Source organism: Halomonas sp. S3-1-1, assembly GCF_023757625.1.
GTDB lineage: Bacteria > Pseudomonadota > Gammaproteobacteria > Pseudomonadales > Halomonadaceae > Vreelandella.
The window spans coordinates 228,023-336,580 of the sequence record NZ_JALGBZ010000004.1; the positions used below are offsets into that span (position 1 = coordinate 228,023).

Here is a 108,558-nt window from a genome sequence, read left to right on the forward strand (position 1 = left end):
GTATCGTCAATCTGCTTGACACCCCTGGTCACGAGGACTTCTCGGAAGACACCTACCGCACGCTGACCGCGGTCGACTCCGCTCTGATGGTGATTGATGGCGCCAAGGGCGTAGAGGATCGCACCATCAAACTGATGGAAGTCTGCCGGCTGCGCACCACGCCGATTCTTACGTTCATCAACAAGATGGACCGCGATATTCGCGACCCGATCGAGGTGATGGACGAGGTCGAGACGGTCCTCAACATTCAGTGCGCGCCGATGACCTGGCCGATCGGCATGGGGCGTCACTTCAAGGGGGTCTACCACCTCTACAACGATGTGATTCACCTTTACACCCAGGGCCAGGGCAACCGCATCTCCGAAGACAAGCGTATCGAAGGGCTCGATAGCCCGGAAGTCGACACGCTGCTTGGTGAAGAGCAGGCCGAAGAGCTTCGCATGGAGATCGAGCTGGTGCGCGGCGCCTCCCACGCCTTCGATCTCGAGGCCTATCGGCGCGGCGAGCTGACGCCGGTCTACTTCGGGACCGCCATGGGCAACTTCGGCGTGCGCGAAATGCTCGACGGCTTCGTCGAGTACGCCCCGGCACCCCAGCCGCGGGAAACCGACGCCCGGGAAGTGGCCGCCAGTGACGAACGCTTTACCGGTTTCGTGTTCAAGATCCAGGCGAACATGGACCCGAATCACCGCGACCGCATCGCCTTTTTACGCGTGTGCTCCGGCAAGTACGAGAAGAACATGAAGATGCGCCATGTACGCATTGGCAAGGATGTCAAGATTGCTGACGCCCTGACCTTCATGGCCTCGGACCGCTCTCAGGTGGAGGAAGCCTGGCCTGGCGATATCATCGGCCTGCACAACCACGGCACGGTACAGATTGGCGATACTTTCACCGTGGGCGAGGACATGCGTTTCACCGGTATCCCGCACTTCGCGCCTGAGCTCTTCAAGCGCGTGCGCCTGAAAGATCCGCTGAGAATGAAAGCGCTGCAAAAAGGCCTGCAGCAGCTCTCGGAAGAGGGCGCCACCCAGGTCTTCATGCCGATGGATAATAACGACCTGATTCTCGGCGCGGTAGGAACGCTGCAGTTCGACGTCGTCGCGCATCGACTAAAGGAGGAGTACAAGGTCGACTGCATTTATGAAGGCGTGAACGTGCAGACCGCCCGCTGGATATACTGCGACGATGCCAAAATGCTCGAGGAATTCAAGCGCAAGGCGAGCGCGAACCTCGCCATCGACGGCGGCGGCTATCTCACCTATATCGCCCCGACCCGGGTCAATCTGCAGATGACCCAGGAGCGCTGGCCGGACATTCGCTTCCAGCCTACCCGCGAGCACTGAGCCTTATTGCCGCCTTTCTAAGCCGCGAGCTTACATAGAGCGGCATCAAAAACGGCCCTGCGGACTGACGTTCGCAGGGCCGTTTTTGATGCCGGCTCGTTACGTGGCCATCAGGCTCGCCGAGAGCTGCTCCGGGTCCAGGCGCTCGACGGCGTAGGGCAGTGACTCGAGCGTCACGGGCTGGTTGTTGAGATAAAGCGGCAGCGGCTCATCGATGGCTTTGGTTGCCACCACCGCCAGCAGCTCGACGTACCCCTGATCACCAAAGGCACTGCTGACCACCTCGCCCAGGCTTTTGCCTTCGTCACTGACCAGCGTTTCAGTCGCGGCGGGCAGTGCATCGGCATTTAAGCTCGCGCGCACCAGGCGCTTTTTGACCTGGCCACGAAAGTGCGCCCGCGCCACGACTTCCTGGCCGGTGTAGCACCCTTTCTTGAAGCTGATGCCACCCAGCGCCTCCCAGTTGATCATCTGCGGCAGAAAATGATCTTCCTGAGCTTCGTCAAGCCAGGCGATGCCGCTTCGAATGTCCGCGAGCCGCCAGGCGTTTTCGAGCGCCGCATCCGCGCCCGGCACGTCTTCCTCAATACAGAAGAGGTAGCGCTCTTCAAACGGCAGGCGCAAAACGGAAGCCTTTTCGTCGCCAGTGTGCAGGTAGCCGCTTTTAGGGAGCTCGAGCCCCAGCGCCTCGGCGCGTTTAACGCCCTGATCAGCTCCAGCGCCCACGAGAGCGATATTGGTATTGACACTGAGCTCGGCGCGGTAGAACACCGCAAACTTTTTAAGGTGGGTCGCGAGCTTCTCCGCTAGCGTGGCGCTGACCAGCAAACGATAGTGGTGCTCGGCAACGCGAAAGAGCTGACCGTTGGCGATGATGCGCCCCTTGGGCGTGCAGAAGCAGGTGAGCGGAGCGAAAGCGCCATTGGCCAGACTCACCTGGGCGCTGGTCTGGCCCTGAAGGAATTTCTCGGCGTTCTCGCCCTTGATGTCCAGTACCGATAGGTGATCCAGGCGCACTTCACCATTAAAAGTGGGGGACTGTTCGGTTGCCATACATGCTCCACGGCAAATAGATTGAGAATGCGTCTAGCCTAACACTACTCAACGCAGGTGCGGGCGCCAGGTTGTAATTGCAAGGCGTCCCCACCGTGCTAGACTTCTCGGTCTGTATCAGTTTTGCATAGGTTCTGCTGTCCAATGTTTTGCAGCGAGCCTTTGCACGAGTTCACCGGCGCAGGCGCCGGCTCAAGTAAAGGACGTGTCATGGCTAATCAATCGCTGAGCTTCAAGGGTGTACAAAACGCCGATCAGGTCAACCGAATCACCACCGCGCTCATGATGCTCGACGGCGTGGAGAGTGCAGAGGTCGGCCGCCACGGCGCGGAAGTCGAAGGGCGGGCGAGCCACCAAACGCTCGTCAAGGCAGTAAAGGATCTCAAGCTGGGCGTCGAGGTCAAATGATGCATACCCCCATCACGCTGATCAGCGAACGCAACCGGACGTTTCGCCACCGCATCGAGGTCGAAAGCGTCGAGGCGCTTTATGCTGATGCGCCCAAAGTGCTGGGTGGCGAGGGTCAGGACCCGGACCCCCACGACTACTTCGATATGGCGCTGGGTAGCTGCAAGGCGATCACCGTACAGATGTACGCCAAGCGCAAGGAGTGGCCGCTCGAAGGTATCACCGTGACCATCGCGCGTGACGACAGCAAGGAGCGGGAAGGCGAGTACGGGTTGGACGTACGTCTCGACTTTCACGGTCCGCTGGACGACGCGATGAAGCATAAGCTTTTGGACATCAGCAGCCGTTGCCCCGTACAGCGCTTGATGACCGAAGCCACGGTCACCATCGAGACCCGGCTTGCGAGTGCGACTGAAGCCTCGAGCCAATAGCCCTTTTAAGAACTGGAGTAGTGATGAGCAAAGCGTTCCGGCTAACGTCGAAATTTCAGCCTGCGGGCGATCAGCCCAATGCCATTAAGGGCCTGATCAGCGGGCTCGAGTCGGGGCTTGCCCATCAGACGCTATTGGGCGTGACCGGCTCGGGCAAGACCTTCACCATGGCCAATATCGTGCAGGAGCTTCAGCGCCCAACCATCGTCATGGCGCCGAACAAGACCCTGGCCGCCCAGCTCTACGGCGAATTCAAGGCGTTTTTCCCGGACAACGCGGTGGAGTATTTCGTCTCCTATTACGACTACTACCAGCCCGAAGCCTACGTCCCATCGTCGGACACCTTCATCGAGAAAGACGCCTCGATCAACGACCACATCGAGCAAATGCGTCTGTCGGCGACCAAGGCGCTTTTAGAGCGCCGCGACGCGCTGATCGTGGTGTCGGTGTCGGCGATTTACGGCCTGGGCGACCCGGATCAGTACCTTAAGATGCGCCTGCACTTCACCCGCGGTGAGCTGATCGATCAGCGCGCGTTCCTGCGCCGGCTCGCGGAGCTTCAGTACACGCGCAACGACATGGATTTTCGCCGTGGCACCTACCGCGTACGCGGCGACGTCATCGACATCTTTCCCGCGGATTCCGACGAGGAGGCGGTGCGGGTCGAGCTGTTCGACGACGAGATCGACTCCATTCGCCTGTTCGACCCGCTCACCGGCGACGTGCGCGGCCAGGTGCCGCGCATGACCATCTATCCGAAATCTCACTATGTGACGCCGCGCGAGACGATCCTCGAGGCGATCGAGTCGATCAAGGGCGAGCTTAAGGAGCGCCTGGAGTGGCTTCGAAAGCACGAACGGCTGGTGGAAGCACAGCGTCTCGAGCAGCGCACGCTCTACGATATCGAAATGATGCTGGAGCTTGGCTACTGTAACGGCATCGAAAACTACTCTCGCTACCTTTCCGGGCGCGATCCGGGCCACGCGCCGCCGACGTTCTTCGACTACCTGCCCGACGATGCTCTGCTGTTCATCGATGAATCCCACGTAAGCGTTCCGCAGGTGGGCGGTATGTACAAGGGTGACCGCTCGCGCAAGGAAACCCTGGTTGAGTATGGCTTCCGGCTGCCCTCGGCGCTGGATAACCGCCCGATGAAATTCGAGGAGTGGGAGTCGATCTCTCCACAGACAATCTTCGTCTCGGCAACGCCGGGTAAGTACGAAGCCGAGCACGCCGGGCAGGTCGTCGAGCAGGTGGTGCGGCCTACAGGGCTATTGGACCCGGAAATCGAGGTGCGCCCGGCCAGTACTCAGGTCGATGATCTACTGTCTGAAGTGCACAAGCGTACCGCGGTCGGCGAGCGTGTACTCGTCACCACGCTGACCAAGCGTATGGCAGAGGATCTGACCGAATATCTCGATGATCACGATGTGCGCGTGCGCTACCTGCACTCGGATATCGACACCGTCGAGCGCGTCGAGATCATCCGCGATCTTCGTTTGGGCAAGTTCGACGTGCTGGTGGGTATCAACCTGTTGCGCGAAGGCCTGGATATTCCAGAAGTATCGCTGGTGGCCATTCTCGATGCGGACAAGGAGGGCTTTCTGCGCGCCGAGCGCTCGCTCATCCAGACCATCGGGCGCGCCGCGCGAAACGCCCACGGCAAGGCGATTCTCTACGGTGATCGCATCACCGATTCGATGCGCAAAGCCATGGATGAAACCGAGCGGCGCCGCACCAAGCAAATGGCGCATAACGAAGAGCACGGTATTACGCCGACCACCGTCACGCGTTCGGTCGCCGATATTCTCGAAGCGGCCCAAGCTCCCGGGGCGAAGAAAACCAACGGTCGCCGCGGGGCGGATCGCAAGAAAAGCGCCGCGCCGGATTACGATATTGCCAACATGGGCCAGCACGAGCTGGGTGAGGCGATCGGAAAGCTCGAAGACGCCATGTTCGAGGCGGCCCAGAACCTGGAGTTCGAGGAAGCGGCGCGCCTTCGCGACCAGCTCAACCAAATGAAAGAGAAACAGCTGGTACTGGGGTAAACATGCCGGAAGGACCCGAGATCCGCCGCGCGGCGGATCGCATCGAAAAGCAGATCGGCGGGCGCGTGCTGGAGCACGCCTGGTTCGCCTTCGAAGAGCTTCAGACCCAAGCAAATTCACTGATCGACACCCGTGTCGACGCGGTCGAAACCCGCGGTAAGGCGATGCTGATCCGCTTCGATAACCAGCGCGTGCTCTATTCCCATAATCAGCTCTACGGGGTATGGAAACTTCACGCCGCGCACAAACCGCCCCAAACCAACCGATCGCTGCGCGTGAGGCTCGTCACCGAGGGCAGGGTGGCGAGTCTCTACAGCGCCTCTGACATTGCGCTACTCGATGCTAATGCGCTCGAAGATCATCCGTTTTTGGCGAGGCTCGGACCGGATCTTTTGAGTCAAAACGTTTCGACTGCCAGCGTGCTGGCGCGACTCGACGACTCGCGCTTTCATCGTCGAAGCCTCGGGGCACTGCTGCTCGATCAGGGCCTGGTCGCCGGGCTCGGCAACTATTTGCGCTCGGAGATTTTGTTCTACGCAGGGCTTCATCCCAAAAAGCGTCCGGTCGATCTTATCGCCACCGAGCGAGAGCAGCTGGCGCAGATCATTATCGACACTACGTGGCAGGCCTACCGACAGGCGGGCGTGACGAATCGCGACGCGTGGATCGAGCAGGCCAAAATTGCGGGTGAAACCAGGCGGCAGTGGCGCTTTAGCGTGTTCGAGCGTGCCGGGCTCTCTTGTCATCGCTGTGGCGAGATTATCGAGCGGCAGATGGTGGGCTCGCGACGGCTCTATTGGTGCCCGCACTGTCAGCCGGTTGCCTAATGGCACCAATATTTATACCGTTATCTTGCTAGTCGGTAATTAAATTAAATCAGGAAAGGAAATTCGCAGTTAACGCAAAGCTGCTGGGGAAGGGGTGATCGGGTATAATGGGCGGATTAGAACGGCTAACGGATTGAAAAAAATCCCATGTTAAATAGCCGCTTGAAACCGATCCATCGAGGAGCCCGTTGTTCATGACCGTGATCAAGCAGGATGACGTTATTCAAAGCGTTGCCGACGCCCTTCAGTACATCTCCTACTACCACCCGAAAGACTTCATCGACGCCATGGCGGCTGCCTACGAGCGAGAAGAGAACCCCGCTGCCAAAGATGCCATCGCCCAGATCCTGATCAACTCGCGGATGTGCGCCACCGGCCACCGGCCGATTTGCCAGGATACCGGCATCGTCACCGTGTTCGTTCATGTCGGCATGAACGTCACGTGGGAAGCGGACATGAGCCTCGACGACATGGTCAACGAAGGCGTGCGCCGTGCCTACCTGCTGCCCGACAACGTGCTGCGTGCCTCGGTACTGGCCGACCCGGACGGCAAGCGTCAGAACACCAAGGACAACACGCCCGCCATCATTCACCACAAGCTCGTACCGGGTGATAAGGTCGATATCCACGTAGCGGCGAAAGGCGGCGGCAGCGAAGCGAAATCCAAGTTCGCGATGCTGAACCCGTCCGATAGCGTCGTCGACTGGGTGCTCGATCAGCTGCCCAAAATGGGTGCCGGCTGGTGCCCGCCGGGCATGCTCGGTATCGGCATCGGCGGCACCGCCGAAAAAGCCATGGAGATCGCCAAGGAAGCGCTGCTTGATCCGATCGACATTCAGGACTTGCAGGCACGCGGGGCGAGCAATCGCGCCGAAGAGCTGCGTCTGGAGCTGTTCGATAAGGTTAACAAGACCGGCATCGGCGCGCAGGGGCTGGGCGGTTTGACCACGGTGCTCGACATCAAGGTCAAGGACTACCCGACCCATGCGGCGAACAAGCCGGTCGCCATCATTCCCAACTGCGCCGCCACTCGCCACGCACACTTCACCCTCGACGGCTCCGGTCCGGTGGCACTGCCCGCGCCCAAACTCGAGGACTGGCCGGAGATCACTCGCGAAGTCGGCGAAAACGTCAAGCGGGTCGATCTCGATAGCGTCACCCCGGAAGAGGTGAAGACCTGGCAGCCAGGCGACACGCTGCTGCTCAACGGCAAGCTCTTGACCGGCCGTGACGCCGCTCACAAGCGCATGACCGATATGATCAGCAAGGGCGAGCCGCTGCCCGTCGATATGAAAGGGCGCTTCATTTACTACGTCGGCCCGGTCGACCCGATCGGTGACGAAGTCGTTGGCCCCGCCGGCCCGACCACCGCTACCCGAATGGACAAGTTCACTCGCACCATGCTTGAAGAGACCGGCCTGTTGGGCATGGTCGGCAAGGCGGAGCGGGGCGAGGCCGCCATCGAAGCGATTCGCGACAACCAGGCGGTTTACCTGATGGCCGTCGGCGGCTCGGCTTATCTCGTCGCTCAGGCGATCAAGAAGTCGCGCGTGGTCGGGTTCGAGGATTTGGGGATGGAAGCCATCTATGAATTCGAGGTAGAAGATATGCCGGTGACCGTCGCCGTCGACACGCAAGGTACCTCTGTGCATCAGACCGGCCCGGCCAAATGGAAGGCAATCATCGCCGAAACCGCGTAAACTCATCGCCTGTAACAATAGACCGACAAAGCCCCGTACTGCGGGGCTTTTGTACATGTGAAATCGCAAAGGAATTCATGTCCATGGCAGGGAGCGTTCGATGACCTCGTGGCTTATCGGTACGGCCATTCTACTGATTCATCTTCTGGGGGTGGTGTCCGCCGTCATGGCGCTGATGTCGAGCCGTACCTCCCAGGGCGCCGTTGCCTGGATCATGTCGCTTCTCACGTTTCCCTACGTTGCACTGCCGGCCTATTGGCTGTTCGGCCGCCCACGCTTTTACGGCTACGTGACTGCCCGCGGCGCCAGAGACAACGTATTGCGACGTGTGCTGCGCCGCTACCGCAACAATATGAAGCCGCACATTTCGCTACCCGCCACGCCGGATATTCAGGCGGTCGAGCAACTGGCGATGATGCCGCTGACCAAGGGTAACCACGCCGAACTTCTCATCGATGGAGAGGCCACGTTCGAAAGTCTGTTTCAGGGCATCGACGAGGCGACAGACTACCTGCTACTGCAATTTTTCATCGTACGTAACGACCGGCTTGGCCAGGCATTAAAAGCGCGCCTGCTCGAAGCGGCCCGGCGGGGCGTACGGGTTTATTTTCTCTACGATGAACTTGGCAGCCGCAAACTGCGCGACAGCTACTTCAAGGAGCTTGAAAGCGAAGGAGTAGCGATTAGCCCCTTTGGCTCATCCCGGGGGTTCAAGCACCGCTTTCAGCTCAATTTCCGCAACCACCGCAAGATCATGGTGGTGGACGGCAAAAAAGGGTGGGTCGGGGGCTTTAACGTTGGGGTCGAGTACTTGGGTGAAAACCCGCGTCACGGCCCTTGGCGTGATACTCACTTGGCGCTCCAGGGCCCGGGCGTACTCGGCCTTCAGGAAGCCTTTTGGGAGGATTGGCACTGGGCGACCGGAGAAGTCATCATCCTGAATTGGCATGCGGAAAACCACGCCCAAATGGATCATCAGGTGGTGATCGTACCTTCCGGGCCAGCAGACAAGCACGATACCGCCAGTCTTTTGGTACAGCAGCTAATCCATAGCGCCAACGACCGGCTCTGGGTGACAAGCCCCTATTTCGTACCGGATCAGGGCGTTCAGGACGCGCTTCGCTTGGCGGCCATGCGGGGAGTGGACGTACGCGTGATGATCCCCGAGCGCCCGGACCACCTTCTGGTATTCCTCTCGGCCTTCTCCTTTTTACCCGACATGCTGCGTGCCGGAGTGAAAATATACCGTTATCTTCCTGGTTTTTTACACCAAAAGGTCATGCTAATTGATTCAGAAGCGGCAACCGTTGGCACCGTCAATCTGGATAACCGTTCGTTTCGTCTTAATTTTGAAATTACCGCGTATATGCCGTCTGAATCCTTTGCGCTGGACGTTGAGCGAATGCTGGAAGAGGACTTTACCCAATGTCGTCGCGTTACGATTGACGAAATTCGTAATCGTCCGCTTTGGAAAAAGGTCGTGTCGAGAGCCGCGTATTTAACCGCGCCCATTCAGTAGCGCTTGCAGAAAGGCCGAACCAAGGAGAACCGGGTGAATCTGGAAACCAAATGGCTCGAGGATTTCGTCGCGCTGGCCAATACGCGCAGCTTTTCGACCTCCGCGCGGCAGCGTCACGTCACTCAGCCCGCCTTTAGCCGGCGGATTCGCGCGTTGGAGCAAGCGCTGGGTACCACGCTGGTGGATCGCTCGACCACCCCGATCGGGCTAACCGCAGAGGGCCAGCTTTTTTTGGTCACCGCGCGCAACCTGGTCGATCAGCTCAACGAATCGCTGAACCACCTGCGGGGGTTATCGATTGCCAACGAGGCGCTGGATATCGTCGCGGCGCACTCGCTTGCGCTGAGTTTCTATCCGCCCTGGATATCGCGACTCCAAAAAGGGGTAGGGGAGCTGCCTACCCGATTAGTGGCGATGAACGTTGGCGAAGCGATTCACGTGCTGCGCGAGGGCAACTGCGATTTGATGCTCGCCTATTTCGACCCCTTTGCCACCATGCAACTCGACACCAAGGTCTTTCCCTCGTTTTCGATTGGCAACGTCAAAATGCTGCCGGTATCGCTTGCCGACCCCCAGGGCAAGCCGCTGTTCACCCTCGACCAGCCCGAGCCGGTGCCATATCTGACCTATAGCCAAGGCGCTTTTTTGGGGAAAAGCGTGCATATGGTGCTCAAAAACGACCCGCGTCGGTTGAACCTGCGCACTGTGTACGAAACCGCGATGGCGGAAGGGCTGAAAGGGATGGTGCTGCAAGGCGTGGGCATGGCCTGGATCCCGGATTTCTGCATTCGCGAAGAGCTTAGAAGTGGCCGGCTGGTACGCGCCGGTGACGAGAGCCTCGATATCCCGCTGGAAATCCGCCTTTACCGCTGCTCGCTGGTCCATAAGCCTGGCGTCGAACGGCTGTGGCGCCAGATGATGAAGCTACCCCGCGACTTTTTGCAGGCCTGATGGCCACTCGGCTCAGAGCCGATGATTGTATGCCCACAGACAGGTTCTGCCTGCAGCACGACAACGCTGCGATGCAGGCTATAGTTAGGTATGCTGTTATTGATTTTAAAAAGCGCTCGATATAAGGCGCACTTATAAAGCATTTTGCAAGGGAATCAACATGCTAATAAAACGAAGGCTGCTTTTTTGGTGGCAAGTGGTACAGGACGCCATCGCGCTCTGGCTCGAGCGAAACGCCTTTAGCTATGCAGGCTCGCTGGCCTTTTACACCCTTTTTTCGCTCGCGCCAACGATCATCATCGCGGTGACGGTCATCGGTATGGTGCTTGGCGAAGAGGCCGCCCAGGGGCAAATCGTCGCTCAGTTGCAGGGAACGCTCGGACTCGATGCGGCCTCCGCCATTGAGCAAGCGGTAGCCCAATCGCGTATCGAGGAGTCGGGCTTGCTGCCAACGCTTTTGGGCTTTGGGGCGCTGCTGATCGGTGCGACCACCGTTTTTGGGCAGATGCAGTTCTCGCTCAATACGATCTGGGACGTGACCGCCAAACCTACCTCCAACAGCGTATTCATCTTCATCAAGACGCGCCTTTTATCGCTCACCGTCGTACTTGCCATTGGCTTCATCCTGCTGGTATCGCTGGTATTGGGCGTCGTGGTGCGGGGCATGCTGCAGGCCGCCAACTATATCGTGCCCTATATCAGCTTTTTTACCCGCACGGCGGAGTCGCTGGTGTCGCTAGGCATGGTGACGCTGCTGTTCGCGACCATCTTCAAGGTGCTGCCGGACGTTGTACTGCGCTGGCGAGACGTGTTCATCGGCGGTTTGGTGACAGCCATTCTATTCACCATCGGGCGCAATTTGATCGCCATTTATCTCGCCTATACTGCCACGGCCTCGACCTACGGGGCGGCGGGCTCGGTGGTCATGGTGCTTTTATGGGTTTATTACAGCTCGCTGATTTTGCTGTTCGGCGCAGCGTTTACACGCTCGCTGTTGACCCGACGCGGGCGGGCGATCATACCGCGCAATAGCGCCGTTCGCGTCAAGCACGAGTTCGTCAAGGAGTTCAAGGAGGCCGACATGTCGACCAAAAGCGTACGGGCGTTTGTGACCGGCAAGGTGCAGGGCGTCAATTTTCGCAGTACTACTCGGGAAAAGGCGCTGGCCACCAGCATCAGCGGCTACGCTAAAAATCTCTCCGACGGTCGTGTCGAGGTACTGGCATGCGGGAAAGAAGAGGCAGTCGATTCGCTCGTCGAGTGGCTATGGCAAGGCCCGGAGGGCGCTCATGTAACCGACGTGAGCGTCGAGCAGATCAAGGAGGCCCACGCGCCTGAGAGTTTCACCACGGCCTGAGGACCGTGGCAAACCCCGTTTTACAAGAGCGCCTCAGGCGCTCTTTTTGTAGGAGTCGATATTCTCGGCGGTCAGGCGAACGATGTTCTGACGCGCTTCGGGGGTGATCCAGGCGTTGTGCGGGGTGACAATCAGATTGAGCGGCTCGCGAGCGGCCAGCGCATCCAGTAGCGCGTGGCCCTCGCGGGGCGGCTCTTCGGGCAGCACGTCCACGGCAAGCCCGCCAATCTGTCCGTCACGAAGCGCTTGCAGCGCGGCGTGCTCATTGATGATGCCGCCGCGAGCACAGTTGATCAGCAAAAGCGTCGACTTCGCTTTCTCCAGTCGCGCCTGGTTGATCAGGTGCTTCGTCTGTTCGTTGAGCGGGCAGTGCAGACTGATCACATCGGCCTGGGGCAGCAGTTCATCGAGACTTTGGCGCTCGTCATTCGCCTCGTCGCCGGGACGGGCGGCAAAATGCACGTTCATGCCAAACGCCTCGGCCAAGCGCGCCACCTCGGAGCCGAGCTCCCCCTGGCCGACCATGACGAGCTGCTTGCCGGCAAGCTCCAGCGTCGGATAGTCCTGCAGGCAGAAAAACGCGCTCTGCTGCCAGGCACCGGCGGCGACGTCCTGCTGATAGCGTGGCAGGCGCGCCGCCAGGGTGAGCATCAGCATTAGCGTGTGCTGGGAGACGCTCGCCGTACCGTAGGCGGTGACGTTTTTCACCGCGATGCCGTTGTCCCTGGCGGCGTCCATATCGATATTGTTGACCCCGGTGGCCATCACGCAGATCAGCTTGAGCGAGGGCAGGGCGTCGAGCACGTCGCGGCCGATTTTGACCTTATTGACCAGCGCGATCTCGGCGCTCTTGAGCCGATCGAAAGCCTCTTCTGGCGCCGTCTGATCGAAAACCTCGAGCGATGACACGCTGTCGCGGATGGCGGTGAAATCGATATCAGGACCCATGCTTTTCGCATCGAGCATTACCGCGTGGGGCATTTGGTGATCTCCATATAGGCGGCAGGCCCTGTCAAACCTTGCTTGGCAGGGGGCACAAAAGGGTATAATGGGCGGCTTTGCGGGCCGCTGTCTTGGAATTTATGACCACAGGCCACATATTGTCTCGGCCCAACGACGCTTGGGTCATCAACGTCCTGTCCAGTTGAGCTTTTCAGGAGCCATCAACATGCCCATCTATGAGTATGAGTGCAAGGCCTGCGGTCATCGCATGGAAAAATTACAGAAAATCAGTGCCGACCCGCTAACCCACTGCCCGGCATGTGCCCAGGACGAGCTTTCAAGGCTGGTATCGGCGGCGGGCTTTCGCCTGGCCGGTGGCGGCTGGTACGAAACCGATTTCAAAACCGGCGGCAAGAAAAACCTTGCCGCGGACGGTCAAGGCACCTCGAGCGCTAAGGATAGCACCGGTGCGAAAAGCGACGCGCCTGCGTCGAGCGGCTCGTCAAAAGGCGGTTCATCAAAGGATAAGGGCGCCGCGGCCTAGCCGCGCCGGTCACGGCGCGATGCTCGCGCCACTTTTATTGCCACGTAACAGAACAGGATGAAACATGCGCAGCCATTATTGCGGCCAGCTTAACGAAACTCTGGTAGATCAAACGGTGACCGTTTGTGGATGGGTCCACCGTCGCCGTGATCACGGCGGGGTCATTTTCCTCGACATGCGCGACCGCGACGGTATTGCGCAGTTCGTCGTCGACCCGGATACCGCCCAGGCGTTCGAAACCGCCGACCGTGCTCGCAATGAATACGTGCTGCGTATTACCGGCCGCGTCCGTTTGCGCCCGGAAGGCACCCAGAACCCCAACATGCCTACCGGCATGGTGGAAGTGCTGGCGAAGGACGTCGAGGTACTCAACACCGCCGCCACGCCGCCGTTCCAGCTCGACGAGCACGGCAAGGTAGGCGAGGAAGTGCGCCTCAAGCACCGCTACATCGATCTGCGCCGCCCGGACATGATCGAGAAGCTGCGCCTGCGCTCGCGCATCTCCCACAGCGTACGCGCGTTTCTCGAAAACGAAGGCTTTCTGGATATCGAGACGCCGGTACTCACCCGGGCAACGCCGGAAGGCGCGCGGGACTACCTGGTCCCGAGCCGCACCCACGCTGGAGAGTTCTTCGCGCTGCCGCAGTCCCCGCAGCTGTTCAAGCAGCTTTTGATGGTCGCCGGCTTCGATCGTTACTACCAGATCGCCAAGTGCTTTCGTGACGAGGACCTGCGCGCCGATCGCCAGCCGGAGTTCACCCAGATCGATATCGAGGCCTCCTTCGTCGAGGAGAGCGATATCATGGGCATCACCGAGTCGATGATTCAGAAGCTCTTCAAGGAAGTGCTCGACGTGACGCTTCCCGACTTCCCGCGCATGACCTGGCAGGAAGCCATGGACCGCTTCGGCTCCGACAAGCCGGATCTGCGCATCCCGCTCGAGCTGACCGACGTCGACGACCTGATGAAGCAGGTCGACTTCAAAGTCTTCTCAGGTCCGGCCAACGCCGACGACGGCCGCGTCGCCGCGCTCAAGGTCAAGGGCGGCGCCAGCCTCTCGCGCAAGGAGATCGACGAGTACACCAAGTTCGTGGGTATCTACGGCGCCAAAGGCCTGGCCTGGATCAAAGTCAACGAGCGCGCCAAAGGGCTCGAGGGCCTGCAGTCGCCGATCGTCAAGTTCATGGAGAACGTGGTCGAAGAGCTTCTGGACCGCGTCGGTGCCGAAGACGGCGACATCATCTTCTTCGGTGCAGACAAGACCACTGTGGTCAACGAAGCGATCGGCGCGCTGCGTGTGAAGCTCGGTGCTGATCTCGAGCTCTACACTCAGGAGTGGTCGCCGCTGTGGGTCGTCGACTTCCCGATGTTCGAAACCGACGGCAGCGGCCGCTTGAGCCCGCTTCACCACCCGTTCACCGCACCGTCCTGCTCGCCGGAAGAGCTCAAGAACAACCCGGCCCAGGCGCTTTCGCGCGCTTATGATATGGTGCTCAACGGTACTGAGCTCGGCGGCGGCTCGATCCGTATCCACGATCAGACCATGCAGCGCAGCGTGTTCGAGATTCTGGGCATCGGTGAAGAAGAAGCCCAGGAGAAGTTTGGCTTTCTGCTCGACGCGCTCCAGTACGGCGCGCCGCCCCATGGCGGCCTGGCCTTCGGCCTCGACCGTTTGGTCATGCTAATGGCCGGTGCGAAGACCATTCGTGAAGTGATCGCCTTCCCGAAAACCCAGAGTGCCGCGTGTCTGATGACCGACGCCCCGGGCGAGGTAAGCGCCGAGCAGCTCAAGGAGCTCAACATCCGTCTGCGTCAAAAAGCGAAAGCCGAAGACGCCGCGCAGTAACGTCGTCTCGCTATCGAGCAGGCTCAAACACCGGCGTTCGCGCCGGTGTTTTCGTTTCAGGGCGTCTTGATATATAGGCAAGCGTCCCAGCTTTGCCGGTTGTAGAGCAGTTCGTTGGAGAACACCAGCATGAATGAACGGCCCATTGAGCCGCCCCGGCGCATTCTGGGTATCGACCCGGGCTCGCGAATTACCGGTTACGGCGTGATCGAGCTGATCAACGCAAAGCCGGTCTACGTTGCCAGCGGCTGTATTCGCACCGCCGACGGGGCGCTGGAGCAGCGTCTGGCACAAATTTATGCCGGTCTTGCCGAGGTGGTCGGGCTTCACCGGCCTACTGAGGTGTCCGTCGAGCGCGTGTTTCTGGCCAAAAATCCGGATTCCGCGCTTAAGCTCGGCCAGGCCCGGGGCGTGGCACTGGTATGTATGGCCAACCACGGCCTGGGCATCGCCGAATACGCCGCCCGCCAGATCAAACAGGCGGTGACCGGCCAGGGCGGGGCGGACAAGTCTCAGGTGCAGCACATGGTCACCGCGATATTGAATCTCTCCGCCACGCCCCAAGCCGACGCCGCCGACGCTTTGGCAATTGCGCTTAGCCACGCCTACGCGGGCCAAGGGCTTCTGGCCACGCCCGCGCGCGGCGCCAGGCGTCGCTCTAGCGGCCGCTGGCGGCTTTGACAGCGCCTCATGACCCCGGCACCACTGGTCATAAGTACAGAGTCGTCATATAGTAACCCCGGTTTCGAGCGCTCCCCGCCAGCGCTTGATCATCTTTTGGTTTGGGAATGAGGTCGTTCATGATTGGTCGTTTAAGCGGCGCACTGCTGGAAAAACACCCCCCTTGGGTGGTCGTCGACGTGCACGGCGTCGGCTATGAGCTGGAGGCCTCGATGACGACCCTCGTGGCGCTTCCCGCCCCGGGCGAGCCGGTCTCGCTCTATACCCACCTGACGATCCGCGACGACGCACACCTGCTGTACGGCTTTGCTCGGGAGCACGAGCGGGCACTGTTTCGCGCGCTGATCAAGGTCAACGGCGTGGGGCCGAAGCTCGCGCTGGCGATTCTTTCCGGCATGGACGAGGACGCCTTCATGCGCTGCGTACGCGACGACGACGCCAAGGCGCTGACGAAACTTCCAGGGGTGGGCAAGAAAACCGCCGAGCGGCTGATTATCGAGATGCGCGACCGCTTCCCGGAATGGGAGCGCGGCGAATACGCCCCGCTGGCCCTGGAAGGTGCCAACGGCGAACCGACGCCCCGCGACAATACCGCCGACGCGGAAGCCGCGCTGGTCAGCCTGGGTTACAAGCTGACCGAAGCCGCTAAAATGCTTTCCGACCTTGACCCGCACCAAAGCACCGAGGCGCTGATCAAGGCGGCGCTGACGCGGCGCATGGGAGGCTAAGTGAACGTACCCACCGATTCCATGCCAGCCAATTCGACGCCAGCCAGTCACGGGGTACTATGCTAGAACACGACCGGCTCATCGCCGCCGCGCCGGAACAGGGCGAAGTACGGCTCGACCACGCCATCCGGCCCAAAAAGCTTCACGACTACATCGGCCAGCCGCGCGTGCGCGAGCAGCTCGAGATTTTCATCGGCGCGGCGCGGCTGCGCGAAGAGAGCCTGGATCACACTCTGGTGTTCGGCCCGCCGGGGCTTGGCAAGACCACGCTTGCCAACATCATCGCCACCGAAATGGGCGTCGGGCTCAAGTCCACGTCAGGCCCGGTGCTCGAGCGCGCCGGCGATCTTGCCGCGATGCTCACCAACCTGGAGCCGGGCGACGTACTCTTTATTGACGAAATCCACCGGCTTTCGCCGGTCGTCGAGGAGATCCTCTACCCGGCTATGGAGGATTTTCAGCTCGATATCATGATCGGCGAAGGCCCGGCGGCGCGCTCGATCAAGCTCGACCTTCCGCGCTTCACGCTGGTGGGCGCGACGACCCGCGCGGGGCTTTTGACCTCGCCGCTGCGCGACCGCTTCGGCATCGTGCAGCGCCTCGAGTTTTATAATCTCGAAGAGCTGACCGAGATCGTATCCCGCTCGGCGAGACTTTTGAACGTCGAAACCAACGAAGAGGGCGCCATCGAAGTGGCTCGGCGCTCGCGCGGCACGCCGCGGATCGCCAACCGGCTTTTGCGCCGCGTGCGCGACTACGCCGACATCAAAGGCGACGGCGTCGTTAACGCTGCGTTGGCGGACGCCGCGCTCAATATGCTAAACGTGGATCATCACGGGCTCGATCACATGGACCGGCGCCTGCTGCTCGCCATGATCGATAAATTCGACGGCGGCCCGGTCGGCGTGGATTCGCTCTCGGCGGCGATCGGCGAGGAGCGCGACACCATCGAGGATGTGATCGAGCCTTACCTGATCCAGCAGGGGCTTATGATGCGCACCCCGCGTGGGCGAATGGTGACGCGCCAGGCTTGGCTGCATTTCGACCGCGTGCCCCACGAGCAGAGCGTCGATGTTGAAGGGGAACGCCGCCCGTGAGCCAATCTGAACAGCTTAAAGGCGAACAACGACAGGCGTTTCATCTGCCGGTGCGCGTTTACATCGAGGATACCGACGCCGGCGGCATCGTCTACTACGTTAACTATTTGAAGTTCATGGAGCGCGCTCGCAGCGAATGGCTACGGGCATTGGGCTTTTCCCAGCAAACGCTGCTGGACGAAGGCACGCAGCTAGTGGTATACCGCTTGGCTTGTCACTACAGCAAGCCGGCAAAACTCGACGATGCGTTAAGCGTCGATGCGCACGTCGAGAGTATGGGCCGCTGCAGGATGACGTTCGAGCAGCGCGTTTGGCGAAACGAGGAACTCCTTTGCCGCGCGACAGTCGAGATAGCCTGCCTTGACCGCCAAACGCTGCGCCCCCGGGCCTGGCCCGAAGCGCTTAGCGAGCTTTTTGCCGAGCGCCAGACGTCATCGGCCTGACGCTTAAGTGCGGCGCTTTAGAAGCATTTGAGCGGGCATTGTATTTAACCGACGGACCACCCAGGCGCGTTTGCGCTGACTGACCAATGAGGGCCACTGTGAACGATAACACCATGTCTATCCCCCACCTGATAATGAGTGCCAGCACCGTCGTACAGCTGGTCATGCTGCTGCTAGTGGCGGGGTCGATCCTCTCATGGGTGGTGATTTTCCAGCGCAGTATCGCCCTGCGTCGCGCCAAGCGCGAGTACAGCGAGTTCGAAGAGTCGTTCTGGTCCGGGGTGGATCTGAACGAGCTTTACCGCGACATTCCCGCCGACGACCCGCGCCACGGCGCTGAGCACATCTTTCAATCCGGTTTTCGCGAGTTCAACCGCTTGATGCCCAAAACGCGCAACCCGGACACGGTTCTGGAAGGCGTTCAGCGCAGCATGCGGGTAGCCTGGTCGCGCGAAGAGGACCGTCTGACGCAGCATCTGACGTTTCTGGCCACCGTAGCCTCGGCAAGCCCTTATATCGGTCTTTTCGGCACGGTGTGGGGCATCATGGGCTCGTTTCAGGCGCTGTCGTTTTCCCAGCAAGCTACGCTTGCCACCGTCGCACCCTGGATCGCCGAGGCGCTGATCGCTACCGCCATGGGCCTTTTCGCAGCTATCCCGGCGGTCATTTTCTATAACCGCCTCTCCAACGATGTCGGCCGACTACTGGGCAAGTACGAAGACTTTGCCGAAGAGTTTCACGCCATTTTGCATCGCAATCTTCAGGGTCGCGATAGCACTAAAAGCGTCGGCTAAAGGAGTTCGCCATGCACGGGCCATTCAATCGCGGCGGCAAGAAAAAGCCGATGGGCGAGATCAACGTCGTTCCTTTCATCGACGTCATGCTGGTACTGCTGGTGATCTTCATGATCACGACCCCCATGCTGACCCAAGGCGTTCAGGTCGACCTGCCCCAAGTCAGCTCCGAGCCCATCGAGGATCAGGAAGACAATGATCCCATCATTATCTCCGTTGATGACGAGGGCAGCTTCTATATCACTTTGGGCGAAGACACCAACAGCGTCACCATCGACGAAGTTTCCGAGCGCGTCGTCGCCATTTTGCAGCGCGTGCCCAATACGCCGGTCATGGTACGTGGCGATCGCAATGTGCCTTACGGTCAGATCGTGGTGCTCATGAGTACGCTTCAGCGTGCGGGCGTGGCCAACGTGGGGCTGCTTTCCGAGCCGCCGCAGGACGCTCAAGGGTAACGCTTTTATGGCCCATGACGCTTTTCGTGATCCCCAGGACGTCGGCTACACCTGGCCTACGGTACTCGCCGTGGCGGTGCACGCGCTGATTCTTCTTTTCAGCCTCGTGAGCTGGCCATCGTCCACCGAGGAGCCGGATACTACCTCGATCGTCCAGGCGACCTTCGTCAGTACCGAAACCTTCACCGACCAGGCGCAGCAGGCGATCGAGCAGCAGGCCGCACTTGAAAGCGGCGCCAGTAGCGACACCCAACAGGCGCCGGAGCCTGCGCCGGAACCCGAACCCGAACCCGAACCCGAACCGCAGCCAGAGCCTGAACCAGAGCAAAGCACGGCCCAGGCCGACGCCGAGGCGGCAGCCGAAGCCGCCGCGGCGGAGCGCGCCCGGGCGCTGGAAGAAGCCGAAGCCGAAGCGGCGCGTCGCGCCGAGGAGGCCGAGCAGCTTGCCCAGGAGCGCGAAGCCCAGGCTCAGGCCCGCGAAGAGGAGGCCCAGCGGCTCGCCGAGGAGCGTGCCGCCGAAGAGCAGGCCCGCGCCGAGGCGGAAGCCGAACAGCAAAGGCTTCGTGAAGAGCAGGCCCGCCAGGAGCGCGAAGCCGAAGCCGAGCGCCAACGCGAGGAGGAAGCGCGCCGCGAGGCAGAAGCCGAAGCCCAGGCCGAGCGCGAACGCCAGGCCGAAGCGGAAGCCGAGCGTCAGCGCGAAGAGGAAGCACGCCGCGAAGCAGAAGCAGAAGCCCAAGCCGAGCGCGAACGCGAAGAGGCGGCACGGCGTGAGCGGGAAGCAGAAGAGCAGCGTCAGCGTGAGGCCGAGGCACAGCGTGAACGCGAAGCCGAAGCACAGCGTCAGCGCGAGGCAGAAGCCGCCATGCAGCGCCAGCTCGAAGGCGAGGCGGCGGCTGCCGCGGCCAACGCCCAGCAAGCGCAGCAGGCGGCGAACAACTTCAGCAACTTGGTGCAGCGCGCGGTGGAGCAGGCCTGGATCATCCCGGGAGGCGCCGACAACCTGCGCGCGGTAATAAGTGCGCGCTTGGGGCCCTCGGGAGAAGTTCTATTGACTAATATAGTAACGTCGAGCGGCAACAGCGCTTTCGATCAATCCGCCGTTCAGGCGGTCGAACAAGCCGCACCGTTTCGCGAACTGCTACAGCTAACGCCGGAACAGCAGCGCGATATACGATCGCGTCCGATAAACTTTAACTTCACTCCATCGGGGGTACGTTGATGCAGACCTTGAGTAAAGCCTGGCTATTTTGTGTGCTGCTGCTGATCAGCAGCGTCGCAAGTGCCAACCTGACGATCGAAATCACGCGTGGTAGTGATCAAGCGCTTCCCATTGGCGTCGTGCCCTTCGAAGGGGGCGAAGGCTTCCCGGAAGACGTGGCGCAAATCGTGCAGGATGACCTGGAGCGTAGCGGCATGTTCGCGCCGCTCGAGCGCAGCGCCATGTTCGAACGCCCAAGCCAGGCAAGCGACGTTGAGTTCGGCACGTGGCGTTCGCTGGATACGCGCTACCTGGTGGTCGGGCGTGCCCAGCAAACCGGCGGCGGCTATCAACTTCAGTTCGATCTGATGGATATCAGCGGCCAAACGCGCATGATCGGCGAAACCGTCAATGTCAGCGGCAATGACTTACGCGGTGCTGCCCACTACATCAGCGACCAGGTATTCGAGGCGATCACCGACATCCGCGGCGCGTTCTCGACTAAAATCGCTTACGTCACCGCGCAGGGGCTTGGCGATAACATGCAGTTTGGTCTGTACGTGGCGGACGCCGACGGTGCCCGCAGCCAGCAGGTGCTGACGTCGGATCAGCCAATCATGTCGCCGGCCTGGTCCCCGGATGGACGTAAACTGGCCTATGTTTCCTTTGAAACCGAGCGCCCGGCGATCTATATTCAGGATGTTTCGAGCGGTCAGCGCGTACAGGCGACCTCGTTCGAGGGCATCAACGGCGCGCCCGCCTGGTCGCCGGACGGTCGCCGCCTGGCAATGTCGCTTTCCAAGGATGGCCAGCCGGATATCTACGTACTCGATATCGGCAGCCGCTCGCTCAACCGCTTGACCGACAGCAACAGCATCGACACCGAGCCGGCCTTTTCGCCCAACGGCGCCAACATTTTGTTCACTTCGGATCGCAGCGGCGGCCCCCAGATCTATCAGATGTCCGCCAACGGCGGTAACGCCAACCGGGTGACTTACACCGGCAACTACAACGCTCGCGGGCGCTATTCACCGGAAGGCGATCAGATCTTTTTGGTCCACCGATCGGACCGCGGTTATCAGGTCGCGCGCCAGGAACTCGACGGTGGCCGGTTGGTGGTCTTGAGCGAGTCAACGCGGGATGAATCTCCCAGTGTTGCGCCGAACGGGACCATGGTAATCTTCGCTACCCAACAGGGTGGAAGTGGCTTTTTGAGTGCCGTTTCGGCGGATGGCCGCTCGTCATTCAGACTGCCGGCAGCACAGGGTGAAGTACGCGACCCCGCGTGGTCTCCCTTTTTAAACTGACGTTCAATTCCAAAACGTTGAACGACAGAAACGTTGAACAACATTGAATTCTGTTTTTCAGGCAAGGAGTCTGATCATGCAACTTAAGCCATTGGCTCGCTCTCTAGCAGTCGCATTCTCCATTCTGGCCGTTGCGGGCTGTTCGAGCACCGGCGGCACCCAGGACGGTGACGCATACGGTAGCCAAAGCGGCAGCACCGCTGGTACCGGCACCGGTTCCGGTATGGGCACCAGCGGTACCGGTCAGTACGGTTCCACTTCTGGCTCCGGCGCCGGCCAGCAGGCCGACTCGCGCATTCCCGAAGTGCGGACCATCTACTTCGATTACGACCGCGATACGATCAAAAGCGAGTACGAATCCGTCGTGATGGGCCACGCGCGCTATCTGCAGGCCAATCCCAACGCTCGCGTGACCCTCCAGGGCCACACCGACGAGCGCGGCACGCGTGAATACAACATGGCGCTTGGCGAGCGTCGTGCGCGCGCCGTTCAGCGCTTCTTGAACATTCAAGGCGTTTCGCCGTCTCAAATGAGCGTTGTCAGCTACGGCGAAGAGCGCCCGGCAGCCAGCGGTCAGGGCGACAGCGCCTACTCGCAAAACCGTCGTGTGGTCTTTAGCTACTAATTCGGCTAACGGGTCAGACGGTTAAACGTTAAGCTATCAAGCGCCCCGGGGCAGTACTGCCTCGGGGCGTCTTTGGGAGTCATCATGAATCACAGTCTCAAACGTTTTTTTGGGAGGCTGTGCGGTGCGGGAGCCATTGCGCTCCCGCTGTCCGTATTGCCTCTCGCGGTGCTCGCTCAGCAGCCGCTGGTTCAGGACATGTCCTCCGGTTCCGGCGGGTTCTACTCGCAAACCCAGCGTCAGGAAGCCTCTGGCGGTAACCTGGTACTGTTCAATCAGGTCGAGGAGCACCAGCAGGAGATTCAGCGCCTACGGGGTCAGATCGAGGAGCTGCGCCATCAGATGGAGCAGCTCAAGCGCCAGTCGCAGCAGCAGTATCTCGATATCGAAGACCGCTTGATGAACCTGCAAAGCGTCCCGGCGTCCGCGCCGGCAGCGCCCGCTACACCGCAAGTCGAACCCGAGGCCGCCGAAGAGGTGGCCGCTCCGTCCTCGTCACAAGCCTCGTCAAACAACGTCAGCGAAGACGCGCAAGCGGACTATCAGGCCGCCTTCGCCCACGTTCAGGCGCGCCGCTTTAGCGAAGCGATCGATGCCTTCAACGATTTCGTCAGCGCCCATCCGGATACCAGCCTGACCGCCAACGGCTACTACTGGCTGGGTGAGCTTTACGCCGCCGAGAACGAGCTATCCGCCTCGGATGATGCGTTTAGCCGCGTCATCAACGACTTCGACTCAAGCTCCAAGGTGCCGGATGCGCTTTACAAGCTGGGCTTGGTCAAGGCGCGCCAGGGCGAAACCGAGCGCAGCCGCGAGCTGCTCGAGCAGGTGCGCGACGATTACCCGCAAAGTAGCGCCGCCGGCTTGGCCAACGACTTTCTTCGCCAGTCCGCCGGATAATTCACCCCGAGGTTATGCATGACCTGCAAGATCGATTATCAGGCCCGGCCTGACTTGCTCAAGGATCGCGTCATTCTGGTCACCGGCGCCGGTGACGGTATCGGCCGCGTCGCCGCGCTCGACTACGCAAGGCACGGCGCCACCGTCATTTTGCTGGGCCGCACCCTCGAAAAGTTGGAGCGCGTGTACGATGAGATCGAAGCCCAGGGTAGCCCCCAGCCGGCGATCTTTCCGCTCAATATCGAAGGGGCGCTGATCGAGGACTACGACGATATGGCAAGGCGGCTGGACCGTGAGTTTGGCCGCTTGGACGGACTGCTTCACAACGCCGGGCTTCTTGGCACCCTCACGCCTTTCGAGGAGTACGAGCCGGAGCTCTGGGAGCAGGTGATGCAGGTCAATATCAATGGCCCGATCTGGATGACCCAGTCGCTGTTACCGCTTCTGGACAGCGCCGACGATGCTTCGCTGATTTTCACCTCATCGAGCGTGGGCCGAAAAGGGCGGGCGCAGTGGGGCGCCTATAGCGTTTCGAAGTTCGCCACCGAGGGCTTTATGGAAGTGCTGGCCGACGAATTCAAGGCGCACGAACATCTTCGTATCAACACGCTCAATCCGGGCGCGACCCGCACCGACATGCGCGCCGGCGCTTACCCGGACGAAGACCCGGCCACGCTGCGAACCCCGGAGCAAATCATGCCCACCTATCTGTGGCTAATGGGCCCGGATAGCCGCGGCGTGACCGGCCAAAAAATCGACGCCCAGCCCCCCAAAGCCTAATGGGGCTTGAATGGCCGAGCGGCGGCCAAGGCGTAAGGACGTTAGCGCGTCAAAACGTGGCCAGCCGCTCGACCAGGTCTCCGCAGGTTTCAAACCAGATATCGGCGGGCCATGTACGGTAGTCGTCCTGCTCGCTGATATAGCCATAGCCCACCGCAATGGCGGTCATGCCCGCCGCTTTCGCCGCTTCGATATCCCGCCGATGATCGCCAACGTACCAGCAGTGCGCCGGGTCGATCGCAAGGCGCCGCGCCGCTTCCCACAGCGGCTCCGGCTCCGGCTTTTTCACGCTTAGATCGTCGGCGCACAAAAGCGCGCCGGGTTCCAAAGCCAGCGCCTCCAACAGCGGCAGGGTATAGCGGCGAGGCTTGTTAGTGACGATCCCCCAGGGCTTTTGTTCGCCATGCCAGCCGGCAAGCCAGGTGTCCAGCGGTTTGAACACCTGGCTATGGGTTGCAACGGCCTGCTCGTAGGCATCCAGCAGATACTGGCGCGCCTCTGCGTGGCCCTCGGCGTCCGACGCAAGGCCGATCGCCAGCGTCACCAGAGCGCTGCCGCCGTTGGAGACTTCCCGGCGAATCTGCTCGAAGGGCAGGGGCGGCTGGCCGTGAAAGCGGCGCAGCGCGTTGGTGGCATTGGCCAGATCCGGCGCGGTGTCGACCAGCGTGCCGTCCAGATCGAACAAGACGGCCTTGGGCGCAGGTAGTGCGGCGCTTGCCGGCTCGGTCGCGTTACAGGTAGAGGCGTGAGGCATTCAGTGACCCACCCGGCGGCAGTACATCATGTAGTTGACCGAGACGTCGTTGGCCACCAGCTTGTAGCGCTTTGTGAAGGGGTTGTAGGTTAACCCGGTCTGCTCGCGCACCTCGAGTCCCGCCTTGCGCGCCCAGCTCGCCATTTCGTGAGGCCGGATGAATTTGGCGTAGTCGTGGGTGCCGCGCGGTAGCAGGTTCAGCACGTACTCGGCGCCGACGATAGCGAAGGCGTAGGACTTCGGCGTACGGTTGATCGTCGAGAAGAAAACGTAGCCACCGGGGCGTACGAGCGTGCAGCACGCGCGGATGACCGAGGCCGGGTCCGGCACGTGTTCGAGCATTTCCATGCAGGTAACGACGTCGAACGCTCCCGGCATCTCGTCGGCCAGGGTTTCGACGCTAACGTTACGATACGCAAGCTCGACGTTTTGATGCTCGGCGTGTACCCGCGCCACCCCCAGCGGTGCCTCGCCCAGGTCGATCCCGGTCACGTCGGCGCCGCGGCGCGCCATCGATTCGCTTAAAATTCCGCCGCCGCAGCCCACGTCGAGCACTTTTTTGCCCGCAAGCCCGGCGCGAGCGTCGATGAAGTCAAGGCGCAGCGGATTGATCTCGTGCAGCGGTTTGAACTCGCCTGTCTCGTCCCACCACTGGTTGGCAAGTGCTTCAAACTTCGCCACTTCCGCTTGGTCGACGTTACCTTGATAGCGATTGACGGTGCTATCCTCTGGGGTCGCTTGCATGGGTTCACTCCCTTATCCTGTCAGCGCGAGACGTTACCCGGCGCCCGTTTACCAAAAAAATTGGTTACATTAAGCTACAAGGTGGCATCCACCCCCGGGTTTTGTATTATTGCATTCTAACCACTCCAGGCGCGAAGCGCATGAAAAGGACGTCGACATGACCCAAAAGGCCCTGTTTATCCGGCAATTGCGCAAGGAGCGTGGTTAATGCGCGTACTTCTTTACGGTAGCGAACTCAGTGCCGCGACGGCAGCGGCGGCGCTCGCCTTCGTTGGTCACCGCATCGACTGGCTTTTGCATGAGGACGCCCCCTGGGGGGTGATTTCCACCCTCGACTGGCTGCGCCGTGAGCCCGAACTCATGGCCCATATCGATCAAGCCTTCGAGCAGCAGACGCTTCGCATCGTGACCTCTATCGACGAGGCCGCGCCCATGGACGTGGTATGGCTGGCTCTGTCACCGGAGCAGCGTCGGTCGGCCGATGCGCTTTTGAGCGCGCCGCTTTTTCGAGAGCATCGCGCGGTACTCATCAACAACTCCACGTTCCCGGTTGGCGATACCGAACGCCTCACTGCCCTGATGGGCGAACAGCACGGTAGCGTCGCGCTGCCGGACACCCTCGAGGAGGGGCGGGCCTGGGCGTCGTTTACGCGCCCGACCCGCTGGCTTTTGGGCTGCGACGAAGCCCAAGGCGAGCAGATAGCTCGCGAGCTTTTACGCGCGTTCAATCGCCGCCGCGACGTGTTTCAACTAATGCCGCGCCGCGCCGCGGAACTTTCCAAGCTCGCCATCAACGGCATGCTGGCCACCCGCATCAGCTACATGAACGAAATCGCCGGCCTCGCCGACACGTTGGGTGTGGACGTCGAGCACGTGCGCCAAGGCATGGGCGCCGACACGCGCATTGGCTTTGAGTATCTTTACCCGGGCTGCGGTTTCGGCGGCCCCAATTTTTCGCGAGACTTGATGCGTCTGGCCGACGTACAGTCGCAAAGCGGGCGCTACTCCGCGCTGCTCGAGCAGGTCATGGATATCAACGAGCAGAAAAAAGAGACGCTTTTTAGAAAGCTCTGGACGTTTTTCGAAGGCGATTTGGCCGGCAAGACCGTGGCGATCTGGGGGGCGGCGTTCAAACCCGGCACCGCACGCATTGACCATGCGCCGGTACTCACACTGCTGGAGGCGCTCTGGGCTCAGGGGGTGAAGGTACAGCTTCACGACCCCGCCGCCACCCCGGCGCTTGCCGCGCTGCTCGGTGAGCGCGAGGATCTGACGCTTTACACCGACGACCCGTACCAGGCCTGCGAAGGGGCGGATGCGCTGATGCTGGTCACCGAGTGGAAAAACTACTGGAACCCGGACTGGCATCGTCTGACCGAGCTTTTAAATGCTAAATTGATCCTGGACGGACGCAATATTTTCGATCCGGCTTTCGTTGCCAGCTGCGGGCTGCGCTATCGAGGCATCGGCCGACGCGCCGACCCAACGACCCATTGAGGAACTTTAATGTCTGACGCCACCCCGTCCCAGCGTATCGTGCCCGACGTGGACCAGAGTCTGGGCGCCCAGCATCTGCGCCATCGTCGAGGCCCACGCCTTTGGCCGCTGTGGCTCGTACTGCTGCTGGTCATCGCGCTACAGGCGGCGCTGGCCGCAGGGCTTTGGTACGAGCGCAAGCGCCTTCTGGACGAGGTTCGCCGGGTAAGCGGTGAAGTCTCCAACCTGCACGCGCGGCTCGACTCCAGCGACACCGACGTGGTCGACTCGGTCAGCTACATGCAGGCTCAAATGACCACGCTGTTCCAGGAGCAGGAGCAGCTGGCGTTGCGTTTGACCAACACTCGCGAAGAGCTTTACGGGCTTTTGACCGATGGCGAGGACACGGTATCGCTGGAGGCGATCGACGAGCTTCGCGAAACGCTGACGGCGCAGCGCGAGGCCGCCGAGCTCAACGAGCGCCAGCTCCAGGCCGTACGCAGCTCGGTAAATGCGCTCGAGCAGGCGGGCACCGCCGGGCGCCAAAACCTGCTCGAAGAGGTGGCGTCTCTAGACCAGAACACCGCCGAGCGGGTCGCCGCGTTGGAAGAACGGCTGGGCCGCGAGCGCGTGACTCTCGACAACCAGCTCACTACGCTTCGCGGCGAGCTCGACGCGCGCCTGGACGAACTCGCCGAGGCGGCCCAAAACGCCGAAACGGGTATCGACCAGCAGGCGCTCGAGCGCGCCACCGCTTCGCTCAACGAGCGTATCATGGCGCTTGAAAGCGACGTTCGCCAGGTGCGTCAGGCACAATTAGCGTTTAGTGCTCAAATGGAAATGCTGCGATAATTCAAAAAAGGGTGAAAACGCCAGGGCGAAGGGTATCGCCCAGCCTTCATCTGTCGCCCGTCTGATCAGGTAAAAGAAGGACACCATGCAACGATACCGTCAGCGATTTACGGCGATGCCCGTAGCGTTCTACCTGGCAGCCCCTTTGTTGATGATAAGCCCGCCGCTTTGGGCGCTGGAAGCCACCATCAGCGGCGTGTCGGGCCCGGTCGAAGAGAACATCGACGCCTACCTTCAAAATATCGATGAAGAGCGCTACACCGACCTGCGTTTGGAAGGCGAAATTCGCCAGCGCACTCAGGAAGCGATGCGCGTATTCGGCTACTACGAGCCAGAGGTGGAGGTGACCCTCGCCGAACCGGTTCGAGTACGTATCGAGCCCGGCCCCCAGGTGCGCATCGAAACGCTGTCTATCAACATCGAAGGCGACGCTCAAGACGACCCGCCGTTTCAACAGGCGCTGGACGACTTTCCGCTCGAAGAGGGTGACGTGCTCGAACACGAGCCCTGGGATCAACTTGGCTCTGAGTTCTCCGGGCTTGCCATCGAGCGCGGCTACTTCGACTGGGGCTTTACTGACCGGCGTATGGAAGTGCGCCCTTATAAGGAAAGCGCGCGTCTCTACATGGATTTCGATAGCGGCCCGCGCTACCGGTTCGGCCAAACTCGCATCGTGGGAAGCCATATCGAGCCCGAGCGGCTCAAACAGATGCAGGGCTTCGAGCCCGGCGACCCCTATCTTGCCGAGTCGATCGCGCTTTACAACCAGCGCTTGGGCGAGACCCGCTGGTTTCGCTCGGTGACCGTACGTCCGCGCCTGCAAACGGCGCAAGAGCTCGTCGTGACGCCGAGCGGTGGCGGGGCGGCCTGGTACGACTCCGCCACCGCCTCCCAGCCAAAGCGTCCACGGCTCTCGAGCGCCGCCTTTGCAAGCGCCTTGAGCGTTGGCCAGCCCAACGACTACCGCCTGCCGATCGATGTCACAGTCGAGCCCGCCGATCGCCATCAGTTCGAAACCGGTATCGGCTACGCTACCGACGTCGGTCCCAGGCTTCGTTTTGGCTGGCAGCAGCCCTGGATCAATAGCCTCGGTCACAGCCTGAACCACGACCTATACATTTCCGGGCCGGACCAGCGCTTCACCGGGGTTTACAACATTCCCCTCGAAGACCCACTTCGCGACAACTACCGGCTGCAGTACGGTATTCGTCAGCGTGAAGACAATGACACCGAGTCGCTCGAGGGCACAGTGGAGTTCGCTCGGCGCTGGGAGTTCGACAACCGCTGGGTGCAAACCCTTTACGTGCGCACCACCTACGAGGACTTCACCCAGGGTAATCTTTCCGACGAGGTGTGGCTCTACTATCCTGGCATCCAGTGGTCGCGCACGCGCACCCGGCCCACGCGCTTTCCGCTCTGGGGCGATCGCCAGCAGCTCTCGCTAGAGTACTCCGATACGCTTTGGGGCTCGGACGCCACGTTTTTACGCGTGACCGGCGATACCGAATGGATTCGCACCCTGGGCGACAGCAACCGCTTTTTGGCGCGGCTGGGAGTCGGTGCCATCGAAACCGACAATTTCGATAAGATTCCACCGTCGCTGCGCTTTTTCACCGGCGGCGATAACAGCGTGCGCGGCTACTCCTTCGAGAGCCTGTCGCCGCGCTCTGACGACGGGCTTTTGCGCGGCGGCCAGCAGATGTTGACCTCGACGCTCGAGTATCAGCGTCGGGTTACCGGCGACTGGTGGGGCGCTGCGTTCGTCGACAACGGCAACGCCTTCGACGACTGGAGTGCCGACGATCTCAAAACCGGCGCCGGCGTCGGCGTGCGCTGGATCTCGCCGGTCGGCCCCATCCGCTTCGACGTCGCCCACCCTTTCGACGATGAAGACAACGACTACCGTATCCACTTCTCTATCGGCCCTGAGTTTTAGGAGCGCATTTTGGCAGACGTTGCAAAGAAAAAGCCGCGAACGAAAAAGCGGCTCTCCTCGGGTGCGCGTACCCGACTGGCCGTTTGGAGTGTGATTCGCCTGTTGATCCTCGTGCCGCTGTGGCTGTTTGGTCTTATCGCACTGGTACTGGGCGCCGCACTGTCGCCCTGGGGGACGGCGCAGCTCTTCTCCCAGGCCGAGAAGCGCGGCTACGTTAGTTATGAGGCGCAGTCCGGCGGCCTGCTCGACGAGTTCACGCTACAGGGCTTTCGCATGAACGTCGCCGGCGTACAGGTCGCCATCGACGACCTGGAGCTTCGCTGGGCCGACGACTGCCTGCTTTCCGGCCGGCTCTGTATCGACACGCTACGCGCCGACGGCGCCGACATTCGCTTGGCCACGAGTCAAAACGAGCCGGAGCCACCGCCGGACAATCAGCCGCCGCTTCGTATCACGCTGCCGTTTCCCATCGAACTTCGCGAACTGGTGTTGAACGATACCGCCGTCACGCTCGGTGACGGCACGCGCATCACCTTCGACTCACTGACCAGCGCTGCGGTTGCCGAAGGCCAGAGCGTGCGCCTGGCCCCTACGGAGCTAAATCAGCCGCGGGTCTATCTGCCGCCGTCACCCGGCGTGCGCCTGACCCAAGGGCTCGAGACGCCGCTGGACGCCACCGGTATCGACGGTGCCATCGCCGTGCACACCCCGCCGGAACCCGAGCCGGTAGAGGAGGACGCTGGCGTACTGGTCACCGAGCAGGGCCGTACCCAGCTTCCCGACATCATGCTGCCGATCGACGTCATCGTCGAAGAGCTCGCCATCAACGACTTTGCCCTCGAAGGCGCGGTCGATTACAGCGTCGAGCGGCTCACCCTGGTGGGCTCGGCGGTCGAGCACGACATCGCTATCGACACCTTCTACGTGCTCAGCCCGGACGCCGAGGTGAACCTGGACGGCACGATTCGTCTGGCCGAGGAGTATCCGCTCGAGCTGAACCTGGCCACCACGCTCTACCTGCCGGAGCGCTTTCCCGAGCTTTCCGGCAATACGGTGTCGCTTGCGCTGTCCGGCTCGCTTGCCGATCTCAAAGGCGAGCTCGATACCGAGGGGCTGGTCAACGTCGTGCTGGATGCCAGCGTCGACGTGCTCGACCCGCTGTTTGCATTCGACGTGCGCCTTCAAACCGACGAGCTCCAGTGGCCGCTCACCCCGGTGGAGGGCAGCGACGCCGAGCCCACTCGGGTCGAGGATCTCGATCTTCGCGCCAGCGGCAATCTGGAAGCCTTCGCGGTGACCGTCGATGCCGAGGGCATCGATAACACGCGCCTGGACGGGCAGGTAGATCTCGACGACCCGAGCTACCCCTTCGACGTGCGCTTGCAAAGCGAGCGTTTCCAGTGGCCGCTCAACGTGCCGGAAGACGCCGACACCGCCGCAGAGCCCTTCGTGGTGCAGAATCTGGATCTGCACGCCAATGGCAGCCTGGAGGCATTCACGGTGACGCTGGATGCCGATGGCGTGGAGAACACCCGGCTCGAGGCGCGCGCAGATATCGACGATCCGAACTATCCGTTCACCGCGCGTCTGCAAAGTGACCGGCTGCAGTGGCCTTTGACCACGCCCGAGAGCGCCGACGTCACCCCTTGGGTGGTGCAGAACCTGGATCTGCGCACCGACGGTGATATTAATGCCTATAACCTGGCGCTCGACGTCGAGGCCGAAGGCCCGGACGTTCCGCTTCTAACGCTGAATCTGGAGGGCAGTGGCGATACCGGCGCCTTTGATTGGTCGACGCTTGCGCTTCAAATCGACGAGAGCCGCTTGGCAAGCCAAGGGCGCGTGAGCTGGGCCAACGCCATTACGCTGGACACCACGATTCGCCTGGATGACTTCGATCCGTCGCACTTCGTTGCCGATCTCGACGGCTCGCTAAGTGGCGATATCGAGCTTGGCGTGCTTCAACAGGGCGAGCGCTGGCTGATCGATCTACCCGCGCTTTCCATCGACGGCGAGCTTCGCGATTACCCGCTCACGCTCGAAGCATCCTTGAACGCCAACTCGGATCTCGAAGCCGATATCGATCGACTGGTCTTCACCCAAGGCAACAACCGCCTGACCGCTCAGGGCCAGGCGAGCCAGCAGGCGCTGTCGATCGATGCCGACATCGCGCTCAATCAGCTGCAAACCATTCATCCGCAGCTCGCCGGGCGCTTGGCCGGCGATATTCAGGCCCGCGGCAGCATCGAGCAGCCGCAAATCAACACCACACTAGAGGGCAGTGACCTGCGGTTTGCCGACAACAGCGTCGAGCGGCTTTCGCTCGACGCCGATATCAACGGCATCGATGATCCGCGTTTGGACATAGACCTGTTGCTCGACCGGGCCGTGGCCGGCGGCCAAACGCTTCAACGCCTGGAGCTGACCCTCGAGGGCCTGCTTTCCCAGCACACGCTATCGCTTGAGGTGCAGGGTGACGATACGAGCGCTTTACAGCGCGCCGAGCTTGCACTGCGCGGGCGTTTCGATCAGGCCAACCAGCTTTATCAGGCTAACGTCACACCGCTTGAGATCGACTCCGACGCCGGCGATATTCGACTCGAGAGCCCGCTGGATCTGCGCTACAACCTGGCCAATGGCCAAGCGCGGCTATCGCCGTTCTGCCTGCGCCGGCTCGAAGGCGGGCTCGTGTGCTCGACAGAGACGGTCAACGCTTCTGCAGACCAGGGCCGTGCGCTTTTGACCGTACGTGAAGTGCCGATGGAAGCGCTCGAGCCGTTCCTGCCCGAGGAGTGGCGTCTGGATGGCGATACTACGGCGGACCTGGGGCTCTCCTGGAGCCAGGGTGGGGCGCGCTGGCAGGCCGATGTCGAGCTTTTGAGCGAGCTTGCGATCACCGCGGTCGACGGCTACGGCCAGCCGGTGCGCCTGCCGGTGATTAATTTGGATGCTCAGATCGACGCCAACCAGGCCAACGCCAACGCCAGCGTGGTGCTGTCGCTGTCCGAGGCAGGGCGTTTGGCGCTGGATCTAACCGTGAGCGACCCGATCGGCCGAGGCGGGCTCGACGGCGAACTGCGTGCCAGCAATATCGTGCTCGAGCCTTATATGCCGCTGGTCGCACAGCTCGACGAGCTTCAGGGCGCGCTCAACGGCACCGTTTCGATTGGCGGCACGACCGCCCAGCCGGATTTGCAGGGCACGCTGGCACTTCGCGGCGTGCGCGCTCGTGGCCCGGACATTCCGGTCGACGTTCAGGACGGCGAGCTTGCACTGCGCTTCGACGGCGGCCAAGGCAGCATCGACGGTTTCATTGCCGCCGAGCGCGGCCGGCTCAACATTACCGGCGACGCGTACTGGCCGGAGAACGTGCAGTGGCGGGCGGGCGTCGATCTGAACGCGGTTCAGGAGCCGCTTTTGGTCGTGCTACCCCAGTTTGGGCGCCTCGAAGCGGCGCCGAACATTCGCATCCGCGTGAACCCGGAGCTTCTTCAGATTCGCGGCAACGTCGACATTCCCTGGGCGCGTCTCGAAATCGGCAGACTGCCGGCCTCGGCTATCACGCCGAGTGGGGACGAGATCATCATCACCGAGCGTGAGGACCGCGAAGCCGAGCGCATTGCGCGGCTTCGCACCGCCAACGGCGAAGGCCCGAGCGCGGCGGACGAACTCGCCGCTGGCGGCATGGAGATCGACATGCTGATCACACTGAACCTGGGCGACGACATGGAGCTCTCCGCCTACGGGCTGGAATCGAACCTGGCGGGTAATCTGGAAGTGCGCCAGGACAGCGGGGCGCTTCAGCTCTTTGGCGAAGTGAACCTGGTGGACGGACGCTTCCAGGCCTTCGGTCAGGATCTGCTCATTCGTCGCGGTCAGCTGCTGTTCAGCGGCCCGCCGGGGCTTCCCGTACTCAATTTCGAGGCGATTAGAAACCCGGAAGTGACCCAGGACGACGTGATCGCGGGGCTTCGCGTCACCGGCACGGCGGAAACGCCGAACGTGGCGATATTCTCGGAGCCGGCGATGCCGGAGAGCAGCGCCCTCTCTTACGTGCTTCGCGGGCGCGCCCCGGATTCCTCCGGCGGGGTCGACAGCGCCTTGACCACGGCGCTGATCGGCATGTCGCTTGGACGCACCGGCGGGGCGGTCGGCTCTATTGGGGAAGCCTTCGGCATCAACGACTTGACCCTGGATACCACCGGCGCCGGTGACGAAAGCCAGGTCGCGCTCAGCGGTCAGCTCACTGACGATTTACGAATTAGCTACGGCGTGGGAATCTTTTCACCCATCGCTGAACTAACCTTACGCTATACGCTTTGGCGTAATTTCTACGTCCAGGTGGTTACCGGCACGAGCCAGGCGGTCGACTTGATCTACACCTTCTCGCGTCCGGGTTCTCCGACGATACTTCCACCGACACTTCCACGGCAATAAGAGGTGGCCATGACACTCTTTTCCAGAACATCGGGATCACTGCCAGGCCGTGATACGCCGATCGAAACCAGCGAGACCCACACCGTCAACGGCAACGCCTTGAAAGGGCCGATACCTGACGGTTTCGAGGAGATCGTCCTTGGCATGGGTTGCTTTTGGGGCGTCGAGCGTCTTTTTTGGCAAATGTCCGGGGTACACGTGACCGCGGCAGGCTACGCCGGCGGCGAAACCCCTAACCCGACCTATGATGAAACCTGCACCGGGCGCACCGGCCATACCGAGGTAGTGCGAGTGGTCTATGACCCGGACAAGGTCTCGCTTGCCACCCTTTTGCGCACCTTCTGGGAGGAGCACGACCCGACCCAGGGCAACCGGCAGGGCAACGACATCGGTAGCCAGTACCGCTCGGCGATTTTTGTCACGACCGAGGCCCAGCGTGGACAGGCCGAGCAAAGCCGCGAGGCGTATCAAAAGGCGCTGGATGAGCAGGGCAAAGGGCGCATCACCACCGAAATTTATCCGCTGGACAGGTTCTACTACGCCGAGGGCTATCACCAGCAGTACCTGGACAAGAATCCGGGCGGCTACTGCGGTTTGAAGGGCACTGGCGTGACCTGCGCGATTGGCTAAGCTTCATTGATCCACGCAGAGCCAGGCGGCCATCAGGCCCGACGCCTGCGTTTTATAACCTGTCCGCTTTTTCCGCTCGCTCGGGCCACGCTCGAGCGAGCGGCTTACGTTCGAGAAGACGACGGTTCAATAAGACGGCTGTTAAAGTAGGCAGCTGTTCCAAGAGACGACTGTTCGATTGGAGTGTATCGAGCTGCAAGGAGTGTTTATGTCGGCGCAAGCTGATTTTGATTACGATCTACTGGTTATCGGCGCCGGTTCCGGCGGCGTGCGCGCCGCGCGCACGGCGGCGGCTCGAGGCGCACGGGTGGCCATCGCCGAAGACCGTTACCTGGGCGGCACCTGTGTCAACGTTGGCTGCGTGCCGAAAAAGCTCTACGCCTACGCCTCCCACTTTCGCGATAGCTTCGACGACGCCGCGGGCTATGGCTGGCACCTGCCGGACACGCCGACCTTCGACTGGCCGACGCTGAGAGACAACAAGTCCAGCGAGATCAAACGGCTCAACGGCATTTACCAGCGCCTGCTGGAAAACGCCGGCGTCACGCTCTATAACGCCCGAGCGACGCTCAAGGATGCTCATACCGTTTCGCTAAGCTCCGCGAAGGGCGAAAGCGAGGTGAGCGCGGCCAAAATTCTGCTCGCCACCGGCGGCTGGCCTTGGGTGCCGGATTTCCCGGGCAGCGACCTGGCCGTCACCTCCAACGAGGTGTTCGACCTGGACACCTTCCCCAAGCGCTTTTTGGTGCTGGGCGGGGGATATATCGCCGTGGAGTTCGCCAGTATCTTCAACGGACTGGGCAGCGAGGCTCACCTGATCTACCGCCGCGAGCTTTTTTTGCGCGGCTTCGATGACGAAGTGCGCGCCTTTACGCGCGACGAGATGAAGAAAAAGGGCGTTAACCTGCATTTCGACGTCAACATCGAACGCATCGAGCGCGGCGACGATGGCCTGAATGTCACGCTCACCAGCGGCGACACGCTGACCGTCGATACCGTGCTGGTCGCCACCGGGCGCCGTGCCAACGTCAGCGGCCTGGGGATCGAGACGCTGGGCATCGAGCTCGACGACAGCGGCAAGATCCCCGTCAACGAGCGCTTCGAGACCAATGTGCCCTCGATTCTGGCGCTCGGTGACCTGATCGATAGCCCGGAGCTTACGCCGGCGGCGATCGCCGAGGCGATGCAGATCGTCGAGCATCACTTTGGCGATACCACGCCGGAGCCGCTGGACTACGAGCGAGTTCCCACAGCGGTGTTCTGCCAGCCCAATATCGGCACCGTCGGCCTGACCGAAGAGGCCGCCCGGGAGCGCTTTGCCAACATCCGCGTTTACCGTACCGACTTCAAACCCATGAAGCACACGCTTTCTGGCAGCGATGAGCGCATGCTGATGAAGCTGGTGGTTGATGACGAAAGCGACGTGGTGGTCGGCGCGCACATCGTCGGCGAAGAGGCGGGGGAACTGATTCAAAACGTTGGTATCGCCGTCCGTGCCGGGCTTACCAAGGCCGATTTCGACCGCACTCTTGGGGTTCACCCAACCGGCTCCGAGGAGCTCGTCACCATGCGCGAACCCTCGCGTACCTGACTCGCACTCTTGCGAGGTTGAACCGGATCGATTCATGACAAGCGGGCGAAAGCCCGCTTTTTTATACCACTTCATTGAAGTTGGACTAAGCTTTTAACGGTCACTGAGAGGATCGATATCCAGTACAGCATTACCTGTCATGTATAATTAAAAATTATCGAAAAGGGAGCCAAGGATAATATGCGCTTTGAGTTATACACCGTCAGCTGTTATGATCTTGCAGGAATTCGCAACGGCGAAGTATCACCATGAGCATGCCTTCAACGCCTTTTACCCCCTCGTTTGACTTGGCGCGGCCGACAGTCGCCGACGCCGTGGTTGGTAATGAACAGACGCCGCTCTATATTCGCAAGCCCAACGCCGACGACGGCTGGGGCATCTTCGAGCTGGTCAAGGCGTGCCCACCGCTGGACGTCAACTCTGCCTACGCCTACCTGCTACTCGCCACTCAGTTTCGCGATACCTGCGCCGTGGCGACTAATGAAGAGGGCGAAATCGTCGGGTTCGTTTCCGGCTATGTAAAGGACAACGCCCCGGACACGTTTTTTCTGTGGCAGGTCGCGGTGGGAGAGAAAGCGCGTGGTACCGGTTTGGCGCGCAGGCTGATCGAGGCCATTATGTCGCGCGACGAGCTCAGCGACGTACACCATATGGAAACCACCATCACGCCGGATAATCTCGCGTCCTGGGGGCTTTTTCGCCGCTTGGCGGCACGCTGGCAGGCACCGCTCAACAGCCGTGAATACTTTTCGACAGAACAGCTTGGCGGCGAGCACGACCCGGAAAATCTCGTGCGCATCGGGCCGTTTCAAACCGATCACATCGTCTAGCTCGATCAAGCGCCGCGCGACACCTTGAAAATTCATCGAACCGTCTCAAGGTTTTTGTAAGCGCTTGAGACAGGAAATTTTTTTGAAAGGGAGGTCATAATGCAGACCCAAACGTTTGAACGGATGGAATCCAACGTACGTACCTATTCGCGTTCGTTTCCAGTGGTATTCACCAAGGCTAAAAACGCCCGTTTGACCGACGAAGACGGTCGCGAGTACATCGATTTTCTCGCCGGTGCCGGCACGCTGAACTACGGCCACAACAATGCCCACCTCAAAGAGGCGATGATCGATTATCTCGCTTCAGACGGCGTGGTGCATGGGCTGGACATGTGGACTGCCGCCAAGCGCGACTACTTCGATACGCTAAACGAGCTGATTTTCAAGCCGCGCGGGCTCGATTACAAGGTACACCTGCCGGGGCCGACCGGCACCAATGCCGTCGAAGCCGCCATTCGCTTGGCGCGGGTAGCCAAAGGGCGCCATAACATCGTGACCTTCACCAACGGCTTTCACGGCGTGACCATGGGGGCGTTGGCGACCACCGGTAACCGCAAGTTCCGCGAGGCTACGGGCGGCATTCCGACCCAAGGCGCAAGCTTTTTGCCCTACGACGGCTATATGGGCGAGCACGCCGATACCCTCGACTACTTCGAAAAATTGCTGGCGGACAAGTCCGGCGGGCTCGATATACCCGCGGCGGTCATCGTCGAAACCGTGCAAGGCGAGGGCGGTATCAACGTGGCGAGCCTCGAGTGGTTGAAGCGTTTGGAAGGCATCTGCCGTGACCACGATCTGCTCTTGATCGTCGACGATATTCAGGCCGGCTGCGGGCGTACCGGCAAGTTCTTCAGCTTCGAGCACGCCGGCATCAAACCGGACATGGTTACCAATTCCAAGTCGCTGTCCGGTTTCGGCCTGCCGTTTGCCCACGTGTTGATGCGCCCGGAGCTCGACCAGTGGAAACCAGGCCAATATAACGGCACGTTCCGCGGCTTCAACCTGGCCATGATCACCGCGACCGCCGCGCTGAAAAAGTACTGGTCCAACGATACCTTCGAGCGCGACGTTCAGCGCAAGGGTCGTATCGTCGAGGAGCGCTTCAAGACATTGGCCAAGCGCCTGTCGGATAACGGCATGCCCGCCAGCGAGCGCGGTCGCGGTTTGATGCGCGGTATCGACGTGGTCGACGGCGATATCGCCGATGCAATCACCGGCAAGGCGTTCGAGCACGGTTTGATCATCGAAACCAGCGGCCAGGCCGGCGAAGTCGTCAAGTGCCTGTGCCCGCTGACCATCAGCGATGAAGACTTGATCGAAGGCCTCGATATCCTGGAAAAATGTGTCGACGCCGTGATTAGCGGTAAATAACGGATTGACACGCCAAGCCATCGTTTCGGCGGCCATCGACGGCCGCCTTACAAGGAGCACACCGATGATCGTTCGCAATCTGGAAGAAGCCCGCAAGACCGACCGCCTGGTGACCGCTGAAAACGGCAACTGGGACAGCACGCGTCTGGTGCTGGCCAGCGACAAGGCCGGTTTCTCGTTTCACATCACCCGGATCTTTCCGGGCACCGAAACCCACATTCACTACAAGAACCACTACGAAGCCGTGTTCTGCTACGAAGGCGAAGGTGAGGTAGAAACCATCGCCGACGGTAAAATCTGGCCGATCAAGGCTGGCGACATCTACATGCTCGACCAGCACGATGAGCACCTTCTGCGTGGCAAGGAAAAGGGTATGACCGTGGCGTGCGTCTTCACACCGGCGCTGACAGGAAAGGAAGTACACCGCGAAGACGGCTCTTACGCGCCGCCGGAAGAGTAAGCATTGCTCGTTACTCATTGATGTAACATTCAAAAGACGGCCCCAAATGGGCTGTCTTTTTTATGGCCGGGTTGTTCGATGTTTTGAGCTTGTACCGGGTAGCCGGTTTTTGCGTTTCAGACCAATAACCCTTGGTTCGCATAATATATATTATGTTAAATATAGTATTCGCTATTGAGTAAAACCCTTAACATCATTGGACAACCGCACATACTTCTTCATATTATCCCTGCTCTTGTTTGGTAAGGGACTTCCGATCTATGCGCACGAAACTGACCTGGCTGATGGCAGGCATGCCGCTATTGGTAGCTGGCTGCGCCGCTCAACCGCCGGCGCCCCAAGAGCCCCCGCCGCTTGGAGATGCCGCGTTCAACGCGCGCATTACCGATCTCGAGACCACGCTTTTAGCGCAGTGTGACACCCAAGCAATGGAGTCACGCCAAACGAGCCAGTACGAAACGCTCAGATCCAACATGCATGAAGTGGGCAATCTACTGCGTGTTTTGCAAAAGGACGTGGCGACTATCGAGGCGCGCGGTGACGAGCCGATCATCGTGCGTGAAGAGTGTGAATCACAGCCTGTGCAAACCTCGAAAACGGTGCTTGGGCGCAGCGAATGGGTCGGCTTTCCAGCCATCGGCACCTACCTCAAAGCGCGTATCGACTCCGGAGCCTCGACGTCGTCGCTGTCAGCGTCCGACATCACGCGCTTCGAGCGTGACGGCGAAGATTGGGTACGCTTCAAGCTCGCGCTCAACGACGAAGACGTGGCGGTCGAGCGCGTTAAAGACGAATGGGTCGAAGCACCGATCCAGCGCCGCGTGCGCATCGTCCAGGCCTCCGGTGAAGAGTCGCGCCCGGTCATTTCGCTGTTGATGACATTGGGGCCCATTCGTGAAAACGTCGAATTCACGCTCAATGACCGCACGCATCTGGATTTCCCGGTGCTGCTGGGACGGCGCTTCATGATGGACATTGCCACCATCGACGTCGCCCAAACCTACATTCACGATCGGCCCGAGTTTCCCGGCGGCGAGCCTGCCGACCAGGCCGCTGACGATGAAGTCTCTGAAGATCAGGACGATACGGAAGAGTAGCCGCTCTACGTCATCGAGCATCGCTCTCCCCCTGTCGCTTAATGCCGAAAGGAATCAACCTTCATGTCACGCTTGGCGTTTTATTTAATCGTGGGCTTTTTGCTGGTCGTAGGTATCGCGGCCAGCATCCATCGTCACGTTCAGTTCGAAATTCCCTGGACCCCAGGCGAGCAGCGCCAGGTGTGGGAAATCGAGGCGGTGATCACGTTCAACGCCCAGGACGGCCCGGTTCAGGTGGATCTGGCGCTGCCGTCCCACCAGGCGGGCTATCGCGTGTTGACCGAAAACACAGCCTCCTCTGGCTATGGCCTGGCTTATAGTGCTGACGAGCTGGGCCGCCAAGCGCAGTGGACCATCCGTAACGCCGCCGGCAGTCAGCAGCTTTACTACTCGGTGCAGATGCTGGTGTCGCCTGAGGCGCGCGCGCCCATCCAGACGCCGCCCGGGCTTTCGACACCCACGCCCTGGGGCGCACCCTACGATACCGCCGCCGAGCAGATCATCGAGCGTGCCTGGGCGCGAAGCGCCGATAACGCCACCTTTACTCGCGAGCTGATCCTCGATCTCAACGGCGAACGCCAGGCCGAGAACGCGCGGCTGCTGTTGAGCCAGGAGACACCGACGGCGCTGATCGTGCGGCTATTGAACCAGGCCGGCGTCCAGGCGCGGGAAATTAGCGGCCTGATGCTTGAGGATGCGCGCCGGCGCCAGTCGCTGACCAGCTGGATTCAGGTATTCGACGAAACCGGCGAGCAGTGGGCGGTATTCAACCCGACCACCGGCGAGCGTGGCCGCCCGGACAACCTGCTGCTGTGGGAAACCGGCGGCCGCGCGGTGCTCGAAGTACAGGGCGGCACCAACTCCCAAGTTAGCTTCTCGATGCTGACCCACAACCAGCCGGCCTCGGCGGCGGTGCGCAACCACCGCTCGGACAGCACGCTACTGAACTTCTCGATTCACAGCCTGCCGCTGGAAGAACAGGCGCTGTTCCAGACCATTCTGCTGATTCCTATCGGGGCGCTGGTGGTCGTGCTGCTGCGCGTGTTCATCGGGGTGAAAACCTCGGGCACCTTCATGCCGGTTCTGATCGCGCTGGCCTTCATTCAGACCACGCTACTGACCGGGTTGGTCGGCTTTCTGCTCATCGTCGCGGTGGGCCTGGTGATCCGAAACTACCTGTCGCATTTGAATTTGCTGCTGGTGGCTAGGGTTTCGGCGGTCATCATCACGGTTATCGCGATCATCGCCGCCTTCACCGTGCTCGCTTACCGCATGGGCCTTTCCGCGGGGCTCACCGTCACCTTCTTCCCGATGATCATTCTGGCCTGGACCATCGAGCGCATGTCGATTCTTTGGGAAGAGGAAGGCCCGAAGCAGGTGCTGATCCAGGGCGGCGGCAGCCTGGTGACCGCGGTACTGGCGTATCTGGCCATGAACAACCCCTGGATTCGCCACATCACCTTCAACTTCCTCGGCGTGCAGCTGATTTTGATGGCGTTCATCTTGATGCTGGGTAACTACACCGGTTACCGCCTGCTCGAACTGCGCCGCTTCAAGCCGATCACTGAAGACGAGAAGCCCTCATGAGCTGGTTCAAGGATTGGACCTGGCCTTCCAGGCTAAGCGATAAAGGCATCATCGGCATGAACCGGCGAAATATTCGCTACATCGGCCGCTACAACTCGCGAAAGCTCTACCCGCTGGTGGACGACAAGCTCAAGACCAAGCTTCTGGCCCAGCGCTACGACATCACCACCCCCGCGCTGATCGGCACGGTGAGTACCCAGTTTGGCGTCAAGCATATTGGCGAGATGCTTACCGGCCACAAGGGCTTTGTCATCAAGCCCGCCAAGGGCAGCGGTGGCAAGGGGATTCTGGTCATCGAAAATGTTGATGATGACAACGTTTTCATCAAACCCAGCGGCGCGCATTTGAGCCTGGTCGACATCGAACGCCACGTGTCGAACATTCTCTCCGGGCTCTACTCGCTTGGCGGCTCGCCGGACGTGGCGGTGATCGAAACGCTGATCAACTTCGATGAGAGTCTGATGGCCTACACCTACGAAGGCGTACCGGACATTCGCGTCATCGTGTTCAAGGGCTACCCGGTGATGGCCATGATGCGCCTATCCACCGCCGCCTCCGATGGCAAGGCCAACCTGCACCAGGGCGCGGTCGGTGTCGGGCTCAACATCGCCACCGGGGCGGCGCTCAGAGGCGTTCAGTTCGATCGCCCCTGCTACAGCCACCCCGATACCGGCCACGACTTGGCAAGTCTGGTCGTGCCGCAGTGGGATACGCTCTTGAACCTGGCCGCCGGCTGTTATGAAATGACCGGCCTTGGCTATCTGGGCACCGATATGGTGCTCGACCGTGTTCACGGGCCCATGCTGTTGGAACTCAACGCCCGGCCAGGGCTCGCCATTCAGATGACCAACGGTGAGGGACTCCGCCGGCGGCTCGATCTGATCGAACGCCAGCCCGATGGCGTTGGCGCCAAGGAGCGCGTAGCGTTTGCCCAGCATCACTTCGCGCGCCAAAGCGAGCTGGTCAGCACCCCTGACACAGAGTCGGCGAGCGCGTAAACTAGCCCCACCATGTTGACCCGGTCGCTGAAGATGAAAACCAATACGTTATTGCAGCAAGCCGAATCGCAATGCATCAATCGGGGCGTGCGCTTCACTCCGATTCGCAAGCGCGTGCTCGAGATGATTGCCGATAGCGGCGGCGGCCTGAAAGCCTACGACCTGCTCGACCAGCTCTCCAGCGAACACGCTGCCGCGCGCCCGCCCACGGTGTACCGCGCGCTCGAGTTTTTGATCACCGAAGGCTTCGTTCATCGCATCGAGTCGCAAAACGCCTATATCGCCTGCGCCTGCCCCGAGCACACCCACGGTTTTCAACTGCTGATTTGCCGCCTCTGCGGCCACGTCGAAGAGCTGCATCTGGATGCAATCAGCGACGAGCTGGTCGGTCTTGCGCGGGAGAAAGGCTTTAACGTCGAGCGTCAGACCATCGAGCTTCAGGGCTACTGCGCCACCTGCCGGGAAAGCGGTAAGGAAAACGACGCCGACGACTGACTTTTTTATTAGCGACCCTTCAAACGAGTACCCGTTATGTCCCGTTTCGACCAGCACGCCTCGCTTTTCAAGGCGCTCGAATCCGCCGGATGCGATGAGACGCTGCCCTCGCCCCAAACGCTGCTGGACGCGGCCAAATTCAACAGTGACGGCTTGATGCCGGCCATTGCCCAGCAGCATGACAGCGGCGAAGTGCTGATGATGGCCTGGATGAACCGCGAGGCGCTCGAAGAGACGCTCTCCACGGGTCGGGTCTGCTACTACTCCCGCTCGCGCGGCAAGCTCTGGCGCAAGGGCGAGAGCTCCGGCCAGCAGCAGGCGCTGGTGGCTGCCGCCTTAGACTGCGACGCCGACACCGTGCTTTTGCAGGTCGATCAAACTGGCCCGGCGTGCCACACCGGCCGGCGCAGCTGCTTTTATATCGCCCTCGACCGCGAGAAAGCCGCCATCACCAGCGAGCCGCTGATCGACCCGGCCACGCTCTACGCCAAGCGCTAACGTGAGCGCCTGGCGGGCGGTCAAAAGAGGCCTCGGTAAAACCCTTGGTGTCCTGATGATCGCGCTGGTTCGGCTTTACCAGTACACCCTGAGCCCGCTGCTCGGCCCACGCTGTCGCTTCTGGCCAAGCTGCTCCTCTTATACGATCGAAGCCATTCAGGTGCACGGCCCGCTAAAGGGCGGCTGGATGGGTTTCAAGCGTATCGTCAAATGCCACCCGGGCCACCCGGGCGGTATGGACCCGGTGCCCGGCGGGCGCAGCGAAGCGCTTTGCCGCGAAGACGAAGCCGGCCGCGATCACACCGACTAGGCGCTTTGCGCGACCTGGTAGATGCGCTCGAGCATGGCGTGCAGGCCGTTGCTGCGCGTCGGCGACAGGTGCTTATCGAGGCCCAGGTCCTGCAGAAAGTGCGGCTTCGTGGCGGTAATCTCGGCCGGGGTGCGCTCGCTGTAGATGCGCAGCAGCACGCCGATGAGCCCGGAGACGATTGCGGCGTCCGAGGTTGCCTTGAACACCAGCTTGTCGCCCTCTTTCTCGTGGTTCATCCAGACATTGGACTGACAGCCCTGAATTTTGTACTCCTCGGTCTGCCACTCGGCGGGAAAGTCGGGTAGCTGCTTGCCCATGTCGATGATGTACTGGTAGCGATCCATCCAGTTGTCGAACATCTCGAACTCTTCGATCAGTTCCTGCTGGGCAAGCTCGGGGCCGGGCGTGCTCATGGTCTCTCCTTGAAGGCTCTAGGCAAAATTGGCCGCCATTATAACGCTCAATCGCGCCTTTTTGTGGGTGATGCGCCAATCCGGTGTCGCTGCTGCTCGGCGTGCCACTGCTCGGCTTCGGTATGCAGGTAGCGGCTGGTGGTTTCAAGGCGCGCGTGGCGGGCGCTTTGGGCCAAATACCGGAGTTCGATGCCCGACTGCGCCTGGTGGGTAATCGACGTATGGCGCAGCCAGTGGGGGGTGGCGCGGCGCAGGGCCTCGACCTGGGCCGGCGCGCCCTGCTCCGCTTCCAGTGCCTCGGCCGCCTGAGCGAATGCTCGCTTGATCAGCCGGTAGAGCTGGTTGTCGCTGATGCCGCGAACGCCGTCGAGCGCGCGAAGAAGCGGCGTTGCCTCGTTAAACGCGGGAAGCGAGGAAAGCCCGAGCGCCAGGCGCCACTCGGCAAGCTCCCCAAGCATGTCTTCGGGTAACGGAATACGCGCGGTTTTCTGCCCTTTACCGGTCACTACCCACCACCAGCGCCCTTCTCTAAAAACGAAATCTTCCATGCGCGCGCCGGCCATCTCGCTAATCCGCGGGGCCAGCAGATAGGCGAAGCTGAAAATGAACCGGCACCGCGCCCACTCATAGCGCTGCCGGGTACTTGCGCCCTCCTCCACATCTCTATTCAACCAGCACCAAAGCCACTGCCAAAGCGCATACTCCAGGTAGCGCTCGACACTTTGCGTCTGGTTATTGAGCCGGCGCGACTTGTCGCGCATCAGCCGAAACGGATTGTGCGCGACCCACCCGGCCTCGACCAGCCAACCGTAAAGCCCTTGCAGTATCACCAGGCTTTGACGCCGGCTCGACGGCGACAGCCCCGCACGAAACGGCCGCCAGGCGCGGCTCGAGCGAGGCGCCCCAGTTCCCACCCAGCGCGAGGCCGGCTGCGGGTCTTCGAGAAACGCCTCGAATTCACGCAGCCCTTCCCGGTCGAGCTCGCTCAAACCCCGCTGCGTGCTCGAAAGCCACAGCAGCAGGCGCTCCGCCTCACGCCGGTACGCCTTGAAAGTTTGCGGGCTCTCGCGGTACTCGGCCAGCCACAGACCGACCGCGTCGGCGTCGCTTGAAGCCTTAATACGGACACCGCCTTCTGCCCTATCGACGACGTCAAAAACCCTTGAAATATCATCGTTTTGGAGGGTGTATACCATGTTGCTCAATGCGCTCTACCTCTTTTAGTCCCTCACGCCTCACGCCCCACGCCAAATTCTGCCGTTACAGCTCTTAAAACTCAAGATAATACGTGTAATCTTGAGTTTAACAACTGTTTGATAAATAAAATTACGTATTAGATTTTACGTAATATTTGTTTTCCCCGAACAGTTGTCGCAAAATAGCGCTTTTAACAGTCATCAGGATCGGCATCATGGCGCGTAGCGGCATTCAGTACGGCGACGTTCAGCAGGCAATCGATACGCTGCTGAGTCAGGGCGATACTCCCAGCGTTCAGCGCATTCGCGAGGTGCTGGGGACCGGCAGCTTCACCACCATCAGCGAGCACTTTCGTCAGTGGCGCAGCGAGCGTGAGCAAAACCGCGACGTGCCGCCCCCCAAAGGCGTGCCGGAGGTCGTGGTAACGATGGCAAGCGAGCTATGGCGCGAGGCCCAAGAGGTGGCCAACCAGGCGCTGGCCCACTACCGTGAAGATGCCACCCGCCAGATCGACGAGGCCAGGGAAGCTGCCGAGCGCGCCGACCAGCTCACCCTCGACGCCCAGCAGCGCGAAAACGCGCTCGCCGAGCATCTGCGCCATACCGAGGCGCGGCTGGAAACACTGAACCGCGAACTCGCCACGCTGGAATCAAACCAGGGCCAGCTCGTCGAGCAGGCAGGCCGCGCAGAGCAGCAAACAGAACGCACCCAAAAGGCGTTCGAGGCTTTAGAGAAGCGCTATCACGCGCTCGAAGAGAGCGGCCAAAAGGAACGCCAGACGCTTCAAAGCGGCTGGGAGCAGCGGTTGAGCCAGGAAGAGGAGCGCAACGAAGCCTCGGAAGGCAAGCTCATGGCGCTATTGGATACGCTGAGACAGGAACGCGCCCAGCAGGACAAGGCGCATCAAAAGCGCGTCAGTCAGATGGAGCAAAAACTGAGTGCTCTGGAGGAGTCGCTGGCGAGCCAAAAGCAGGCACTGCAGCAAAAAAGTCGCGATGAGCAAAGCGCCCAGGAGCATTTGAAGCGGCTCGAGCAGGAGAATCAAAGCCTCAAGGAGCAAAACGCAGCGCTTGCGCAAGAGCGCGAAGAGACCGAGCAGCGACTGATAGAGACCCGCTCGAAAGCAAGCGAGGCCAACGCCTGGCAGCAGACGCTCAATGAGCAGGTCGAGGCGCTTCATCGCAAGCTCCAGGATCTGCCTCAAACCCTTGAAGCGGCGCGCCACAAAGAAGAAACGAAAAAGCCACCCCGCTGACGGAGTGGCCTTGAAATGTGAGCCGGTTGGAACCAGGCGCTCAGGTTTGTGGCTTCGGCGCCTCGTCCTCGGATTCCTCGGGCAACTCCCAGGTGCCTTCCTCGCTCCAGGGATCGTTCTCCGGAAACTCCTCGATGTTGATCTCGGGGTCCGAGTAGTCCGGCTGGTAGCGCAGATCATACTTCGCCGCGCGCACCATCGAGATCATCAAGAGCACCGCGATCAGCAGAAGCGGCACGCCGCTAACGATACTGGCGGTTTGCAGCGTTTCGAGCCCGCCCAAAAACAGCAGTGACATGGGCAGAAACGACAGCGTAAACGCCCAGAACAGACGATGAAATTTCCCCGGCTCCTCTTCCAGATTTTTCTCCGCCGCAGACGAGAGAATGTAGGCAATGGAGTCGAAGGTGGTCGCGGTGAAGATCGAAAGCAGTATCACCACCGCCGCCGTGACCAGCCAGGTTAGAGGCAACTCACCCAGCACCGCGTAAAACGCCGCGTTGGCGGAGGTGTCGTTCATGATCTGGATAACGTCCAGAGTGCCGCTCAACTGCAGGTAGAGCCCGTAGTTACCCAGAATGATGAAAAACAGCGCGCAGCCGAGCGAGCCGAAAAAGATCGACCCGGCGACCATGGTCTTGATGCGCCGTCCCTTGGAAATACGCGCGATGAAAAGCCCGACCGTGGGTGCGAACACCAGCCACCAGGCCCAGTAGAACACCGTCCAGCTACGCGAGAAGCCGGTATCCTCGAAGCCGCCGAGCGAACCGAAGGGTTCGGTCCAGGTCGCCATGCGCACGAGATTGCTCAGCATCAGGCCGATCGAGTTGAGCCCGGTATCCAGAATGAACACCGTGGGCCCGGCCACCAGAATGAACAGCAGTACGCCAAGACCCAGCCACATGTTGATGTCGGACAAAAGCTCGATACCGCCCTTGAGGCCGCGCCAGGCGCTGGCGGCGAAGAGCGCCGTGGTACCTATCAGCACCAGAATCTGGCTGAAGGCGTTCGGAGTGAAGTTGAAAAGATTGCCCAGGCCCTCGTTGACCAGCGGCACCAGAATGCCCAGTGACGTTGCACCGCCGCCCAGCATGCCGAAGATGAACAGGATATTGATGACATTGCCCAGCCAGCTTCGTGCGAGCTTCTCCCCCAGCACGGGGCGAATCGCTTCGCTGATGCGCAGCACCTTGTTCTTGCGCACGTGCAGAAAGTACGCCATGGGCAGCGCCGGCACGAGATAGATCGACCAGGCGATCGGCCCCCAGTGGAACATGCCGTAGGTGGCGGCCCAGGCGGTCGCCTCTTCGGAAAACGGCTCGAGATGAAATGGCGGCGACTGCAGGTAGTACATCCACTCCACCATTCCCCAGAATACCACCGCCCCACCGATACCGGCGGCGAACAGCATCGCCCCCCAGGAGAGCAGCGAAAACTCCGGCTCGGTATCGATATCGCCAAGCTTGATCTGGCCGATATCGCTGAACACGATGTAGAGCATGAAGCCCAGTGAGGCGAGCCCCATCCCCAAATAGAGCATGCCGAAATTGCGCGACACGAACTGCTGCGCCGCCATGACCCAAACGCGCCCCACTTCAGGAAAGAGGATCAAAGGCAGCGTAACCAGCAGCAAAAGGCCCAGCGAGCCGAAAAAGATAGGCTTGTGAATATTGGATAACATCGACGATGTTTTAATGATCCTTTCTCCCGAACTTGTTGGTAGCGTTATTAGTGGTTGAACTCAAATAGCGAGACCCGCGTTGCCCGCCTCTACTCAACCATACTACCGGGCGCCGTTTTATCAATTGACTAACGCTGGCAAGCGTTGACTGTAGGTTAAAACCTCGCTGTCGACCGGCGCTGCGTTATCAATACTGGCGTCAAAAGCGCTAAAAAAAGCGCCCCGCGATGGCGGGGCGCTTTTCACAATCCTGAGTACTCGATAGAGCACTGCGGACACGTATCAGTAATAGGCGTTGGTGGTATCCGAGTGGTCGGTCACATCGCGAATGCCGGCCAACTCCGGAATGCGCTCGATCAGCGTTTTCTCGACGCCGTCCTTTAGCGTCAAATCCACCGCCGCGCAGCCTTGGCAGCCACCGCCGAAGGCGAGGATCGCTACCTTCTCTTCGGTCAGCTCAATCAGTTTGATCTCGCCGCCGTGGGCGGCAAGGCCCGGGTTGATCTCGCTATAAAGCACGTAGTTGATGCGGTCTTCCAGGGGGCTATCCGCATTCACCTTGGGCATCTTGGCGTTGGGCGCCTTGATGGTGAGCTGCCCACCCATGCGGTCGGCGTTGAAATCCACCACCGCCTCTTCCAAAAACGCCAAGCTATTCTTGTCGAGATAGACGTTGATCTTCTCGAGTTCGAGCAGCACGTCCGTGGGCTCTTCTTCGCCCGGTCGGCAGTAGGCCAGGCAGGTTTCCGCGTAGGGGGTGCCGGGCTGGGTAATGAAGATACGCACCGCAATGCCATCCACGTTTTGCTTTTCCAGCAGTTCCGCGAGATAGCCCTGGGCGCTATCGGTAATGTCGATGCCGGGCGCTTCGATAGTCGTGGTCATGAGCGGTCTAATCCTCCTGTGGTAGCGGCGGTGCCGCGTCACATGTCATTTGCCTCTATGGTAAGCAAAACCGACTGCGGACACAATCCCGACCATTTTAGTAAACTATTAGTTCAAGCGGCGTTTGATCGCCATGCTACCGCCGATTTGGCGCTAAAGCCTGGCCAAGTGACGCCCCGAGTGCTGCCCCGGGCAAGCGCGTTTGATATGATGAGCGCCATTTGCGTCGATGTTCGCGCCGAACTTCCCTGATTGCGCTGTTGGAGACTCCCCTTCGCCATGGCTTTACGAGATATGACCGCATCGCTCACCCAACGTCTTTCCCGAAACATCCTGCTTCTGGATGGCGGTATGGGCACCATGTTGCAAAACGCAGCGCTCAGCGAGGCGGAGTTTCGTGGCGAGCGCTTCAAGGAGTGGCCGTCGGATCTCAAGGGCAACAACGACCTGCTGGCGCTGACTCAGCCCGAGCTGGTCGCGCGCATCCACCACGACTACCTCGAGGCCGGCGCGGACATTCTCGAGACCAACACCTTCAACAGCACCCGACTCTCCCAGGCTGACTACGGCATGGAAGCGCTGGTGGTCGAGCTCAACCGCGAAGCCGCGCGACTCGCACGCCAAGTGTGCGACGACGTGACCGAGGCAACCGGCGTGCCGCGTTTCGTGGCAGGCGTATTGGGCCCGACCTCGCGCACCGCCTCGCTTTCACCGGACGTCAACGACCCGGCCAAGCGTAACGTCACTTTCGACGCGCTGTATGAGAACTATTACGAGGCGGCGGCGGCGCTGATCGATGGCGGCAGCGACCTGATCATGATCGAGACGATCTTCGACACGCTCAACGCCAAGGCAGCGATCTACGCGCTTGAAGTGCTGTTCGAGGATCTGGGCAAGCGCCTGCCCGTAATGATCTCCGGCACTATCACCGATGCCTCCGGGCGTACGCTCTCGGGTCAGACGACCGAGGCGTTCTGGAATTCGGTACGCCACGCCAAGCCCCTGACCGTCGGGCTCAACTGCGCCCTCGGCGCCGAGGAGCTGCGCCCGTATCTCGAAGAGCTCTCGACCCGCGCCGACACCTACGTCTCTGCCCACCCCAACGCCGGGCTACCCAACGAGTTCGGCGAGTACGACCAGACACCGGAAGAGATGGCGGCCATCGTCGGCGAGTTCGCCCAAAGCGGGCTGGTCAACATCATCGGCGGCTGCTGCGGCTCGACCCCGGAGCACATTCGCGCCATTGCCGACGCGGTGCGAAGCGTTGCGCCGCGCCAAATTCCAGAGCGCTCGAAGGCGTGCCGGCTCTCCGGGCTCGAGCCGTTCAACATCGAGGCGGACTCGCTGTTCGTCAACGTCGGTGAGCGCACCAACGTCACAGGCTCGGCGCGCTTCAAGCGCCTGATCGTCGAGGAGGACTTCACTACCGCGCTGGAAGTGGCGCTGGAGCAGGTCGAGAACGGCGCCCAGGTGATCGACATCAACATGGACGAAGGGATGCTCGAATCCCAGGAGGCCATGGAGCGTTTCTTGAACCTGATCGCCGGCGAGCCGGACATCGCCCGCGTGCCGATCATGATCGACTCCTCCAAGTGGGAGATCATCGAAACCGGGCTCAAGTGCGTGCAGGGCAAGGCGGTGGTCAACTCGATCTCGTTGAAGGAAGGCGAAGCCGCCTTTCGCGAGCAGGCCACCAAGTGCATGCGCTATGGGGCCGCCATCGTGGTCATGGCGTTCGACGAAGAGGGCCAGGCGGACACCTTCGCGCGCAAGACCGAAATCTGCGAGCGCGCGTATCGCCTGCTGGTCGACGAGATCGGCTTTCCCGCCGAAGACATCATTTTTGATCCCAACATCTTTGCCATCGCCACCGGCATCGAAGAGCATAATAACTACGCGGTGGACTTCATCGAAGCCTGCCACTGGATTCGCGAGCACCTGCCCCACGCCATGATCTCCGGCGGCGTCTCCAACGTGTCGTTCTCCTTTCGCGGCAACAACCCGGTGCGCGAGGCTATCCACTCGGTGTTCTTGTACCACGCGATCAAGAACGGCCTCTCCATGGGTATCGTCAACGCCGGCCAGCTCGCGGTCTACGACGACCTGCCGGCCAAGCTTCGCGACGCGGTCGAGGACGTGGTGCTCAACCGCCGCGATGACGCCACCGAGCGCCTTTTGGATATCGCCGACGAGTACAAGGGCGAGGGCAGCAGCGGCCCGAAAAAAGAGGACCTGGAATGGCGCGGCTTCCCGGTGAACAAGCGCATTGAGCACGCGCTGGTCAAGGGCATCACCGCCCACATCGAAGCCGACACCGAAGAGGCCCGCGCCCAAGCCGAACGCCCCATCGAGGTGATCGAAGGTCCCTTGATGGACGGCATGAACGTGGTCGGCGATCTGTTTGGCGCCGGCAAAATGTTTCTGCCCCAAGTGGTTAAATCCGCCCGCGTCATGAAGCAGGCGGTGGCGTATCTGATTCCCTATATCGAGGCTGAAAAGAGCGAGGACACCCAAGCCAAGGGCAAGATCGTCATGGCCACGGTGAAAGGCGACGTTCACGACATCGGCAAGAACATCGTCGGCGTAGTGCTTCAGTGCAACAACTACGAGGTGATCGACCTGGGCGTGATGGTGCCCGCCGAGAAGATCCTCAAGGCCGCCGAGGAGCACAACGCGGACATTATCGGCCTCTCCGGGCTGATTACGCCGTCGCTCGACGAGATGGTTCACGTGGCGAAAGAGATGCAACGCCGCGGCATGGACCTGCCGCTTCTGATCGGCGGGGCCACCACCTCGAAAGCGCACACCGCGGTGAAAATCGAGCCGCAGTACGAGCACCCGGTGATCTACGTCACCGACGCCTCGCGGGCCGTCGGCGTGGCCGGGCGCCTTTTGACGCCGAGCCTGAAGGCGGAGTACGTCCAGGGCATTCGCGACGAGTATGCGGTGGTGCGCGAGCGCAACGCCAAGCGCCGCCCCAAGGCAGCGGATCTCGACTACACCCAGGCGCGCAAGCGCCGCTTCAAGACCGACTGGAACGAAGTGACCCCCGTCGCCCCTTTGCAGCCCGGCATCACCGTGTTCGAGAACTACGATCTGCGCGAGCTGGTCGAGCGCATCGACTGGACGCCGTTTTTCATGAGCTGGCAGCTCGCCGGCAAGTACCCGAAGATTCTCAACGACGAGGTCGTTGGCGAGGCGGCGCGCAACCTGTTCGAGGACGCCCAAGTGATGCTCGAAAAGCTGCTCTCCGAGGGCCATATCCACGCCCGCGGGGTAATCGGGCTGTGGCCGGCGAACACGGTCGATGACGACGTTATCGAGGTCTACTCGGATGAGCGCCGTAAGCAGGTCGTGGAGCGGCTGCATCATATTCGCCAGCAGACCACCAAAGGCCGGGACGGACTTTGCTATAGTCTCGCGGACTTCGTCGCGCCGAAGGAGAGTGGCAAACCCGACTGGATCGGCGGCTTCGCGGTCACCACCGGTCACGGCGTCGACGAACTCTCGAAAGCCTATGAAAAAGCCGGCGACGACTACAGCGCGATCATGGTCCAGGCGCTGACCGACCGGCTGGCGGAGGCGTTTGCCGAGCGCATCCACGAACGGGTGCGCAAGGAGTTCTGGGGCTACGTTAAAGACGAAACGCTCGATAACGACGCGCTGATCGCCGAGAAGTATCAGGGCATTCGCCCGGCGCCGGGTTATCCCGCCTGCCCGGACCATACCGAGAAGGCGACCCTGTTCCGGCTTTTAAACGCGACCGAGAACACCGGGCTCGCTTTAACCGAGAACTTCGCCATGTGGCCGGCGGCAGCGGTGTCCGGCTGGTACTTCGCCCACCCGCAGTCGAAGTACTTCTCGACGGGCAAGATCACCCGCGACCAGGTCGAGGCGCTGGCGGCGCGCAAGGCCATGAGCCTCGAGGAGCTCGAGCGCTGGCTTTCGCCGGTACTCTCCTACGAGCCAGAGCCGGTAGCCAGCGCTTCGGCTTAAAGCTGTGCCCTATGGCGTCGGCTTTACAACCGGCGCCGGCGTGCATACGCTTTATAAATATCATTCAAGAATAAAAAGATAATTATATATTCTTTCATAGAATATGCCGATCTGCGTTAAGGTGACGGCACTAAACCGTCCGTCCCGACGTGACCATTTCGCCATGCAGGACCGTGCACATGTACCGTTACGATATTCACGACCAAACGCTCGTTGACGAGCGGGTCGCTCAGTTCCGCGATCAGATGGAGCGTTACCAGGCCGGCAAGCTCGGTGAAGAGGAATTTCGCCCGCTGCGCCTGCAAAACGGTTTGTATATTCAGCGCCATGCGCCGATGCTGCGTATCGCCATCCCCTACGGCATGCTCGCTGGTCATCAGCTGAAAGCCCTCGCCGAGATCACGCGCCGCTATGATCGCGGCTACGGTCACTTCACCACGCGCCAGAACCTGCAGCTCAACTGGCCGGCGCTGGAAGACGTGCCGGACATTCTGGGCGAGCTCGCCAAGGTGCAGATGCACGCCATCCAGACCAGCGGCAACTGTATCCGTAATACGACCAGCGACCAGTTCGCCGGTATCGCCAACGACGAAGTCGAAGACCCGCGCCCCTGGTGCGAGCTGATCCGCCAGTGGTCCACGCTGCACCCGGAGTTCGCTTACCTTCCGCGCAAGTTCAAGATCGCGGTCAGCGGTGCCGACCACGACCGCGCGGCGATCCAGGTTCACGATATCGGCCTGCGCTTCTGGTACAACGCTGAGGGCGAGCTGCGCGTGAAGGTACTCGCCGGTGGCGGGCTGGGCCGTACGCCGATGATCGCCGAAACCGTGCGCGAGGACCTGCCTTGGCAGCACCTGCTCACCTACCTCGAGGCCTGTGTTCGCGTCTATAACCAGTTCGGCCGCCGCGACAACAAGTTCAAGGCGCGTATCAAGATTCTGGTCAAGGCGCTGGGCGTCGAGGAGTACCGCCGCCGCGTCGAAGAAGAGTGGGCGCACCTGAAAGACGGCCCGCAGACGCTTAACCAGGCAGCAGTGGATGACGCCAAGCGCCACTTCCCCGAGCCCGAGCGCCGTCCGGTCGATGAAAGCGCCATACAGGCTTTCGAGACATTACGCGGCGAGAACCGCGCCTTTGCGCGTTTTGTCACCAACAACGTGACTGACCATAAGGTGCCGGGCTACAAGGCGGTGACGCTCTCGCTCAAGCGCCGCGAGCACGCCCCGGGCGATGTGACCGCCGACCAGATGGATGCGGTGGCGGATCTTGCCGACCGTTATGGCTTCGGCGAAATTCGCGTGAGCCACGAGCAGAACCTGGTGCTATCCGACGTGCCGGTCGATGAGATCGAAACGCTTTGGCAGGAGCTCGAGGCGCTCGGTATGGCTAACCCCACCGTCGGCACGCTCAACGACATCATCTGCTGCCCCGGCGGCGACTACTGCAGCCTGGCAAACGCGGTTTCGATCCCGATCGCCCAGTCGCTGCAGGAGCGCTTCGAGGATCTCGACTTCCTCTATGACCTGGGCCCGATCGATCTGAACATTTCGGGCTGCATGAACGCCTGCGGCCACCACCACGTCGGCCACATCGGCATTCTTGGGGTCGATAAAAAGGGCGAGGAGTATTACCAGGTCTCGATCGGCGGTAACTCTACCGATGACGCCTCGCTTGGCAAGATTCTGGGCCCGTCGTTTTTCCGTGAAGACGTGCCCAGCGTGGTTGAAAAAGTGCTCGAAGTGTACGTGGCCGAGCGCCACGAGGACGAGCGTTTTCTCGATACCTACCGCCGCATCGGTCTGAAACCCTTCAAGGAGCGCGTGTATGCCCACTGATGCCAACGACGCCGCTGCACAGGAAACGGCACCCACGCCGGTTCACGTCGACCACCTGATCGTTGACGGCGAACTTGCCGCCGAAAACGCTTGGTGCGTCTCTTATGACGCTGAGGCTCTACCCGAGCAACTGCCGGCGTTCGTGCCGCTGGCGCTCTGGCGCGAGCACGCCGAAGACACCGACCTCGCCCCGCTTTTGACCAGCGACACCGAGCTGACACCGGCGCTGGGTGAAGAGCTTAAGCAGGTCCAAGCGGTGGCGATCGACTTCCCCGCGTTCACCGACGGTCGCGGCTACAGCCTGGCGCGGCTTCTGCGCGAGCGCTACGGCGTCACCGGCGAGCTTCGCGCCGTGGGCGACGTGCTGATCGACCAGCTCAACTACATGGAGCGCTGCGGCTTCAACGCCATGGCGTTGCGCCAGGATCAGGACCCGGAGACCGCCCTGCGCGCGCTCAAGGCATTCAGCGTGCGCTATCAGACCGACGTTCAGACGCGCTCTGCGCTGTTCGAGCGCCGCTTGGCGTCAGCCGAGTAACAACTTTGGAAAACCGAGCGGTCGCTTCCTGGCCGCTCATTTAAAAGGGCAGCCCTCGGGCTGCCCTTTTGTCGTTGGCGCATCGAGCGCGTTAGCCGCGGCGCTTTTGCTGGCGCTCGCGGTTGTTGGCCTTGGCCCGGTCGCTTTTGCGCAGCATCACCCAAGTCGCTCCGAGCCCACCGTCGGAAGACTGCGCCGAGACGTACGCCTGAACCTCGTCGAACTGGCAGAGCCACTTGGCCAGGTACGAGCGCAGCACGTTGGCGGGGCTGTCGATCTCGCGCCCGCGGCCGTGAACGATCATTACCGAGCGCAGATCGTGACTATAGGCGTCCTGGATAAAGGGAAAGAGCATTCGCCGACACTCGGCGAGTGGGCGCCTCAACAGGTGGAGCTGAGCCTGAACGGGATAGCCACCGTGTTTGAGTTTATCGACCACGCCCTGCTGGATACCCTCGCGGCGATACTCGATGGGGTCGAACGGTGGCAACAGATCGACGAAGTCGTCGGACAGAAAGTTGTTCTGCTCAGTAGCCGCCTCGGCGCTTTCACGCCGGGCCAGCTGCGCCTCGGACGGGCGAGAGCGCCGGTCGCCCGTATCCGCCCGGCGGCCCTTTGCCAGGGGTTTCACATCACCGACAAAAGCGCGAAAATCCATGTCCTCACGAAAGTCATCACGAAGTGGCTGATTCATGGCGGGCTCCTCGGAGTGGGTGCAATCGATATCCTGGCATAAAGCGGCGCCGGGCTTAAGGGCTCTCTTTTCAAAGGGCGCTCTTGCATAACGCGTTTTGCATCATACAGGTTCGGCTAACACTACAAGGATAGAACATGATCTGGATAAAAAGGGGGTTGGCCCTGGCGCTACTCGCCGTGCTGGCCGTGGCGCTGTGGCTCTGGCTGACCATGCTGAGCCCGTGGTTTTACGAGCGCCCGGCCCACATTGAGCCTATCGAGCAGCGAAACCACCACGTGTTCGTCTACGGCACGCTGCGTTTTGCTCCGGTGCGCTGGGTGGTGATGCAGTCCACAGGCGAGGCGCAAGCTGACGCACTCAGCGGCTTTACCAAAAACGGCCTCGATCTTTCACCATCCCCGCAGGGCTCGGTTCAAGGGCTTCTGCTCACCGTCACGCCTCGGGAGCTTTCTCGGCTCGACCGCTATGAGCGGCTGGGCGTTCGTTACCGCCGTGAAGAGGTGGAGCTTGAAAGCGGCGAAGCCGCGTGGGTCTATCGGCGCCTGAGCGCATCATCCAACGCGGCTGCGCCAAACGAGCAGGCTCTGGTAGGATATAAGCTAGTGGCGCTTGCCGGCTCAGGCATCCCGGCTCTGCCGGGCTACGACCTGCCGGCGGCGAACGACGCAATTGATCCGCGCGCCAGGACTCGGCTTTTCAAGGACACCCCATGAGCGACAACACCCCTTATATTCTGGTTCTTTACTATTCGCGCTCCGGCGCCACGCGGGAGATGGCGCGCCAAGTGGCGGCGGGGGTTGAAAGCGTGGCAGGTATCAAGGCGCGGCTTCGCACGGTGCCGTCGGTCTCTCCGACCACCGAGGCGGTTGAAAGCGAGGTGCCGGAGGAAGGCGCCATCTACGCTGACCTCGAAGATCTTCGCCACTGTAGCGGTCTGGCGCTGGGAAGCCCCACTCGATTTGGCAACATTGCCGCCCCGCTCAAGTACTTTCTCGATACCACGAGCAATCTCTGGATGAACGGCGCGCTGATCGACAAGCCCGCCACCTGCTTCACCTCGACCTCGAGCATGCACGGCGGTCAGGAGAGTACGCTTTTGACCATGCTGGTGCCGCTTTTGCACCACGGCATGGTCTACGCGGGCATCCCCTATAATGAAACCGAGCTGATCGAGACCCAAACCGGCGGCACGCCCTACGGGGCGAGCCACGTGGCCGGCGGGCGTAGCGACCGGGTGATCGACGAGCACGAGCGCGCGCTGTGTGTCGCCCAAGGCAGGCGCGTGGCGCGGCTGGCGGTGGCGCTCGAGGCGCTTCGCGAGGCATCCTCATGAGGCAGTGGCTTCTCGATCTGGAGCGCCGTCATGGGCGGCAGGCGCTTAGCGAGAAAACGCGCCGGGTGGTGTTGGTCAGCTTCGTGGTACTGCTGGGGCTTGTAATGCTGCGCGGCTTTCAGGTTCAGGGTGACGAATACAGCTGGCGCCCGGTACTGGCCTTCGCCCTGCCACTGTTGCTTTTTTTGCCGTCGATCATCGGCAAGCGGCCCCGGGGCCACGCGTGGCTCGCCTTCGTCAGCCTTTTATACATCGCCCAGGGCGTGATGTTTGCAGCGGCTACCGGGCAGTTTCTGCGCGGCGCGCTTGAAATCGCCGCCGCTGCCGCGCTGTTCGTCGGCTCGCTGGGCTATGCCCGGTTTGGCGCCCGAAAGGTGTAGTGCTGATCGACTCGATAACAAAATACAGGCAATCAACAAACATCAAGACACTCAATAACGCTTCAGGGAGCAGCGATCATGAACCGCGATATTGCCGATGTTCGGCGCGACTACGAAGGCGGGCTGTTGGAAGAAGCCGCCATGCCGGACGACCCGTTCACGCTTTTCGACCAGTGGTTAGAGGCCGCTCTCGAAAGCGATGGCCAGGACGCCAACGCCATGACGCTGGCCACCGCCGATAGCCAAGGCCGCCCTCACGCCCGCGTGGTGCTGTTGAAAGGGGTCGACGCCCAAGGGCTAGTCTTTTATACCAACTACCACAGCCATAAGGGCAGCGAGCTTGCCAACGTGCCCTTTGCGGCGGCAACGTTCTGGTGGCCGGGTCTTTCTCGCCAGGTACGAGTCGAGGGGGCGGTCGAGCAAGTCGCCCCGGAAGAGTCTGATGCCTATTTCCAGAGCCGGCCACGGGGTAGCCAGCTTGGCGCTTGGATCGCGACTCAAAGTGTAGTGATTCCGGATCGCAAATGGATCGAGGAGCGCCAGGTTCGCTTCGAGCACGCCTACGATGGCCAGCCCATTCCGCGGCCGATCCATTGGGGCGGTTATCGCATCAAGCCGGACATGATCGAATTCTGGCAAGGCCAGCCTAGCCGCCTGCACGACCGGGTGCGTTTCGAGCGCCAGGATGACGGCCCCTGGAGCCGTTTTCGCCTCGCGCCTTGATACACGCGTTGAAAAACGCCCCTGCCAGCAAAGGCTGCCAGGGGCGTTTTCATTCACGGAGTCGAAAATTCAATCCGGCAGGCTTTCAAGGCGATGGCGCTGCCAATCGCTGTCCGGCTCGTTGAGACGTAGTACGGCATCGATCACCTGCTCGTCCATGTTGTAGCGGCTGGTGAACCCCAAATGCTTCATCAGCGCGCGCATCGGGTGATTATCCATCATGATTTTGCCGATCATTTCGATGGTGCCCACGCTCTGGCAATAGCTGATCATTTTTTCCATCAATAGCTTACCGATTCCCAACCCTTGCAGATCGTCACGTACGATGATCGAGAACTCAGTACGCAGGTTATCGGCGTCGTTGTAGACCCGCACCACCCCCAGCATCTCCTTGCTACCGTCGTCGTGCTGGTGCTCGGCGATGAACGCCATCTGACGGTCGTAGTTGATGTGCGAAAGGATCGAGAGATCCCGCTGGGACAGGTTCGACTTGTTGTGGAAGTAGCGAAACCGAATGCTCTCCTCGGAAAGCCGGGTGTGAAAGCGGGTAATCAGCGGCGCATCCTCGGCACGAATCGGGCGCACTTCGACCTGCCAACCGTTTTTAAGCGTGACCCACTCACGAAGCTCTTCCGGATAGGGCATGATCGCAAAGCGCGCCGGTGGGCCGAGATCCATGGCGAAATCCACCGCGAGCAGCCCATCGCGGTTCAACAAAAGCGGGTTGAGCTCGAGCCCGCGCAGATCCACCAGATCCGAGGCCATCTGCGAAAGCTTCACCAGCAGCTGGCAAAGTCGCTCTATGTCGCGCTCCGCCTCTCCAGAGTGCTCGCGAATCAGCGAGGCGGCGTGGGTGCGACCCACCATGTCCGCGGCCAGGCTCATGTTCAGCGGCGGCAGCGCCACCTGGCGATCTGCCAGCACATTCACCTTGTAGCCGCCGATCCCAAACACGATCAAGGGGCCGAACACCGGGTCGCGAGTGATGCCGGCGCAGATCTGCATCGAGTGCTTGCCGCGCTGCATTGGCTGCAGGCAGTACTCGCGAATGGTGTATTCGGGAAACTTTTCCTGCACCTTGTCGCCCAAGCGCTGAACGCCGTCGGCGACCTGGCTTGGGGTGTCCAGATCCTGCAGCAGCCCGGCAGAGATCTTGTGCGGGTGGCGGCGGTAACGGTACGGGTGGCAGTTGCCATCGTGCACCACCTTGAGTGCCTTGGGCCCGACGAAGTGCCCCTGCTCCTTGAGCGCATCGCTCGGTTTTTGCAAATAGACGCTCGGCGCGGTGGGGATTCCGTAGGCCTCGAGCACTTTTGCGGTTTCCGAGTGAGTGAGCGCGTAGCGTCGCTGCTCTTTGGCTATCGCGATTAGCTCTCGGCAAGCTTGGCGGTCCGCGGGACGGGTATTGAAGGTCAAACTCGGCGGAATCTCATGCAAAAGCGCCTGTACCCGCTGGTAGTCGACCATGTGCATGAACGCCTTGACCGCTTTTTCCGGCGAAATATAGGTGGGAATACCCGCCGCACTACACGTGCTGCGCGCCTTCGAGGCCTCTTTTAGGCCCATCCAACTGGTCAACAGATTGCGCCGAAAGCGCTTGCGGTTATCGATCAGCGCCTGAGCGGTTTCGACCGAGGGTGCCAGGCGGGTAGGTGCATGTACGACCAGTACCGCGTCAACGTTGGGGTCGGCGGTAACGATCTCCAGCGCCTCGACGAAACGCGTGGGCGTCGCGTTGCCGCCCAGGTCCACCGGGTTCTCGCCGGGCTTGCTTCGGTCCACCTTGCGCTCGGTAAGCTGCGTCTGCGTGGCGTCGCTGAAAACGGCGAGCTTGCCGCCGGCACTAATGAGTTTGTCGATCGCCAGCATCGCCGGACCCAGGCCGTTGGAGACCACTGCCAAGCGGTCGCCGCGCAGAGGGCGCATGCGTGAAAGCGTCTCTAGCGCATCGAACAGCTCATCGGAATCATTGACACGCACGACGCCGGCGCGAGCAAAGGCGGCGTCGAAGACCACGTCGCGGTTAGCAATGCCCGGCGTTGGTGCCATGCCGGAAAGGTCTGATTCCGGCGTACGTCCGCTTTTGATCGCCAGCACCAGGCGATTGCGCGAGGCGTCGCGCACCGAGGTCATGAAGTGCTGGGCATCCTTGATGCGCTCCAGGTGAAGCAGAATCGCCTGGGCCGGCGAGAACTGGTTCACGTAGTCGATCAAATCCGGCAGCAGTACATCGACGCTGTCGCCGACGGTGATCAGGTGAGAAAAGCCCACGTCGCGCCCCGCCGCCCAGTCAATCATCGCATTGGCAAGCATGCCGGACTGCCCCAGATACGCCACCCGCCCGGGCTTGACCGGCTGGCTGGCGTAGGAGGCGTTGAGCTTTTTGCTGGGAACGATCAACCCCATGCACTCCGGGCCCAGCACACGAATGCCGGACTCGCGAGCAGCCTGAAGCATCTGCTCGCGAATCGAGCCCTGGCTGCCCTGCTCGCGGTCCAGATACGCCCCACCCGAGAGCACCAGCGCCGCCCGCACGCCTTTTTTGCCCAGCGCCTGAATCAGCGCTGGCGCGCCTTCCACCGGCGAGCAGATCACCGCAAGCCCAGGCGGCGCCGGCAGCTCATTGATGCTGGCAAAGCACGGCACGCCGAAAACCTCGTCGTAGCCTTTTAAATTGACCGCCCAAAGTTTACCTTTGAACCCACCCTCCTGGAGGTTGCCGAGCACCAACCCGCCCAAGGACTCTGGCTTTCCAGAGGCGCCAAAAACGGCGATCGTTTGCGGCTCGAAAAAGTGATGTAAAAAGCGGGTGCTCACGAACGCATCTCCTGGGAGTATTTCATGTACGACTTATGATCAGTGTCGCGCACGCACTCATAGCGATTAAGGTAGCCTGACATTGAATGGAGCGCCTGCATGATTACCGCCTACCTTACCCATCCCGACTGCGTCTTGCACCATATGGGCCCGGACCACCCGGAAAGTCCCGCGCGGCTCGAGGCCATACGGGCGCGCCTGTCGCTGGACGGCCTCTTGCAGCAAACCATGCAGGGCGAGGCCAGGGAAGTCGAGCCGGTAGCGCTCGAGCGGGTTCACGCAAAGCGCCATCTCGAATCGCTCGCGCGCTGCCTCCCGGAGCAGGGGCTCACAGCGCTCGATAGCGATACGCTGATGAACCCGGATACGCTCAGAGCGGCCCGGGTAGCGGCGGGCGCGGTGGTCAAGGGCATTGATCAGGTGTTCAAGCGCCAGGCCGACAACGTGTTCTGCGCCGTGCGCCCGCCGGGCCACCACGCCGAGGCCGCCGAAGCGATGGGGTTTTGTTTTTACAACAACGTCGCCGTTGGCGCAGCCCATGCCCGCGAGCATTACGGTGCCCATCGCGTCGCGATTCTCGATTTCGACGTTCACCAGTGCAACGGCACCATCGACATCTTCAAAAATGATCCCAACGTGTTGATCTGCACAAGCTACCAGTTCCCGTTCTACCCCTGGCGCTATCTCAAAAGCGAGTGGCCGAACGTGCTGAATACGCCGCTCGAGGCGGGTACGGGCAGTACCGGCTTTAGATCGGCAGTCGAGCAGCAGTGGCTGCCCGCGCTTCACGACTTCAAGCCGGATCTGGTGCTGCTCTCCACCGGCTTCGATGCCCACCGCGACGACCCCATGGGAGAGCTCGAGCTGGAGGACGAGGATTACTACTGGATAACCTGCCAGGCCATGGAGATTGCAAAGCGTTATGCTGAAAACCGCTTGGTGTCGGTCCTCGAGGGCGGCTACAACCCGAAATCACTAGCCAGCGGCTGCAGCGCGCACCTCAAGGCGCTACTGGGGCTGCCTCTCGAGGCCACACCCGGCGCCGGCGCATAAGCGCCGGGTGAAACGGCATAAAGAGCAATCGTGATAACATGGCGCCTTAACCAGAGTAACGACAGACAACAGGACGGCGCTGATTCATGACCGAGACGTATGACGAGCACGCGGCCTTAAGGATCGCTTCGGGGCGCAAGGAGTTCGTCGAGCCGCTGCGACTTGGCGCCAGGCTCAAGGAGATTCGCCTGGCCAATACCTGGACGCTCGAGGATGTCAGCCGACGCACGGGCATCGCCCGCTCGACGCTATCAAAAATCGAGAATGACCAGGTCTCACCGACCTTTAGCGTCGTTCAGAAACTCACCTCCGGGCTTGCCATCGACCTGCCCCAGCTGTTCACCCCGCCCAAGCGCGAACACTACACCATGGGCCGGCGCGATTTAACGCCCAAAGGCAAGGGCCAGCTTCACCCTACCCCAACCTATGAACACGAGCTTTTGGGCCACCAGCTGGCGCAAAAGCGCATGATCCCCTTCAAGACGGTCGTGCGGGCGCGCAGTTTCGAAGCCTACCAGCAGTGGGTACGCCACGACGGCGAAGAGTTTTTGATGGTGCTGGAAGGCGACATACTGCTCTACAGCGAGTTCTACGCCCCTCAGGCGCTGTCCGAGGGCGATAGCATCTACTTCGATAGCGACATGGGCCACGCGCTGATATCGACCAGCGTCGAGGATGCAGTGGTGCTGTCCGTATGCACGCGAGGCGATTTGATTTAGCCAGCTTCAAAGGCAGTTGGTCGGCTTGGGCAGCCCTGCCAAGCGCGCCACGCGCCGCGCCGGGCTTTCCGGAAACAGCGACATCAGATAAAGCGAGTTGCCCTTCTCTTCCCCCAGCGCTTGGCGTGTGGCTTTGACCAGCGGCCGCATGGCCGGCGCCATTTCAAAACGAGCATAAAACTCTCGGACGACTGCGATGATTTCCCAATGTGCTGGCGTCAGGACCAAGCCCTCATCATTGGCCAGCGCCTCAGCTACCTCATTGTTCCATAACGTTTGATCAACCAAATATCCTTCAGGATCTAATTTGATAGTGCCGTTAGCACCAAGATAACGGTATAAATTTTCATCTTTCATATTAGTACCAGGTCACACTTCGTTCATGGCGCTCGGATAGCGCTAAGAATCCCGCCATGTCCACCATGGATAACGCTTGATTTTCGGCGATTGCAAAAAGCCCTCGTGATACCAGGTCTTCCTGAAGTAAATACAACCGGCCTTTAAACTGCTCGAACCCGGCCCATTCGGGCTTGAGGCACGCTTGAACGGCTTTTTCGATCAGCACGACTTCGTCGCTTTCGGCTACCACGCGCAGCATCTGCGTAGCGCAACTCGCATCGACCTGCTGATTTAAAATATGCAGCATGCGCCCTCCTTAACATCGACAACCATTAGAAATGAAGCACGTCTCTCGAACACTGATAGAGCGCTGCCATCTCGTCCTGCGTGATGACCCGCGCAGCCTCGATGAGCTGCGAAGCGTCGAGGCCGTGCTCCGCAAGGCTACTTTCGGGCACCAGCAGCGCTTCGATGTCGTACATTTCGAGCATCTTTAGCGTGGGCAGAACGGCCTTCTGCCCCGGCGCGCCAGCCTGCTGCGCCTTCACCAGCGCCAGCGCGCCGTCACCTGCGAATAAAAGCGTAACCGGCTCGCCGAATGCCGCCGCGACCAGCGCCACGTCGAGCCCTTCCCTAAGCGCGTTGGACGCAAAGGGGGCGCTTGTCAGCGTGATTAGGCGGGCGGAGTGCTCGGTCATCTTGTGCCTCGGGTGGAGAGTTGGGAAAACAGGTTCGGGGTTTGAGCGTCAGGCGAAGGTAATGAATCGGTCGCAGCTTTTTTGCAGCGTTAAAAGCTGGCCCAGCCCCGTGAGCTCGAATGGCGCTTCCAGACTGTGCTGGGTCAGGCCATGCCGTTTGGCCTCGGCATGGTCGAGCACGCCACGGCGAAGCGCCGCCGCCACGCAAACGTCCAAGGTAGTGGCGTGGTCGCGATGAAGCGACGCCCAGGCTTCTCGTAAATTAAGCTCGTCCTGGGGTGGGCTCATCAGCGACGAGGCGTTGTGCACGCCGTCCTGATAGAAAAACACGCCGGTAAGCGTATGGCCCGCACCGATCACGGCGTGAGCAAAGCGCAGCGCCGAATGCGGGGCCGGGCTCGTATAGGGCGCGCCTGTCACCAGTAGTCCGTATTTCATGGCTTAAACTTCATGCCCCTGACTCCAACACATGTTCGTTGCGGGCATGAACCGCCCATAAAAAAACAGACCCTACCGAAGTAGGGTCTGTTTGGGTAGCGGGTCGACTAAAAAATCAGTCGTTGCTCATAATACCAAGGATAGAGAGAAGGCTTACGAACAGGTTGTAGATGGAGACGTAAAGGGTGATCGTCGCCAGAATGTAGTTGGTTTCGCCCGCACGGTGAACGATCTCGCTGGTCTGGTACAAAATCGACGCTGAAGCGAACAGTACGAAACCGGCAGAGACCATCAGCGATAGCGCCGGAATCTGGAAGATCAAACCAGCCACCATAGCGAGGACCAGCACGATGGCACCCGCCATTAAGAAGTTACCAAGGAAGCTGAAGTCCTTTTTGGTCATCAGTGCGACGGCGGAAAGGCCGATGAAAGTCAGGCCGGTCATGGCCAGCGCGTTCATGATTAGCGCACCGCCGTTGGGCAGCGTCAGATAAGCCGAGATGATCGGCCCAAGCGTGAAGCCCATGAAGCCCGTGAACGCAAAGGTGGCCAGTAGCCCCGCGGCGGAGTTAGCGGTTTTATGGACCAGAAACATCAGCCCGTAAGCGCCGATGAAGAAAACGAAGATGTTCATTTGCTGCACGCCGAGCGCGACAGAGGCGCCAGCGGTAACTGCCGAGAACAGCAGCGTCATGGCCAAGAGTGCGTAGGTGTTACGCAATACCTTATTGGCTCTAGCGCCGCTAACCGCCTGATCCTGCTGCGGTCGTACGGTGTGCGAATCGTTGAACGCCATGGTTATAAACTCCCTGGTAGTCGTACTAACAACGGACAAGCATGCCGGTACGTAGTTCCCGGTGCAAGCCCTTCAAATTTAAAAAAAGCTCGTCGTTGGACGGTGGTTCAACGCAATGAGTCTATGCTGACTTTACAGATATAACATCACCTCGAATAAATGCGAGTTTATTCGTTCTATTTACACCCGGTAAAAGGAGTCACCATGACGCTATCCACCCGCTCTATTCTGACGCTTAACGCGCTGGCTGCCGCCACTCTTTTGAGCAGCCAGGCATTTGGCTTTGACCCTCAAGGGGAAGACGTAACCTATCAGGTTGATGACGAAAGCTTCGAAGGCTATTTCGTCGAAGCTCAGGGCGAATCCAAAGGCAGCGTGCTGATCGTCCATGATTGGGACGGTGTCGATGACTACGAGCGTGAACGCGCCGATATGCTTGCCGAACAGGGCTACGACGCTTTCGCGGTGGATCTTTTCGGTCAGGGTAACCGCCCCCTGGAAGTGGAAGCGAAGCAGGCTGCTACCAGCGCTCTGTACGAAGACCGTGAACGTATGCGTGAGCTGACGCTGGCAGGCTTGATGCAGGCACGCGAGCAGGGTGCGGCAACTGAAACCGTCATCATGGGCTACTGTTTTGGCGGGACCGTGGCGCTTGAAATGGCGCGCTCGGGAGAGGCCGATGGCATCGCCGCCTACACGAGCTTCCACGGTGGCCTTGAAACGCCCGAAGGTCAGTCCTACTCGAGCGATACGCCGCCGATTTTCATCGCTCACGGCGGTGCTGACGAAATGGTGAGCCTGGAGGATGTCGCCGATCTCGCCTCACAGCTCGAAGAAGCAAATATCACCTACGAAGTCGGCATCTACTCCGGCGCCCCTCACGCCTTTAGCGTTTTTGGTAGCGACCGATACGATGAACGGGCCGATCAGCGCTCCTGGGCCACCTTTCAAACGTGGCTCGAAGAAATGCTGTGAGCCGATCGCGTTAAAAAAGACCTCGTCACTTCTGACCGCCCCTTTCCCAGGACTCAAAGGGGCGGGATTTTCAGCTTTCGACTTCCCGCAAATCCTCGATTTCGACGCCGTCGGGCAGGTCTTCCGCTTCGGCCGGCATCCAGACAGGATGTAGATCGCTATCCTCGCGGCCGTCTTCCAGTGTTTGTCCGGGAATGCGGTAAACAATGCGTTCGCGCTTAACGTCCCAAGCGTAGATTTTATCCATCGGTCCTCCTTGAGGGTTTGAATCGTTATAGCCCATGCCCAAGTGATGGCATGGCTGCTATCATCGCACAGTGTTAAACACGTCAATGTCAGGAGAAGTTTATGAAGTCCATGTTCGCTTTGGGTTTGGTTGCCATCATGCTGGTAAGCGCAGGTTGCGCCTCTGGCGCTAGCTCTTCGCGCTCGGCAGAGTGTCGTAAACAGGCAGAACAGCTGGGTGATACCATGCACTATGGCGACTGCCTACGCGGCTCACGTACCGAGGCGACCTACTAGGCTACTCATCGAAACGCCTTGACCTCATAAAAAAACGGTTCAGCTTAGGCTGAACCGTTTTTGTTTAATCGTCTGTATCGGCCTTATGAGAGGCTTCTCTCAGCGTTTTTTCGAGCATGTGCTGACCGCCATCTTCTTCGTTGCTGTCATCGACCAGAAAACTTGATCGACGTCCTTTAGGTTTGATATCGGCGCCGCAGCTATCGCAATTTTCCGGATCTTCCGGGGCTCCCTTGGGTTCAGAGGGGTCATACTCCTTGCCACACTGCTCGCACTTCTCAAGATGCTTCATGCTGCTTCTCCTTTCCTGACCACCTGATGATATTGAACACGCTAAGTGCCAATAGGTTCCTGAAAAATCCCCTCAATCAACACCGGCGCGGCGTTAACGGTTTCCGCTATTTCTTGTCACGGTATGGTAGCGAGTGTCGCCCATCGCTTGGGGTCGAGTCTATTCAACTATCTTTCTAATTCAATCTTATAGATAACAATCGATGCGAATGCACGAACGAAATAGTCGCGCCTCATCGACCTTGACTTTCCTGCTGTAGCTTCGCTTTTTAAGCGATCTTCAAAGCCGGTTATCACCAGGTCAATACGCAAGCATAACCGCGATTCCAAATGCGCTGGACGCGGCGTTTGGCCGCACACTCACTTGTGCTCTCTCTTTAGAGGGGGCTTGCTCTCTATTTAATTACTGGAGGGTTTGCGTATAATGCGCGGCCCCGGCGCTTGCGCCCCGTTGAGGGTTCCCTAACCCCTCCTGCTATTAAAAAGGCCTTTCACATGTTTGCACTGACCGACGCTCAGCACCGCCGCTGCCTACTGATCATGGTGCTGTTTCATATCGGCGTTATCGCCGCCAGCAACTACCTCGTACAGCTTCCTTTTACGCTTTTCGGGTTTCATACCACTTGGGGCGCGTTTAGCTTTCCGTTCATTTTTCTGGCCACTGACCTGACCGTTCGCCTGTTCGGCAAGGGGCCGGCGCGGGCGATCATTTTGCGCGTCATGTTCCCGGCGCTTGCGATCTCCTACGTGGTCTCGGTCATCTTCCCTCAAGGGAGCTTCGCCGGCATCGAGGCGCTTGGCGAGTGGAACCTGTTCGTGGCGCGCATCGCTCTGGCAAGCTTTCTGGCCTACTTTCTTGGTCAACTGCTCGACGTTCAGGTATTCGACCGGCTGCGCCAGTGGGCCTGGTGGGTCGCGCCGGTCTTCTCAACGGTGCTGGGCAACTTGGCGGACACGTTCGCCTTTTTCTTCACCGCTTTCTACAATAGCCCGGACCCGTTCATGGCGGCCCACTGGGTAGAAATCGCCGCGGTGGACTACGCGATCAAGCTGGCCATCAGCCTGCTGTTCTTTTTGCCGCTGTATGGCCTGCTGCTAGCCTGGCTGACCCGGCGTCTTGTGGTCTGGACAGGACAGCGCGACCGCGCCCCGAAAGTCGCCTGATTCAAAAAATGTGCCCATCAAGGAGGCTCAATGAGCCGCGCTACTCCGGTTGATCTTCATTTCATCGAGGCCCACGAAGGCGCCGACCTCGATAAAACGCCGCTCGTCGTGCTGCATGGCCTTCTCGGCAGCGCCGACAACTGGCGCTCGCACCTGAAGGTATGGCAACAGCAGCGCCGTGTGCTGGCGGTCGACCTTCGCAACCACGGCCGCTCCCCCCACGCCGACGGCATGGACTACGAGGCGATGAGCCAGGACGTGATCGCGCTGCTCAAAAAGGAGAAGATCGAGCGGGCGCACATTCTGGGCCACTCGATGGGCGGCAAGGTCGCTATTAGCCTCGCGCGGCTGGCGCCGGAGCTTACGGCATCATTAATCGTCGGCGATATCGCCCCGGTTCGCTACGACCACGGCCACGACGACGTTTTCAGCGCCCTGAACGCGGTACGCGAAGCCAAACCTGCCGATCGCAGGAGTGCCGATGCGGTCATGGCCGAGCACGTTGACTCACGCCCAACGCGTCTTTTCCTGGCGACCAATCTGGTGCGCAATGACAACAAGCAGATGTCGCTACGCGTGGGCCTCGACGAGATTCAGGCTGATTATGACGCGATCATCGGCCTGCCCGCCGGCGAAGAGCCCTACCAGGGCCCGACGCTGGTGCTACGCGGCGCCGACTCGCACTACGTCACCGATGACATGATTCCGGCCGTCAAGGAGATGCTGCCGACCGCGCGCGTCATCACGCTCAAGGAGGCGGGCCACTGGCTGCACGCCGACCAGCCCGACGCGTTCCAGCAGGCGGTCAGCACCTTCATCAATGCAGAGGACGACTCCGAGGCCTAAAGCGGCGTGATGCTTAGCCCATGCTCCTCCGGGCTTCGCAGAAAGCGGTTCAGGATGCGATAAGTATCCACGTCGAACTGAACCGCCTCGAAATCGAGCCGTTTGGCCTTATCAAGCGACGCGGCGCTGCCGAGATAGCACCAGTGATCCACCGCGTGGTAGGCGCTTTTACGGGTATGGGCGCTTTTTTCGCGAATCACGATCCGGTTCGGCCAAGGCCAGGCGCTCACCTTCAAACGCTCGAGTGCCGCCTGCGCTCTTTCGGTATGAGCCTCGAACGACTCCTTGCCACAGCACGCGCCGGCACACTTGCCGAGCTGATTGGCAAAGCAGCGCCCTTTTCCCTTCTCAAGCCCCAGCACCTGCGGGCAGAGCTTGTGCTCCTCAATGATCGTCTTGAGCGCCTGCTTGGCCTCGCGCGCGTGGCGAAAAAGCCCGAAGCGCTCGCCCGGCGCGGAGCTGATCAGTACGGCGCTTCCGGCAAGCGTCGGCGCGTGCTCACCCTCGGGCCAGAACCAGGTTTTCAGCCCACCCTGGCGGCGTAGCTGGCGGTTCATGATCGGCATCAGTTCCTTGATCAGCTGGGCCTCGCGAAGCTGAGCGCCCAAATCGCCGGCGGTCTCCTCCCACTCGATATGCTGAATCTGCTGGAGCATGCGCATCGCCTTGTCGTCCTGATGATCGCGCTGAAAGTGCCCTTTCACCCGGTTTTTCAGGTTGATGCTTTTGCCCACGTAAAGCGGCAGCCGGTTATGGCCATAGAAGAGATACACCCCCGGACGCGGTGGAAGCTCGCTCACCAGGGCGCTGTCGAGATGCGCCGGCAGGTTGCGGTGCTCGCGCTCCTGGCCGGTAGCGGCCTGCCACTGCTCGGCGGGAAAGCGCTGCTGCCAGGCTTGCCACAGCCGCCAAAGCGCCTCGGCATCGTCCTCGGCGCGGTGGGCGCGCGCGGTCTGAATATCGAAGCGCTCGAGCAGGCTTTTCAGATTGTGCTGGCGCTGCTCGGGTTCGAGCCTTCTCGAGATACGCAGGGTGCACATCAGTTGGGGGCGATAGTCGAGCCCGGCGCGCTTGAAGGCGTTGCGCAAAAAGCTCGAGTCGAAGCGGGCGTTATGCGCAACCAGACAGCTCTCGCCAAGCCACGTTTTGAACGCCTCGGCGATCGACTCAAAACGCGGGGCGTCGGCAACCATATCGTCGTGAATGCCGGTGAGCTTTGAGATGAACGGCGGAATGCTGGTACCCGGGTCGATCAAGCTCACCCAGCGATCGACGACCTCCCCGTCGACCACCTTCAGCGCGGCGATTTCGGTGATGCGATCGCGGGTGGCTCTCGTACCGGTGGTTTCCACATCGATAAACGTCAGAACGGGCTCGCTCATGGCTCTCCGTGTTCGGTGCTCTCTATGGAAAAATCCATGGAAATTTCATGCAAGGATTCTTGAAAAGTGGTGCGTCATTCGGCCAGCGTATGCGGGTCGACCGCCAGTCGCGATACCGGCAGCGTCTCCTCGATAAGGCCGCGCTTTAACAAGTAGGTTTCAAACGCCTGATAGCGGCGAGTGTTCACCGCCGCCGGACTGAGTGACAGGCGGCGCAGAAGCGACTCCCAATTCGCCTCATTGATCGCGTTATCGAGAATCGGGTGCTGCTCGGCGATGAGTGCCCAGGACGCGTCAGGATTTTCGATCATCCAGTGGCTCGCCTGCTCGACAGCGCTCATGAAGCGCGCCAGGGTCGGGCCGCGGCGGCCTAGCGTTTGGCTATTGGCCACTATGATGACGCCATCGTGGCGGGGAATGTCGATCTCTTCATAGCGAATGACGTGGCTCTCGATCCCCTCCGGCGCAAGTTGCTCGGGTAGCGAGTCAAAGTAGCCGTCCGCGATGACGTTCGCGTCACCACGCACGACGGCGGCGGCGGTATCGAAGTGAACGTTGACCGGCGCCTTGAAGCCATCGGTTTGACGCAGCGACTGAGGAATAAGCCGCTCGGCCACAATGGTCTCGCCTTCTCGGGTAGAAAAGCCGTAATCGCGCCCGGCCAGCAGGGCCACATCGTCGGTTTCGGCGGCGCTGCCGGTCACGATCACGGCGTTCAAGGGCGTCTCGATCAGCGTCCCCACCCGTGTGAGAGGCTCCCCCTTATGTGCCTGCAGGTGGAGTATAGGCTGGCGAGTCAGCGCCAAATCCACCTCTTCGGCCACCAACAGTTTGAGCGCAATGGTGGGGTCTGCCGGGCTCAAAAGCTCTACCGCCAAGCCCTGCTCCTTGAACAGTTCCCGCGCCTGGGCGATCAACAGCGCGGCGTGCTGTGGGCTCAGGTACCAGTCGAGCATGACCGACACCTCGGTCAGCGGCGGCGGATCCAGCGGCGGCGGCAGCGCAAGCGCGGCCGAAGGCACCGGCTCGGGCTGCGCCGGCGATGCATCCTCGGCTTGCGCCTCGGGATCAGCGTCGGCGGCGCTTTCATCGCGCGCCAAGGGGGCAGCGTCGGGCCATAGCGCTGGAGGCAGCATGACCTCGCTTTCAAGCGATAACACTTCGACGTTTTGATCCGACGCCGTGTCCTCTTCACCTGCCAGCGCCGACCAGGATAAAAACAAAAGACACAACGCAACGGCGAACACCAGGCGCGTCGGCCAGCGGATAGTCAGGTGAGGCATCGCTACACTCCAGGGGCGTGAAGCCGGAGTGTAGCGGGTGGCCGCCGTGCCTGGCCAGCGTTGGGCCGCCATAAAGCCCTCAAGCGGCGCAGTAAAATAGCGGGGGGCGTGCAATAATAGAGCGGCATTGATGTAGAGACGGAGAGACATGGACGCACTGTATACCTTTTTTTTGATCGGCGGCATTCTCATGACGCTGAGCATTCTGGCCAGCCGGCTTTCATCAATGTTTGGCGTTCCGCTGCTGCTGATCTTTCTGGGGCTGGGCATGCTGGCCGGCGAAGAGGGCCTGCTGGGCGTCGTCTTCGACGACTACAGCATGGCCTTCGTCATCGGCCACCTGGCGCTGGCGATGATTCTGCTCGATGGCGGGCTTCGCACTCGCCTCAAGACGTTTCGGGTCGGCTTCAAACCCGCGCTGTCGTTGGCCACCGCTGGGGTATTCATCACCAGCGCCATCGTCGGCATCATTGCCATGTGGGTGTTCCAGCTTAGCCTAATTCAAGGCCTGCTGGTCGGGGCGATCGTCGGCTCCACCGATGCAGCGGCGGTATTTTCGATGCTCAGCGGCCGCGGGGTTAGCCTCAACGAACGGGTCAGCGCCACGCTCGAGATCGAGTCCGGCACCAACGATCCGATGGCGATCTTTCTCACGCTGATGCTGGTCGAGCTGCTCGTCGGCGATATGGGCGGCATCGTCGAAACCCTCATATTTTTCGTCTCGCAATTTGGCATCGGCTTGGTCGTAGGCTTGGGCGGCGGGTGGCTTTCCGCGAAGCTCTTGCGCTGGCTCGACCTGGCGCCGGGGCTCTACGCCATGCTCGCCCTGGCACTCGGTTTTAGCGTCTTCGGGTTGACCAGCGTTCTCGGCGGCAGCGGCTTTTTGGCAATCTACCTGGCGGGGCTGATGATTGGCAACCAGCCGGGGCGGCACTTGAATTTCATCCTGCCCGTACACGACGGCCTGGCTTGGCTTAGCCAGATCGGTCTGTTTCTGGTGCTGGGGCTTTTGGTGACGCCGAGCCAACTGGTCGAGGTCATCCTGCCCGCTGGGCTGGTGGCGCTGGCGCTGATTTTCATCGCCCGCCCCCTGGCGGTGTTCATCACCATCAAGCCATTTTTCAAGTTTCGCTGGCGCGAGACGTTCTTTATTGCCTGGGTCGGGCTTCGCGGCGCGGTGCCGATCGTGCTGGCGATCTTTCCGGTGATCGGCGGTGTAGAGAACGCCTCGCTCTACTTCAACGTCGCCTTTGCGGTAGTGTTGATGTCGCTTCTGATCCAGGGCGGGTCGCTCACTCTGGTCGCGCGCTGGCTCAAGATTCAGGTTCCCGCTGGCACTACGCCCAACCGACGCGGTCCGCTGGGCATTCTTCCGGAGAACGACTTCGAGATGTTCGTCTACGTGGTCGAGAACCAGGATCTCGAGGACGTGCCCATCCGCCTGCTGCGCTTTCCCTCCGGGGCGCTGATCTCGGCGTTGTTTCGTAACCACGTTATGCTCCACCCCAAGGGCAATACCCGGCTGAAGCTTGAGGACGTGATCTGCGTGATCGGCCGGTCGGAAGATTTAACCGCGCTCAACCGGCTGTTCAACGGCGACGCCAAGCTCAAGCAGGAACGCGCCTTCTTCGGTACCTTCACCCTCGAAGGCAGCGCTTACATGCAGGACATCGCCCAGGCTTACGGGCTGACCCTGAGCCCCGGCGAGCAAGAAATGAGCCTGGCGGAATTCGTCTCGCTGCGCGTGGGCGGCCACCCGGTGGTCGGCGACGACATCGATTGGCACGGCATCCACTGGGTCGTGAGCGAAATGCAGGGCGGCAATATCACCCGAGTAGGCCTCCGTCTCTACTAATTTGACCAAAGGCGTTGACTTCCAAGGAAATAGTGGTAGTATACGCACCCATAAGCCGGAGGGATGGCAGAGCGGTTGAATGCACCGGTCTTGAAAACCGGCATAGGTTAATAGCCTATCCAGGGTTCGAATCCCTGTCCCTCCGCCACCTCGATTATAAAGCCCCGTTTCGACGGGGCTTTTTTTGTTCCTGCCCTCCTCCTTTCCTTCCCATCAGCTCTTCAATATTCCCTACCGGTGATCCAGCGTGACTGGAACGTGATCCTAGTCTGGCTACGGCATCCCTTGCCCTGTGTGGCGCTAAGTGAGCATACCGCTCAGTCATGTTGATCGTGGAGTGTCCCAGCACGTCTTTGACGTCCGCCAACGGCACGCCTTGAGAGACCAGCCAGCTTGCGCATGTGTGCCGCAAATCGTGAATGCGAAAATCCACAATCCTAGCGCGCTCACACGCCTTCTTGAACACCGGGTTCGGGTAAACGTAACGGCTGCCATCACGCTTGCAGAAAACCCAAGGCGATGCCGCGCAATGCGTTTGGTTGTACCGGTACCGTCGCTTCAAAGCGGCTACCGCGTCGTCATTCAGCGGGATGGTTCGCCGCTTCCCGGATTTCGTGTCGTCCGGTTCCAAGGTGATCAGCGCGTGCTCCCAGTTCACTCGCCGCCATTCGAGCTTGAGCAGCTCGTTTTTTCTGCCGCCGGTGTTCAATGCCAGCACGATAAAGTCAGCGAGACGGTCGCCCTCTCGAGTCGTGCGCGCGGCGTCGATCAGTCGATCGGCTTCCGCTTCAGTGATCCAGCGGACACGCCCCGGCGGCTCCTTCAGAAACCGCCCTTTTACCGGGTTGGGCAGCGTCCATTCCATCTCTGTCACGGCGTGGTTGATCATCGCCGACAGGATACTGAGCTCACGATTGATGGTGGCTGGGCCCGCGCCGGCCGTTCGGCGATGGGCCGTATACTCTCGGACATCAGCGCCCGAAAGCGAGCTCATCACCTTGTCGGCCCCGAGGTGGTCGTACAGATGGCCGGCTCGCAACTGGATATCTGACAACGAGCGCTTGGATTGGCTGGCCAGCAAGTACTCCGACGCCACCTCGGCAAACGTGCGTTCCGGCTCCTTGCCCCAAAACTGCTGCTTGTAGAGCTCAGCCCTCCACTTACCTTCTAACGCTTCGGCTTCCTGCCGGTCTTTCGTCCGAGTAGAGCGTCTAACTGTTTCTCCGCCGCCCGGGGGTGTGATATTGACCCACCAGTACGGCGAATCGGCGCGCTTGTAAGGCATTTTACTTCTCCCGTAATTGCGCCGGGTGCACCGGTATTCTGTTCCACCGGCAGACCTTGGGCAATCATCTGTTCAAATGCAGGTTTCGAGACGTAGGTCTTTCCGCCTATTTTGAGGCCGGGCAATGTGCCGTCTTTCACCCAGCGTGAAACGGTTGCCGGGTGACAATCCAGCTCCCTGGCCGCTTCGGCGCGGCTCATTAGCATTGTTCCCATGCTCTTCTCCACAAAAAAACCGCCTATTGGCGGCCTACTGCTTAGTCGAAAAAATTAACACGGTGCCTTTGGGCGTCTGACCGCTCTGTATTCCTTCAGCGGCCGGGTCGATAGCCGCCATTGCGGGGTGTCAGGTATTGGCCGCCGGCGCCGGAGCAGCTCGGCGATTCGCTTGGCGTTGGGCAGGTCGGTTAACAGCATTGGACGTGAACTCCGTGCACCGAACGATCACTCTGTGTTTGCTTGTACTAAGCACCGGCATCTCTGAAAATCTGAAAACTGCAGGTGGCTACAGTCGGATACGGCAAAGCGGCAGTGCATGCACATGCTGCCTTTTGGGTAATGGGTCATTGGTGCTCCTCGGCTTGGTGGCGAAGCCTGTTCTCTTCTCGCTTCAGGTCATCTACACAGTGCTCGGCGCCAAAGGCTTTGTTGCTATATAAGATGCCGTGCTCACCGATGTACTCCTCTCCAACTGGCGAAACCTCTTTGTGCATCCACGCAAGTGCATCTTGCCCTTGCTTCACCTTCTGGCAGATGACACCAGCTTCGGCGAAGGCGGCGGCTTTAATCAGCGCGTCGCGACGAGCGAGGCTAGAGGCGGGCTTTGCTAAATACCAGTCAAGATAGGCGCGTACTGCTGGCGGGGCTTCACCATCGATGTGCGCGGGGCTCTCGGCCAGTCGGTGCATGATGCCCGCTGCATTCTCCACATGCGTCGCCAGCGCATCTCGCTCTTCCTGCATCTTCTCGCTCAACTGAATTTGGAGCCGTTCGGCGTGCTCAAGTTCTTCGATGCGGCGCTTCAGATTCGCTATCGTCAGTTCTCCACCAATCATCAAGCCACCTCCAAGCGCAAAGCTAATTCGTTGCGCAGCGCGATGTTCTGAGCTGCCAGCGCATCGTTCTCAGCCAGCGCCGCCAGCTTCTCGAGCTCGAGATCGTCGTTACGCTGGGCGAGCTGGTTGAAGAGTTCGTCGAATACGACTTCCAGTGCGGCTTGGGTGCCGCGGTGCGTGGGAATCATCATGGTCTAGCTCCAGAAATGAAGAAGCCGCTTTTCAGCGGCTCAGTGAAGTGGTTGTGAGGGTTGGTGAAGCGATAAGCCGGCGGCGATCTGGCGCACCCAGATAGGTGTCGAGCCCAAAGCGAACGTCTCGCCGCTCCAAGCCAGCAGCAACGTGGTGCCCATGACGCCGGCGATGGCCTCTGCCGCCGGCGCTGGCACGGCGTTGCCGATGCGTTCGCGCCAGGCCGAATCGCTCAGGCCTTCCAGCTCCAAGTGCTCGCCGGGATCGACCAAGCCTTGCAGGGCTGCGAGCTCGAGCGTGGTAAAGGGGCGGTGCCAAGTGCCGTCCAGTGAGCGGATCACGGCTACCAGTTTGTCGTTGGGATCAGGAAGACGAGGGTCTGCGACGGCAAGGCCTCCGGCGGTAGGGCCGGCGCCGGCGGTGACGGCCGGGCTATTGGCACTCCATGGGGTCACGCGAAAGACGTTATTGTGCCGAGTGCCATCGACCCGAGGATCTGCAACCGCATAAGCCCCTTGGCCAGTGCTACTACCCAAAATTACGGTGCCGCTGGGCTCATTCCACGGCGTGACCATGTATTTCCCGTAGACAGGGCTAGCGCGGCGAGGATCCGCCACGGCGAAAGCGCCTTGCCCTGGAGAGCGCTGGCCGGTTATTGCGCCAGTGGGACCGTCCCAACGCCGCACCCCATAAGCCTGCCCGTCGCGCCAAGCTGTTGACTGGTCAAAGCGAGGATCTGCAATGCTGAACGCTCCATTGGTCGGCGTGCTTCGACCGGCGACAGTGCCCATCGGCTCGTCCCAGCGGTTCACACCCATATAGCCCGATCGATATTCCGGTACCAATAAAAAGTCTTTGAGGTGGCCATCTTCGATGGCCAGCTTATTCAGCGACCGCCAATCGCTGCCGGCTTCGACGAACGCCAAGCGCACCCACGTTTTCCATTGCAGGCGCGGCACCCGGTGCATTGGGCCAGCGAGCTCGTCACCGGGTAGCGGCATCTCGCCCAGCACATCGCCGACGGCGCGCAGAGGGCGCTTCACCGGCTCATACAGGAACGGCGGCACTTTCTCGGCGTAGCGAGCCACCAGCAGGAACCGCTTACGGGACTGGGCCAAACCGCCTAGCTCGCCACAGTCGTGCGTCGTCTCCGCGACGTGGTATCCGTAGTGCTCGAGCATGGCGATAATCTGATCAAGCAGCGGGCGCCCGCGGTTGGCGATGCGCGGCACGTTCTCGAAGATCACTAGCTCGGGTGGATCGTCGGCGAAGGCTTCCATGGTCAGCCACATGCCGCGCAGGGTTAGGCGGTTAAGCGCTTGGTACTTCGGCGTGGCGCTGCGAGATTGCGATAGCAGCCCGCTGAACCCCTTGCAGGGCGCACTCAGGAACACGATGTGGGGGCGCTCATTGCCTGCGGCGGCTTGAATATCGGCCGGCGTGGCCTCTCGCCAATCGGCGGGCGGCTCCGTGCCGTGGAAGGTGCGGTACTGGTCGCGGTCGAACATATCGAGGACTGTGCCCGGGGCGCCGGCCAGGTGTTGGAAGTCGGCGATGGCGTTGGCGTCCACGTCTACGCCGCCGATGCAACGGAAGCGCGCCTCCATGTTGCCTACACGCGCTTGGCCGCGGTTGAAGCCTTTGGCGCCGCCACCTAATCCGCAAAATAGATGAAAATGGCGAATTTCTTGTGTTTCTGTCATCTTTTACCTCACGAACAAAAAGCCGCCCTCTGGCGGACTAATGAGGGATTTGAATATGGAAGAACATCGTAAGCTTTGCGCTATTCCGGATGGGCATACGCTTCGTCAAGTCAATATGACTTGGAAGCAGAAAAGTGGTTGGGATAAAGACACTTGGATATATGAAGAGGTCGATGCAAGCGGTAACGTCGTGGCGAGGCATGAGGTTGTAGATGAAACCTGTATGTATCCGCCATTCGAGAACGTTATGCGACATCGTATTTTGTAATCACCAAAAAATGGAAACCCCGTCTCGTGGGGCATACGGCGTTGCCCGCGCCTACTGCGTGGCAGTACGACTAGGCCCGCATACCACCGGCCCCATGCCGGCGAGGTGCGAGGTAGAGCGAGGAGGCGGCGCGTCTCGGCTGCCGGGGGTTATTGGGTACCGAAGAACCACGCGCCTCCCGACCCCGCTGGCATGCGGTTAGACGCGAGGTGGTGTATTCAGAACGGGATTTCGTCGTCAAACGTCTCGTATTGCGAGGGATCGGGCGCGCCGTAGTTGCCGGCCTGCTGGTTGTGCTGCGGCGGGCGCTGGTTCTGAGGTGGCGGCTGGTATCCGCCGTGCTGCTGGCCTCCCTGATTCTGCGCGGGCTGCCTTTGCTGATTGCCCTGGCCGCTGTTGCCGCCTTGACCCTTACCGCCCACCAAGTCGATCTCAGACACCTTGAGCGTGACGGCAAAGCCCGGCGAACCATCCCCGCGGGTAAATTCACGCGTGCCGATCTCGCCCGACACGAACACCTCTTGCCCCTTGACCAGGTACTGAATCAGCCCGCCCTCGGCGCGCCTGCCCCATATCGAGCAGTCGAGCCACAGCGTTTGCTTGTGCTCGCCAAACCCTACGTCGACCGCGGCCGGGAAGCCGGCCACGCTGGTACCGTTGCCGGTTCTTCGTACTTCGGCAGGTCGCCCGATGCGCGCGACGGTTGTGTAAACACCCATATCGTTTCTCCAAAAGAAAAGGGCCGTAGGCCCTAGTCGGTCATTTCCATTTCGAAGGATTCGGCGGGAACGAACGCATCGCCGCCGAGCCATTCGAGTAGCCGGGTGACGTCCTGCGAAAGCGCCTGAGCCATCAGAATGAAATCGGTCTCTAGCCGCGCCAGAGCATCGTCGCCATCGTCGGCGTGGTCGGCCTCTTCGATCAGCGCATCGCCGAAACGCAGCGACTTCAGCGCGAGGTCGTCGTGCAGCACCAAGCTCAGCCGGCCCTCGATGCCGATCGCCAGCTTGCTGGCTTGGCGCCCGCTTTCGAGTAGCTGCTGCATTTCATCGCTGTCGAGGTCTACTTGCCGGGCGCGCAGCACGCCGTCGTCGCCCTTGGCCTTGAGCTCGACCTGGTCGCCGATCTGCATATCGAACGGGCGGCTGGACGGGTCACCCAGCCAGGTTGTCATTGCGCGAATCGGGAGCGTCTGCGAACCGACCGGCGTAACCTTGAGCGAGCCGAGCGACTCACGCAGCAAGTCGAGGATCTCTTCGCATCGAGTGCGCGAGCTTGAATTGATACCGATAAAACCGCGACGCGTATCCCACCAGACGTCGGTCTTCGTACTGCGAACAAAAGCGCGCGGCATCAGCTCTTCGGTGATCTGCTCCTTGAGCGCCATCTTCTCCTTACGCGATACCTTGCGCGCTTCCTGTGCTTCGATGTCCGCGACTTTCTCGTCGAGCTCTTCCCGGATTACTGACGCCGGCAATAAGCGCTCTTGGCGCAGTGCGGACAGCAAGCGGTGCCCTTGGATCTCGTGGAGCAGTTGGCCGCTGCCCAATCGGCCGGCGGGCGCCGTCCAACCCAGGCGCCGCGCGTCGGCGCTGCCTAGAGCGCGCGCTGAGTGAGGTTCGAGTGCAGCCACTACAGCGGCGGCATCCAGCTCGGGCATGTCGTGGAGTCGGTACAGGTGCAGGTGTTTGAACCACATGATCAGGACTCCTTGCGGGGGGTGAGCAATTGCCCGTCGATAGTCATGTTGCTGATGCCTATGGCGTTGATTTCGTCGTGGGTCAGGCTTTCTCCGTGCCAGCCGCCAGCAGCGCTAGGTTCGATGGTTAGCTTGACCGTAAGGCTGCCCACTTGGCCGATGACGACTTCGCCCGCTTTTGGATAAAGGCGACCATCATCGCCATGCAGCTCTCCTGCTACTTCATCGCCGTACACTTTGGCCGTGGCCGCCGCTTCGATAATGGGCGCTGCCAAGGAGGTGAACGCCTGCTGAATGGCGGGCTTGTCCAGCCATACGCTTAGCGCTTCGATGTTGTGCTTTCTTGGGTCGGTCACGGCGTTTTTCCCCGCTTCGGCTGGTCGTTAGTCCCTTGGCGCGCCTGCTCGGCCAGCAGGTCTTCGCGCCCATTCAGATACCCGTTGTCCCACGCCTTTTTGAAGGCGGGCCCGTTTTTGTCTGCCAGCATTTCGATCTGCCTGGCGGCTTCTTCGGGATTTTCGCGGCACCAGTTGGCGTTGATCATTGGACCTTTCCTCGCTCTGGCTTGTTAGCCGGGGCTGGCATGGGCTGTTTGAAAATGCGGTCAAAAGCGGCTTCGTCGATCATTCCGGCGCCTCCAGTTTCTCCAGTTCAGAGAGCGCATCACCGATACTGATAGCAACGAACTCGCACTCAGGCGCATTGGCGGGGCTTTCAAACAGCGGGAACGCGGCCACCGCTTTGCGTATTTCGCTGTCAGCCGCCTCTTCCTTAACGGCGACCACTACCGTCAAATAGCGCCCATTGCTTCGCCCGGTGAACGGGTGTTGTTGATTTGGATGCATCACTGCCACCCTAAAAATGAACGAGTTGAAAAGCCCCTTTCGGGGCTAGGCTGCGTTGAGTTCTTGCATGGCATCGGCATAGCCCGACCAGTTATCGACGCCCATGGCTTCCAGAGCGTGCAGCTTGGCTTGGTCTGCCAGCAGCTGCTGGTACTCGGCGACGGTGATCGTGACCGTTTTAGCTGCAGCTGGCAGTGGTTCGGGTTGCGGTGCAGGGCGCGGCGCCGGCTTGGGCGCCGGAGGCTGTTTCGGTGCCGGCGCTTCTGCAGCTTCGCGCTCGGCCTTCTCGCGACGCAGGGATTCGAGTTCGCGCTGATCGGCTTCGCGTTGCTCTGCCTCTTCGCGCAGGCGCCGGCGCTCGGCGTCGATCTCGGCCTGGTCGGCGGCAAGCCGTTCGCGCTCCAGCGCTTGGCCGTGGCGCTCGCTCAGCTGTGCCAGTACTTGGCCCTTAGCATCTTCAGCCTCCTTGGTCAGATCGAAATAGCCCTCGACGTTGATCTGCGTCGCCGAATCGTGGAGCTCGGCGAGCCCGGTGCTGTCCAGCCCCTCGGCGGTATCCAGATAGCTCCAGATGTTGACGTCAATCGTATGCTGCAGCTTGGCGATGCGTTCCTGTTTCTCACGCTCGGCGCGCTCGTCTTCGTGCTGCTTTGCGTCTTTAAGCGGCTGTTCGATGTCGCGCAGCTTCTCGATCAGATCCTTGCCGTAGCCGTTCACGCGTTCGATAAAGTCGCGGTGCGGCTGGGTGATCTCCTTGCGCAGCTTGTCGGTGCTGGTCCGGTAGGTGGTGAGCTCTTTAATGCCGGCCTTGCACAGCGTGTAGCCTTCCTTGGTGCGAACGTCGGGCACCGTGCCGTATTGCTCGCGCAGCCCTGCAAGGGCCTTCTCCACGGCGTCGAGCTCTACCAGCTCGCCTTTGTAGTCGGTGTTGGGGGCTGCGTTAGTCATTGGTGGCTTCCTCTTGTGGTTTGGCGTTTTGCTTCTCGGCGTAGAGGCGCGCGATGCCTTCGTCGCGCGCCTTGGCGATCATCTCGCGGCCTTTTACTGGGTCAACGCGGGCCATGCTGGCCTTATCGGGCAAGCGGTTGAGCATCCCGGTGGCGGCGAGCTCGATGCTCTTCGGGTGCGGGATCTTATGGCGCAGCGTGTCGCACTCGCGCTTGAGCCAGTCCGTGTAGTCGGCGCGGCACTTCTCGATCTCGGCGTCCTGGTCTTCGGCGACGGCGATACGCGTGGCCGCTTGCTGCGCCTCGGTGTAGTCCTTGTTGTCGAACCGGCCGTAGTAGACGTCGGCGCTGAACCCAAGTAGGGACAGGCACTTCTTGATAGCGTCGGTAATCGACTTCTTCGGCGCCTCGCCATCGGTCTTCCACTTGCCGGCGCCGGTGCGGTAGACGTAGCGGGTGTGGCCAAACTGCGTTACCTCGCCTCGCTCGCCGTGCCAGCGGTACCAGAGAGCCAAGCGGATGGTGTGGGTCTGTTCGTGGGCGATCAGTTGCCCCTTCGGGTCAAGCACGGGCGCGCCCTGGTCGAACCGTTCTTCCTCGACCCGGTACCCCCAGCCGATCCCCATCGGGCCGAACATGCGGGTGGCCTGCTCGATGACGTGCATCGCGTCCAGCGTAGTGATCTGCTGGCCATCGACGTTCGCCTCGCGAATGGCGGTGGTGGGCGTCTTTTCGACACCGCGCCACAGCTCGAGGTGGTCGGCGCTATCGACCACGCGATAGCGCCCCACGGCGGGTACGCGCAGCCGCGGTTTCTCGCTCGTTGAATGCATGGGTTATACTCCCCGAGGATCTTCCTATGCAGTTGATCTCTGGCCCGCTACCTGTGTCCGCAGGAGCGGGCTTTCTTATGCGGCCCAGTCTTCGTTGGCCCTTTGCTCGGCGATGTCTTCCTCGACGCTGGATTGCTCGTCTTCAGCCACGTCCTTGGCCCACTCGGACAGCACGCCCTTGCCGGTCGGTGTTTTGATATAGGCCTCGACCATGTCGGCGACCATCGTGGTGGCCGTGAGCTCGTGGACCTCGCTGGTCAGGTCACCGACCTCGTTGAGGTAGGTGCCGAACCGCCCTACCCCTTCGGCGTCGCCGTCGTGTACTGCTTCGCAAATAGACTCGGCGCGAAGCTTGATAATGAGGTCGCGTCTCATGGAGCCCTCCAGATCTGTAGTGGCGCGTCTTGGCCCGACCGGCGCCGCTGGTACTCGGCCATTCGTGCTGCGTTCTTCCCGCGCAGCCCGGCCGGATCGAACCGGCTGCCGATGCGCGGGCGATCGCCCACGGCGAACCCCATGGCACGACGCTGGGCGCGCTGCTCAACCTGTGCTGCGTTCATCCCATACCTCCTGTAGCTCTTTCTGATGTTTACGGTCGGCGAGCAGCGAATCGATCAATAGCCGATGCCGGTATCGATCGGTGGCCTTGGTGTCGTTGATCGTGCGGCTCTGCTGCTTGGTGATCGGCAAGATGGTTTCGGGTCGTTGCATGATTGCCTCCTGAATTGGGCGCGCCGCCTCGCTGCTCTCGCAGTGCCAGTGCAGTGAGTCAGGGGATAGAAGCGGCGCGGGCATGGCGACGATGCGCGGCCATGCCAAAAAGAAGCCCGGCGAGTGCCGGGCGAAAAAGGGGGAGTTGATGCAGGGCATCGGAAAGCCCTCGACTTGCGCCGCTACACCGGATATGGCGTGTAAACCATGCTCAAGGGCTTACAGATGCCGCCTGTATTCTCAACCCAGGCGGTAGGCGTTAAGTGGCACTATCGCAGTACCCGCGCTTCCTACAGTCACCACAACAGCAGGAAATCGGCGCTACTTGTGGTATCTTTTGGATAACCACAACAGCGAGAAAATGAACAATGTCTGACTCATTTAAAGGCGTCGCTGGCGACCGCCCTATCATCCCCAATCATCAATCACCCCAACGCAGGCAGCCACACCCAACTCCGCCGCCCAAAGGGTAAGTTTGAAAGAGGTTTCGAATGGAAGGAAAAGACAAGCTGGATGTGAACTGGGAGGCCCGCTACTCCCTAGCTCTGCTTAAAAGGCATGCGCGCCTCTATCGAAACCTCGACACTCTGCTCACCATCATTACGCTATTCGCAGGCACTGCTGTGGCTGTTGACCTGTTCAGCACAAGCTCATGGCTATTAGGTGCAATGGGCGTGATAGTGATCCTTGCAACGATCATTCAGTTCGTTATTAAACCCGGAGAAAAGAGGGTTACCCTCAAACATGAGATAAAAAAATATCTCAGTTTTCTCGAGCGGCTGCCTTCTCTTGCTCCCATAGAAGCAGAATCGGGATTCTGGGCGTTGAGTAAAGACGATTCAGACACTATCTCCGGCCTACACAACGTTGCCCTGCATGACACCTACCTCGAGATAGATGGTGCAATCCCACCAACTGCACTCCAGCTAAACACTTGGAATCATTTCCTTAAGCTAGCTTCCTGATCAAATCGAAAACTGACTCTGCGAATTAGCTTTCGAATGCCGCCTCTCTTCGAAGCGGCGATCTCGTCCCAGCATTTCGACAGCCCCGGGCGGCGTACTCCTGTCGGTGTCTCGGGGCTACTAACCCCTACGCACGGACAGGCTTATCGGATTGTTAAAGAGCGGTGGCCGGCGTGGTGCTGTGTGCCGCTGCCATGGCTCAAATGTAAGCCATGCTTACCTATACCGTCAACACAAAAGTAAGCATAGCTTTCAATTAAAAGGTAAGTCATTGTTTCCTAGAGCACAAAAAAGCCCGCTCAATGGCGGGCTTGGTTAGCAGTGCTTATTTTAAAGGGCTTTACTGTCTTCGCAGCGTCATTTGTGCCATGACTACACCGATGATTCGGCAATCTTCGGTGAAATCCATGTACTGCTCTCGCCAATCCTTGTTTAGCACCTTGAGCATAGGGCCTACGCCTGGCTCGATGATATAGCGCTTGAAGGTGGCTTCTGCCCCGCCGTGCTGCTCGCATTGAACAACCACGTCATCGCCGGAGACGGGCTCAATGTCGGGATCGACAAAAATTAGCGTTCCCGGCGGGTACACTTCAATCATTGATTCGCCACGAACGCGCAGCCCAAACGCTCTTGGTCCGCAGGTCGGCGGGGCTGGATAGTATTCAAGATCATCACCCACGGGGCAAAATGGCTCCGTCCATGCTCCGGCCTGCACCCAGCTGATTAAAGGCACCTGGCCTCGCATCTTGGGCGCTTCGTCAAAGTCATCTGTCTTTGCGCCTGAATCAGTAAAGAAGTAGATCAATGGCTTGCTTGTTGCGGTCGCTACGTTTCGCAGGTTCTCCGCTGACGGGCTGGTTCGCCCTTTCTCCCACTGCGCTACCGCCGGACGAGAAACGCCCAGGGCGGCGGCCAGCTGTTGCTGTGTAAGCCCCGCCTCTTTTCTGGCTCGCGTTATTCGCTGCCCTACTTTCTCGTCTTCAGTCATGCCTTCACCAATAGGCGTGTAATCGCCTCTCAGTTTGAAAGCATTGCTTACGCCTGGCAACGGAAGAATGCCTTGCCCATAAGGGTAAGTATGACTTACACTTTGACCGATAACGTTAAGCATGGATTTCATTATGACTCCGGAACAAGCAATGCTAGAGGCTCTGCGCTTGGTGGGCGGCCCCGCCGCTCTTTCCCGTTCAATCGGCATCAGTTCCCAGGCAATTTCTCAGTGGAAGCTGGTTCCTGCGGTTCGTGTCATGGCCGTCGTCAAGGCCACAAAGGGAAAGATCAAAGCCAGCCAGCTTCGCCCTGATGTGTTTGGTACCAAAGCTGCCTAAACACAAAACCCATTCTAGCGGATCACCTAACCCGCTGAGAGTGCAAGCAAAACCGAGGTTTAGACCATGGATAAATACACAGCAGGCTTGCGAGAGACGGCTTTCGAATACGGCATTAAGCGCTTGGCGCACGATCTCGATATGTCCGAGGGAAGGCTCTACAAGAAGCTCGATCCTGACGGACCGGTCTCGTTGACCCTGGCCGACTTTTTTCGGATCAACCGCATTCTCAACGACGTGCGCTGCCTCGATCGCGCTTTGGAAGACCTGGGCATGGTGGCTACCCCGGTGGCTGAGTCCACTGATGATATCGAAGGCGAGATCCGCGAGCTGCTCCTAGACAGCCACGATATGGCGGCGTCGTTCACTCGCGTTATTCGTGCAGCCAAGGCCGATGGCGAAATCTGCGATGACGACTTGGCTGAGATCAAGGCGCTACGCCGTGAGCTGGCGGTGATGGGCAATACGGTAATGAGCCGCATCGAGGCGATGCACGCAAACGGGAAGGCCGCGCTGAAGGCGGTCAAGTAACGAAAAAGCCCACGGATGCTGGGGAGCACGTGGGCCTTTAGGTACTGCAATCAGTAGGAGTCATTTTAATGCAAGCAGCAGAGATAATCCACTTTCCCGGTCGTTACGACAACGGCCAACCGCCCGCACAAAAACCGGGCAGGAGTATTCAGGTGGAGGATGGGTATACCCGAACCGCCAACGCCATAGTCGACGCACTCATGAAAGCGCCTCTGACCAGCCGCGAAGCGCGCATCGTCCGTGCAGTAGAGCGCGCTACCTACGGCTGGAACAAACCTTCAGTTTGGCTCGCTGCCTCCGTGCTGTCTGAGATGACCGGCATGCCTGAAGGCAAGTGCAGCGAAACGCTGAATGCTCTCATACGCAAGCGCGTTCTTGTACGCCTGGGTAGCAGCCGGTCACCGGTGAAGATCAATAAACAGATCGACGAATGGGATTTCACCGATCAGAAAGCAAGAGTTACCCCAAAACGGAAGGCTGATCCAGTTTGTAGTGAGTCACCCCAAGATGGGGTAACTGAACCACCCCAAGTTGGGGTGACAAATAAAGACAGGAAAGACACTAACCCCTCCTCACTACGTTCGGAGGGTGAACCATCCGCGTCAGGTGGTCTCGATCTGACACCGACCGAGCTGCCCGGGGCCAAGCCCGCAGCGTCTTCGGCGACCACGTATCCCGATGACTTCGAGGCCGCTTGGTCGGCCTACCCGAGGCGTGCCGGTGGGAACCCCAAGAAATCCGCGTTCAAGGCCTGGGCCGCTCGCCGCAAGCAAGGCGTGTCCGCCGAGGCCCTGCAGGCTGGTGCCGAGCGCTACGCCTTGTTCATCCGCGCCAAGGGCGATGAGCGCACCGAATTCGTCATGCAGGGACAGCGGTTCTTCGGTCCCAACGCCGAGTACGAAAACGACTGGTTGCCCCCGGTGGCCCGCCCTGCCCCGCGCCATGACGGTCGCAAGGGCTTTGCCCAACCGCTGCCGGTGGGTTCGTACGGCACCAACGACCTCGAAATGCCTGATTGGGCGAAGGAGTGACCATGCCGCAGCCATTGACCACTACGCCCCAAGTGCGCGGCCAACTCGCCAGCATGCTTGCCGGTACCGCCACCACAAAACCGGACCATTGCCGGATCCACGGTGCGTTCGCCAACACCCAAATGCCGAACGGCCAGTGGGCGGGGTGCCCCCAGTGCGTGATGGAAGACGTCAAGGGAGTGAGCCAAGCAGAGGTGAACCACGCCAATGATGCCGGTAGCCGCCGGCGCCTCGAGAAACTGCGCGAGGAGTCGCTGATTCCGCGGCGCTTCGTCGACAAGTCGCTGGACGGCTTTCACGCACGAGACCGGGATCAAGCCTACGTACTGAACGTCTGCCGCGCCTACGTGAGCAAGTTTGACGAGCGGCTCGCCCAAGGCGGTGGCCTGATCTTCACCGGCAGCGTCGGCACCGGCAAGAGCCACCTGGCCTACGCGATCGGCAATGCCCTACTTGCCGGCGGCCGGGTCGTAATGGGCATCGACGTCTACGAGCTTATCGATCTGATCAAGGAGCGCGCGTTCAGCAAGGAGAAAGGCGCAAGCGAGCGCGAGGCCATCCGGGCATTTGTCAGCGGTCTCGATCTGCTGATTCTGGATGAGGTCGGCGCCCAGCTCGGCACCGAGTGGGAGCGCCTGATGCTCTTCAAGATCATCAACGAGCGCTACAAGCAGATGCTGCCCACGATCCTGATCAGCAACCTTGAGCGCGAGCAGCTCGATGACTACCTGGGTAAGCGGATCATCGATCGGATGCAGGAAGGCGGTGGCACCACGCTCAAGTTGGACTGGGGCAGCTATCGAGCGCAGCGAGGTGCGGCATGAGAGACATCTACACCGATCCACGTGTCGGCGATCGCGTGCAGATCATTCCCCGGTTCAGCCATGTTCTGCCCGAGCCGCTGGTGATCACTGAGGTCACGCCGCAGTTTGTGCGCTGGCATCGGCCTATCGCGGGTCAGCGCGGCGAGACCGCTTCCGTGCTGTGGCGAAAGCCCGGCAGTTTCCGGCTGGAGCTGTTGGAGGCGGCCGCGCCCGCTGAGGTCGAGCAAGTAGATATGTTCTGGGGGGTGGCATGAAAGAGCTCGTCATCCCCGTCAAATCCGTCCGCGACTTGCAGTTCGCCGTGGCTCGCATCACCAGTGCGATCGGCAAAGGCCTAGAGCGCGCCCCGGTCGAAGTCGCGCTTCGCCACCAGGAAGACAAGCGCAGCCTGAGCCAGAACAAAAAGCTCTGGCCGATGCTGGGCGATGTTGCAAGCCAAGTGCAATGGCCCATGAACGGCGCCATGGGCTATCTGGCCGCCGAGGACTGGAAGGACATTCTGACGGCGGGCCTCGATAGCGAACAGCGCGTGACGCCCGGTATCAATGGTGGGTTCGTCATGCTCGGACGGCGCACGAGCCGGATGCGCAAGGCGGAATTCGCGGCGCTGATTGAGCTGATCTATGCCTTCGGCAGTGAGCACGGTGTGCAATGGTCGGAGCCTGCATTGGCGATCTATGACGAATACAGGGAGGCCGCCGCATGAGCGATTTAGTGGGATGGTCGCACGCTGATCTTTGCGAGATAGCCGTGAAGTGGCTCAAGCGACCGAACAGCAACAACGGCCACGGCTGCCATGTGGCGGTGAGCGAAGTGCGGTCAGGTTGGACCGGTGAGATACCGGATGCGATCGGGTTTCGCCAGACCGGCCACTCCGCCAGCGATGGCTCGATCGTCGTGGAGGTGAAGGTAAGTCGCGGCGACTTCCTCGCGGACAAGAAGAAGCCCCACCGCTTGGAAGGTGGCCTTGGCAACTGGCGCTATTTTATGTGCCCCGAAGGCCTGATCCAGCCGAGCGAGTTGCCTGCCGGCTGGGGGTTGTTGTGGGTTAACAAGCGAGGGCACGTGAAGCCGCAAGCAGGGTTTGCGGGCGCCCTCTCAAGCTCGAAGAGTTACTACCTGCACCAAGAAGCGCTGGCCGCATCGCGTTTTGAAACCGATTACTTGGGTGAGCAGTTCATCCTTGTGAAGCTACTGGCCCGCGTTGGAGACGCTGAACAGCTTAATCAGAAAATGCGCGAAGCCTGGAATGAGCAAAGCCGGTTAGCTCAACGCTGTAACCAGATGGCCGAACAAATCCTTGAGTTGAGAGGTAATTTGCGCATGGCCAAGCGTGGCGAGCGTTCAGCGATAGCTGAGCTTACAGCCGGTCTCAACGAAGTAGGCAGCAACACCGGCGGGCGTAAAAGCCCTATAAGGCCGGTAGCGAGGCAAGATCAATGACGTTACCAAACGAGTGCTACCTGCCCACCCGGCCGCACCGGTGCCGCCAGTGGCTGAGCAATGTGCATGAGATCGAGAACTGCGTGCTGTGCGGCGCCTGGGGCATACAGGCCGCCCATAGCAACCAGCACCGGGGCCGCGGGCAAAAGGCGAGCGATGCGCTCACCGCCGCGTTGTGTCCGACGTGCCACGGCGAGATCGACAACGGCAAGAACCTGACACGGGACGAGCGGCGCGCGCGGATGAATGAAGCGATCGTGCTGACACTCGACCAACTGGCCAGACGCAATTTGATAAAGGCAACAAAGCGATGATCATGCTCACCCTTCCCTTTCCGCCCTCAGTGAACGGCTACTGGCGCGCCCCGACCAAGGGCCGCCTGGCTGGGCGCCACCTGATCAGCGCCAAGGGGCGCCAATTCCGACAGGATGCCATCGCGGCAATTGCCGGCCAGCACCAGGGCAAGCCCTTGGCCGGTCGGCTCGAGGTCGAGCTACGGCTATGCGCCCCCGATCGCCGTGGCCGCGACATCGACAACTACAGCAAGGGTTGTCTCGATGCCATCACACATGCGGGGGTGTGGCTGGATGATGGGCAGATCGACAAGCTTACGGTAGAGCGCGGGCCGATCACCAAAGGCGGGCAATGCACCGTTTGGATACGCGAGGTTGCCGCATGATTACGAACGACGCACGACTGGCATGGGTGCTGGCACGCGATGATGGACTACGCAGCCAGGACGTGATCAGCGTCGAGATGGCCGAGCTCGGCGTTATGGTCGACTGCTCGGCCAAGGGCGGCGTCGGCGCCGGGGCCAATGCCGACTACTCTGCCGTGCACGCCGCCATCCAGGCAATGGACCTCCCCCGCCAGGCCGTGGGCGATGCCCTGAACTGTCGCGGCGTGTTGAGCTCGCGCGCGCTGGCCCAAGCAAACACCATGGCGGCGCTCGCCGTTTCCCAGACAGCAGCGCAGCGGCTGCCCGGGTTCAGTCGGTGGTCGGGCGATCGGCAGCGTATGCTTTACTGGGTCGCGCTTGCCGCCGTCGAGCGGTGCTGGGTGATGCTGCACGACGTACCTGAGCGGATGGACGCCAAGGCCCGGCCCGAGGGGCGTACGCTGGACGAGCCGTGGAAGATCGGAAAGTGGCTGCGCGGCATGCACGGTCAGACGCTCGACCTTAAACGCTGGGCGGAGCAATGGGGAAAAGCCTGGCAACTACTGCAGGACGTGGTTCGTGAGCTCGACGACGCAGGCCAGGTTGAGGTCGAAGAGCTGCTGGGCGTACGGCGCAGACTGCAAAGAGCGTCGTAACGCTTGCCACCCTGTGCAATGTGGAGTACTATTTTTCCAAGCTGTGACAGCTACGCTTAATCAGCACTAATTTCAAAGCCTCGCCATTGTGCGGGGCTTTTGCTTTCCGATCCAAGCCCGCCACCGTGCGGGCTTTTTCGTTTCTGTTTGCCTCGTTCGAGGCTGCCGCCCTCCCGCGGCGTTTTAATCCAAGAGGTGCCCCATGGCTACCACCCTAAAGCAACGGTTGGTGGCCTCGGTCATCGACCGCGAAGGCGGTTACGTCAATCACTCGTCCGATCGTGGCGGCCCCACGAACTTCGGCATCACCCAAGCCGTGGCGCGTGAGAACGGTTACCACGGAGACATGCGCTATTTGCCCAAGTCGCTCGCCGTAAAGATCTACGAGGCTCGCTACTGGACGAGCATTCGCCTCGACCGAATTGCGCCGATCAGTTCGATACTGGCCGAATACCTGTTCGACTACGGTGTGCACTCCGGCCCCGGGCGCGCTGGGCAAGAGCTGCAGCGCACGCTCAACGTGCTGAACAACCGCGGCAAGCTGTTCGCTGACCTGAAGGTGGACGGCGCCGTCGGACCGGCCACGCTAGCCGGGCTTGAGGCCTTTCATCGATCCCGTCGGGGCGAAGGACTTTTCGTGTTGGCCGAGTCGATCAACGGCGCCCGTATCGCATTTTGTCGCGGACTCGCAGAGCGTGATCAGCGGCAGGAAGACTTCACTTACGGCTGGTTCCGCCGCATCGTGAACCTGCGCCATGAGGTCGAGGGCGATCGCGGCAATCACTTGGCGCTGAACCTCTACACCGAGATCGCTACGGGGGTGGCCTGATGGCCGGGGAGGCAGAGATGAAGCCGTCTACGTTTGAGCGACGCATGCAATCCATCATCCAGGGCTTACTGCTGCTTCTGATTGCTTGGGCCGGTAGAGAGCTCGTGCAGATTGGGCAGCAATCAGCCGTACTTGAAGAGCGCCTTTCCACACAGGGTGCCGCGCTCGAAGGCCTACGCCTTGATCTTCGCACCTGGAATGACACGTACTACCGCACGAGTGACGCCCGCCGCGAGCTCGACCAGATCGAGACTCGCATCGAAAATCTGAACAGCCGCGTATCATCATTGGAGGCTCGCCCATGAGTGCCAACATCGCGGCGCGCGCGCTGTCCGCCATCACCGGCCCCCTGTTTGGTGTCATCGACAAGGCGGTGACTGATAAAGACGAGGCTGCGCGCCTTAAGCATCAGATCCAGACGCAGCTGATCGATGCTGAGAACAGCGCACTTCGAAGCCAGATGCAGGTGGTCTTGGCCGAAGCCGCGGGCGAGAGCTGGCTGCAGCGCAACTGGCGGCCGATTTTGATGCTCACCATCGTGGCCATCGTAGCGAACAACTACTTGGTTGCGCCGTACCTAAGTGCCATGTTCGGCGTCGGCCTGACGCTGCCGCTACCCGAGGCGCTCTGGAACCTGATGACGCTAGGCGTTGGAGGCTATATTGCGGGCCAGACCGCCGAGCGCGGAATCAGCACTTGGCAGCAAGGCCAAGTCGCTAAAGAGCATGCCAAGGCCCAGCAAGGAATTTACCGTCAGATCCAGCAATAGCTATTTTAATTCGGAGCTAAATTTCTGATTCTTCTCAGAATGCCTTTAATTCCCAGCCATGGGCTTGAAAGCCTAAGCTTGAGAGCTTGGCCGGCATGCATACGCTCGGTCTGTGTCAATAGTCTCACTGCTCTCGCTTTACTGATGTACCAGTAACAGTATTTCGCGTAGAAGAAAAACAAGACGGTGACAATGGCGGCAAGTAGGCCTAGCACAACAGCCCCGCCTATCCCCATGTTCTCAGGTTCAGGATATAACCAGTTTATTCCGGGCCCGAGCAGAAAGCACCATGATATGGAGAAGACGAAGTAGGCGATAATAAGCAGAACTTCCGTTCCTTCAATTTCCCAGCGAGGTCGACTGTGGCGTATTGACCCTGGCTGTTCGCCTTTTTCTACTTCGTTATGAGCCAGTATTAACTGCTCGAGAGCTTTCGGATCCGGATGATCCCGTAATACATACCATACGAGGCTTCCATCAACACTTTTACCGGAATACAGGTAAAAGAGATGCTTCAACTGCTTTACTGGGGCATCAAGCAGTTCCTCGGCGTCTTGATGTAACTGCCAGAAATCGAAGATCCTCAGACGGAGAGTCATTTTGTTTGTGCTCTGGGTCAATTTGTAGCTTCGGGAATGTATCAGCCAAGGAACCAGTGCACCTATCATCACTGGTAGCGCTGACGCAAAGCCTTGCAGCAAGCTCTCTCCCATCATGCCCACCCTGCATTATTGATTATTTACTTGGTTGAGCTTTGAACACTCAGTTTCGGCGGCTTCTTGATCCGAGTACGCAGCGACTACTTCATCATGGTTATGAGTATCCCTTACCTCCCATTCGTGAATAAGAAAATTGTCGGGTTGAATGTAAACCGGCCTCACCTCGTATCGACTCATTCGAATACTCTATTAACAGGGGATTGAAATGACCCAGACTGCCACAAGGGCTGCCATGCTGACAGCTCGGCAGTCCCGTTTCGTCGATGAATATCTCGTCGACCTGAACGCTAAGCAGGCTGCTATTCGTGCAGGCTACGCCGAACGTAGCGCCGAGGTCACGGCCTCTCGCCTGCTAAGCAATGCTAAGGTCGCGGCTGCCATTCAGGAGCGCATGAGCGCTCGCTCTGAGCGAACCAAGATTACCGCCGACATGGTCCTTGATAGGTGGTGGGAGATCGCCACGGCTGACGCAGGCGAGCTTACCCAGCTCCGCCGTGGCTGCTGCCGGTACTGCCACGGTGATGACCACCTCTTCCAGTGGGCTGACGAAGACGAGTTCGAGCGCGCGCTTGCAAGCTCAGAGGTCGGCAAAGAGCCGAGCGATGCCGGCGGCTACGGCTTTCGAGACTTCCACCTACCTCACGCCGGTTGCCCCAAGTGCGGCGGCGAAGGCGTACCGCGCGTCTATGCCGAGGACACTCGCAACCTGAATGGCAGTGCCAAACTGTTATTCGCCGGGGTGAAGCAGACCAAGGACGGACTGGAGATCAAAATGCAGGACCAAGCCAAGGCGCTCGAGAACGTGGCCCGACACTTGGGCATGTTCACCGACCGCGTCGACCACGTCTCCAGCGACGGCAGCATGACCCCGAAACCCACAACTATCGAGCTGGTGGCGCCTCATGACGACAGCGAGGATTCAGCTACCTCCTAAGCTCATTCCGGTATTCAGCGGCCCGGCTCGCTACCGAGGTGCCTACGGCGGGCGCGGCTCGGCAAAGACCCGCTCTTTTGCGCTAATGACCGCTGTTCGTGCCTACATGTTCGCTGAGGCCGAGCAGTCCGGCGTCATACTGTGCGGACGCGAGTACATGAACTCGCTCGAAGACTCGAGCATGGAGGAAGTGAAGCAGGCGATCAGATCGGTCGATTGGCTGGATGCCTACTTTGAGATCGGCGAGAAGTACATTCGCACGAAGAACCGTCGCGTCTGGTACACGTTCTCCGGTCTTCGCCACAACCTGGACAGCATCAAGTCCAAGGCGCGCATCCTGATAGCTTGGGTAGACGAGGCCGAGACCGTTACCGAGATCGCATGGCAGAAGCTGTTGCCCACGGTGCGCGAACAAAACTCGGAGGTCTGGGTCACCTGGAATCCCGAGCTCGACGGCAGCCCTACAGACACGCGGTTTCGCAAGAACACACCGGCCAACGCCAAGATCGTCGAGCTCAACTACACGGACAACCCCTGGTTTCCCGCGGTACTCGACGAAGAGCGCCTCAACGATCGCGACGCACTCGACGACCAGACCTACGCATGGATCTGGGACGGCGCGTACCGCGAGAACAGTGAGGCGCAGATCCTGTCCGGCAAGTACCGAGTTGCCGAGTTCGAACCTGGCCGCGGTTGGGATGGCCCCTACTACGGTATCGACTGGGGCTTCAGTCAGGACCCCACCGCTGGCGTTAAGTGCTGGGTCCATGATCGGCGGCTCTGGATCGAATACGAGGCTGGCCAAGTCGGGCTTGAGAACGACGACATCGCATCGTTCATGGTCGCCGGCCTGCCCGGGATCGAGCGGCACAAGGTTCGTGCCGACTCAGCGCGCCCAGAAACGATCAGCCATGTGAAATCGAATGGCCACGGTCAGCGCGACAACCTGCCCAGCATTGAGGGCGTGGTCAAGTGGCCGGGCAGCGTCGAGGACGGCATCGCGCATCTGCGAAGCTATATCGAGATCGTCATCCACCCCCGCTGCCCGGCGACCCTCAGAGAAGCGCGGCTCTACAGTTACAAGGTGGACCGGCTGAGTGGCGACGTGCTGACGGCCATTGCTGACAAGCACAACCACTATATCGATGCCCTCCGCTATGCACTGGCACCGCTGATTAAGCACAAGTCGGGTGGGCTCGTCCTGTCACGACACCAACGACGATAGAGGTTTACCAATGGGCTTTGTGCCATACCAGAATATGCGCCGGGGCCCCCTATTCGGCGGTGCCCTGCCGACGATGAGTAATGACGCCAAGCGCGCGACAGCCTGGGCTGACTACGGCTACCCCGAAGCGCTGGATTTCGACAACTTCTACTCGATGTTCAAGCGCAACGGCATTGCCCGGGCAGGCGTCATGCGTCACGTCGAGAAAACATGGGAAACCAACCCCTGGGTCGTCGAAGGCATGGAAGACGACAAGCCGCACAGCGAGACCCAACGCGAACGTGAGGTGGCCCGCGTACTCAAGCAGCTGTCGTTCTGGAGCCGCATGCAGGCCGCGGACTGGCGCGGGCGGGTCGGCCGCTACTCGGCGCTCTATCTCGTATTCGATGACGGCCAGCACCCGAGCCTTCCGGTCGCCAAGCCGGTGAAGCTACTCAAGATGCAGCCGTTATTCGAAGCGCAGCTCGAGCCGCTGAAGTTCGAGCAAGACCAGTCGTCTCCGGAGTACGGCAACCCGACCAGCTACCAGTTCCGGCCCCAGGCGGTGCACACCGGCCGCGATGAGCGCCAGAGCGTGACCATCCACGCCGACCGCGTGCACATCATCGCCGAGGGCGCGGACGACGACACGATCTACGGCATCCCGGCCAACGAGTCGGGCTTCAACGACCTGCTGACCATCGAGAAGATCGTCGGCGCCGGCGGCGAGGGATTCTGGAAGACGGCGCGCGGCGCGTTCAGTCTGCACAGCACCGGTAAGGACGGCATCGACGTTCAAGGACTGGCACAGATGTTCGGCGTCGAGGTCGACCAGGTGGCGGACAAGCTCAACGAGACCGCCGCTGATCTGAGCGCCGGCATGGACAAGCTGCTCATGCTCGGCGACATGGAGGCCAAGGCGCTGGCCTACAGCTTGCCTTCGCCCGAGCACTTCTTCGCCGTAGCCATGCAGTCCTACGCCGCCGGCGTTTCGTGCCCAATGCCGATACTTCTCGGCCAGCAGATCGCCCAGCGCTCGAGCGACGAGAACAGCCGGGAATGGGCGCAGACGATCATGACCCGGCGGCGCCGGTTCACTGTACCCAACGCTGAAGGCTTGGTCTCCAGACTCATGCGCTTCGGCGCCCTGCCCGCGTTCGAGTTCTACATTGGCTGGGACGACCTGACCGACGCAACGCTCGAGCAGAAGCTGACCAATGCCAAGACGATGAGCGAGGTCAACAAGAACTCGCTGGGTACTGGCGAGCCGCCGGCATTCACCAGCGAGGAGATCCGCGACGCAGCCGGTCATGAAGGGGCGCCGGCAACGACCGATCTGGATGATAACGTGCCGGAGGGCGAAAACGATGGCGAGACAGCCGGTACTGCCACGTAACAGCGCTAACCCTGTGCAGACCACTCGGCAACGACAGCGAGCGTTCCAGCAGATACGGCAGGCACTCGCCGGAATTCAGCGCGGTGTGCTGGATCGGTTCGAGCAGATCGGGCGCCGCGAAGTGGCAGCCAACGCCGCCGGGGACGGCCGCACCTACGAATACCTGCTCGACGCGTACATCCTCGACGACATGAACGGCTACATTGCCGCGCTGATCAACGAGCTGGTGATGCGAGCGGTCAACGGCGAACCCATCGTTGTCGGCCAGGCCGAGCTGGCCTATCAGCAGAGCACGGCGTCGTCGGTAGTGAGCATGGCCGCCCAGACCGAGGCCTTTCGGCGGACGGTTGAAGAAACGCTCGTCTTGGCGCCCTATCGTAACCGCGTGGCCCTGCTCCGCGCCCGCGTGTTCGAAGAGATGCAGGGGTTCAGTGATCAGCTGCGCACCGAGCTCGCCCGGACGCTTGCCGATGGCATGGCGCGGGGCCAGTCGCCGCGGGAGATTGCCCGTCAGGTAAAAGCGCGAATCGGTGTGCGCGCTCTAGAAGACGGCAGCAAGACCGGCGCCCGGGCCCGGGCCGAGCGAATTGCGCGCACCGAGATCAACGTCGCCCACCGTCGAGCGATCTGGGAGGAAGACGCGCAGGCCAACGCCGAGGGCATCCGCACCCGGTTACTCTGGGTCTCGGCGCTGTCAGCCACCACCAGGCCAACGCACGCCAGCCGCCATGGCCGCGTCTACACCCGCGCCGAGGTACAAGAGTTCTACGCTCGCGATGGTAACGCCATCAACTGCAAATGCACCCAGGTGGCTATCCTCGTTGACGAGAATGGCAAGCCGCTATCCAACGCACTACCAGCCAAGCTACAGTTGCAGGGTCAGAAGTTCTTCAAGGTAGCCGCGTGACCGACCAGACTCACATGATCGTCCTCGTACAAGGTCAGTTCGAGTACCGGCGCATCGCCGAGTATCGGCTTATGGCTGATGAGTGCGGGCGGCTGCGGAATCGCGCAGTCCCTGAGCTCGAGCCCGGCGAGGTGCTGTCGGTCGTTCCAGGAAATTCGATGTATCGGATCGTAAAGCATCCTATGTAATCAAGACTTATGACACGACACATAACACGTTACATTTAGGGCTTACATCTTGAAGGAGCCCACCATGATTCATAAGCAATTCAGCTGGAGTGAAGTAAAGTATTCGGAGTTTACTGTTGAGGGTCTAACGGTATTTGATGATCAACGGAGCAAGCTGATATCTCAATCCATATGGGGCTGCACAAATTCTCAGGCAGACCCTCTCCAAGCCATACCTGAGCTGAGCTTTCTGACGCTTTCAGCGAAAGTACATGGCATCAATATCTACAATCTCATGGCCAGAAACACAAACAGCATGTACTACGGGCATGAGATCGATGCAGATGTCTATTCAGAGATGGAAGCATTTGATTACCTTGCTCTATGGAAAGCACCCAGCGGTGTAGTTCATGTTCTATTGATGAAAGACAACTTAGAAGTATTGAAGGCATTCTCAGAATTGGCATCACATCTAAAAAACTATGAGCCAGCTCCGATAAAGGCTGACCTAGCCCGTAAATCACCCTAGATAAAAGCCCAGCCTCGCGCTGGGCTTTTTCATCCTTAGCCCTGCCCTAACCGGCAGGGCTTTTTCGTATCTGGAGGACGCATGACCACGAAGCATGCCCACATCGTGACGCGTGTGAATGCGTCGCAGATCAAGAAAGAGACCATCAACGGCGAGCCTCACTACCGCATTCCGTCAGCCACCCTGCCTGATGACTGCGTGATGAATGGCGGGCTCTACAGCGCCGCCGAGATCGAGGCCAGCTACAAGGGCCTCGAAGGCACGCCGGCGCCGCTCGGTCACCCCAAGGTCGGCAATCAGTTCGTGCCCGCCCGCTCGCCACACGCGATCAACAAGCACTGGATCGGCGCCTGGAACGAGAACGTAAGGCGCGAAGGCGGCCGTGTGCTGCTCGACAAGGTGGTGAACATCCGCGTCGCCAATCAGACCCCCGAGGGTCGCGAGCTGATCCAGGCCATCGAGAAGCAGGCGCCGATTCACACCTCGACCGGCTTGGAGCTCGAGATCAAGGTGGCGAACGGCGAGAGCCGCGGCAAGAAGTACACCTGGTCGGCTCACAACATGCAATTCGACCACGACGCCATCCTGATCGGCGAGCCCGGGGCGGCCACCCCCGACGAGGGCGTGGGCATGTTCGTCAACGCCGCCGGCGACGAAGCCGAAGTGCTGCAGGCGAACGTCGAGTTCAGCGACGACGAGGAGTACGAGATCACTGCCGCCGCCGAGCACATTCTCCGCTTGGCCGACCGCGCCGAGCAGCGTGAACAGAACAAGGGCCGCCTCGACAAGCTTGTCACGGTCATCAAGAGCGCTTTCGGGGGCGCGCAGGCTGAAAGCTCCCAGACCACTACCGCAAACGCAGCAGCCCCGGAGGGCGATATGTCACTGACGAAAGAAGACGTCATCAGCGCCGTAAACGAAGCGATGAAGGCTCGCGATGAGCAGATCACATCGCTGATGAACGGCCAGAAGGAACAGGGCGAGACCATCAAGGCTTTGAAGGCCAACGCCGACGCGGCCGCCAAAGCCGAGAGCGCCAAGCTCGATGACAAGCTTAAGGCCAATGGCTGGACCGATGCCGAGCTCGAGGGCATGACGGCCAACGCCAAGCAGAAGGTGGTGAACAGCCTGCAGCCCAGCCACGGCTTCCACCTTCCCGCCGGTTTCGCTGGTAACCAGCAGGCCGAAGACACCAACACCCTGCCGGAGTAAGCCATGAGTAATTACACGCAATGGGGTAAGAACGTCATTTTCTGCGGCCCGGCGCAAATGCTCGAGCAGGCGAACCGCAAGGAGTCGCCGGTCGCTGGTCCTTACCTTCCGGGCACCGTGGTGCACTATGACGAGGCACAAGGTGAGTTCGTGGCAGGCGCCGGTTCCGTTTCCTACGTTCTCGACCGTGATCACTTGGGCGGCGGTTTCGTAAGCACAGCCTACGCCGATGACGACCTAGCTACCGCTTTCTGGCCAGAGCCTAAGCTCGTGCTGAATGTACGAACCGCCGCAGGCCTGGATATCCAGGAAGACGAACCGATGTACATCGGCGCCGATGGCGTGCTGACCAACGCAGCTCCGGAAGCTACGGACGGCGAGACGCTGAAACCGTACTGCTATTCAGCCGAAACAATCCAGACGGGCAGCGAGATCGAGCTCGTGGCCCAGAAGTTCATCTAAGGAGCGCGCGAAATGCCGAGCTATTTCTTCGACCGAGGTCAATGCGCACAGAATGCGAGCTTGCGCGGACAGTATGATTTCCTGCAGGCCCAGCGTGCCTTCCAGCGCAACAGTGAGAGCGCCTGGGCCTCCATCCCGATGCCAGGCATGGCCTGTAACGCTGCCGCCCCGGTCCCGTATCCAGTCTATGCGCAAATGGACACGCAGACCAAGCGTGTCATGGCTGAGCCTGGCAGCGAAACTCTGCTGCTGGACCTCATGCCTCTGGCTCTGCCGTTGGGCTTCGGCACCATGGTTCACCAGTACAAGCAAATCGGTGATGGCGGCGCAGTAACCACCAGCATGTCGGGCCTAGAGCCAGTGCCGAATGATCAGACAGAGCACAACTACGATTCGGCGCTGGTTCCGGTTCACCAGTCGGGCTATTACCGCGAAGCTCGCGAGATGGCGGGCCTGACCGAAGCGGGCTGGAGCACTCTGCTGGATGACCAGGAAGCGTCGACCCGGACTGTGCGCAAGCGCATGTCCGACTACCTCTTGGACGGCGCCGTGGACAAAAACGGGCGCCCACTGCGTTTCAAGGGCGTGGAGTCCTACGGCGTGCGTACGTCCAAGCACACCGTAAAAGTCGCGCTATCGGTCGACCTCACGTCCCTGCAGACCGCACCGGACACCGTCCGAAACCAGTTTATCGCTCTGCGCGACAGACTGCGCGTGGATAACCGCGTAGACGGTGACGTCACTGTGTACGTCTCCAACGAGATCGAAGCCACGCTGGACCGCTACTACGTGATGGAAGGAGTCATCACAGCCACCCGCAGCCTGCGCCAAGAGCTTGAGAGCCTGGCCGGTATCGGTGCGATCAAGCCGCTGTCGAAGCTGAAGGGTAACCAACTCCTGATGGGCGCCGTTCGCCGCGAGTATATCCGCCCGCTTCTCGGCCAGGCTGTTTCAAATCTCGCCCTGCCGCGTAACCAGCCCTTTGCCCGCCACCAGTTCATGGTCTGGTCTGCAATGGGCTTGGAAATGCAGGTAGACATCGATGGCCGTTCCGGCTGGCTATACGCCGCTTCTGAAGAATAACCACGGCCCCTACGGGGGCCAAGGAGAACATCATGGGTAAGCAAGCAACTGTCCGCGTCACGCAATCCAACCTCTACCGCACGAACAAGGATGGCAATGTGCACCGCTGCGCCATTGGCGAGCGCTTTACGGTGACGCTCAGCAATAAGGGCGAGATCCCGCTGATCTACCGCGGCAAGGTCGAGCTCGACGATCGCCCGGCACTGACGACCGATCAGGCGGCAGGGCCAGCGCGGGAGACTGGCGCCGACGCCGACGAACAGCGCCGCCAGTTCCTGCTGGACGAAATCGAGCAAATGAGCGGTACCCGCCCTGGCGCGCGCACGAAGCTCGAAACCCTCGAGACGAAATTCGAGGAAGCTAAACTCGCCGAGAAGGACTGACCTATGGCTGCCAGGATCACCGTGGACGATGTCCGGAGCTACGGCATCACCGGCGCCGATGCGATGCTCCGCGACTTTATCGCGGTGATCGATGGCGCCAATGCCTGCCTGGACAAGAGCCGGGTGGCTGAGGCCACTCAGCGGATCCTAAAGATCAACGCTGTGGGGCACTTGGCCACGCTTGCCAGCGGCGGACAGATTCGCAGCCAGTCGGCGCCCAGCGGCGCCTCGCGGTCGTTCGCCACACCTAATGGCGCAGGCATCGACTCCACCAACTGGGGGTCGGCGCTGCGATCACTGGACACCACCGGCTGTGTCACGCGGCTACTGCAGTCGGACAAGACGCGGCCATTTGTTGCCGTGGCGGGCCCGGGGCGCCGCCGGGAGGAGACATGAGCGCAACAGCGCGATGGACTTACACCAACCAGGCGACACTCTGGCTCCAGACCGGTAAGCGCGACCCGTACACGCGCGAGCCGCTCTTTGATGGCCCGCACGTCATCGCCTGCACCTTCAAGAACATGGGCGAGACCCAAACGGACGATAGCGGCCAGCAGTTCGTGCCGCGCGACACCGTATGGCACGAGAACCCGCTGGCGATCCAGGTGGGCGACCGGGTCGTCATTGGCGCCGCAATCGAGGATGCGGCGCCGCCGGCAACGGCCAAAGCGATTAAGAAAGTGGGCGGCTGGGATATGAGCCCTTTTGGTGAGGCGCCGGATTATGTACTCTTCACGTAACATTCAAGAGTATATAGCTACTCCAGACCGTTCCAACAATTGAGCCGAAACAGATAGCCAACGCATAGGCGCCAACCTCTCGAGATGAGAAGAGCAACGCGCACTGAAAACAAAGTGGTGCGAGCAAGCCGTACAACTGTTTTTGATCATATCCATCTCTATATACAAACGTGATCGCTAAGGCTAGACAGAGTAAGACGGTTGCGAATAGTAGATTAATCCAATGGTAGCGTTTCGACTTTCTTTCTGTGCGTTTCATCCAACAATCTGCTGCTTTCATACGGCCTTCCACTGCTTCCATACGACCTTCTAAAATTTTAATTTTTTTCTTAAGAAGCGATGGTTTATTCCTTCGACAAGTAAACATGCAGCCCTTCCTGTTTCGTCTTATAAAACTCAGCACTTTTACACGGAAGTACCATTTATGTCAGTACGAGGCGGCCGGAACGTCCGGCGAAATTTCTCGCGCGTCGTCAGCCGCATCGCTGGCCCGCTTACCGATCGAGTCGTCACCGAGGTCCTGATCATCGGCGAAGGCTACGCCGTCAACCTGACGCCGGTCGACACATCCAACCTGGTCAACAGCCGATTCCGCCAGATCACCAACACCGCCACCGGCACTGTCGGGGTCGTGGTCTACACCGCCGCTTACGCTGCAGAGGTGCATGATGCCGGCCCCAAAAACTGGAAGAAGGCAGCCGCCGAAGACCGATTCCTCGAGCGAGGCTTCGAGCGGGATGGGCGAGCTGATATCGAGACCCACTTGGCGAGGAGCTACCGAGTATGAACGCACTTCGCGTGCTTCACGATCACCTCGCCGCGGGCGAGCAACTGACCGGCCTAGAGCCGGTTTTTTTTCGCCTCTATCCCGAGAACACCGAGGCCGGTGCCGCTGACTCGATCCTGTTCCGACCCGACGCCGGCGCCGCGCCCAGCGAGCTCATGCAACAGCCAGGCGTGACGCTCGCCATCTGTACCGAGCGCCCTGACATCGGCTACGAGCGAGCCGGGGCCATTCGCGATTACCTGCTCGCCCACCATACCGCCAGCGGCGTGTGCAATTTCCAGATCCTGGCCGACGTCGTTGGCCCCTCCACGCTCGAATCCGGGCGATCACTCTACGAACTCAACGTCCGCGTTTGGACATAGGAGCCATCCATGGCAATGGAACAGATTCAGAAATACCTGGGCCGCGAAGTGCTGGTCGAGTACGCCAAGTCCGACCCGACCGGCAGCGAAGCCAACTGGCTGGTGATCGGCGCGATGCGCGGCAAGGAATGGGGCGCTGAGTGGCAGACCACCGACGCCACCACTGACGACAGCCCGAACCTGACGCAAGAGAACCTGGTGACCTACAAGTCGAGCGACATCAGCTTCGACGGACTGGCCACCAAGGACACGACCAAGAACGTCGACGCGCTCGAGGAGTACGTCAACGAGCCGGCGGCAAACGGCAGCCCGACCGGCTACCCGAATATCTGGCTGCGTATCACGGTTCCGCGCGGCGACAATCAGCTGCGCACCTACACCGGCACCGCGCTGCTGACCTCGTTCCGCAACAACGCGCCGCATGACGACGTGGCTTCATGGACGCTGGAGGGCAACAGCTTTGCCTACACCATCGACACCGCAACGGCGGGCTAACGTCTACGCTGGCGAGGTCTTGGTATCGTGGCAGGGGCGGGATTGGCTGTTCCGCCCTACCCTCGCCGCGATGGCCGAGCTCGGTGAGCCAGCGGAGATCGTTCGGCTACTCGCCCGGGTGCAATCGCCCGGTGCCGATGGCTTTGCCGCGGCGCTGGCCGTGCTGCGCGCCTGCTACGCAAACTACGACGATATTAGCCCGCTGATCGGCTTCTTCAAGGATGTGCGCGGACGGCTTCGATATGTCATGGGCGCCCTGCCATTGCAAAACATTCATGTGCTGGGCGCCAAGCTGGCTATTGCTGGGATCGTGGGCGCCCCCAAGCCGCGCAAAGGTGGCGGCAAGCCCATGGATACCTTCGACCCTGCCGAATTCGTGGGCGTCGCGCAGGCTCACCTAGGACTATCCTCCGGTGAAGCCTGGTCGCTGACCATGATCGAGTTCCAGCGCGCTATGGATGCAAAATTCCCTGAAGCAGACAGCAAGAAATCGGAGCAGCCGACCGAAGAGGAAACGGCGGCGACGGTGAACCATATCATGCAGCTGCGACGGCGCATCAAGGAGGGTTAAGAAAACAATTACAGGGGCTTTCTTAGTAATGTATTGATAGCAAATTATACGAATAGAAATTGCCTTGAAAGCCGATCTACTTGCAATTATGCTGCCCATCGCTCAAAAATGAGTAGTAGCCTAACCAGGCCTCCGGGAGGTGCATAATGTTCAGCGAAGCAAAAGTGGCGCAGATGGCAGCGTTTTTCCTCGATAGAAGTGAGGGACGTATGCCTTATCTGAAGCTCATGAAGCTCCTGTACCTCGCTGACCGTGAGTGTTTAAACCGGTATGGGTACACAATTTCTGACGACCGCATGGTTTCTATGCCGCATGGCCCAGTCCTTTCTCGCACTTACGACTTGATGAAGGGTACGAGTCAGGGCGAATGGGATGAGTGGATAGCTGACGAGGCTAACTACGAGGTATCCCTCAGAAAGCCGGTTGATCATGAAGATGAATACTTCTTTCTTGAGCTAAGTGTCGCTGACACAGAGATCATGGATCATGTGTATGAACAATTCGGGCACATGCAGAGGTTTGAGCTCAGAGATTATACTCACGATCACTGCCAAGAGTGGAAAGACCCTCATGGCAGTTCGCGCCCTATTACCCCCTACGAAATATTTAGGGCTTTAGGACGAAATGATGATGAGGCGAGGGCATCTGCCGGACAGCTGCATGCGCACAGGCAGCTAAGCCAAAAGATGGCCGATTATCTCTAATGGTTTGGGCGCCCTTTCAGCAAGGCACCTTAATGATGCACGTCGGCGACCGTGATCATTTACATCTCGTAATGAACGACCCGGTATATTGCCCAATACTTAGAATCCACGGTGTTTTGATGGTAGCCATATCGTCAGTGCGCACTGGATCATATGTTGATGAAGCCTGTCTTTTTGAAATAGGCGATCACCCCTTTATCCAGCACCAAAGCTTCGTTTATTACCGCGACTCCAACGTATTTGATGCTGATCGGCTGCAGGTGGGGGTTGAGGCTGGTGAATTGCGTCCTCGCGAAACTCTTAGCCGTGAGGTTTTTAGAAGGGTTAGAGACGGTTTCTACGCTGAGCCTGTACGGCACAATAATAAAGTGAGCCGGTTTATTAAGCAGCGTCTTGAGCCTGATTTCAAGCACGAATAGTTTCACACCCCCCAACCTCTTTATCTAACACTGCACTAATAGAAACCCGCACGTCTGCTTGCGGTATGCGTGGAAAGCTAGCGCCGCCGTCACCTTCGCGATACCCTAAGCGAATCAGATTTAGCGCTGGGGAGCGGATATGAAGCAGGTTCCACTGCGGGCGGATCAGCCGATAGTCCAATCGCTGCAAGAGAAAAGATTTGCCAACGTGCCGGTCAGCGATATTGAGATGCAGTCATTTCTCAGGCAGGCCAAGGCTATATCATCGAACTCGCTTGAGGGAGTGTTCGCTACAGCTTATGTTTATGGTTTTTGGCGAAAATTTAGCCAAGCAGAAGATCATGCAGACAAGCTAGTCGCAGGCTGGCCGAGTACGCCCCAAGCGTTTTATTACGCAACGGTGTGCTATGGCATTTCGTGCTGCTATGAAAAAGGATTAAAGGCCGCTCAGAGGCTCTGCGAGCTTGAGCCAGGACGCCCCAGAGGCGCCAATATGCTGAGCTATATCTCTCTGCTGTCAGGTGCAATTTCAGAATATGCAAGGGCAAGACAGATTATGAAAAGGATCGGTGTGCCTGAGGCTGAAATACCAAGCATAGAGAATATGCGTGAAAGTGATTTCTTAACGCAAAATGGAATTGATCAATCGGATGTAGTGAGGTACTACCAGCTTCACCTGAATGTAGCCAAGCCATTCCTCGAAGGAAAACAGAACATGCACTTAGGGTCAGATGTTCACCTCTGCACCGATCCTGAGGATGGTTCGCAAGAATTCTGGATCAATCTGGTAACTTCTACAGATGGAATAACTGCCTCAAAAATCGACTGGGAGTTTTCAAAGCAAGACTTCGACGGTTTTTCTGATAATTTTAAAGAGAAGGTATGGGTAGGTATTTCGCTGGCTCCTGATGATGGCGTTGAGCCGCGGAGGATACAGGTGTGAATCAAGAGGATATTCAGGAGCTTTCGGAATCGTTAATGGAGATAGGCTCGGAAGCCGCCTATCGAAGCGCAATCAGTCGAAGCTACTATTCAGCCTTCCATGCCATGCGAAGCGATACAAATACCGTGGATCTCGCAAAAGAGCCTTCGGGATCGCACGCTGTCGTTACTGCTAAGATAAAGGCGCGCTACGGTAAAGCGCTTGCCAAACACTTTCATAAAATGAAGCTACAGCGGAACAGTGCTGACTACGATCTCTACAAGCGGTTTTTTGAAAAGGACGCGGTCAAGATGTTTCATGATCGCCGCTCTCTTCTTGAGGAAGTCGCAACACTTCAGGCAGATGCGAATAACCAGGGGGAAGGATGAGTAACAGCAAGCCCCAAAGCGGCAAGTATGCAGCTTGGGTCATTCTGGCGATAGCGTTGACAGGGTGTGCATCCAGCACTCCGAGCAGCACCCGGCCTGCAGTTCCAATGAGCCAGTCAATGATCGATTCCGCAGCCCGTGAAGCTGTTCAAAACCTGCGTGCCCAAGGGGCATCGCCAATGACAGAAGAGCAGTGCTCAGCTGCTTATACTGTTGGCATTAGAGAAGCAAATGGCGGTTTTTCATACTCCCCTCACGAGCTTTGCGTCAGCGTAGCTAACGAGTACTACAATCAAGAGGCTTCGCAGCAATCCGGCAATGGAAGCGGAATCATTCCTAAGCAGCTTATTGAGGTAGAAGAATCCTTGGAAATCAGGGCAATAAACGCGGTTAGTCGTGATCTTAAGGATCCATCATCAGCCCAGTTCAGAGATATATTTGGCGTTCAGCAGTTGAGGGGCGGAGATAGAGTCACAGTATGCGGTTCAGTTAATGCGAAAAACGCTTACGGCGGATACGTAGGGTACAAGCCCTTCTCGTACACAGACGGCAGCGTATTTATTGCTGGTCAACCAGGAAGCATTGAGAGCGACTTAGTCAAGTTGGCCTGTGTGGACGGAGTTCAATAACATTTGATCACTACTGTCTAGCTACTCATTGAAGTTCAAGCATCAATTATACCAACCGCCTTCGGGCGGTTTTTTTATTGCCTGGAGAAAAGCATGGCTACCGAAGTTGGCGCGATTTATTACACGGTTGATGCTCGCACTCAAGCGCTCCTCAAGGCCGAAAAAGACGTAGATGGCTCCTCTCGCCGTATGGAGAAGCGATTCGACCAAACGGATCGCGCTTCACGTCGCATGTCGTCCGGCCTTGATCATGCGGGAGGCGCCGCGCTACGGCTGCGCAACATCGTCACCGCTGTTAGCTCGGCCATGGCGACTCGCCAGATCATCGCCTATTCAGATGCTTGGGGGCGTGCCCAGAACCAGCTCCGACAGGTAACCAGTGGCGCCGCCGAACTGCGAGACATCAATCAGCAGTTGATGGACATTTCGAACCGATCAGCAGTTGGCTTCGAAAATACTGCGGGTCTATATGCTCGCGTCGCTCAGGCCACCCGCAATCTGAATATCGAGCAAGCGCAACTCATCGAGTTTGTAGACCTCACGTCACAAAGTATGCGTGCCTATGGCACTAGCGCGGCAGGCGCCGCAGCCCTGACTTTGCAGCTATCGCAAGCATTTAATGCTGGATTGCTCCAGGGCGAAGAATTCAACACCATCATGGATCAGGCGCCGCTCCTGCTGGAGGCGCTGCAAAACGAGACTGGCAAAACATCGCGCGAGCTGAAAAAGATGGGTGCCGATGGAGATCTGAGCATCGACATGCTCATCCGCTCGGTTCGCAACTACTCCGATGAAATTAACCGCCGCGCGGCCGCA

General features: G+C 60.2%; 125 protein-coding genes, 1 tRNA gene and 1 pseudogene (2 of these 127 only partly in view). 90 read left to right on the forward strand and 37 right to left on the reverse strand.

The features are described 5' to 3' along the window. Positions 1–1,346 carry the 3' portion of a peptide chain release factor 3 gene (locus MQW23_RS13560; protein ID WP_252108729.1) on the forward strand. Its footprint begins 244 nt before the window's first position, so 1,346 of the gene's 1,590 nt are visible here — the last part of the coding sequence; its start codon lies beyond the left edge, outside the window; its stop codon occupies positions 1,344–1,346. Between the two features lie 99 nt (positions 1,347–1,445). Here the strand turns inward: MQW23_RS13560 and ygfZ are convergent, their stop codons facing one another. Beyond that, positions 1,446–2,399, reverse strand: a complete 954-nt coding sequence (ygfZ, locus tag MQW23_RS13565) for a CAF17-like 4Fe-4S cluster assembly/insertion protein YgfZ (protein WP_252108730.1) — start codon at positions 2,397–2,399, stop codon at positions 1,446–1,448. A gap of 210 nt (positions 2,400–2,609) precedes the next feature. Here ygfZ and MQW23_RS13570 point away from each other — a divergent pair, with 210 nt between their 5' ends. From MQW23_RS13570 to MQW23_RS13610, 9 genes and pseudogenes are all read left to right on the forward strand, one after another. Continuing rightward, a complete protein-coding gene (locus tag MQW23_RS13570; RefSeq protein WP_252108731.1) occupies positions 2,610–2,807 on the forward strand; it encodes a hypothetical protein in 198 nt (65 codons plus the stop codon). After that, positions 2,807–3,238, forward strand: coding sequence for an OsmC family protein (locus MQW23_RS13575; RefSeq protein WP_252108902.1), 432 nt, complete (start codon positions 2,807–2,809; stop codon positions 3,236–3,238). The genes MQW23_RS13570 and MQW23_RS13575 overlap by 1 nt, the downstream gene beginning before the upstream one ends. A gap of 23 nt (positions 3,239–3,261) precedes the next feature. Beyond that, complete coding sequence (uvrB, locus tag MQW23_RS13580) at positions 3,262–5,286, forward strand: excinuclease ABC subunit UvrB (RefSeq protein WP_252108732.1); 2,025 nt, start codon at positions 3,262–3,264, stop codon at positions 5,284–5,286. Positions 5,287–5,288: 2 nt separating this feature from the next. After that, the gene (nei, locus tag MQW23_RS13585; RefSeq protein ID WP_252108733.1) at positions 5,289–6,113 is read left to right on the forward strand and encodes an endonuclease VIII; all 825 of its coding nucleotides are present in this window, start codon (positions 5,289–5,291) and stop codon (positions 6,111–6,113) included. A gap of 194 nt (positions 6,114–6,307) precedes the next feature. Further along, positions 6,308–7,813, forward strand: coding sequence for a fumarate hydratase (locus MQW23_RS13590; RefSeq protein ID WP_252108734.1), 1,506 nt, complete (start codon positions 6,308–6,310; stop codon positions 7,811–7,813). Positions 7,814–7,913: 100 nt separating this feature from the next. After that, complete coding sequence (cls, locus tag MQW23_RS13595) at positions 7,914–9,332, forward strand: cardiolipin synthase (RefSeq protein ID WP_252108735.1); 1,419 nt, start codon at positions 7,914–7,916, stop codon at positions 9,330–9,332. Positions 9,333–9,365: 33 nt separating this feature from the next. Next, positions 9,366–10,283, forward strand: a complete 918-nt coding sequence (locus MQW23_RS13600; protein ID WP_252108736.1) for a LysR substrate-binding domain-containing protein — start codon at positions 9,366–9,368, stop codon at positions 10,281–10,283. A 160-nt stretch (positions 10,284–10,443) separates the two neighbouring features. Next, a pseudogene (locus MQW23_RS13605) lies at positions 10,444–11,343 on the forward strand (YihY/virulence factor BrkB family protein); the annotation flags it as partial. A gap of 21 nt (positions 11,344–11,364) precedes the next feature. Further along, a complete protein-coding gene (locus MQW23_RS13610) occupies positions 11,365–11,640 on the forward strand; it encodes an acylphosphatase (protein WP_252108903.1) in 276 nt (91 codons plus the stop codon). 33 nt (positions 11,641–11,673) lie between these two features. On the opposite strand, the gene MQW23_RS13615 is transcribed toward MQW23_RS13610, so the two are convergent. Then, the gene (locus MQW23_RS13615) at positions 11,674–12,621 is read right to left on the reverse strand and encodes a D-2-hydroxyacid dehydrogenase (RefSeq protein WP_252108737.1); all 948 of its coding nucleotides are present in this window, start codon (positions 12,619–12,621) and stop codon (positions 11,674–11,676) included. Between the two features lie 187 nt (positions 12,622–12,808). On the opposite strand from MQW23_RS13615, the gene MQW23_RS13620 reads away from it, so the two are divergent. The 13 genes from MQW23_RS13620 to MQW23_RS13680 all read left to right on the forward strand — a co-directional run bounded on the left by MQW23_RS13620 (position 12,809) and on the right by MQW23_RS13680 (position 23,980). After that, complete coding sequence (locus MQW23_RS13620; protein ID WP_252108738.1) at positions 12,809–13,126, forward strand: FmdB family zinc ribbon protein; 318 nt, start codon at positions 12,809–12,811, stop codon at positions 13,124–13,126. A gap of 64 nt (positions 13,127–13,190) precedes the next feature. Beyond that, complete coding sequence (gene aspS / locus MQW23_RS13625) at positions 13,191–14,972, forward strand: aspartate--tRNA ligase (RefSeq protein WP_252108739.1); 1,782 nt, start codon at positions 13,191–13,193, stop codon at positions 14,970–14,972. A gap of 129 nt (positions 14,973–15,101) precedes the next feature. Further along, entirely contained in the window at positions 15,102–15,653 is a 552-nt protein-coding gene (gene ruvC, locus MQW23_RS13630) for a crossover junction endodeoxyribonuclease RuvC (RefSeq protein ID WP_252108740.1), read from the forward strand. A gap of 119 nt (positions 15,654–15,772) precedes the next feature. After that, entirely contained in the window at positions 15,773–16,381 is a 609-nt protein-coding gene (gene ruvA / locus MQW23_RS13635; protein ID WP_252108741.1) for a Holliday junction branch migration protein RuvA, read from the forward strand. Positions 16,382–16,440: 59 nt separating this feature from the next. Further along, positions 16,441–17,478 (forward strand): Holliday junction branch migration DNA helicase RuvB, encoded by a 1,038-nt coding sequence (gene ruvB, locus MQW23_RS13640; protein WP_252108742.1) that lies wholly within the window; start codon positions 16,441–16,443, stop codon positions 17,476–17,478. After that, positions 17,475–17,921, forward strand: coding sequence for a tol-pal system-associated acyl-CoA thioesterase (gene ybgC, locus MQW23_RS13645; protein ID WP_252108743.1), 447 nt, complete (start codon positions 17,475–17,477; stop codon positions 17,919–17,921). Before ruvB ends, ybgC begins: the two co-directional genes overlap by 4 nt. A 113-nt stretch (positions 17,922–18,034) precedes the next feature. Beyond that, positions 18,035–18,715: a protein TolQ gene (gene tolQ, locus MQW23_RS13650; protein WP_252108744.1), complete on the forward strand. Its 681-nt coding sequence runs from the start codon at positions 18,035–18,037 to the stop codon at positions 18,713–18,715. A gap of 11 nt (positions 18,716–18,726) precedes the next feature. Next, on the forward strand, positions 18,727–19,170 hold the full coding sequence (tolR, locus tag MQW23_RS13655; RefSeq protein WP_252108745.1) for a protein TolR: 444 nt from the start codon (positions 18,727–18,729) through the stop codon (positions 19,168–19,170). 7 nt (positions 19,171–19,177) lie between these two features. Beyond that, a complete protein-coding gene (tolA, locus tag MQW23_RS13660; RefSeq protein ID WP_252108746.1) occupies positions 19,178–20,389 on the forward strand; it encodes a cell envelope integrity protein TolA in 1,212 nt (403 codons plus the stop codon). Further along, a complete protein-coding gene (gene tolB, locus MQW23_RS13665; protein WP_252108747.1) occupies positions 20,389–21,675 on the forward strand; it encodes a Tol-Pal system beta propeller repeat protein TolB in 1,287 nt (428 codons plus the stop codon). Before tolA ends, tolB begins: the two co-directional genes overlap by 1 nt. Before the next feature lie 76 nt (positions 21,676–21,751). Then, positions 21,752–22,300, forward strand: a complete 549-nt coding sequence (pal, locus tag MQW23_RS13670) for a peptidoglycan-associated lipoprotein Pal (RefSeq protein WP_252108748.1) — start codon at positions 21,752–21,754, stop codon at positions 22,298–22,300. 84 nt (positions 22,301–22,384) lie between these two features. Beyond that, the gene (gene ybgF / locus MQW23_RS13675) at positions 22,385–23,200 is read left to right on the forward strand and encodes a tol-pal system protein YbgF (protein WP_252108749.1); all 816 of its coding nucleotides are present in this window, start codon (positions 22,385–22,387) and stop codon (positions 23,198–23,200) included. Between the two features lie 18 nt (positions 23,201–23,218). After that, positions 23,219–23,980, forward strand: coding sequence for a YciK family oxidoreductase (locus tag MQW23_RS13680; protein WP_252108750.1), 762 nt, complete (start codon positions 23,219–23,221; stop codon positions 23,978–23,980). Positions 23,981–24,029: 49 nt separating this feature from the next. Here the strand turns inward: MQW23_RS13680 and MQW23_RS13685 are convergent, their stop codons facing one another. Together MQW23_RS13685 and ubiG are read right to left on the reverse strand one after the other, a co-directional pair. Further along, entirely contained in the window at positions 24,030–24,734 is a 705-nt protein-coding gene (locus tag MQW23_RS13685) for an HAD family hydrolase (protein WP_252108751.1), read from the reverse strand. Beyond that, positions 24,735–25,478 (reverse strand): bifunctional 2-polyprenyl-6-hydroxyphenol methylase/3-demethylubiquinol 3-O-methyltransferase UbiG, encoded by a 744-nt coding sequence (ubiG, locus tag MQW23_RS13690; protein ID WP_252108752.1) that lies wholly within the window; start codon positions 25,476–25,478, stop codon positions 24,735–24,737. A 207-nt stretch (positions 25,479–25,685) separates the two neighbouring features. Here ubiG and MQW23_RS13695 point away from each other — a divergent pair, with 207 nt between their 5' ends. The 15 genes from MQW23_RS13695 to yidD all read left to right on the forward strand — a co-directional run bounded on the left by MQW23_RS13695 (position 25,686) and on the right by yidD (position 44,046). Further along, a complete protein-coding gene (locus MQW23_RS13695) occupies positions 25,686–26,975 on the forward strand; it encodes a nucleotide sugar dehydrogenase (protein ID WP_252108753.1) in 1,290 nt (429 codons plus the stop codon). Positions 26,976–26,984: 9 nt separating this feature from the next. Then, positions 26,985–27,806, forward strand: coding sequence for a coiled-coil domain-containing protein (locus MQW23_RS13700; protein WP_252108754.1), 822 nt, complete (start codon positions 26,985–26,987; stop codon positions 27,804–27,806). Between the two features lie 85 nt (positions 27,807–27,891). Continuing rightward, on the forward strand, positions 27,892–29,742 hold the full coding sequence (tamA, locus tag MQW23_RS13705; RefSeq protein WP_442908603.1) for an autotransporter assembly complex protein TamA: 1,851 nt from the start codon (positions 27,892–27,894) through the stop codon (positions 29,740–29,742). A gap of 9 nt (positions 29,743–29,751) precedes the next feature. After that, positions 29,752–34,179 (forward strand): autotransporter assembly complex protein TamB, encoded by a 4,428-nt coding sequence (gene tamB, locus MQW23_RS13710; RefSeq protein WP_252108755.1) that lies wholly within the window; start codon positions 29,752–29,754, stop codon positions 34,177–34,179. A 9-nt stretch (positions 34,180–34,188) separates the two neighbouring features. Beyond that, the gene (gene msrA, locus MQW23_RS13715; RefSeq protein ID WP_252108756.1) at positions 34,189–34,809 is read left to right on the forward strand and encodes a peptide-methionine (S)-S-oxide reductase MsrA; all 621 of its coding nucleotides are present in this window, start codon (positions 34,189–34,191) and stop codon (positions 34,807–34,809) included. A gap of 208 nt (positions 34,810–35,017) precedes the next feature. Continuing rightward, on the forward strand, positions 35,018–36,400 hold the full coding sequence (gene gorA / locus MQW23_RS13720) for a glutathione-disulfide reductase (RefSeq protein WP_252108757.1): 1,383 nt from the start codon (positions 35,018–35,020) through the stop codon (positions 36,398–36,400). A 248-nt stretch (positions 36,401–36,648) separates the two neighbouring features. Then, positions 36,649–37,230, forward strand: coding sequence for a diaminobutyrate acetyltransferase (gene ectA, locus MQW23_RS13725; RefSeq protein ID WP_252108758.1), 582 nt, complete (start codon positions 36,649–36,651; stop codon positions 37,228–37,230). 99 nt (positions 37,231–37,329) lie between these two features. Next, complete coding sequence (gene ectB, locus MQW23_RS13730) at positions 37,330–38,601, forward strand: diaminobutyrate--2-oxoglutarate transaminase (protein ID WP_252108759.1); 1,272 nt, start codon at positions 37,330–37,332, stop codon at positions 38,599–38,601. Between the two features lie 64 nt (positions 38,602–38,665). Continuing rightward, the gene (locus MQW23_RS13735; protein WP_252108760.1) at positions 38,666–39,061 is read left to right on the forward strand and encodes an ectoine synthase; all 396 of its coding nucleotides are present in this window, start codon (positions 38,666–38,668) and stop codon (positions 39,059–39,061) included. Between the two features lie 260 nt (positions 39,062–39,321). Then, positions 39,322–40,158: an ATP-dependent zinc protease family protein gene (locus tag MQW23_RS13740; RefSeq protein ID WP_252108761.1), complete on the forward strand. Its 837-nt coding sequence runs from the start codon at positions 39,322–39,324 to the stop codon at positions 40,156–40,158. Positions 40,159–40,221: 63 nt separating this feature from the next. Next, entirely contained in the window at positions 40,222–41,745 is a 1,524-nt protein-coding gene (locus MQW23_RS13745) for an inactive transglutaminase family protein (protein WP_252108762.1), read from the forward strand. Then, a complete protein-coding gene (locus MQW23_RS13750; RefSeq protein WP_252108763.1) occupies positions 41,742–42,743 on the forward strand; it encodes an alpha-L-glutamate ligase-like protein in 1,002 nt (333 codons plus the stop codon). The genes MQW23_RS13745 and MQW23_RS13750 overlap by 4 nt, the downstream gene beginning before the upstream one ends. A 33-nt stretch (positions 42,744–42,776) precedes the next feature. Then, complete coding sequence (locus MQW23_RS13755) at positions 42,777–43,238, forward strand: transcriptional repressor (protein WP_252108764.1); 462 nt, start codon at positions 42,777–42,779, stop codon at positions 43,236–43,238. A gap of 36 nt (positions 43,239–43,274) precedes the next feature. Continuing rightward, positions 43,275–43,736, forward strand: coding sequence for a phosphoribosyl-AMP cyclohydrolase (gene hisI / locus MQW23_RS13760; protein ID WP_252108765.1), 462 nt, complete (start codon positions 43,275–43,277; stop codon positions 43,734–43,736). 55 nt (positions 43,737–43,791) lie between these two features. After that, positions 43,792–44,046 carry a membrane protein insertion efficiency factor YidD gene (gene yidD, locus MQW23_RS13765; RefSeq protein ID WP_252108766.1) on the forward strand — a complete coding sequence of 85 codons (255 nt, stop codon included), beginning with the start codon at positions 43,792–43,794 and terminating at the stop codon, positions 44,044–44,046. On the opposite strand, the gene MQW23_RS13770 is transcribed toward yidD, so the two are convergent. After that, positions 44,043–44,459, reverse strand: a complete 417-nt coding sequence (locus MQW23_RS13770; protein WP_252108767.1) for a SufE family protein — start codon at positions 44,457–44,459, stop codon at positions 44,043–44,045. The genes yidD and MQW23_RS13770 overlap by 4 nt on opposite strands. A gap of 47 nt (positions 44,460–44,506) precedes the next feature. Next, positions 44,507–45,655 carry a tyrosine-type recombinase/integrase gene (locus tag MQW23_RS13775; RefSeq protein ID WP_252108768.1) on the reverse strand — a complete coding sequence of 383 codons (1,149 nt, stop codon included), beginning with the start codon at positions 45,653–45,655 and terminating at the stop codon, positions 44,507–44,509. Positions 45,656–45,870: 215 nt separating this feature from the next. Here MQW23_RS13775 and MQW23_RS13780 point away from each other — a divergent pair, with 215 nt between their 5' ends. Continuing rightward, positions 45,871–46,911, forward strand: a complete 1,041-nt coding sequence (locus tag MQW23_RS13780; protein WP_252108769.1) for a DNA-binding protein — start codon at positions 45,871–45,873, stop codon at positions 46,909–46,911. A gap of 40 nt (positions 46,912–46,951) precedes the next feature. Here MQW23_RS13780 and MQW23_RS13785 read toward each other — a convergent pair whose 3' ends face one another. After that, positions 46,952–48,592, reverse strand: a complete 1,641-nt coding sequence (locus tag MQW23_RS13785; protein ID WP_252108770.1) for a BCCT family transporter — start codon at positions 48,590–48,592, stop codon at positions 46,952–46,954. 282 nt (positions 48,593–48,874) lie between these two features. Beyond that, positions 48,875–49,477 carry a Fe-S biogenesis protein NfuA gene (gene nfuA, locus MQW23_RS13790; protein ID WP_252108771.1) on the reverse strand — a complete coding sequence of 201 codons (603 nt, stop codon included), beginning with the start codon at positions 49,475–49,477 and terminating at the stop codon, positions 48,875–48,877. A gap of 279 nt (positions 49,478–49,756) precedes the next feature. On the opposite strand from nfuA, the gene metH reads away from it, so the two are divergent. The 3 genes from metH to MQW23_RS13805 all read left to right on the forward strand — a co-directional run bounded on the left by metH (position 49,757) and on the right by MQW23_RS13805 (position 55,846). Beyond that, the gene (metH, locus tag MQW23_RS13795) at positions 49,757–53,473 is read left to right on the forward strand and encodes a methionine synthase (RefSeq protein ID WP_252108772.1); all 3,717 of its coding nucleotides are present in this window, start codon (positions 49,757–49,759) and stop codon (positions 53,471–53,473) included. 179 nt (positions 53,474–53,652) lie between these two features. Next, positions 53,653–55,308, forward strand: coding sequence for a nitrite/sulfite reductase (locus tag MQW23_RS13800; RefSeq protein ID WP_252108773.1), 1,656 nt, complete (start codon positions 53,653–53,655; stop codon positions 55,306–55,308). Beyond that, positions 55,298–55,846 (forward strand): DUF934 domain-containing protein, encoded by a 549-nt coding sequence (locus MQW23_RS13805; RefSeq protein ID WP_252108774.1) that lies wholly within the window; start codon positions 55,298–55,300, stop codon positions 55,844–55,846. The genes MQW23_RS13800 and MQW23_RS13805 overlap by 11 nt, the downstream gene beginning before the upstream one ends. Positions 55,847–55,937: 91 nt before the next feature. Here MQW23_RS13805 and smrA read toward each other — a convergent pair whose 3' ends face one another. Beyond that, entirely contained in the window at positions 55,938–56,540 is a 603-nt protein-coding gene (gene smrA, locus MQW23_RS13810) for a DNA endonuclease SmrA (protein ID WP_252108775.1), read from the reverse strand. 137 nt (positions 56,541–56,677) lie between these two features. Here smrA and MQW23_RS13815 point away from each other — a divergent pair, with 137 nt between their 5' ends. From MQW23_RS13815 to pdxH, 4 genes are all read left to right on the forward strand, one after another. Beyond that, positions 56,678–57,256, forward strand: coding sequence for a gamma-glutamylcyclotransferase family protein (locus MQW23_RS13815; RefSeq protein WP_319022814.1), 579 nt, complete (start codon positions 56,678–56,680; stop codon positions 57,254–57,256). Further along, complete coding sequence (wrbA, locus tag MQW23_RS13820) at positions 57,253–57,876, forward strand: NAD(P)H:quinone oxidoreductase (RefSeq protein ID WP_252108776.1); 624 nt, start codon at positions 57,253–57,255, stop codon at positions 57,874–57,876. The genes MQW23_RS13815 and wrbA overlap by 4 nt, the downstream gene beginning before the upstream one ends. Further along, the gene (locus MQW23_RS13825) at positions 57,873–58,256 is read left to right on the forward strand and encodes a DUF2069 domain-containing protein (protein WP_252108777.1); all 384 of its coding nucleotides are present in this window, start codon (positions 57,873–57,875) and stop codon (positions 58,254–58,256) included. Before wrbA ends, MQW23_RS13825 begins: the two co-directional genes overlap by 4 nt. Before the next feature lie 78 nt (positions 58,257–58,334). Next, positions 58,335–58,979 carry a pyridoxamine 5'-phosphate oxidase gene (gene pdxH, locus MQW23_RS13830; RefSeq protein WP_252108778.1) on the forward strand — a complete coding sequence of 215 codons (645 nt, stop codon included), beginning with the start codon at positions 58,335–58,337 and terminating at the stop codon, positions 58,977–58,979. Between the two features lie 69 nt (positions 58,980–59,048). Here pdxH and MQW23_RS13835 read toward each other — a convergent pair whose 3' ends face one another. Beyond that, positions 59,049–61,796: a bifunctional acetate--CoA ligase family protein/GNAT family N-acetyltransferase gene (locus MQW23_RS13835; protein ID WP_252108779.1), complete on the reverse strand. Its 2,748-nt coding sequence runs from the start codon at positions 61,794–61,796 to the stop codon at positions 59,049–59,051. A gap of 99 nt (positions 61,797–61,895) precedes the next feature. Here MQW23_RS13835 and MQW23_RS13840 point away from each other — a divergent pair, with 99 nt between their 5' ends. Both MQW23_RS13840 and MQW23_RS13845 read left to right on the forward strand, forming a co-directional pair. Further along, positions 61,896–62,849: a histone deacetylase family protein gene (locus tag MQW23_RS13840; RefSeq protein ID WP_252108780.1), complete on the forward strand. Its 954-nt coding sequence runs from the start codon at positions 61,896–61,898 to the stop codon at positions 62,847–62,849. Between the two features lie 86 nt (positions 62,850–62,935). Beyond that, complete coding sequence (locus MQW23_RS13845) at positions 62,936–63,568, forward strand: helix-turn-helix domain-containing protein (protein ID WP_252108781.1); 633 nt, start codon at positions 62,936–62,938, stop codon at positions 63,566–63,568. 6 nt (positions 63,569–63,574) lie between these two features. Here MQW23_RS13845 and MQW23_RS13850 read toward each other — a convergent pair whose 3' ends face one another. The 5 genes from MQW23_RS13850 to MQW23_RS13870 all read right to left on the reverse strand — a co-directional run bounded on the left by MQW23_RS13850 (position 63,575) and on the right by MQW23_RS13870 (position 65,839). After that, complete coding sequence (locus MQW23_RS13850) at positions 63,575–63,925, reverse strand: TusE/DsrC/DsvC family sulfur relay protein (protein WP_252108782.1); 351 nt, start codon at positions 63,923–63,925, stop codon at positions 63,575–63,577. Position 63,926: 1 nt separating this feature from the next. After that, on the reverse strand, positions 63,927–64,214 hold the full coding sequence (gene tusB / locus MQW23_RS13855; protein ID WP_252108783.1) for a sulfurtransferase complex subunit TusB: 288 nt from the start codon (positions 64,212–64,214) through the stop codon (positions 63,927–63,929). A gap of 25 nt (positions 64,215–64,239) precedes the next feature. Then, a complete protein-coding gene (tusC, locus tag MQW23_RS13860) occupies positions 64,240–64,605 on the reverse strand; it encodes a sulfurtransferase complex subunit TusC (protein ID WP_252108784.1) in 366 nt (121 codons plus the stop codon). A 48-nt stretch (positions 64,606–64,653) separates the two neighbouring features. Continuing rightward, complete coding sequence (tusD, locus tag MQW23_RS13865) at positions 64,654–65,043, reverse strand: sulfurtransferase complex subunit TusD (protein ID WP_252108785.1); 390 nt, start codon at positions 65,041–65,043, stop codon at positions 64,654–64,656. 115 nt (positions 65,044–65,158) lie between these two features. Then, entirely contained in the window at positions 65,159–65,839 is a 681-nt protein-coding gene (locus MQW23_RS13870) for a Bax inhibitor-1/YccA family protein (protein ID WP_252108786.1), read from the reverse strand. A gap of 204 nt (positions 65,840–66,043) precedes the next feature. Here MQW23_RS13870 and MQW23_RS13875 point away from each other — a divergent pair, with 204 nt between their 5' ends. Continuing rightward, complete coding sequence (locus MQW23_RS13875; protein WP_252108787.1) at positions 66,044–66,814, forward strand: dienelactone hydrolase family protein; 771 nt, start codon at positions 66,044–66,046, stop codon at positions 66,812–66,814. A gap of 70 nt (positions 66,815–66,884) precedes the next feature. Here MQW23_RS13875 and MQW23_RS13880 read toward each other — a convergent pair whose 3' ends face one another. After that, positions 66,885–67,061: a hypothetical protein gene (locus MQW23_RS13880; RefSeq protein ID WP_252108788.1), complete on the reverse strand. Its 177-nt coding sequence runs from the start codon at positions 67,059–67,061 to the stop codon at positions 66,885–66,887. Positions 67,062–67,162: 101 nt separating this feature from the next. Here MQW23_RS13880 and MQW23_RS13885 point away from each other — a divergent pair, with 101 nt between their 5' ends. Further along, positions 67,163–67,336 (forward strand): hypothetical protein, encoded by a 174-nt coding sequence (locus MQW23_RS13885; RefSeq protein WP_252108789.1) that lies wholly within the window; start codon positions 67,163–67,165, stop codon positions 67,334–67,336. Positions 67,337–67,400: 64 nt separating this feature from the next. Here the strand turns inward: MQW23_RS13885 and MQW23_RS13890 are convergent, their stop codons facing one another. Beyond that, positions 67,401–67,628 (reverse strand): hypothetical protein, encoded by a 228-nt coding sequence (locus tag MQW23_RS13890; RefSeq protein ID WP_252108790.1) that lies wholly within the window; start codon positions 67,626–67,628, stop codon positions 67,401–67,403. Positions 67,629–68,122: 494 nt separating this feature from the next. Here MQW23_RS13890 and MQW23_RS13895 point away from each other — a divergent pair, with 494 nt between their 5' ends. Further along, complete coding sequence (locus MQW23_RS13895) at positions 68,123–68,791, forward strand: 7-cyano-7-deazaguanine/7-aminomethyl-7-deazaguanine transporter (protein ID WP_252108791.1); 669 nt, start codon at positions 68,123–68,125, stop codon at positions 68,789–68,791. Positions 68,792–68,821: 30 nt separating this feature from the next. Then, positions 68,822–69,637: an alpha/beta fold hydrolase gene (locus MQW23_RS13900; protein ID WP_252108792.1), complete on the forward strand. Its 816-nt coding sequence runs from the start codon at positions 68,822–68,824 to the stop codon at positions 69,635–69,637. On the opposite strand, the gene MQW23_RS13905 is transcribed toward MQW23_RS13900, so the two are convergent. Together MQW23_RS13905 and MQW23_RS13910 are read right to left on the reverse strand one after the other, a co-directional pair. Beyond that, positions 69,634–71,019: a 3'-5' exonuclease family protein gene (locus MQW23_RS13905; protein WP_252108793.1), complete on the reverse strand. Its 1,386-nt coding sequence runs from the start codon at positions 71,017–71,019 to the stop codon at positions 69,634–69,636. The two genes, MQW23_RS13900 and MQW23_RS13905, sit on opposite strands and share 4 nt — an antisense overlap. A 74-nt stretch (positions 71,020–71,093) precedes the next feature. Then, the gene (locus MQW23_RS13910) at positions 71,094–72,302 is read right to left on the reverse strand and encodes an ABC transporter substrate-binding protein (RefSeq protein WP_252108794.1); all 1,209 of its coding nucleotides are present in this window, start codon (positions 72,300–72,302) and stop codon (positions 71,094–71,096) included. A 148-nt stretch (positions 72,303–72,450) separates the two neighbouring features. On the opposite strand from MQW23_RS13910, the gene MQW23_RS13915 reads away from it, so the two are divergent. Further along, positions 72,451–74,157 (forward strand): potassium/proton antiporter, encoded by a 1,707-nt coding sequence (locus MQW23_RS13915; protein WP_252108795.1) that lies wholly within the window; start codon positions 72,451–72,453, stop codon positions 74,155–74,157. Positions 74,158–74,214: 57 nt separating this feature from the next. Continuing rightward, positions 74,215–74,305, forward strand: a tRNA-Ser gene (locus tag MQW23_RS13920). Between the two features lie 6 nt (positions 74,306–74,311). Here the strand turns inward: MQW23_RS13920 and MQW23_RS13925 are convergent. From MQW23_RS13925 to MQW23_RS13940, 5 genes are all read right to left on the reverse strand, one after another. Further along, positions 74,312–75,442: a tyrosine-type recombinase/integrase gene (locus MQW23_RS13925; RefSeq protein WP_252108796.1), complete on the reverse strand. Its 1,131-nt coding sequence runs from the start codon at positions 75,440–75,442 to the stop codon at positions 74,312–74,314. Next, positions 75,325–75,657 carry a helix-turn-helix domain-containing protein gene (locus MQW23_RS19540; protein WP_353653848.1) on the reverse strand — a complete coding sequence of 111 codons (333 nt, stop codon included), beginning with the start codon at positions 75,655–75,657 and terminating at the stop codon, positions 75,325–75,327. The genes MQW23_RS13925 and MQW23_RS19540 overlap by 118 nt, the downstream gene beginning before the upstream one ends. A 347-nt stretch (positions 75,658–76,004) precedes the next feature. Then, a complete protein-coding gene (locus tag MQW23_RS13930) occupies positions 76,005–76,496 on the reverse strand; it encodes a hypothetical protein (protein WP_252108797.1) in 492 nt (163 codons plus the stop codon). Then, entirely contained in the window at positions 76,496–76,687 is a 192-nt protein-coding gene (locus MQW23_RS13935) for a hypothetical protein (RefSeq protein ID WP_252108798.1), read from the reverse strand. Before MQW23_RS13935 ends, MQW23_RS13930 begins: the two co-directional genes overlap by 1 nt. 39 nt (positions 76,688–76,726) lie before the next feature. Continuing rightward, the gene (locus MQW23_RS13940; RefSeq protein WP_252108799.1) at positions 76,727–78,391 is read right to left on the reverse strand and encodes a DNA cytosine methyltransferase; all 1,665 of its coding nucleotides are present in this window, start codon (positions 78,389–78,391) and stop codon (positions 76,727–76,729) included. A gap of 55 nt (positions 78,392–78,446) precedes the next feature. On the opposite strand from MQW23_RS13940, the gene MQW23_RS13945 reads away from it, so the two are divergent. Beyond that, the gene (locus MQW23_RS13945; RefSeq protein WP_252108800.1) at positions 78,447–78,659 is read left to right on the forward strand and encodes a hypothetical protein; all 213 of its coding nucleotides are present in this window, start codon (positions 78,447–78,449) and stop codon (positions 78,657–78,659) included. Positions 78,660–78,877: 218 nt separating this feature from the next. On the opposite strand, the gene MQW23_RS13950 is transcribed toward MQW23_RS13945, so the two are convergent. The 10 genes from MQW23_RS13950 to MQW23_RS13995 form a co-directional block, all read right to left on the reverse strand. Then, positions 78,878–79,378 carry a single-stranded DNA-binding protein gene (locus tag MQW23_RS13950; protein ID WP_252108801.1) on the reverse strand — a complete coding sequence of 167 codons (501 nt, stop codon included), beginning with the start codon at positions 79,376–79,378 and terminating at the stop codon, positions 78,878–78,880. Positions 79,379–79,410: 32 nt separating this feature from the next. Beyond that, positions 79,411–80,358: a recombination-associated protein RdgC gene (locus tag MQW23_RS13955; protein WP_252108802.1), complete on the reverse strand. Its 948-nt coding sequence runs from the start codon at positions 80,356–80,358 to the stop codon at positions 79,411–79,413. 2 nt (positions 80,359–80,360) lie between these two features. Continuing rightward, complete coding sequence (locus MQW23_RS13960; RefSeq protein ID WP_252108803.1) at positions 80,361–80,714, reverse strand: hypothetical protein; 354 nt, start codon at positions 80,712–80,714, stop codon at positions 80,361–80,363. Next, positions 80,711–80,902, reverse strand: coding sequence for a hypothetical protein (locus MQW23_RS13965; protein WP_252108804.1), 192 nt, complete (start codon positions 80,900–80,902; stop codon positions 80,711–80,713). The genes MQW23_RS13960 and MQW23_RS13965 overlap by 4 nt, the downstream gene beginning before the upstream one ends. 79 nt (positions 80,903–80,981) lie before the next feature. After that, positions 80,982–81,203 carry a hypothetical protein gene (locus MQW23_RS13970; RefSeq protein ID WP_252108805.1) on the reverse strand — a complete coding sequence of 74 codons (222 nt, stop codon included), beginning with the start codon at positions 81,201–81,203 and terminating at the stop codon, positions 80,982–80,984. A gap of 45 nt (positions 81,204–81,248) precedes the next feature. Next, complete coding sequence (locus tag MQW23_RS13975) at positions 81,249–82,151, reverse strand: hypothetical protein (protein ID WP_252108806.1); 903 nt, start codon at positions 82,149–82,151, stop codon at positions 81,249–81,251. Further along, entirely contained in the window at positions 82,144–82,983 is an 840-nt protein-coding gene (locus tag MQW23_RS13980) for a hypothetical protein (RefSeq protein ID WP_252108807.1), read from the reverse strand. Before MQW23_RS13980 ends, MQW23_RS13975 begins: the two co-directional genes overlap by 8 nt. A gap of 75 nt (positions 82,984–83,058) precedes the next feature. Next, complete coding sequence (locus MQW23_RS13985; protein WP_252108808.1) at positions 83,059–83,358, reverse strand: hypothetical protein; 300 nt, start codon at positions 83,356–83,358, stop codon at positions 83,059–83,061. Further along, positions 83,355–83,543: a hypothetical protein gene (locus MQW23_RS13990; protein WP_252108809.1), complete on the reverse strand. Its 189-nt coding sequence runs from the start codon at positions 83,541–83,543 to the stop codon at positions 83,355–83,357. The genes MQW23_RS13985 and MQW23_RS13990 overlap by 4 nt, the downstream gene beginning before the upstream one ends. Further along, positions 83,524–83,694: a hypothetical protein gene (locus MQW23_RS13995; RefSeq protein WP_252108810.1), complete on the reverse strand. Its 171-nt coding sequence runs from the start codon at positions 83,692–83,694 to the stop codon at positions 83,524–83,526. Before MQW23_RS13995 ends, MQW23_RS13990 begins: the two co-directional genes overlap by 20 nt. Before the next feature lie 491 nt (positions 83,695–84,185). Between MQW23_RS13995 and MQW23_RS14000 the strand changes: the two genes are divergently transcribed. Beyond that, positions 84,186–84,659 carry a hypothetical protein gene (locus MQW23_RS14000; protein ID WP_252108811.1) on the forward strand — a complete coding sequence of 158 codons (474 nt, stop codon included), beginning with the start codon at positions 84,186–84,188 and terminating at the stop codon, positions 84,657–84,659. Between the two features lie 340 nt (positions 84,660–84,999). On the opposite strand, the gene MQW23_RS14005 is transcribed toward MQW23_RS14000, so the two are convergent. Further along, positions 85,000–85,779, reverse strand: a complete 780-nt coding sequence (locus MQW23_RS14005) for a LexA family protein (RefSeq protein ID WP_252108812.1) — start codon at positions 85,777–85,779, stop codon at positions 85,000–85,002. 1 nt (position 85,780) lies between these two features. Here MQW23_RS14005 and MQW23_RS14010 point away from each other — a divergent pair, with 1 nt between their 5' ends. The 13 genes from MQW23_RS14010 (at position 85,781) to MQW23_RS14070 (ending at position 92,728) form a co-directional block, all read left to right on the forward strand. Next, entirely contained in the window at positions 85,781–85,987 is a 207-nt protein-coding gene (locus MQW23_RS14010) for a transcriptional regulator (RefSeq protein ID WP_252108813.1), read from the forward strand. A gap of 66 nt (positions 85,988–86,053) precedes the next feature. After that, a complete protein-coding gene (locus tag MQW23_RS14015; protein ID WP_252108814.1) occupies positions 86,054–86,518 on the forward strand; it encodes a phage regulatory CII family protein in 465 nt (154 codons plus the stop codon). Between the two features lie 68 nt (positions 86,519–86,586). Next, positions 86,587–87,549 (forward strand): replication protein, encoded by a 963-nt coding sequence (locus tag MQW23_RS14020; RefSeq protein WP_252108815.1) that lies wholly within the window; start codon positions 86,587–86,589, stop codon positions 87,547–87,549. A 2-nt stretch (positions 87,550–87,551) separates the two neighbouring features. Next, positions 87,552–88,373, forward strand: a complete 822-nt coding sequence (locus MQW23_RS14025; protein WP_252108816.1) for an ATP-binding protein — start codon at positions 87,552–87,554, stop codon at positions 88,371–88,373. After that, positions 88,370–88,627 carry a hypothetical protein gene (locus tag MQW23_RS14030; RefSeq protein WP_252108817.1) on the forward strand — a complete coding sequence of 86 codons (258 nt, stop codon included), beginning with the start codon at positions 88,370–88,372 and terminating at the stop codon, positions 88,625–88,627. Before MQW23_RS14025 ends, MQW23_RS14030 begins: the two co-directional genes overlap by 4 nt. Beyond that, on the forward strand, positions 88,624–89,079 hold the full coding sequence (locus MQW23_RS14035; RefSeq protein ID WP_252108818.1) for a recombination protein NinB: 456 nt from the start codon (positions 88,624–88,626) through the stop codon (positions 89,077–89,079). The genes MQW23_RS14030 and MQW23_RS14035 overlap by 4 nt, the downstream gene beginning before the upstream one ends. Next, positions 89,076–89,816 carry an adenylosuccinate synthase gene (locus tag MQW23_RS14040; protein WP_252108819.1) on the forward strand — a complete coding sequence of 247 codons (741 nt, stop codon included), beginning with the start codon at positions 89,076–89,078 and terminating at the stop codon, positions 89,814–89,816. The genes MQW23_RS14035 and MQW23_RS14040 overlap by 4 nt, the downstream gene beginning before the upstream one ends. Beyond that, a complete protein-coding gene (locus tag MQW23_RS14045; protein ID WP_252108820.1) occupies positions 89,813–90,130 on the forward strand; it encodes a hypothetical protein in 318 nt (105 codons plus the stop codon). The genes MQW23_RS14040 and MQW23_RS14045 overlap by 4 nt, the downstream gene beginning before the upstream one ends. Before the next feature lie 2 nt (positions 90,131–90,132). Beyond that, entirely contained in the window at positions 90,133–90,495 is a 363-nt protein-coding gene (locus tag MQW23_RS14050) for a RusA family crossover junction endodeoxyribonuclease (protein ID WP_252108821.1), read from the forward strand. Continuing rightward, complete coding sequence (locus MQW23_RS14055) at positions 90,492–91,130, forward strand: hypothetical protein (protein ID WP_252108822.1); 639 nt, start codon at positions 90,492–90,494, stop codon at positions 91,128–91,130. Before MQW23_RS14050 ends, MQW23_RS14055 begins: the two co-directional genes overlap by 4 nt. A 202-nt stretch (positions 91,131–91,332) precedes the next feature. Continuing rightward, positions 91,333–91,959 (forward strand): glycoside hydrolase family 108 protein, encoded by a 627-nt coding sequence (locus tag MQW23_RS14060; RefSeq protein WP_252108823.1) that lies wholly within the window; start codon positions 91,333–91,335, stop codon positions 91,957–91,959. A gap of 44 nt (positions 91,960–92,003) precedes the next feature. Further along, positions 92,004–92,264: a hypothetical protein gene (locus MQW23_RS14065; RefSeq protein ID WP_252108824.1), complete on the forward strand. Its 261-nt coding sequence runs from the start codon at positions 92,004–92,006 to the stop codon at positions 92,262–92,264. After that, positions 92,261–92,728, forward strand: a complete 468-nt coding sequence (locus tag MQW23_RS14070; protein ID WP_252108825.1) for a 3TM-type holin — start codon at positions 92,261–92,263, stop codon at positions 92,726–92,728. The genes MQW23_RS14065 and MQW23_RS14070 overlap by 4 nt, the downstream gene beginning before the upstream one ends. Positions 92,729–92,733: 5 nt before the next feature. Here MQW23_RS14070 and MQW23_RS14075 read toward each other — a convergent pair whose 3' ends face one another. After that, positions 92,734–93,444, reverse strand: coding sequence for a hypothetical protein (locus MQW23_RS14075; protein ID WP_252108826.1), 711 nt, complete (start codon positions 93,442–93,444; stop codon positions 92,734–92,736). A 235-nt stretch (positions 93,445–93,679) separates the two neighbouring features. Between MQW23_RS14075 and MQW23_RS14080 the strand changes: the two genes are divergently transcribed. From MQW23_RS14080 to MQW23_RS14160, 17 genes are all read left to right on the forward strand, one after another. Then, on the forward strand, positions 93,680–94,381 hold the full coding sequence (locus MQW23_RS14080; RefSeq protein WP_252108827.1) for a terminase small subunit: 702 nt from the start codon (positions 93,680–93,682) through the stop codon (positions 94,379–94,381). Beyond that, a complete protein-coding gene (locus MQW23_RS14085; RefSeq protein ID WP_252108828.1) occupies positions 94,350–95,606 on the forward strand; it encodes a PBSX family phage terminase large subunit in 1,257 nt (418 codons plus the stop codon). Before MQW23_RS14080 ends, MQW23_RS14085 begins: the two co-directional genes overlap by 32 nt. Positions 95,607–95,679: 73 nt before the next feature. After that, on the forward strand, positions 95,680–96,981 hold the full coding sequence (locus MQW23_RS14090; RefSeq protein ID WP_252108829.1) for an anti-CBASS protein Acb1 family protein: 1,302 nt from the start codon (positions 95,680–95,682) through the stop codon (positions 96,979–96,981). Then, on the forward strand, positions 96,953–97,888 hold the full coding sequence (locus tag MQW23_RS14095; protein ID WP_252108830.1) for a phage minor head protein: 936 nt from the start codon (positions 96,953–96,955) through the stop codon (positions 97,886–97,888). The genes MQW23_RS14090 and MQW23_RS14095 overlap by 29 nt, the downstream gene beginning before the upstream one ends. Continuing rightward, positions 97,885–98,076, forward strand: a complete 192-nt coding sequence (locus MQW23_RS14100) for a hypothetical protein (protein WP_252108831.1) — start codon at positions 97,885–97,887, stop codon at positions 98,074–98,076. The genes MQW23_RS14095 and MQW23_RS14100 overlap by 4 nt, the downstream gene beginning before the upstream one ends. Before the next feature lie 64 nt (positions 98,077–98,140). Continuing rightward, on the forward strand, positions 98,141–98,584 hold the full coding sequence (locus MQW23_RS14105; protein WP_252108832.1) for a hypothetical protein: 444 nt from the start codon (positions 98,141–98,143) through the stop codon (positions 98,582–98,584). Between the two features lie 81 nt (positions 98,585–98,665). Beyond that, entirely contained in the window at positions 98,666–99,796 is a 1,131-nt protein-coding gene (locus tag MQW23_RS14110) for a hypothetical protein (protein ID WP_252108833.1), read from the forward strand. A 3-nt stretch (positions 99,797–99,799) separates the two neighbouring features. Next, positions 99,800–100,258, forward strand: coding sequence for a hypothetical protein (locus MQW23_RS14115; protein WP_252108834.1), 459 nt, complete (start codon positions 99,800–99,802; stop codon positions 100,256–100,258). 12 nt (positions 100,259–100,270) lie between these two features. After that, positions 100,271–101,341 (forward strand): major capsid protein, encoded by a 1,071-nt coding sequence (locus MQW23_RS14120; protein WP_252108835.1) that lies wholly within the window; start codon positions 100,271–100,273, stop codon positions 101,339–101,341. A gap of 32 nt (positions 101,342–101,373) precedes the next feature. Continuing rightward, positions 101,374–101,724 (forward strand): hypothetical protein, encoded by a 351-nt coding sequence (locus tag MQW23_RS14125; RefSeq protein ID WP_252108836.1) that lies wholly within the window; start codon positions 101,374–101,376, stop codon positions 101,722–101,724. Between the two features lie 21 nt (positions 101,725–101,745). Then, on the forward strand, positions 101,746–102,120 hold the full coding sequence (locus MQW23_RS14130) for a DUF7370 family protein (protein ID WP_252108837.1): 375 nt from the start codon (positions 101,746–101,748) through the stop codon (positions 102,118–102,120). Then, positions 102,117–102,464: a hypothetical protein gene (locus MQW23_RS14135; protein ID WP_252108838.1), complete on the forward strand. Its 348-nt coding sequence runs from the start codon at positions 102,117–102,119 to the stop codon at positions 102,462–102,464. Before MQW23_RS14130 ends, MQW23_RS14135 begins: the two co-directional genes overlap by 4 nt. Before the next feature lie 424 nt (positions 102,465–102,888). Beyond that, entirely contained in the window at positions 102,889–103,251 is a 363-nt protein-coding gene (locus MQW23_RS14140) for a hypothetical protein (RefSeq protein ID WP_252108839.1), read from the forward strand. Then, positions 103,248–103,613, forward strand: a complete 366-nt coding sequence (locus MQW23_RS14145) for a hypothetical protein (RefSeq protein WP_252108840.1) — start codon at positions 103,248–103,250, stop codon at positions 103,611–103,613. The genes MQW23_RS14140 and MQW23_RS14145 overlap by 4 nt, the downstream gene beginning before the upstream one ends. A gap of 9 nt (positions 103,614–103,622) precedes the next feature. Beyond that, positions 103,623–104,108 carry a phage tail tube protein gene (locus MQW23_RS14150; RefSeq protein WP_252108841.1) on the forward strand — a complete coding sequence of 162 codons (486 nt, stop codon included), beginning with the start codon at positions 103,623–103,625 and terminating at the stop codon, positions 104,106–104,108. 19 nt (positions 104,109–104,127) lie between these two features. Further along, a complete protein-coding gene (locus tag MQW23_RS14155) occupies positions 104,128–104,679 on the forward strand; it encodes a DUF6246 family protein (protein WP_252108842.1) in 552 nt (183 codons plus the stop codon). Between the two features lie 146 nt (positions 104,680–104,825). After that, positions 104,826–105,383, forward strand: a complete 558-nt coding sequence (locus tag MQW23_RS14160) for a Panacea domain-containing protein (RefSeq protein ID WP_252108843.1) — start codon at positions 104,826–104,828, stop codon at positions 105,381–105,383. A gap of 149 nt (positions 105,384–105,532) precedes the next feature. Here MQW23_RS14160 and MQW23_RS14165 read toward each other — a convergent pair whose 3' ends face one another. After that, positions 105,533–105,808: a hypothetical protein gene (locus tag MQW23_RS14165; RefSeq protein ID WP_252108844.1), complete on the reverse strand. Its 276-nt coding sequence runs from the start codon at positions 105,806–105,808 to the stop codon at positions 105,533–105,535. Positions 105,809–105,941: 133 nt separating this feature from the next. On the opposite strand from MQW23_RS14165, the gene MQW23_RS14170 reads away from it, so the two are divergent. From MQW23_RS14170 to MQW23_RS14185, 4 genes are all read left to right on the forward strand, one after another. Beyond that, complete coding sequence (locus MQW23_RS14170) at positions 105,942–106,745, forward strand: tetratricopeptide repeat protein (RefSeq protein ID WP_252108845.1); 804 nt, start codon at positions 105,942–105,944, stop codon at positions 106,743–106,745. After that, positions 106,742–107,113, forward strand: a complete 372-nt coding sequence (locus MQW23_RS14175; protein WP_252108846.1) for a hypothetical protein — start codon at positions 106,742–106,744, stop codon at positions 107,111–107,113. Before MQW23_RS14170 ends, MQW23_RS14175 begins: the two co-directional genes overlap by 4 nt. Positions 107,114–107,232: 119 nt before the next feature. Continuing rightward, complete coding sequence (locus MQW23_RS14180) at positions 107,233–107,742, forward strand: hypothetical protein (RefSeq protein WP_252108847.1); 510 nt, start codon at positions 107,233–107,235, stop codon at positions 107,740–107,742. 93 nt (positions 107,743–107,835) lie between these two features. Beyond that, positions 107,836–108,558: the beginning of a tape measure protein gene (locus MQW23_RS14185; RefSeq protein WP_252108848.1), read on the forward strand. Its footprint extends 2,499 nt past the window's final position; 723 of the gene's 3,222 nt are visible here — the first part of the coding sequence; it begins with the start codon at positions 107,836–107,838; its stop codon lies off the right edge, out of view.

Excerpts from the sequence above, each read along its gene's own strand:
- ygfZ (WP_252108730.1), bottom strand. The coding sequence starts at position 2,399 with ATGGCAACCGAACAGTCCCCCACTTTTAATGGTGAAGTGCGCCTGGAT.
- MQW23_RS13570 (WP_252108731.1), top strand. The coding sequence starts at position 2,610 with ATGGCTAATCAATCGCTGAGCTTCAAGGGTGTACAAAACGCCGATCAG.
- MQW23_RS13575 (WP_252108902.1), top strand. The coding sequence starts at position 2,807 with ATGCATACCCCCATCACGCTGATCAGCGAACGCAACCGGACGTTTCGC.
- uvrB (WP_252108732.1), top strand. The coding sequence starts at position 3,262 with ATGAGCAAAGCGTTCCGGCTAACGTCGAAATTTCAGCCTGCGGGCGAT.
- nei (WP_252108733.1), top strand. The coding sequence starts at position 5,289 with ATGCCGGAAGGACCCGAGATCCGCCGCGCGGCGGATCGCATCGAAAAG.
- MQW23_RS13590 (WP_252108734.1), top strand. The coding sequence starts at position 6,308 with ATGACCGTGATCAAGCAGGATGACGTTATTCAAAGCGTTGCCGACGCC.
- cls (WP_252108735.1), top strand. The coding sequence starts at position 7,914 with ATGACCTCGTGGCTTATCGGTACGGCCATTCTACTGATTCATCTTCTG.
- MQW23_RS13610 (WP_252108903.1), top strand. The coding sequence starts at position 11,365 with ATGTCGACCAAAAGCGTACGGGCGTTTGTGACCGGCAAGGTGCAGGGC.
- MQW23_RS13615 (WP_252108737.1), bottom strand. The coding sequence starts at position 12,621 with ATGCCCCACGCGGTAATGCTCGATGCGAAAAGCATGGGTCCTGATATC.
- MQW23_RS13620 (WP_252108738.1), top strand. The coding sequence starts at position 12,809 with ATGCCCATCTATGAGTATGAGTGCAAGGCCTGCGGTCATCGCATGGAA.
- aspS (WP_252108739.1), top strand. The coding sequence starts at position 13,191 with ATGCGCAGCCATTATTGCGGCCAGCTTAACGAAACTCTGGTAGATCAA.
- ruvC (WP_252108740.1), top strand. The coding sequence starts at position 15,102 with ATGAATGAACGGCCCATTGAGCCGCCCCGGCGCATTCTGGGTATCGAC.
- ruvA (WP_252108741.1), top strand. The coding sequence starts at position 15,773 with ATGATTGGTCGTTTAAGCGGCGCACTGCTGGAAAAACACCCCCCTTGG.
- ruvB (WP_252108742.1), top strand. The coding sequence starts at position 16,441 with ATGCTAGAACACGACCGGCTCATCGCCGCCGCGCCGGAACAGGGCGAA.
- tolQ (WP_252108744.1), top strand. The coding sequence starts at position 18,035 with ATGTCTATCCCCCACCTGATAATGAGTGCCAGCACCGTCGTACAGCTG.
- tolR (WP_252108745.1), top strand. The coding sequence starts at position 18,727 with ATGCACGGGCCATTCAATCGCGGCGGCAAGAAAAAGCCGATGGGCGAG.
- tolA (WP_252108746.1), top strand. The coding sequence starts at position 19,178 with ATGGCCCATGACGCTTTTCGTGATCCCCAGGACGTCGGCTACACCTGG.
- tolB (WP_252108747.1), top strand. The coding sequence starts at position 20,389 with ATGCAGACCTTGAGTAAAGCCTGGCTATTTTGTGTGCTGCTGCTGATC.
- pal (WP_252108748.1), top strand. The coding sequence starts at position 21,752 with ATGCAACTTAAGCCATTGGCTCGCTCTCTAGCAGTCGCATTCTCCATT.
- ybgF (WP_252108749.1), top strand. The coding sequence starts at position 22,385 with ATGAATCACAGTCTCAAACGTTTTTTTGGGAGGCTGTGCGGTGCGGGA.
- MQW23_RS13680 (WP_252108750.1), top strand. The coding sequence starts at position 23,219 with ATGACCTGCAAGATCGATTATCAGGCCCGGCCTGACTTGCTCAAGGAT.
- MQW23_RS13685 (WP_252108751.1), bottom strand. The coding sequence starts at position 24,734 with ATGCCTCACGCCTCTACCTGTAACGCGACCGAGCCGGCAAGCGCCGCA.
- ubiG (WP_252108752.1), bottom strand. The coding sequence starts at position 25,478 with ATGCAAGCGACCCCAGAGGATAGCACCGTCAATCGCTATCAAGGTAAC.
- MQW23_RS13695 (WP_252108753.1), top strand. The coding sequence starts at position 25,686 with ATGCGCGTACTTCTTTACGGTAGCGAACTCAGTGCCGCGACGGCAGCG.
- MQW23_RS13700 (WP_252108754.1), top strand. The coding sequence starts at position 26,985 with ATGTCTGACGCCACCCCGTCCCAGCGTATCGTGCCCGACGTGGACCAG.
- tamA (WP_442908603.1), top strand. The coding sequence starts at position 27,892 with ATGCAACGATACCGTCAGCGATTTACGGCGATGCCCGTAGCGTTCTAC.
- msrA (WP_252108756.1), top strand. The coding sequence starts at position 34,189 with ATGACACTCTTTTCCAGAACATCGGGATCACTGCCAGGCCGTGATACG.
- gorA (WP_252108757.1), top strand. The coding sequence starts at position 35,018 with ATGTCGGCGCAAGCTGATTTTGATTACGATCTACTGGTTATCGGCGCC.
- ectA (WP_252108758.1), top strand. The coding sequence starts at position 36,649 with ATGAGCATGCCTTCAACGCCTTTTACCCCCTCGTTTGACTTGGCGCGG.
- ectB (WP_252108759.1), top strand. The coding sequence starts at position 37,330 with ATGCAGACCCAAACGTTTGAACGGATGGAATCCAACGTACGTACCTAT.
- MQW23_RS13735 (WP_252108760.1), top strand. The coding sequence starts at position 38,666 with ATGATCGTTCGCAATCTGGAAGAAGCCCGCAAGACCGACCGCCTGGTG.
- MQW23_RS13740 (WP_252108761.1), top strand. The coding sequence starts at position 39,322 with ATGCGCACGAAACTGACCTGGCTGATGGCAGGCATGCCGCTATTGGTA.
- MQW23_RS13745 (WP_252108762.1), top strand. The coding sequence starts at position 40,222 with ATGTCACGCTTGGCGTTTTATTTAATCGTGGGCTTTTTGCTGGTCGTA.
- MQW23_RS13750 (WP_252108763.1), top strand. The coding sequence starts at position 41,742 with ATGAGCTGGTTCAAGGATTGGACCTGGCCTTCCAGGCTAAGCGATAAA.
- MQW23_RS13755 (WP_252108764.1), top strand. The coding sequence starts at position 42,777 with ATGAAAACCAATACGTTATTGCAGCAAGCCGAATCGCAATGCATCAAT.
- hisI (WP_252108765.1), top strand. The coding sequence starts at position 43,275 with ATGTCCCGTTTCGACCAGCACGCCTCGCTTTTCAAGGCGCTCGAATCC.
- yidD (WP_252108766.1), top strand. The coding sequence starts at position 43,792 with ATGATCGCGCTGGTTCGGCTTTACCAGTACACCCTGAGCCCGCTGCTC.
- MQW23_RS13770 (WP_252108767.1), bottom strand. The coding sequence starts at position 44,459 with ATGAGCACGCCCGGCCCCGAGCTTGCCCAGCAGGAACTGATCGAAGAG.
- MQW23_RS13775 (WP_252108768.1), bottom strand. The coding sequence starts at position 45,655 with ATGGTATACACCCTCCAAAACGATGATATTTCAAGGGTTTTTGACGTC.
- MQW23_RS13780 (WP_252108769.1), top strand. The coding sequence starts at position 45,871 with ATGGCGCGTAGCGGCATTCAGTACGGCGACGTTCAGCAGGCAATCGAT.
- MQW23_RS13785 (WP_252108770.1), bottom strand. The coding sequence starts at position 48,592 with ATGTTATCCAATATTCACAAGCCTATCTTTTTCGGCTCGCTGGGCCTT.
- nfuA (WP_252108771.1), bottom strand. The coding sequence starts at position 49,477 with ATGACCACGACTATCGAAGCGCCCGGCATCGACATTACCGATAGCGCC.
- metH (WP_252108772.1), top strand. The coding sequence starts at position 49,757 with ATGGCTTTACGAGATATGACCGCATCGCTCACCCAACGTCTTTCCCGA.
- MQW23_RS13800 (WP_252108773.1), top strand. The coding sequence starts at position 53,653 with ATGTACCGTTACGATATTCACGACCAAACGCTCGTTGACGAGCGGGTC.
- MQW23_RS13805 (WP_252108774.1), top strand. The coding sequence starts at position 55,298 with ATGCCCACTGATGCCAACGACGCCGCTGCACAGGAAACGGCACCCACG.
- smrA (WP_252108775.1), bottom strand. The coding sequence starts at position 56,540 with ATGAATCAGCCACTTCGTGATGACTTTCGTGAGGACATGGATTTTCGC.
- MQW23_RS13815 (WP_319022814.1), top strand. The coding sequence starts at position 56,678 with ATGATCTGGATAAAAAGGGGGTTGGCCCTGGCGCTACTCGCCGTGCTG.
- wrbA (WP_252108776.1), top strand. The coding sequence starts at position 57,253 with ATGAGCGACAACACCCCTTATATTCTGGTTCTTTACTATTCGCGCTCC.
- MQW23_RS13825 (WP_252108777.1), top strand. The coding sequence starts at position 57,873 with ATGAGGCAGTGGCTTCTCGATCTGGAGCGCCGTCATGGGCGGCAGGCG.
- pdxH (WP_252108778.1), top strand. The coding sequence starts at position 58,335 with ATGAACCGCGATATTGCCGATGTTCGGCGCGACTACGAAGGCGGGCTG.
- MQW23_RS13840 (WP_252108780.1), top strand. The coding sequence starts at position 61,896 with ATGATTACCGCCTACCTTACCCATCCCGACTGCGTCTTGCACCATATG.
- MQW23_RS13845 (WP_252108781.1), top strand. The coding sequence starts at position 62,936 with ATGACCGAGACGTATGACGAGCACGCGGCCTTAAGGATCGCTTCGGGG.
- MQW23_RS13850 (WP_252108782.1), bottom strand. The coding sequence starts at position 63,925 with ATGAAAGATGAAAATTTATACCGTTATCTTGGTGCTAACGGCACTATC.
- tusB (WP_252108783.1), bottom strand. The coding sequence starts at position 64,214 with ATGCTGCATATTTTAAATCAGCAGGTCGATGCGAGTTGCGCTACGCAG.
- tusC (WP_252108784.1), bottom strand. The coding sequence starts at position 64,605 with ATGACCGAGCACTCCGCCCGCCTAATCACGCTGACAAGCGCCCCCTTT.
- tusD (WP_252108785.1), bottom strand. The coding sequence starts at position 65,043 with ATGAAATACGGACTACTGGTGACAGGCGCGCCCTATACGAGCCCGGCC.
- MQW23_RS13870 (WP_252108786.1), bottom strand. The coding sequence starts at position 65,839 with ATGGCGTTCAACGATTCGCACACCGTACGACCGCAGCAGGATCAGGCG.
- MQW23_RS13875 (WP_252108787.1), top strand. The coding sequence starts at position 66,044 with ATGACGCTATCCACCCGCTCTATTCTGACGCTTAACGCGCTGGCTGCC.
- MQW23_RS13880 (WP_252108788.1), bottom strand. The coding sequence starts at position 67,061 with ATGGATAAAATCTACGCTTGGGACGTTAAGCGCGAACGCATTGTTTAC.
- MQW23_RS13885 (WP_252108789.1), top strand. The coding sequence starts at position 67,163 with ATGAAGTCCATGTTCGCTTTGGGTTTGGTTGCCATCATGCTGGTAAGC.
- MQW23_RS13890 (WP_252108790.1), bottom strand. The coding sequence starts at position 67,628 with ATGAAGCATCTTGAGAAGTGCGAGCAGTGTGGCAAGGAGTATGACCCC.
- MQW23_RS13895 (WP_252108791.1), top strand. The coding sequence starts at position 68,123 with ATGTTTGCACTGACCGACGCTCAGCACCGCCGCTGCCTACTGATCATG.
- MQW23_RS13900 (WP_252108792.1), top strand. The coding sequence starts at position 68,822 with ATGAGCCGCGCTACTCCGGTTGATCTTCATTTCATCGAGGCCCACGAA.
- MQW23_RS13905 (WP_252108793.1), bottom strand. The coding sequence starts at position 71,019 with ATGAGCGAGCCCGTTCTGACGTTTATCGATGTGGAAACCACCGGTACG.
- MQW23_RS13910 (WP_252108794.1), bottom strand. The coding sequence starts at position 72,302 with ATGCCTCACCTGACTATCCGCTGGCCGACGCGCCTGGTGTTCGCCGTT.
- MQW23_RS13915 (WP_252108795.1), top strand. The coding sequence starts at position 72,451 with ATGGACGCACTGTATACCTTTTTTTTGATCGGCGGCATTCTCATGACG.
- MQW23_RS13925 (WP_252108796.1), bottom strand. The coding sequence starts at position 75,442 with ATGCCTTACAAGCGCGCCGATTCGCCGTACTGGTGGGTCAATATCACA.
- MQW23_RS19540 (WP_353653848.1), bottom strand. The coding sequence starts at position 75,657 with ATGGGAACAATGCTAATGAGCCGCGCCGAAGCGGCCAGGGAGCTGGAT.
- MQW23_RS13930 (WP_252108797.1), bottom strand. The coding sequence starts at position 76,496 with ATGATTGGTGGAGAACTGACGATAGCGAATCTGAAGCGCCGCATCGAA.
- MQW23_RS13935 (WP_252108798.1), bottom strand. The coding sequence starts at position 76,687 with ATGATGATTCCCACGCACCGCGGCACCCAAGCCGCACTGGAAGTCGTA.
- MQW23_RS13940 (WP_252108799.1), bottom strand. The coding sequence starts at position 78,391 with ATGACAGAAACACAAGAAATTCGCCATTTTCATCTATTTTGCGGATTA.
- MQW23_RS13945 (WP_252108800.1), top strand. The coding sequence starts at position 78,447 with ATGGAAGAACATCGTAAGCTTTGCGCTATTCCGGATGGGCATACGCTT.
- MQW23_RS13950 (WP_252108801.1), bottom strand. The coding sequence starts at position 79,378 with ATGGGTGTTTACACAACCGTCGCGCGCATCGGGCGACCTGCCGAAGTA.
- MQW23_RS13955 (WP_252108802.1), bottom strand. The coding sequence starts at position 80,358 with ATGTGGTTCAAACACCTGCACCTGTACCGACTCCACGACATGCCCGAG.
- MQW23_RS13965 (WP_252108804.1), bottom strand. The coding sequence starts at position 80,902 with ATGATCAACGCCAACTGGTGCCGCGAAAATCCCGAAGAAGCCGCCAGG.
- MQW23_RS13970 (WP_252108805.1), bottom strand. The coding sequence starts at position 81,203 with ATGCATCCAAATCAACAACACCCGTTCACCGGGCGAAGCAATGGGCGC.
- MQW23_RS13975 (WP_252108806.1), bottom strand. The coding sequence starts at position 82,151 with ATGACTAACGCAGCCCCCAACACCGACTACAAAGGCGAGCTGGTAGAG.
- MQW23_RS13980 (WP_252108807.1), bottom strand. The coding sequence starts at position 82,983 with ATGCATTCAACGAGCGAGAAACCGCGGCTGCGCGTACCCGCCGTGGGG.
- MQW23_RS13985 (WP_252108808.1), bottom strand. The coding sequence starts at position 83,358 with ATGAGACGCGACCTCATTATCAAGCTTCGCGCCGAGTCTATTTGCGAA.
- MQW23_RS13990 (WP_252108809.1), bottom strand. The coding sequence starts at position 83,543 with ATGAACGCAGCACAGGTTGAGCAGCGCGCCCAGCGTCGTGCCATGGGG.
- MQW23_RS13995 (WP_252108810.1), bottom strand. The coding sequence starts at position 83,694 with ATGCAACGACCCGAAACCATCTTGCCGATCACCAAGCAGCAGAGCCGC.
- MQW23_RS14000 (WP_252108811.1), top strand. The coding sequence starts at position 84,186 with ATGGAAGGAAAAGACAAGCTGGATGTGAACTGGGAGGCCCGCTACTCC.
- MQW23_RS14005 (WP_252108812.1), bottom strand. The coding sequence starts at position 85,779 with ATGAAATCCATGCTTAACGTTATCGGTCAAAGTGTAAGTCATACTTAC.
- MQW23_RS14010 (WP_252108813.1), top strand. The coding sequence starts at position 85,781 with ATGACTCCGGAACAAGCAATGCTAGAGGCTCTGCGCTTGGTGGGCGGC.
- MQW23_RS14015 (WP_252108814.1), top strand. The coding sequence starts at position 86,054 with ATGGATAAATACACAGCAGGCTTGCGAGAGACGGCTTTCGAATACGGC.
- MQW23_RS14020 (WP_252108815.1), top strand. The coding sequence starts at position 86,587 with ATGCAAGCAGCAGAGATAATCCACTTTCCCGGTCGTTACGACAACGGC.
- MQW23_RS14025 (WP_252108816.1), top strand. The coding sequence starts at position 87,552 with ATGCCGCAGCCATTGACCACTACGCCCCAAGTGCGCGGCCAACTCGCC.
- MQW23_RS14030 (WP_252108817.1), top strand. The coding sequence starts at position 88,370 with ATGAGAGACATCTACACCGATCCACGTGTCGGCGATCGCGTGCAGATC.
- MQW23_RS14035 (WP_252108818.1), top strand. The coding sequence starts at position 88,624 with ATGAAAGAGCTCGTCATCCCCGTCAAATCCGTCCGCGACTTGCAGTTC.
- MQW23_RS14040 (WP_252108819.1), top strand. The coding sequence starts at position 89,076 with ATGAGCGATTTAGTGGGATGGTCGCACGCTGATCTTTGCGAGATAGCC.
- MQW23_RS14045 (WP_252108820.1), top strand. The coding sequence starts at position 89,813 with ATGACGTTACCAAACGAGTGCTACCTGCCCACCCGGCCGCACCGGTGC.
- MQW23_RS14050 (WP_252108821.1), top strand. The coding sequence starts at position 90,133 with ATGCTCACCCTTCCCTTTCCGCCCTCAGTGAACGGCTACTGGCGCGCC.
- MQW23_RS14055 (WP_252108822.1), top strand. The coding sequence starts at position 90,492 with ATGATTACGAACGACGCACGACTGGCATGGGTGCTGGCACGCGATGAT.
- MQW23_RS14060 (WP_252108823.1), top strand. The coding sequence starts at position 91,333 with ATGGCTACCACCCTAAAGCAACGGTTGGTGGCCTCGGTCATCGACCGC.
- MQW23_RS14065 (WP_252108824.1), top strand. The coding sequence starts at position 92,004 with ATGCAATCCATCATCCAGGGCTTACTGCTGCTTCTGATTGCTTGGGCC.
- MQW23_RS14070 (WP_252108825.1), top strand. The coding sequence starts at position 92,261 with ATGAGTGCCAACATCGCGGCGCGCGCGCTGTCCGCCATCACCGGCCCC.
- MQW23_RS14075 (WP_252108826.1), bottom strand. The coding sequence starts at position 93,444 with ATGATGGGAGAGAGCTTGCTGCAAGGCTTTGCGTCAGCGCTACCAGTG.
- MQW23_RS14080 (WP_252108827.1), top strand. The coding sequence starts at position 93,680 with ATGCTGACAGCTCGGCAGTCCCGTTTCGTCGATGAATATCTCGTCGAC.
- MQW23_RS14085 (WP_252108828.1), top strand. The coding sequence starts at position 94,350 with ATGACGACAGCGAGGATTCAGCTACCTCCTAAGCTCATTCCGGTATTC.
- MQW23_RS14090 (WP_252108829.1), top strand. The coding sequence starts at position 95,680 with ATGAGTAATGACGCCAAGCGCGCGACAGCCTGGGCTGACTACGGCTAC.
- MQW23_RS14095 (WP_252108830.1), top strand. The coding sequence starts at position 96,953 with ATGGCGAGACAGCCGGTACTGCCACGTAACAGCGCTAACCCTGTGCAG.
- MQW23_RS14105 (WP_252108832.1), top strand. The coding sequence starts at position 98,141 with ATGATTCATAAGCAATTCAGCTGGAGTGAAGTAAAGTATTCGGAGTTT.
- MQW23_RS14110 (WP_252108833.1), top strand. The coding sequence starts at position 98,666 with ATGACCACGAAGCATGCCCACATCGTGACGCGTGTGAATGCGTCGCAG.
- MQW23_RS14115 (WP_252108834.1), top strand. The coding sequence starts at position 99,800 with ATGAGTAATTACACGCAATGGGGTAAGAACGTCATTTTCTGCGGCCCG.
- MQW23_RS14120 (WP_252108835.1), top strand. The coding sequence starts at position 100,271 with ATGCCGAGCTATTTCTTCGACCGAGGTCAATGCGCACAGAATGCGAGC.
- MQW23_RS14125 (WP_252108836.1), top strand. The coding sequence starts at position 101,374 with ATGGGTAAGCAAGCAACTGTCCGCGTCACGCAATCCAACCTCTACCGC.
- MQW23_RS14135 (WP_252108838.1), top strand. The coding sequence starts at position 102,117 with ATGAGCGCAACAGCGCGATGGACTTACACCAACCAGGCGACACTCTGG.
- MQW23_RS14140 (WP_252108839.1), top strand. The coding sequence starts at position 102,889 with ATGTCAGTACGAGGCGGCCGGAACGTCCGGCGAAATTTCTCGCGCGTC.
- MQW23_RS14145 (WP_252108840.1), top strand. The coding sequence starts at position 103,248 with ATGAACGCACTTCGCGTGCTTCACGATCACCTCGCCGCGGGCGAGCAA.
- MQW23_RS14150 (WP_252108841.1), top strand. The coding sequence starts at position 103,623 with ATGGCAATGGAACAGATTCAGAAATACCTGGGCCGCGAAGTGCTGGTC.
- MQW23_RS14160 (WP_252108843.1), top strand. The coding sequence starts at position 104,826 with ATGTTCAGCGAAGCAAAAGTGGCGCAGATGGCAGCGTTTTTCCTCGAT.
- MQW23_RS14170 (WP_252108845.1), top strand. The coding sequence starts at position 105,942 with ATGAAGCAGGTTCCACTGCGGGCGGATCAGCCGATAGTCCAATCGCTG.
- MQW23_RS14180 (WP_252108847.1), top strand. The coding sequence starts at position 107,233 with ATGATCGATTCCGCAGCCCGTGAAGCTGTTCAAAACCTGCGTGCCCAA.